105 protein-coding genes and 2 pseudogenes (1 of these 107 cut by a window edge) are annotated in these 111,793 nt (G+C 72.4%); 45 read left to right on the top strand and 62 right to left on the bottom strand.

The window, feature by feature from the left end; genetic code table 11:
* Positions 1-4,257, top strand: partial view of a non-ribosomal peptide synthetase gene (locus IH80_RS0109605; RefSeq protein ID WP_030959230.1) — the final stretch only. It extends 6,732 nt beyond the left edge of the window; only the last 4,257 of its 10,989 coding nucleotides appear in the window; its start codon lies off the left edge, out of view; the stop codon is at positions 4,255-4,257.
* Positions 4,244-5,944 carry an ABC transporter ATP-binding protein gene (locus IH80_RS0109600; RefSeq protein WP_030959228.1) on the top strand — a complete coding sequence of 567 codons (1,701 nt, stop codon included), beginning with the start codon at positions 4,244-4,246 and terminating at the stop codon, positions 5,942-5,944. Before IH80_RS0109605 ends, IH80_RS0109600 begins: the two co-directional genes overlap by 14 nt.
* A 238-nt stretch (positions 5,945-6,182) precedes the next feature.
* Here IH80_RS0109600 and IH80_RS0109590 read toward each other — a convergent pair whose 3' ends face one another.
* Positions 6,183-7,334: an alpha/beta hydrolase-fold protein gene (locus tag IH80_RS0109590; RefSeq protein ID WP_030959226.1), complete on the bottom strand. Its 1,152-nt coding sequence runs from the start codon at positions 7,332-7,334 to the stop codon at positions 6,183-6,185.
* Between the two features lie 93 nt (positions 7,335-7,427).
* Between IH80_RS0109590 and IH80_RS0109585 the strand changes: the two genes are divergently transcribed.
* Complete coding sequence (locus tag IH80_RS0109585) at positions 7,428-7,640, top strand: MbtH family protein (RefSeq protein ID WP_030959225.1); 213 nt, start codon at positions 7,428-7,430, stop codon at positions 7,638-7,640.
* 87 nt (positions 7,641-7,727) lie between these two features.
* Positions 7,728-9,305, top strand: coding sequence for an amidohydrolase (locus IH80_RS0109580; protein ID WP_030959224.1), 1,578 nt, complete (start codon positions 7,728-7,730; stop codon positions 9,303-9,305).
* A 42-nt stretch (positions 9,306-9,347) separates the two neighbouring features.
* Here IH80_RS0109580 and IH80_RS46825 read toward each other — a convergent pair whose 3' ends face one another.
* Positions 9,348-9,698, bottom strand: coding sequence for an SH3 domain-containing protein (locus IH80_RS46825; protein ID WP_051808997.1), 351 nt, complete (start codon positions 9,696-9,698; stop codon positions 9,348-9,350).
* 305 nt (positions 9,699-10,003) lie between these two features.
* Between IH80_RS46825 and IH80_RS42045 the strand changes: the two genes are divergently transcribed.
* Both IH80_RS42045 and IH80_RS0109565 read left to right on the top strand, forming a co-directional pair.
* The gene (locus IH80_RS42045; RefSeq protein ID WP_158943352.1) at positions 10,004-10,477 is read left to right on the top strand and encodes an SsgA family sporulation/cell division regulator; all 474 of its coding nucleotides are present in this window, start codon (positions 10,004-10,006) and stop codon (positions 10,475-10,477) included.
* A gap of 233 nt (positions 10,478-10,710) precedes the next feature.
* Positions 10,711-10,983 (top strand): hypothetical protein, encoded by a 273-nt coding sequence (locus IH80_RS0109565; protein ID WP_030959218.1) that lies wholly within the window; start codon positions 10,711-10,713, stop codon positions 10,981-10,983.
* Positions 10,984-11,022: 39 nt separating this feature from the next.
* Here the strand turns inward: IH80_RS0109565 and IH80_RS0109560 are convergent, their stop codons facing one another.
* Entirely contained in the window at positions 11,023-11,400 is a 378-nt protein-coding gene (locus IH80_RS0109560) for a helix-turn-helix transcriptional regulator (RefSeq protein ID WP_063757266.1), read from the bottom strand.
* A 193-nt stretch (positions 11,401-11,593) separates the two neighbouring features.
* Between IH80_RS0109560 and IH80_RS0109555 the strand changes: the two genes are divergently transcribed.
* Both IH80_RS0109555 and IH80_RS0109550 read left to right on the top strand, forming a co-directional pair.
* Positions 11,594-12,523, top strand: coding sequence for a SigB/SigF/SigG family RNA polymerase sigma factor (locus IH80_RS0109555; RefSeq protein ID WP_078906403.1), 930 nt, complete (start codon positions 11,594-11,596; stop codon positions 12,521-12,523).
* Positions 12,524-12,608: 85 nt separating this feature from the next.
* A complete protein-coding gene (locus tag IH80_RS0109550; RefSeq protein WP_051808994.1) occupies positions 12,609-13,691 on the top strand; it encodes a mechanosensitive ion channel family protein in 1,083 nt (360 codons plus the stop codon).
* Here the strand turns inward: IH80_RS0109550 and IH80_RS0109545 are convergent.
* From IH80_RS0109545 to IH80_RS0109505, 9 genes are all read right to left on the bottom strand, one after another.
* Positions 13,672-14,514, bottom strand: a complete 843-nt coding sequence (locus IH80_RS0109545; protein ID WP_030959212.1) for a class II glutamine amidotransferase — start codon at positions 14,512-14,514, stop codon at positions 13,672-13,674. The genes IH80_RS0109550 and IH80_RS0109545 overlap by 20 nt on opposite strands.
* A gap of 158 nt (positions 14,515-14,672) precedes the next feature.
* Positions 14,673-14,924: an EF-hand domain-containing protein gene (locus IH80_RS0109540; RefSeq protein WP_030959210.1), complete on the bottom strand. Its 252-nt coding sequence runs from the start codon at positions 14,922-14,924 to the stop codon at positions 14,673-14,675.
* 326 nt (positions 14,925-15,250) lie between these two features.
* Positions 15,251-15,733, bottom strand: a complete 483-nt coding sequence (locus tag IH80_RS0109535; protein ID WP_030959208.1) for a hypothetical protein — start codon at positions 15,731-15,733, stop codon at positions 15,251-15,253.
* Between the two features lie 110 nt (positions 15,734-15,843).
* Positions 15,844-16,923, bottom strand: coding sequence for a PI-PLC domain-containing protein (locus IH80_RS0109530; protein ID WP_158943350.1), 1,080 nt, complete (start codon positions 16,921-16,923; stop codon positions 15,844-15,846).
* A 152-nt stretch (positions 16,924-17,075) separates the two neighbouring features.
* Positions 17,076-17,585: a hypothetical protein gene (locus tag IH80_RS0109525; protein WP_234432179.1), complete on the bottom strand. Its 510-nt coding sequence runs from the start codon at positions 17,583-17,585 to the stop codon at positions 17,076-17,078.
* Positions 17,586-17,703: 118 nt separating this feature from the next.
* Positions 17,704-18,636, bottom strand: coding sequence for a 2-dehydropantoate 2-reductase (locus IH80_RS0109520; protein WP_030959204.1), 933 nt, complete (start codon positions 18,634-18,636; stop codon positions 17,704-17,706).
* On the bottom strand, positions 18,633-19,601 hold the full coding sequence (locus IH80_RS0109515; protein WP_078906402.1) for a DMT family transporter: 969 nt from the start codon (positions 19,599-19,601) through the stop codon (positions 18,633-18,635). Before IH80_RS0109515 ends, IH80_RS0109520 begins: the two co-directional genes overlap by 4 nt.
* A gap of 104 nt (positions 19,602-19,705) precedes the next feature.
* Complete coding sequence (locus IH80_RS0109510; RefSeq protein WP_051808990.1) at positions 19,706-20,458, bottom strand: ArsR/SmtB family transcription factor; 753 nt, start codon at positions 20,456-20,458, stop codon at positions 19,706-19,708.
* A gap of 55 nt (positions 20,459-20,513) precedes the next feature.
* A complete protein-coding gene (locus tag IH80_RS0109505; protein ID WP_051808989.1) occupies positions 20,514-21,038 on the bottom strand; it encodes a hypothetical protein in 525 nt (174 codons plus the stop codon).
* A gap of 135 nt (positions 21,039-21,173) precedes the next feature.
* On the opposite strand from IH80_RS0109505, the gene IH80_RS0109500 reads away from it, so the two are divergent.
* A complete protein-coding gene (locus IH80_RS0109500; protein ID WP_234432178.1) occupies positions 21,174-22,046 on the top strand; it encodes a class I SAM-dependent methyltransferase in 873 nt (290 codons plus the stop codon).
* A gap of 131 nt (positions 22,047-22,177) precedes the next feature.
* Here IH80_RS0109500 and dacB read toward each other — a convergent pair whose 3' ends face one another.
* The gene (dacB, locus tag IH80_RS0109490; protein WP_234432177.1) at positions 22,178-23,809 is read right to left on the bottom strand and encodes a D-alanyl-D-alanine carboxypeptidase/D-alanyl-D-alanine-endopeptidase; all 1,632 of its coding nucleotides are present in this window, start codon (positions 23,807-23,809) and stop codon (positions 22,178-22,180) included.
* 143 nt (positions 23,810-23,952) lie between these two features.
* On the opposite strand from dacB, the gene IH80_RS0109485 reads away from it, so the two are divergent.
* The gene (locus IH80_RS0109485) at positions 23,953-24,171 is read left to right on the top strand and encodes a hypothetical protein (RefSeq protein ID WP_030959195.1); all 219 of its coding nucleotides are present in this window, start codon (positions 23,953-23,955) and stop codon (positions 24,169-24,171) included.
* Between the two features lie 134 nt (positions 24,172-24,305).
* On the opposite strand, the gene IH80_RS0109480 is transcribed toward IH80_RS0109485, so the two are convergent.
* The 4 genes from IH80_RS0109480 to IH80_RS0109465 all read right to left on the bottom strand — a co-directional run bounded on the left by IH80_RS0109480 (position 24,306) and on the right by IH80_RS0109465 (position 27,611).
* Positions 24,306-24,560 (bottom strand): hypothetical protein, encoded by a 255-nt coding sequence (locus tag IH80_RS0109480; protein ID WP_234432176.1) that lies wholly within the window; start codon positions 24,558-24,560, stop codon positions 24,306-24,308.
* Positions 24,557-25,429: an isocitrate lyase/PEP mutase family protein gene (locus IH80_RS0109475; RefSeq protein WP_030959191.1), complete on the bottom strand. Its 873-nt coding sequence runs from the start codon at positions 25,427-25,429 to the stop codon at positions 24,557-24,559. The genes IH80_RS0109480 and IH80_RS0109475 overlap by 4 nt, the downstream gene beginning before the upstream one ends.
* A gap of 176 nt (positions 25,430-25,605) precedes the next feature.
* On the bottom strand, positions 25,606-27,042 hold the full coding sequence (locus IH80_RS0109470; RefSeq protein ID WP_030959189.1) for a carotenoid oxygenase family protein: 1,437 nt from the start codon (positions 27,040-27,042) through the stop codon (positions 25,606-25,608).
* A 152-nt stretch (positions 27,043-27,194) separates the two neighbouring features.
* The gene (locus tag IH80_RS0109465) at positions 27,195-27,611 is read right to left on the bottom strand and encodes a hypothetical protein (RefSeq protein ID WP_030959187.1); all 417 of its coding nucleotides are present in this window, start codon (positions 27,609-27,611) and stop codon (positions 27,195-27,197) included.
* A gap of 72 nt (positions 27,612-27,683) precedes the next feature.
* Here IH80_RS0109465 and IH80_RS0109460 point away from each other — a divergent pair, with 72 nt between their 5' ends.
* Positions 27,684-27,992, top strand: a complete 309-nt coding sequence (locus IH80_RS0109460; RefSeq protein ID WP_030959186.1) for a hypothetical protein — start codon at positions 27,684-27,686, stop codon at positions 27,990-27,992.
* Here the strand turns inward: IH80_RS0109460 and IH80_RS0109455 are convergent.
* Positions 27,971-28,873, bottom strand: coding sequence for an oxygenase MpaB family protein (locus IH80_RS0109455; protein WP_037879334.1), 903 nt, complete (start codon positions 28,871-28,873; stop codon positions 27,971-27,973). The genes IH80_RS0109460 and IH80_RS0109455 overlap by 22 nt on opposite strands.
* Positions 28,874-28,974: 101 nt before the next feature.
* Between IH80_RS0109455 and IH80_RS39065 the strand changes: the two genes are divergently transcribed.
* A complete protein-coding gene (locus tag IH80_RS39065; protein ID WP_051808987.1) occupies positions 28,975-29,325 on the top strand; it encodes an STAS domain-containing protein in 351 nt (116 codons plus the stop codon).
* A 62-nt stretch (positions 29,326-29,387) separates the two neighbouring features.
* Positions 29,388-29,846 carry a DUF5709 domain-containing protein gene (locus IH80_RS0109440; RefSeq protein ID WP_030959181.1) on the top strand — a complete coding sequence of 153 codons (459 nt, stop codon included), beginning with the start codon at positions 29,388-29,390 and terminating at the stop codon, positions 29,844-29,846.
* Between the two features lie 31 nt (positions 29,847-29,877).
* On the opposite strand, the gene IH80_RS0109435 is transcribed toward IH80_RS0109440, so the two are convergent.
* Complete coding sequence (locus IH80_RS0109435) at positions 29,878-30,105, bottom strand: hypothetical protein (protein WP_030959179.1); 228 nt, start codon at positions 30,103-30,105, stop codon at positions 29,878-29,880.
* A 124-nt stretch (positions 30,106-30,229) separates the two neighbouring features.
* Positions 30,230-30,766, bottom strand: a complete 537-nt coding sequence (locus IH80_RS0109430) for a SixA phosphatase family protein (RefSeq protein ID WP_030959178.1) — start codon at positions 30,764-30,766, stop codon at positions 30,230-30,232.
* Positions 30,767-30,873: 107 nt separating this feature from the next.
* On the opposite strand from IH80_RS0109430, the gene IH80_RS0109425 reads away from it, so the two are divergent.
* Positions 30,874-31,248 carry a hypothetical protein gene (locus IH80_RS0109425; RefSeq protein ID WP_030959177.1) on the top strand — a complete coding sequence of 125 codons (375 nt, stop codon included), beginning with the start codon at positions 30,874-30,876 and terminating at the stop codon, positions 31,246-31,248.
* A gap of 22 nt (positions 31,249-31,270) precedes the next feature.
* Here IH80_RS0109425 and IH80_RS0109420 read toward each other — a convergent pair whose 3' ends face one another.
* On the bottom strand, positions 31,271-31,456 hold the full coding sequence (locus IH80_RS0109420) for a hypothetical protein (protein ID WP_051808985.1): 186 nt from the start codon (positions 31,454-31,456) through the stop codon (positions 31,271-31,273).
* A gap of 147 nt (positions 31,457-31,603) precedes the next feature.
* Between IH80_RS0109420 and IH80_RS0109415 the strand changes: the two genes are divergently transcribed.
* Entirely contained in the window at positions 31,604-32,824 is a 1,221-nt protein-coding gene (locus IH80_RS0109415) for an FUSC family protein (RefSeq protein WP_030959173.1), read from the top strand.
* Between the two features lie 32 nt (positions 32,825-32,856).
* Positions 32,857-33,243, top strand: coding sequence for a VOC family protein (locus IH80_RS0109410; RefSeq protein ID WP_030959171.1), 387 nt, complete (start codon positions 32,857-32,859; stop codon positions 33,241-33,243).
* Positions 33,244-33,262: 19 nt separating this feature from the next.
* Here the strand turns inward: IH80_RS0109410 and IH80_RS45315 are convergent, their stop codons facing one another.
* The 5 genes from IH80_RS45315 to IH80_RS0109385 all read right to left on the bottom strand — a co-directional run bounded on the left by IH80_RS45315 (position 33,263) and on the right by IH80_RS0109385 (position 37,962).
* Entirely contained in the window at positions 33,263-33,418 is a 156-nt protein-coding gene (locus IH80_RS45315) for a DUF6131 family protein (RefSeq protein WP_199819235.1), read from the bottom strand.
* Between the two features lie 59 nt (positions 33,419-33,477).
* Entirely contained in the window at positions 33,478-34,068 is a 591-nt protein-coding gene (locus IH80_RS0109400) for an AAA family ATPase (protein WP_199819234.1), read from the bottom strand.
* Between the two features lie 10 nt (positions 34,069-34,078).
* Positions 34,079-34,633 (bottom strand): NUDIX hydrolase, encoded by a 555-nt coding sequence (locus IH80_RS0109395; RefSeq protein ID WP_030959169.1) that lies wholly within the window; start codon positions 34,631-34,633, stop codon positions 34,079-34,081.
* Positions 34,630-36,126 carry an NUDIX hydrolase gene (locus tag IH80_RS0109390; RefSeq protein WP_030959168.1) on the bottom strand — a complete coding sequence of 499 codons (1,497 nt, stop codon included), beginning with the start codon at positions 36,124-36,126 and terminating at the stop codon, positions 34,630-34,632. The genes IH80_RS0109395 and IH80_RS0109390 overlap by 4 nt, the downstream gene beginning before the upstream one ends.
* A gap of 198 nt (positions 36,127-36,324) precedes the next feature.
* Positions 36,325-37,962 (bottom strand): ADP-ribosyltransferase domain-containing protein, encoded by a 1,638-nt coding sequence (locus IH80_RS0109385; protein WP_030959165.1) that lies wholly within the window; start codon positions 37,960-37,962, stop codon positions 36,325-36,327.
* Between the two features lie 321 nt (positions 37,963-38,283).
* Between IH80_RS0109385 and IH80_RS0109380 the strand changes: the two genes are divergently transcribed.
* A complete protein-coding gene (locus IH80_RS0109380; RefSeq protein ID WP_030959163.1) occupies positions 38,284-38,961 on the top strand; it encodes a macro domain-containing protein in 678 nt (225 codons plus the stop codon).
* A 275-nt stretch (positions 38,962-39,236) separates the two neighbouring features.
* On the opposite strand, the gene thpR is transcribed toward IH80_RS0109380, so the two are convergent.
* Positions 39,237-39,857 (bottom strand): RNA 2',3'-cyclic phosphodiesterase, encoded by a 621-nt coding sequence (gene thpR, locus IH80_RS0109375; protein ID WP_030959161.1) that lies wholly within the window; start codon positions 39,855-39,857, stop codon positions 39,237-39,239.
* Positions 39,858-39,885: 28 nt separating this feature from the next.
* On the bottom strand, positions 39,886-41,493 hold the full coding sequence (locus IH80_RS0109370) for an FAD-binding oxidoreductase (RefSeq protein WP_030959160.1): 1,608 nt from the start codon (positions 41,491-41,493) through the stop codon (positions 39,886-39,888).
* Between the two features lie 68 nt (positions 41,494-41,561).
* On the opposite strand from IH80_RS0109370, the gene IH80_RS0109365 reads away from it, so the two are divergent.
* A complete protein-coding gene (locus tag IH80_RS0109365; protein WP_030959159.1) occupies positions 41,562-42,209 on the top strand; it encodes a TetR/AcrR family transcriptional regulator in 648 nt (215 codons plus the stop codon).
* A 70-nt stretch (positions 42,210-42,279) separates the two neighbouring features.
* On the opposite strand, the gene IH80_RS0109360 is transcribed toward IH80_RS0109365, so the two are convergent.
* Together IH80_RS0109360 and IH80_RS47125 are read right to left on the bottom strand one after the other, a co-directional pair.
* On the bottom strand, positions 42,280-42,891 hold the full coding sequence (locus tag IH80_RS0109360) for a TetR/AcrR family transcriptional regulator (protein WP_030959157.1): 612 nt from the start codon (positions 42,889-42,891) through the stop codon (positions 42,280-42,282).
* Positions 42,888-43,109, bottom strand: coding sequence for a 3-hydroxyacyl-CoA dehydrogenase NAD-binding domain-containing protein (locus tag IH80_RS47125; protein ID WP_324609399.1), 222 nt, complete (start codon positions 43,107-43,109; stop codon positions 42,888-42,890). Before IH80_RS47125 ends, IH80_RS0109360 begins: the two co-directional genes overlap by 4 nt.
* Here IH80_RS47125 and IH80_RS45800 point away from each other — a divergent pair.
* A pseudogene (locus tag IH80_RS45800) lies at positions 43,020-43,469 on the top strand (aldehyde dehydrogenase family protein); the annotation flags it as partial. The gene IH80_RS47125 and the pseudogene IH80_RS45800 overlap by 90 nt on opposite strands.
* Positions 43,470-43,742: 273 nt before the next feature.
* Here IH80_RS45800 and IH80_RS0109350 read toward each other — a convergent pair.
* Positions 43,743-44,726, bottom strand: a complete 984-nt coding sequence (locus tag IH80_RS0109350) for an aldo/keto reductase (protein WP_030959155.1) — start codon at positions 44,724-44,726, stop codon at positions 43,743-43,745.
* A 101-nt stretch (positions 44,727-44,827) separates the two neighbouring features.
* Between IH80_RS0109350 and IH80_RS0109345 the strand changes: the two genes are divergently transcribed.
* A complete protein-coding gene (locus IH80_RS0109345; protein ID WP_030959153.1) occupies positions 44,828-45,415 on the top strand; it encodes a TetR family transcriptional regulator in 588 nt (195 codons plus the stop codon).
* A gap of 131 nt (positions 45,416-45,546) precedes the next feature.
* A complete protein-coding gene (locus IH80_RS44615; protein ID WP_158943348.1) occupies positions 45,547-45,852 on the top strand; it encodes a hypothetical protein in 306 nt (101 codons plus the stop codon).
* Between the two features lie 31 nt (positions 45,853-45,883).
* On the opposite strand, the gene IH80_RS0109340 is transcribed toward IH80_RS44615, so the two are convergent.
* On the bottom strand, positions 45,884-46,306 hold the full coding sequence (locus IH80_RS0109340; RefSeq protein WP_051808981.1) for a DUF6924 domain-containing protein: 423 nt from the start codon (positions 46,304-46,306) through the stop codon (positions 45,884-45,886).
* Between the two features lie 160 nt (positions 46,307-46,466).
* On the opposite strand from IH80_RS0109340, the gene IH80_RS0109335 reads away from it, so the two are divergent.
* Complete coding sequence (locus IH80_RS0109335; RefSeq protein ID WP_030959151.1) at positions 46,467-46,832, top strand: hypothetical protein; 366 nt, start codon at positions 46,467-46,469, stop codon at positions 46,830-46,832.
* Positions 46,833-46,869: 37 nt separating this feature from the next.
* Here the strand turns inward: IH80_RS0109335 and IH80_RS39055 are convergent.
* Positions 46,870-48,119, bottom strand: a pseudogene (locus IH80_RS39055) (NF041680 family putative transposase); the annotation flags it as partial.
* A 373-nt stretch (positions 48,120-48,492) separates the two neighbouring features.
* On the opposite strand from IH80_RS39055, the gene IH80_RS0109325 reads away from it, so the two are divergent.
* The 5 genes from IH80_RS0109325 (at position 48,493) to IH80_RS0109305 (ending at position 57,032) form a co-directional block, all read left to right on the top strand.
* Positions 48,493-49,905 (top strand): family 2B encapsulin nanocompartment shell protein, encoded by a 1,413-nt coding sequence (locus tag IH80_RS0109325; protein WP_030959149.1) that lies wholly within the window; start codon positions 48,493-48,495, stop codon positions 49,903-49,905.
* Between the two features lie 93 nt (positions 49,906-49,998).
* Complete coding sequence (locus IH80_RS0109320) at positions 49,999-51,471, top strand: family 2 encapsulin nanocompartment cargo protein terpene cyclase (protein ID WP_030959147.1); 1,473 nt, start codon at positions 49,999-50,001, stop codon at positions 51,469-51,471.
* A 2-nt stretch (positions 51,472-51,473) separates the two neighbouring features.
* Positions 51,474-52,379, top strand: a complete 906-nt coding sequence (locus IH80_RS0109315) for a geranyl diphosphate 2-C-methyltransferase (protein ID WP_234432175.1) — start codon at positions 51,474-51,476, stop codon at positions 52,377-52,379.
* Between the two features lie 310 nt (positions 52,380-52,689).
* The gene (locus IH80_RS0109310) at positions 52,690-53,631 is read left to right on the top strand and encodes an NAD-dependent epimerase/dehydratase family protein (RefSeq protein WP_030959144.1); all 942 of its coding nucleotides are present in this window, start codon (positions 52,690-52,692) and stop codon (positions 53,629-53,631) included.
* Positions 53,628-57,032 (top strand): aminotransferase class I/II-fold pyridoxal phosphate-dependent enzyme, encoded by a 3,405-nt coding sequence (locus tag IH80_RS0109305; protein WP_078906413.1) that lies wholly within the window; start codon positions 53,628-53,630, stop codon positions 57,030-57,032. Before IH80_RS0109310 ends, IH80_RS0109305 begins: the two co-directional genes overlap by 4 nt.
* Before the next feature lie 10 nt (positions 57,033-57,042).
* Here the strand turns inward: IH80_RS0109305 and IH80_RS0109300 are convergent, their stop codons facing one another.
* The 11 genes from IH80_RS0109300 to IH80_RS0109245 all read right to left on the bottom strand — a co-directional run bounded on the left by IH80_RS0109300 (position 57,043) and on the right by IH80_RS0109245 (position 69,331).
* On the bottom strand, positions 57,043-57,624 hold the full coding sequence (locus IH80_RS0109300; protein WP_030959142.1) for a toxin: 582 nt from the start codon (positions 57,622-57,624) through the stop codon (positions 57,043-57,045).
* Positions 57,621-58,073: a helix-turn-helix domain-containing protein gene (locus tag IH80_RS0109295; RefSeq protein WP_030959141.1), complete on the bottom strand. Its 453-nt coding sequence runs from the start codon at positions 58,071-58,073 to the stop codon at positions 57,621-57,623. The genes IH80_RS0109300 and IH80_RS0109295 overlap by 4 nt, the downstream gene beginning before the upstream one ends.
* A 298-nt stretch (positions 58,074-58,371) precedes the next feature.
* Positions 58,372-59,538, bottom strand: a complete 1,167-nt coding sequence (locus IH80_RS0109290) for an MAB_1171c family putative transporter (protein ID WP_030959135.1) — start codon at positions 59,536-59,538, stop codon at positions 58,372-58,374.
* A 1-nt stretch (position 59,539) separates the two neighbouring features.
* Complete coding sequence (locus IH80_RS0109285; protein WP_030959133.1) at positions 59,540-60,262, bottom strand: TetR-like C-terminal domain-containing protein; 723 nt, start codon at positions 60,260-60,262, stop codon at positions 59,540-59,542.
* Positions 60,263-60,572: 310 nt separating this feature from the next.
* Entirely contained in the window at positions 60,573-63,128 is a 2,556-nt protein-coding gene (locus IH80_RS0109280) for a discoidin domain-containing protein (RefSeq protein ID WP_234432174.1), read from the bottom strand.
* Between the two features lie 841 nt (positions 63,129-63,969).
* Positions 63,970-66,354: an ATP-binding cassette domain-containing protein gene (locus tag IH80_RS0109270; protein ID WP_030959130.1), complete on the bottom strand. Its 2,385-nt coding sequence runs from the start codon at positions 66,352-66,354 to the stop codon at positions 63,970-63,972.
* A gap of 91 nt (positions 66,355-66,445) precedes the next feature.
* Positions 66,446-66,859: a VOC family protein gene (locus IH80_RS0109265; protein WP_030027260.1), complete on the bottom strand. Its 414-nt coding sequence runs from the start codon at positions 66,857-66,859 to the stop codon at positions 66,446-66,448.
* 10 nt (positions 66,860-66,869) lie between these two features.
* Entirely contained in the window at positions 66,870-67,367 is a 498-nt protein-coding gene (locus IH80_RS0109260; protein WP_030959129.1) for a helix-turn-helix domain-containing protein, read from the bottom strand.
* Positions 67,368-67,554: 187 nt separating this feature from the next.
* Entirely contained in the window at positions 67,555-68,649 is a 1,095-nt protein-coding gene (locus tag IH80_RS0109255; protein WP_030959127.1) for a carboxylate-amine ligase, read from the bottom strand.
* A gap of 92 nt (positions 68,650-68,741) precedes the next feature.
* A complete protein-coding gene (locus tag IH80_RS44610; RefSeq protein ID WP_158943346.1) occupies positions 68,742-68,990 on the bottom strand; it encodes a hypothetical protein in 249 nt (82 codons plus the stop codon).
* A gap of 17 nt (positions 68,991-69,007) precedes the next feature.
* Positions 69,008-69,331: a hypothetical protein gene (locus tag IH80_RS0109245; protein ID WP_030959123.1), complete on the bottom strand. Its 324-nt coding sequence runs from the start codon at positions 69,329-69,331 to the stop codon at positions 69,008-69,010.
* 152 nt (positions 69,332-69,483) lie between these two features.
* On the opposite strand from IH80_RS0109245, the gene IH80_RS0109240 reads away from it, so the two are divergent.
* Positions 69,484-69,723 carry a DUF6213 family protein gene (locus tag IH80_RS0109240; RefSeq protein ID WP_030959122.1) on the top strand — a complete coding sequence of 80 codons (240 nt, stop codon included), beginning with the start codon at positions 69,484-69,486 and terminating at the stop codon, positions 69,721-69,723.
* Between the two features lie 23 nt (positions 69,724-69,746).
* Here the strand turns inward: IH80_RS0109240 and IH80_RS45305 are convergent, their stop codons facing one another.
* Positions 69,747-70,184, bottom strand: a complete 438-nt coding sequence (locus tag IH80_RS45305; protein WP_234432173.1) for a DUF5133 domain-containing protein — start codon at positions 70,182-70,184, stop codon at positions 69,747-69,749.
* A gap of 190 nt (positions 70,185-70,374) precedes the next feature.
* Here IH80_RS45305 and IH80_RS0109230 point away from each other — a divergent pair, with 190 nt between their 5' ends.
* Both IH80_RS0109230 and IH80_RS42020 read left to right on the top strand, forming a co-directional pair.
* Complete coding sequence (locus tag IH80_RS0109230; protein WP_030959119.1) at positions 70,375-71,271, top strand: hypothetical protein; 897 nt, start codon at positions 70,375-70,377, stop codon at positions 71,269-71,271.
* A 23-nt stretch (positions 71,272-71,294) separates the two neighbouring features.
* The gene (locus IH80_RS42020; RefSeq protein WP_078906397.1) at positions 71,295-71,927 is read left to right on the top strand and encodes a GNAT family N-acetyltransferase; all 633 of its coding nucleotides are present in this window, start codon (positions 71,295-71,297) and stop codon (positions 71,925-71,927) included.
* On the opposite strand, the gene IH80_RS43615 is transcribed toward IH80_RS42020, so the two are convergent.
* Positions 71,811-72,677, bottom strand: coding sequence for a hypothetical protein (locus IH80_RS43615; protein ID WP_030959116.1), 867 nt, complete (start codon positions 72,675-72,677; stop codon positions 71,811-71,813). The two genes, IH80_RS42020 and IH80_RS43615, sit on opposite strands and share 117 nt — an antisense overlap.
* A 146-nt stretch (positions 72,678-72,823) precedes the next feature.
* Here IH80_RS43615 and IH80_RS0109215 point away from each other — a divergent pair, with 146 nt between their 5' ends.
* A complete protein-coding gene (locus tag IH80_RS0109215; RefSeq protein WP_030959115.1) occupies positions 72,824-73,246 on the top strand; it encodes a secondary thiamine-phosphate synthase enzyme YjbQ in 423 nt (140 codons plus the stop codon).
* A gap of 619 nt (positions 73,247-73,865) precedes the next feature.
* Here the strand turns inward: IH80_RS0109215 and IH80_RS0109210 are convergent.
* Positions 73,866-76,496: a DEAD/DEAH box helicase gene (locus IH80_RS0109210; protein ID WP_030959112.1), complete on the bottom strand. Its 2,631-nt coding sequence runs from the start codon at positions 76,494-76,496 to the stop codon at positions 73,866-73,868.
* Between the two features lie 124 nt (positions 76,497-76,620).
* Here IH80_RS0109210 and IH80_RS0109205 point away from each other — a divergent pair, with 124 nt between their 5' ends.
* The 3 genes from IH80_RS0109205 (at position 76,621) to IH80_RS0109195 (ending at position 83,854) form a co-directional block, all read left to right on the top strand.
* Positions 76,621-79,617, top strand: coding sequence for a helicase-related protein (locus tag IH80_RS0109205; protein WP_234432172.1), 2,997 nt, complete (start codon positions 76,621-76,623; stop codon positions 79,615-79,617).
* Between the two features lie 158 nt (positions 79,618-79,775).
* Positions 79,776-83,189: a CHAT domain-containing protein gene (locus IH80_RS0109200; RefSeq protein ID WP_158943344.1), complete on the top strand. Its 3,414-nt coding sequence runs from the start codon at positions 79,776-79,778 to the stop codon at positions 83,187-83,189.
* Positions 83,186-83,854 (top strand): hypothetical protein, encoded by a 669-nt coding sequence (locus IH80_RS0109195; protein ID WP_030959108.1) that lies wholly within the window; start codon positions 83,186-83,188, stop codon positions 83,852-83,854. The genes IH80_RS0109200 and IH80_RS0109195 overlap by 4 nt, the downstream gene beginning before the upstream one ends.
* Positions 83,855-83,928: 74 nt before the next feature.
* Here IH80_RS0109195 and IH80_RS0109190 read toward each other — a convergent pair whose 3' ends face one another.
* Entirely contained in the window at positions 83,929-84,771 is an 843-nt protein-coding gene (locus IH80_RS0109190) for a hypothetical protein (RefSeq protein ID WP_030959106.1), read from the bottom strand.
* A 487-nt stretch (positions 84,772-85,258) separates the two neighbouring features.
* Positions 85,259-87,232: a GmrSD restriction endonuclease domain-containing protein gene (locus IH80_RS0109185; protein WP_234432171.1), complete on the bottom strand. Its 1,974-nt coding sequence runs from the start codon at positions 87,230-87,232 to the stop codon at positions 85,259-85,261.
* 437 nt (positions 87,233-87,669) lie between these two features.
* On the opposite strand from IH80_RS0109185, the gene IH80_RS0109180 reads away from it, so the two are divergent.
* Positions 87,670-88,059, top strand: coding sequence for a hypothetical protein (locus tag IH80_RS0109180; protein ID WP_158943342.1), 390 nt, complete (start codon positions 87,670-87,672; stop codon positions 88,057-88,059).
* A 79-nt stretch (positions 88,060-88,138) separates the two neighbouring features.
* Here IH80_RS0109180 and IH80_RS0109175 read toward each other — a convergent pair whose 3' ends face one another.
* Entirely contained in the window at positions 88,139-88,597 is a 459-nt protein-coding gene (locus IH80_RS0109175) for a hypothetical protein (protein ID WP_030959100.1), read from the bottom strand.
* A gap of 172 nt (positions 88,598-88,769) precedes the next feature.
* Here IH80_RS0109175 and IH80_RS0109170 point away from each other — a divergent pair, with 172 nt between their 5' ends.
* The 4 genes from IH80_RS0109170 (at position 88,770) to IH80_RS0109155 (ending at position 93,311) form a co-directional block, all read left to right on the top strand.
* Positions 88,770-89,654 carry a YhjD/YihY/BrkB family envelope integrity protein gene (locus IH80_RS0109170; protein ID WP_234432170.1) on the top strand — a complete coding sequence of 295 codons (885 nt, stop codon included), beginning with the start codon at positions 88,770-88,772 and terminating at the stop codon, positions 89,652-89,654.
* 114 nt (positions 89,655-89,768) lie between these two features.
* A complete protein-coding gene (locus IH80_RS0109165; RefSeq protein WP_063757265.1) occupies positions 89,769-92,423 on the top strand; it encodes a LuxR C-terminal-related transcriptional regulator in 2,655 nt (884 codons plus the stop codon).
* 108 nt (positions 92,424-92,531) lie between these two features.
* Positions 92,532-92,729 carry a hypothetical protein gene (locus IH80_RS0109160; protein ID WP_030662027.1) on the top strand — a complete coding sequence of 66 codons (198 nt, stop codon included), beginning with the start codon at positions 92,532-92,534 and terminating at the stop codon, positions 92,727-92,729.
* A gap of 123 nt (positions 92,730-92,852) precedes the next feature.
* On the top strand, positions 92,853-93,311 hold the full coding sequence (locus tag IH80_RS0109155; protein WP_030959096.1) for a DUF7144 family membrane protein: 459 nt from the start codon (positions 92,853-92,855) through the stop codon (positions 93,309-93,311).
* Between the two features lie 85 nt (positions 93,312-93,396).
* Here the strand turns inward: IH80_RS0109155 and IH80_RS0109150 are convergent, their stop codons facing one another.
* From IH80_RS0109150 to IH80_RS0109130, 5 genes are read right to left on the bottom strand one after another with little or no spacing between them, the layout of a single operon-like run.
* Positions 93,397-93,864, bottom strand: coding sequence for a GNAT family N-acetyltransferase (locus tag IH80_RS0109150; protein WP_030959093.1), 468 nt, complete (start codon positions 93,862-93,864; stop codon positions 93,397-93,399).
* Positions 93,864-94,934 carry a hypothetical protein gene (locus IH80_RS0109145; RefSeq protein WP_030959092.1) on the bottom strand — a complete coding sequence of 357 codons (1,071 nt, stop codon included), beginning with the start codon at positions 94,932-94,934 and terminating at the stop codon, positions 93,864-93,866. The genes IH80_RS0109150 and IH80_RS0109145 overlap by 1 nt, the downstream gene beginning before the upstream one ends.
* Positions 94,931-96,937 (bottom strand): ferritin-like domain-containing protein, encoded by a 2,007-nt coding sequence (locus IH80_RS0109140; RefSeq protein WP_030959091.1) that lies wholly within the window; start codon positions 96,935-96,937, stop codon positions 94,931-94,933. The genes IH80_RS0109145 and IH80_RS0109140 overlap by 4 nt, the downstream gene beginning before the upstream one ends.
* Positions 96,938-96,948: 11 nt before the next feature.
* Entirely contained in the window at positions 96,949-98,376 is a 1,428-nt protein-coding gene (locus IH80_RS43610) for a radical SAM/SPASM domain-containing protein (RefSeq protein ID WP_051808979.1), read from the bottom strand.
* Positions 98,373-99,803, bottom strand: a complete 1,431-nt coding sequence (locus IH80_RS0109130; RefSeq protein WP_030959087.1) for a hypothetical protein — start codon at positions 99,801-99,803, stop codon at positions 98,373-98,375. The genes IH80_RS43610 and IH80_RS0109130 overlap by 4 nt, the downstream gene beginning before the upstream one ends.
* Positions 99,804-101,451: 1,648 nt before the next feature.
* On the opposite strand from IH80_RS0109130, the gene IH80_RS0109120 reads away from it, so the two are divergent.
* Positions 101,452-101,691, top strand: a complete 240-nt coding sequence (locus tag IH80_RS0109120) for a chaplin (RefSeq protein WP_030843411.1) — start codon at positions 101,452-101,454, stop codon at positions 101,689-101,691.
* Positions 101,692-101,756: 65 nt separating this feature from the next.
* Here IH80_RS0109120 and IH80_RS0109115 read toward each other — a convergent pair whose 3' ends face one another.
* Positions 101,757-102,512 carry a carbonic anhydrase gene (locus IH80_RS0109115; protein WP_030959083.1) on the bottom strand — a complete coding sequence of 252 codons (756 nt, stop codon included), beginning with the start codon at positions 102,510-102,512 and terminating at the stop codon, positions 101,757-101,759.
* 350 nt (positions 102,513-102,862) lie between these two features.
* On the opposite strand from IH80_RS0109115, the gene IH80_RS40680 reads away from it, so the two are divergent.
* On the top strand, positions 102,863-103,513 hold the full coding sequence (locus IH80_RS40680) for a hypothetical protein (protein ID WP_051808977.1): 651 nt from the start codon (positions 102,863-102,865) through the stop codon (positions 103,511-103,513).
* Between the two features lie 27 nt (positions 103,514-103,540).
* Here the strand turns inward: IH80_RS40680 and IH80_RS0109105 are convergent, their stop codons facing one another.
* On the bottom strand, positions 103,541-105,025 hold the full coding sequence (locus IH80_RS0109105) for a cellulose binding domain-containing protein (protein ID WP_030959081.1): 1,485 nt from the start codon (positions 105,023-105,025) through the stop codon (positions 103,541-103,543).
* A 358-nt stretch (positions 105,026-105,383) separates the two neighbouring features.
* On the opposite strand from IH80_RS0109105, the gene IH80_RS0109100 reads away from it, so the two are divergent.
* Positions 105,384-105,659, top strand: coding sequence for a hypothetical protein (locus IH80_RS0109100; RefSeq protein ID WP_030959078.1), 276 nt, complete (start codon positions 105,384-105,386; stop codon positions 105,657-105,659).
* Positions 105,660-105,732: 73 nt separating this feature from the next.
* Here the strand turns inward: IH80_RS0109100 and IH80_RS0109095 are convergent, their stop codons facing one another.
* The 3 genes from IH80_RS0109095 to IH80_RS0109085 form a co-directional block, all read right to left on the bottom strand.
* A complete protein-coding gene (locus IH80_RS0109095; protein ID WP_030959077.1) occupies positions 105,733-106,104 on the bottom strand; it encodes a VOC family protein in 372 nt (123 codons plus the stop codon).
* A gap of 48 nt (positions 106,105-106,152) precedes the next feature.
* Complete coding sequence (locus IH80_RS0109090) at positions 106,153-107,196, bottom strand: PP2C family protein-serine/threonine phosphatase (protein ID WP_030959076.1); 1,044 nt, start codon at positions 107,194-107,196, stop codon at positions 106,153-106,155.
* Between the two features lie 179 nt (positions 107,197-107,375).
* Positions 107,376-108,203 carry a LysR family transcriptional regulator substrate-binding protein gene (locus IH80_RS0109085; protein ID WP_030959075.1) on the bottom strand — a complete coding sequence of 276 codons (828 nt, stop codon included), beginning with the start codon at positions 108,201-108,203 and terminating at the stop codon, positions 107,376-107,378.
* A gap of 58 nt (positions 108,204-108,261) precedes the next feature.
* Between IH80_RS0109085 and IH80_RS0109080 the strand changes: the two genes are divergently transcribed.
* Entirely contained in the window at positions 108,262-108,666 is a 405-nt protein-coding gene (locus tag IH80_RS0109080) for a DUF5997 family protein (RefSeq protein ID WP_030843394.1), read from the top strand.
* A gap of 103 nt (positions 108,667-108,769) precedes the next feature.
* Here IH80_RS0109080 and IH80_RS0109075 read toward each other — a convergent pair whose 3' ends face one another.
* Together IH80_RS0109075 and IH80_RS0109070 are read right to left on the bottom strand one after the other, a co-directional pair.
* Positions 108,770-109,345, bottom strand: a complete 576-nt coding sequence (locus tag IH80_RS0109075; protein ID WP_051808975.1) for a YdeI/OmpD-associated family protein — start codon at positions 109,343-109,345, stop codon at positions 108,770-108,772.
* 44 nt (positions 109,346-109,389) lie between these two features.
* Positions 109,390-109,845 carry a DoxX family protein gene (locus IH80_RS0109070; RefSeq protein WP_030959071.1) on the bottom strand — a complete coding sequence of 152 codons (456 nt, stop codon included), beginning with the start codon at positions 109,843-109,845 and terminating at the stop codon, positions 109,390-109,392.
* 377 nt (positions 109,846-110,222) lie between these two features.
* Here IH80_RS0109070 and IH80_RS0109065 point away from each other — a divergent pair, with 377 nt between their 5' ends.
* Entirely contained in the window at positions 110,223-111,191 is a 969-nt protein-coding gene (locus tag IH80_RS0109065; protein ID WP_030959070.1) for a tellurite resistance/C4-dicarboxylate transporter family protein, read from the top strand.
* A gap of 49 nt (positions 111,192-111,240) precedes the next feature.
* Entirely contained in the window at positions 111,241-111,675 is a 435-nt protein-coding gene (locus IH80_RS0109060) for a VOC family protein (RefSeq protein ID WP_030959069.1), read from the top strand.
* Positions 111,676-111,793 lie beyond the last annotated feature (118 nt).

Genomic DNA, 111,793 nt, shown 5'->3' with positions numbered 1-111,793 from the left:
GACGGCCCGCTGGCACCGACCCCGATCATCCTGCGCCAGCGCCGGCTGGGCGGCTCGCTCGCCCGTTTCGCCCAGGCCCGGGCCGTGACCGCCGCCGAGGGCACCGCGTTCGCCGACGTCGAGCGCGCCGCGAACGCCGTCGTGGCCGCACACCCGGTCCTGCGGCTGCGGCTGCGCACCGAGCACGGCGTATGGGCCCTGCGTACCGAACCCGCCCGCGAGGTGAGCGTCGTCCGCGCGGACACCACCGACCCGTCGGCCGCGGCCGACGAGGCCGCCGGACGCCTCGATCCCGAGGCCGGGGACGTCATCGCGTTCTCGTGGCTGGAGACGAGCCGCACCCTCGTGGTGGTCGTGCACCACCTCGCCGTCGACACGGTGTCCTGGCTGATCCTCCTCGACGACCTGGACGCGGCCCTGCGCGGAACGCCCCCCGCGCCGCAGACCACCCCCTACGCCGCGTACGCACGGGCCCTGGCCGATCCCTCGGCCCACCCGGCCGACGACGGCGGCCTCGGGCACTGGATCGCCACGCTCCAGGCGCCCCCGCTGCTGCCCCGGGTCCGGGCGCCGCGCGACACCACCGTCGTGCTCCCGCCCGACGTCAGCGACCTCGTCACCCGCACCGCACCCGCCGCACTCGGTGTCGGACCCACCGAGCTGCTGTGCGGCGCGCTGCGCACCGCGCTGACCCGCGTCCAGCCCACGCCCACCGACCTCACGGTCGACCTGGAGCGGCACGGCCGCGAACCGGTGCTGCCCCACCACGACTACACCCGTACCGTCGGCTGGTTCACCTCCATCGCGCCCGTACGGCTCACCGCCCACACCGACCCCGTCGCGGCGGCCCGCGAGGTCGCCGCACGCCGCCCCGACGAGCGCGCCCACCTCGCCTACGGCCGGCTGCGCTACCTCGACCCGCAGACGGCGCCGCTGCTGGACGCCCACCCGCAGGTGCTGTTCAACTACCTCGGCCGGGGCGACGAGTCACAGGCCCTGCACATCACCGGCGGCGACCAGGGCGGTCACAGCCCCTACGCCGTCGAGGTCAACGCCTGGACGGACGCGGCCACCGGAAGCCTGCACGCCGTCTTCACCCTCGCCGACGGCGTCCCGGAGGAGATCACCGGGCACTGGTGCGACGCGCTGCGGCACATCGCGGAGGCCTCCATCACCGCCGAGCGCACCGCACCCGTCACCCCGCTCCAGCGCGGCCTGTACTTCCAGGCCCAGCTGGCCGGACCGGCCGGCCACTACGTCGCGCAGAGCTGGTTCACCTTCGACCGGCGGCTGGACACCGGGGCCCTGGCCGAGGCCATGGCCTGGGTGATCGCACGCCACCCGGCGGTGGGTGCCGGCTTCGCCACCGACGACGACGGCAACGCCGTGCAGGTCCTCGCGGCCGGCCGCCGCGTCGACGTCCGCACGCTCGACCTCACCACCGACGCCGAGGTCGACGACCTGCTGGCCCGGGACCGCGAGACCGGATTCGACACGGGCCGGCCGCCGCTGATCCGGCTGACCGTGGTGCGGCGGCCCGACGGCCGCGACGGCCTGCTGCTCAGCTACCACCTGCTGCTGTGGGACGGCTGGTCCCGGGAGATCGTCCTGCGCGACCTGTTCGACGCCTACGAGGCGGCTCTCGCGGGCGCCCTGACGGCGCCCGCCCCGGCCTCCCCGAGCTTCGAGGACCACGCCCGGGCGCTCGCCGCCAAGGACCCCGCCGCGGCGGAACGGTTCTGGGCGCGGCACCTGACCGGCCTGCCCGGCCCGACCCTGCTCGCCGGACCGTCCCCGGCCCTCGCCGACGGCCCGCCCCGCACCCTCGTGCACACGCTCGACGCCGAGCGGTCGCAGCTCCTCCGGGACGCCGCCCGCACCCACGGCGTCACCCTGAACTCCGTACTGACCGGCGCCTTCGGGCTCCTGCTCGGCGCCCGGACCGGCCGCGGCGACGCCGTGTTCGGCGTGACCGTCTCCGGCCGCGAGGGCGAGGGCCTGGCCGGCATCGTGGGCGTCCTGCTCAACACCGTCCCCCTGTGGACCCGGGCCCGGCCGGGCGACACCGTCCGGGAGTACCTGTCGGCCGTGCAGGCCGCCCGGGTCGAGGCGATGGAGCACGAGCACGTCGGGCTCGGCGAGATCCAGCGGGCCGGCGGACACGACACCCTCTTCGACAACCTGTTCGTGCTGCAGAACTTCCTGGACCTGGACGCCTTCGCCGAGATGAACACCCGCCACGGCATCACCGCCGTACGCGCCGACGACTCCACGCACTACCCGTACACCTGGGTGGTCACCCCCGGCGACCGGCTCACCGTCAAGCTCGAGTACCGCGACCACGACACCCCGGCGGCCCGGCGCCTCCTGGACGACTACCTGCGCCTCCTCGACGACCTGGCCCGGGCCACGGGACCGGTGGGCGCCCTCGGCGCCCCCGGGCCGCGGCCCGAGTCCGCCGGGCGCACCGACATCGGCACGGACACCGTCGTCGACCGGTTCGACCGGGCGGCCGACCGCGACCCCGGGCGGACCGCACTCGTCGCCCACGGGCACACCATGACCTTCGCCGACCTCCGGGACCGCAGCCGCGCCGTCGCGGGCGTCCTCGCCGGGCGCGGCATCGGCCCCGAGACCACGGTGGGCATCGCCGTCCCCCGGTCCCTCGACTCGATCGTGGCGCTCTTCGCCGTCCTGCGCACGGGCGCCGCGTACGTGCCGCTGGAGCTGGACCACCCCGACGAGCGGATCGCCGCGATCGTCGCGGACGCCCGCCCCGAGGCCGTCCTCACCGTCAGCGCCGTGTCACCGCGGCTGGGCCTGCCGTCCGGCGACCTGATCGAGCTGGACCGCCCCCTCCCCGCGGCCGGGCCCTTCACGACTTTCGCCCCCGACGACCCGCACCGCCTGCGGCACCCCGCGTACACGATCTACACCTCCGGATCGACCGGCAGGCCCAAGGGCGTGGTCACCGAGTACGCGGGCCTGACCAACATGCTGATCAACCACCGGCGCCGCATCTTCGAGCCGGTACTGGCGGACCACGGCCATCGGGTCTTCCGGATCGCCCACACCGTGTCGTTCGCCTTCGACATGTCGTGGGAGGAACTGCTGTGGCTCGCGGACGGCCATGAGGTGCACATCTGCGACGAAGAGCTGCGCCGCGACGCCCCCCGGCTCGTCGAGTACTGCCTCCGGCACGGGATCGACGTCATCAACGTGACCCCGACCTACGCCCAGCAACTGGTGGCCGAGGGCCTGCTCGACGACCCGGACCGGCGGCCCGCCCTCGTCCTGCTGGGCGGCGAGGCCGTCACGCCCACCCTGTGGCAGCGGCTCGCCGAGACCGAGGGCACGGCCGGATACAACCTGTACGGACCCACCGAGTACACCATCAACACCCTCGGCGTCGGCACCTTCGAATGCGTGGACCCCGTGGTGGGCGTGGCCATCGACAACACCGACGTGTACGTCCTGGACCCGTGGCTGCGCCCCCTGCCGGACGGGGTCCCCGGCGAGCTGTACGTGGCGGGCATCGGCATCGCGCGCGGCTACCTCGGCCAGGCCGCGCAGACCGCGCACCGGTTCGTGGCCTGCCCGTTCGGCGCGCCCGGTGAACGCATGTACCGCACCGGAGACCTGGTGGCGCGGCGGCCCGACGGCAACCTGGCGTACCTGGGCCGCACCGACCAGCAGGTCAAGATCCGCGGACACCGCGTCGAACCGGGCGAGGTCGAGGCCGCGTTCGCCGCGCACCCGCGGGTCCGCTTCGCCGCCGCCGTCGCCCAGCCCGATCCGCAGGTGGACGGCGCGTACCGGCTGGCGGCCTACCTCGTCCTGGACGAGGGCGGGGACCTGGCGACGGTCGCCGCCGAAGCGGGCTCCGCACTGCCGGACTTCCTGCGCCCGACCCACTACGCCCGGGTCGACGCCATCCCGCTGACGGTGAACGGGAAGGCCGACACCAAGGCACTGCCCGAGGCCCGGCCGCTGGGCGCGCTGACCACGGCGGGGGAGCGCGGCCCGCAGACGCAGACGGAGACGGTCGTCTGCGCGTACTTCGCCGAGGCCCTGGACCTGGACGACGACGAGGTGAGCGCGGTGAGCGACTTCGTGTCCCTCGGCGGACACTCCATGCTGGCGGTGCGGCTGATCGGCCTGCTCCGCCGGGAGTACGGTCCAGTGATCACGATCCGCGATCTGTTCACCCTGCGAACCCCGGAAGCGATTGCCCGCCACCTCGATGACAACTCCTGACACGCAGCGGACCCGTTCGGGGACCGACATCCTGCGCATCGCACTGCGCCGCAACGTCGGCGCCATGGCCTGGGGCACCGTCCTCATGGGCCTCTACCAGGCCGGCGAGACGGCCTTCCCCATCGCGCTCGGACTGATCGTCGAGCACACGATGCAGGACCGCGGCCCCGGCGCACTGGTCCTGTCGATCGCCGCGCTCGCCGTGATCATCACCACGGTGTCGCTGTCGTGGCGCTTCGGCATGCGCATCCTGCAGAAGGCCAACACGACCGAGGCGCACCGCTGGCGGGTGCGCGTCGCGGACTGCGGTCTCCAGCCCGTGGCCCGGGACGTCGGCCTCAAGTCGGGCGAGGTCCTGACCATCGCCACCGAGGACGCCGACCAGACGGCCGACATCATCGAGGTCGTGCCCCTGCTGATCAGCTCGCTGGTCGCGGTGCTGGTGGCCGCCGTCGCGCTGGGGCTCGCGGACCTGAGGCTCGGCCTGCTGGTGATCGTGGGCACCGTCGCGATCCTTTCGGTGCTGTCGGTGATGTCCCGGCGGATCGGCTCCAGTACGCGCGAACAGCAGGCCCGGGTGGCCCGCGCGGGCGCGAAGGTCGCCGACCTGATCACCGGCCTGCGCCCGCTGCACGGCTTCGGCGGCAATCACGCGGCCTTCGCGTCGTACCGGAAGGTCAGCACCGAGGCGAAGCACCAGGCGGTCACCGTGGCCGGGGTCAACGGCGCGTACGCGGGTACGGCCGCCGCCCTCAACGCCGCCCTGGCCGTCGCCGTGACCCTGACGGCCGGGTGGCTCGCCTTCGACGGCCGCATCACCGTCGGCGAGCTCGTCATGGCCGTGGGGCTGGCGCAGTTCATCATGGAACCGCTCAAGATGTTCTCGGACATGCCCAAGTACGTGATGATGGCGCGGGCGTCGGCCGAGCGGATGGCGCTGGTGCTGACCGCGCCCCCGGTCTCCGTCCCGGGGCCGCGGCGCCCGGCCGCCGGCGGCGACCTGGAGATCGACGGTGTCCGGCACGGCGCCCTGCGCGGCCTGAAGTTCCAGGTCCCGGCGGGCGGTTTCACGGCGATCGCCGCCTACCAGCCGCGCGCCGCCGCCGACCTCGCCGCCGTCCTGGCCGTGAGGGTCCCGCCCCACACGTACGAGGGAGCCGTACGGGTCGGCGGGCAAGAGATCGCCGAACTGTCGGTGGAGGCGGTCCGCGAGCACATGCTGGTGAACCCGTACGACGCGGAGATCTTCGCGGGCACGCTCCGCACCAACATCGACCTGTCGGGCAGCAGCCGGACGGTCCCCGAGGCCGTCGAGGCGTCCATGCTGACCGATGTCGTCGCCCTCCACCGCGAGGGGCTCGACTACGCCGTCCGCGACCGCGGCGCGAACCTGTCCGGCGGCCAGCGCCAACGGCTGTCCCTGGCGCGGGCCCTGGCGGCCGACAGCGACGTCCTCGTCCTGCACGACCCGACGACGGCCGTCGACGCCGTCACCGAACAGCTCATCGCGCGCAACATCGCGCGGCTGCGCCGGGGCCGGACCACCCTCGTGATCACGAGCAGTCCGGCCCTCCTGGACGCCGCCGACCGGGTGCTCGTCCTGGACGACGGCGTGATCACCGCCGAGGACACCCACCGCAACCTGCTCGCCACCGACCAGGACTACTGCCTGGCGGTGGCGAGATGAGCGGGCGGGCCGGACCGCGGCGCCGTGGTCGAAGAGGCTGCCGCGGGCGATGCTCGGACTCCATCTCGGCCGGCGCGGACCGGCAGGCGCCGGTGAACGTCCAGATGTAGGTGTTGGTGTTCTGGGCGCGCCTGGTGGGGCTGGTCGTCGGCGGTCTCGGTGAAGGCCGAGCAGCCGTCCGCCGCGCGCACGGCGGCCGGGCGCAGGTCGGCGGCCGCTGACGGCCGCGCTCGGATGTCTACGCAGGAATGGCGGGCGGCCGGCCCCGGCCGAGGGCCCAGGCGACGTCCCTGAGCAGGGCGTGGCGCCAGCCCGCGCGGTCGTGGGCCGACGGGGAGCGCGAGACGCGTACGGTTGCGCCGGCCCGGGCGGCCAGGAACTCGACCACGGCACAGTGGGGCAGCATCCGGGTCTCGTGTTCCCCCACGTCGAAGGCGACCCGCAGCCCGGACAGGTCGACGCGCTCGCGCAGCCGCGCCGCGACGGCGCCGCCGAGCGGGCCGCCGAGCGGATCCGGGAGGCCGGGGGCGCCGGGCGCCCACCAGAACGACGGGGACTGGCAGGCGACCCGCGACACCAGGTCCGGGAACTCCAGCGCCGCGTACACCGCGCTCAGCCCGCCGAGGCTCTGCCCGGCGACCACCAGCCCGTCCCGGTCCGCGGGCAGGCCCGTCTCCGCCACCAGCGGCAGGAGTTCGTCCCGTACCGCCTCCCACAGCCCGGGCCGGCACCCGAACTCGGCCTCCCGGTCCCTGGTCGGCAGGAAGACGAGGGTGACGGGCGGCATGTCACCGGCCTCGACGGCCGCGTCGAACGCCTGCATGGCGGGGTGCAGGTACAGCCAGTCGTCCCCGTCGAGCAGCAGGACCACCGGTCCGCCGCCGCCCGCCGGGTGCACGCGTACGGTGCGCCGCCCCCCGAGGCGTTCGCTCGTCCAGCGGATCCGGGTGCGCGGCAGGGGCAGCACTTGCTCGTCGCCCGTGCCGAGGTCGGGCCAGTACGGCTGGGCCGGCGCGTCCGGGGTCGCGGTGATGGACCGGTCCCCGCCCGCACCGACCGGGTTGAAGGGGTCGGCGAACTCCGCGCCGTCCGCGAGGAACTGATAGGTGACGCGCAGCCGCGCGGGCATGCGCACCTGCGCGTACCAGCAGTCCGTGTCGCCCCACCGGTCCAGCGCCACCGGCTCCGACCAGCTCTCGAAGCCGATGCTCGCCGGTGAGCCGCGCCACAGGAACAGGGTCGTCCAGCCGCCGTCCCCCGCGGGGACCGACGCGGGTGCTCCGGCCGCCGCCCAGAACGCTTCGGAGCCCGGTTCGCCGGGCAGTCCGTACGCGGCGAAGGCGTCCCCCGCGGCGCCGCCGCGGCCGGAGGCGGGGTCGGTCGGGCGCATGCGGGTCTCCTTGTGAGCGGCAAGGGGAGGGACTAAGCTCGTTGCAATAAGGCGAGCCTAACCTAATCGTGACGTTCCGGGGAGGCAACGACCGTGACCACCAACCCCTTCGACGACGCCGAGGGCCGTTTCCTCGTTCTGGTGAACGACGAGGGCCAGCACTCGCTCTGGCCGTCCTTCGTCGACGTGCCCGGCGGGTGGACGATCGCCCTCGGCGAGACCAGCCGGGAGGCGTGCCTCGACTTCGTCGAGGCCAACTGGACCGATCTGCGCCCCCGTTCCCTCGCCCGGTCGACGGACGCCTGACCTCCACCGTCCACCGCGCCCGTCTGCGCCGATCCGATCCGGTACGCAGCCGGCCACGTCGGCAGACCACCTCTGGGGACCCGCACGATGCTCTGCACCCGGCTGGCCAACGCCCGCTTCCTCACCATGGACCCGGACCATCCCGTCGCCCACGAGCTCGGCATCTGGCGGGGGCGCATCGTCGGCCTGGACGGCGCCGTCGCCGCCCTGCCCGCCCGCGAGGTGATCGACCTCCAGGGAGCCACGGTGCTCCCCGGGTTCATCGACTCCCACGTGCACCTGCCCTGGACCGGATTCAAGCAGAACACCCCCAGCATGGCGGGCTGTACGCGGATCGAGGACGCCCTCGCGGTCGTGGCCGAAGCCGTCGCGGCCAAGAACTCACCCGGATCCTGGGTGAGCATCGTCGGCTACGACCAGCGGGCGCTGGGCCGCCACCTGACCGTCGCAGACCTCGACAGGGTCGGCCGGGGGCACAAGCTGTACGTCCTGCACGACTCCGGACACGGCTGCGTCGTCAACACCGCCGTCCTCGACCTGCTCGCCGCCGACGTCCCGCACGACGACGGCTTCCTCGCCGAGGGCGCCATGGGCGCCGCCCGCGCCTTGCGACTGCCCTACTCCCAGGAGGAGTTGGCCGATTCCATCGGGCGCGCCGCCCGCACCTGCCTCGCCGAGGGCATCACCGCCTGCGCCGAGGCGGGCATCGGCGGTGCCCTCTTCGGGCACACCCCGGTCGAACTGGGCGCCTACCAACTCGCCCGGGAGAAGGGCCTGCTGCCGCTGCGCGTCCAGCTGATGGTCTCCGCGGACCGCTTGCGGCCGTCCGGGGCACACGAGGCCGACGGCATCCCCAGGGCCCTCGACCTCGGCCTGCGCACCGGATTCGGCGACGACTGGCTGTCCGTGGGCGCCCTCAAGATCTTCACCGACGGCGGGATGATGGCCCGTACCGCCGCCCTCAGCTCTCCGTACGAAGGCATGGACCACGCCGGGCAGTTGCAGGACGACCCCGAGGTCCTGGCGCGGTCGATCATCGACGGTCACCTCGCCGGATGGCAGCTCGCCGTGCACGCCATCGGGGACCGGGCGGCCGACGTGGCACTGGACGCCCTCGACGAGGCCCAGCGACTGCGCCCCCGGCCCGACGCCCGGCACCGCATCGAGCACGCCGGCCTGATCCGCCCGGACCAGCTCCCGCGATGCGCACGGCTGGGACTCAGCGCGGTGGTCCAGCCCAACTTCCTGCGCTACTTCGGTGACGACTACGCGGCGATCCTGGGCGAGGAGCGGGCGCCCTGGCTGTACCGCGGCCGGGCCTTCCTCGACCACGGCGTCAACCTCGTGGGCAGCTCCGACCGGCCGGTCACGGACGGGTCCCCGCTCAGGGCCGTCCAGTTCATGGTCGAGCGCACCTCCGTGTCGGGCGGGACGATCGGCCCGGACGAGGCGGTCACCGTCGACGAGGCCCTGTACGCCCATACGGTCGCGGGCGCCCGCGCCTGCCGCTGGGAGGACAGCGCGGGCAGCCTCACCCCCGGCAAGCGCGCCGACCTGGTCGTGCTGGGCGACGACCCGCGCCGCGTCGACGTCTCCCGCATCGGGGACATCGAGGTGGTGGCGACGTACGTGGACGGCCGGGAGGCCGGCACGCCGCAGCCGTGAGACCCGGCGCGCGGCAGGACCGTCAGCAGGCCGTCAGGCGGGTCAGCAGGAGCGGACCGGCTTGTGGTTGTGGACGTAGCGCGCCGAGACCCATCCCTTGGAGTTCTGGAGGCGGTACCAGACGGGGTTGCCGTCCACCCACCCGCCGCGCGCCCGGCAGTTGAGGAGCACGCGCTGGCCCGGGCGGAGCGTCCTGACGACGCCGGAGTACACGGTGGGCTTCTGGCGCACGTGGAGGGGTGCGTCGGAGACCACCTCGCCCACCGGGTACGCGACCCGGGGCGCCGCGGTGGCCTGCGCGGCCCCCTGCTGCTGCGCGGCCCACCCGGCGCCGCCCATGGGGCCGAGCGCCAGGCCCGTCACCAGCGCGCACATCACTGCGGACTTCTTCATCCCGGCCCCGTTCTCCGACGACTTCGGTGCGGGCACCCACGACGGACCGTGGCCGGCCGAGAGCGCCCGGTACGACTATCCGTGCGGATCCGGGAACTTCCGGGCCGACACCTCCGCCGTTCCCCCTGATGGCCGCAGATCCGGCCGCGGCCCGGCCGGACGTGTGTCCGAATCCGCTGTTTCGGACGCCGGCGAGCGAGCAGACGCGAGCCATGGCACCCGGCGCCGCCGGTGCCGCTCCGGCCGGACGGAGAGGTCCCGGCCCCCGAATCGCCCGCCGCCCCTCCCCGCAGAGACGAGTCGTCATGGACCACCGGCCCCGCGCCCCCGAACAGGACCCGACGCAGCAGCAGCCGACGCAGAGTCCGACGGAGCAGAGCCTGACCTGGACGACCGGTATCCACCAGGTGCGGACCCGGCTGCGGTTCCCGCTCCGGGCCACCTTCCACTGGTCCCCCCGTACCCCACTGGGCGTCGAGGTCACGTTCCACCCGGTGGGAGCGGACGCCGTGACCTGGGTGATCGGCCGAGACCTCCTCGCCAGGGGCCTGCGCACCCTGGCCGGAACGGGAGAGGTACGGGTCCGCCCGGCCGACGGGCCCGGCCGCGCGGGCCAGGTGGTGCTGCGGCTGGGGGCGCGGGCGCCGTACGCCCTCTTCGCGATGGACCGGGCCGGGCTCACGCGGTGGCTGGAGGAGACCTGGGCGCTGGTTCCGGCCGGCGCCGAAGCGGAACGCCTGGACTGGGAGTTCTTCGACGGCCTGCTCGCGGACCGCTGAGCGGCGTCCCGGCGTCGCGTGTCCCGTCGGCCCGTCGGCCCGCCGGCCCGTCGGCCCGCGTGCTCAGCGGGTGCGTGCGCCAGGCGCCTGTTCTGGCGTCGGAAGAGGGGGAGAGCCGGACGAGCCGGCCCGGTGGCCCTGCGGGGCCGCGGCCGCTCGGCGGCGCACCGTGCGGATCCGGAGGCATCCAGGTCCCGGGCCGCGCGACGACCCCGGAGAGCAAGGTGTGTTCCATGCGTACGTCGACTCGTATCGCGGGTGTCCTCACCGGGCTGACCCTCGCACTCGGCGGCGCGGCCCTGACGGCCCCCGCCGCGCACGCCGACGTCACGGCCTGCATCAACCAGGTGGAGCGGGAACTGCGGGGAGGCGAGGCCCCGGAATACGTCAGGACGGCGTGCTACACCGGGCACAGCGGTGACCACGGTGGGTGCGTGACGGCCCTGACCAAGGGCGGCGGTGTGACGAACGGCACCGCGACGACTGCCTGCAAGATGGCCCCGTAGCAACGCGCGACGGGTGCGCCACAGCTGCGCACGCGCTCGTCACGGCAGCGGCAGGGCCCCGCCGTCGGGGACGCCGTTCGCGGACTCGGCGGCGGCGGGCGCCGTGGGCGAGTCCGGCGGACCCGCGAGGTAGGCCAGGAGGCCGGCGATCTCACGGCCGGCCTCCGCCGGGTGGCGGAAGCGAGCGCCGGGGGCGATGGCGTAGCGGTTGCGCCGGCCGTCCCGGGTCCGCGTGAGGTATCCGTCCGTCTCCAGGTCCGTGACGATCGCCTGAACCGTGCGCTCGGTGAGGTCACAGTCCGCCGCGATGTCACGCAGCCGGGCCCCCGGGTCGCGCGAGATGGCGACCAGGACCCGGGCGTGGTTCGTCAGGAAGGTCCAGTGGTTCCGGCGGGAACCCGTGTGCTCGTTCTCCACTCCGACATTCTTGATGGACGACTCGCGAAAAGCAAATCCAGAAAAGTCTTTCCGGTATAACTTGACGTGTGTCCGGGGCCCCGGCAGGGTGCAGGGGAGCGGAACGAGCCTTCCGCCCCGACCGAACGACCGAGCAAGCGACCGAGCATTCGCGCAACGCGCCGCAAGCACCTGTGCCCAAGGAGCGAAGACGATGACCATCACGGCCACGACCGAGGCCACGACCTCGACGACGCCCCCCATGACGGCCACCACCCCCACCGGTGGCGCCGCAGCGGGCCCCGCACCCGGCGGGCTGCCCGAGGTGCCCTGCCCCCGGGAACTCTCCACCTGCGATGCCCGGCAGCTGACCAAGGTGTTCTTCGAGCGGCTGCGGAGCCTCGAAGAGGGCACCCGTGAATACCAGTACGTGCGCGCCACGCTGATCGAGATGAACATCTCACTCGTGAACTTCGTCGCCCGCCCGTTCCGCGACCGGCCCGGCGGCCCCGAGAACGAGGACATCGTCCAGGTCGGCATCATCGGCCTGATCAAGGCCATCGACCGGTACGACCCCGAGCGCAACACCCAGTTCACCACGCTCGCCGTGCCCTACATCACAGGTGAGATCAAACGCCACTTCCGTGACACCACCTGGGCCGTGCGCGTCCCGCGCCGGCTCCAGGAGCAGCGCCTGCTGCTGGCGAGGGCGACGGAGGAGCTGACCTCCGAGACCGACCACGCGCCCACCCCGGCGGAACTGGCCGCCCACCTCGGCCTCACCGAGGACGAGGTCCGCGAGGGTCTGGTCGCCGCCAACGGCTACTCCTCCCAGTCCCTCGACGCTCCCCAGCAGGCCGACGCCGCCGGCGGCGGCACCCCCGCGAACGGACAGCCCGTACGCTCCCTGGCCGAGACCGTCGGAGCCCTCGACCCCGCCCTGGCGGCCGTCGAGGACCGGCAGGCCCTCGCGCCGCTGCTCGCCGGCCTGGACGAGCGCAGCACCCGCATCCTCGAGCTCCGCTTCGGCCAGGAGATGACCCAGGCGGAGATCGGCGAGGAGGTCGGGCTCTCCCAGATGCACGTCTCGCGCCTGCTCGCCCGCACGCTGGAGAACCTGCGCAAGGAGCTGCTGCACGACTGACCCGCGGTCCGAGGACCTCTGGGGGCCGGGCGCGACGCGCGCCCGGCCGCCCCGACCCGTTCCCGAGACCTGACACCGGGGAGTCATGAACCATTTCGTCCGACTGCTGGCCGTCCTCGGCGGTTCCGTCGTGCTCACCCTCGTCGTGGGCCGCCTCACCGACCTGCTGCTGCGGCGGGCCGACGTCCGCCATCCCGAGACACCGCTGTGGCACATGCTGCGCCGCTGCGGACCGTCGCTGCGCGTGCTGCTGTTCACGGCGGTGCTGCGCGGGGCGTACCGCCAGATCGCCTGGCAGCCGGTGCGCGACCACGAAGCCGCCGTGGGCCGGACCCTGACGCTCGTGCTGATCGGGGCGGGCGCGTGGTGCATCGTCGGCGTCGCCTCCGCCGTCGTCGAATCCTCCTACGCCCGCTATGCGTTGGGCACGCGCGACCCCTCACGTGTGCGCCGCGTCCGCACCCAGGTGACGCTCATCAGAAGGATCGTCACCGCCGTCGTCGCCGTGGTCGCGGCGGCCGCGATGCTGCTCACCTTCCCCGCCTTCCGGGCAGTCGGCACGTCCGTCCTGGCCTCGGCGGGCATCATCGGCATCGTCGCGGGTGTGGCCGCCCAGTCCACGCTCGGCAACGTCTTCGCCGGATTCCAGATCGCCTTCGGCGACATGGTGCGCATCGGCGACACCGTCGTCGTCGACGGGGAGTGGGGCGTGGTCGAGGAGGTGACGCTCACCCTCATCGCCGTGCGCACCTGGGACGAGCGCCGGATCACCATGCCCGTCTCGTACTTCACCTCGCGTCCCTTCGAGAACTGGTCGCGCGGCGGCATCCAGATGACCGGCACGGTGTTCCTCCACTGCGACCACACGGCCCCCGTCGCCCTCATGCGCGAGAAACTGAAGGAGATCCTGGACGGCTGCGAGGCCTGGGACGGCCGGGGCTGGGACCTGGCCGTCACCGAAGCCACCCCCACCACCATCGTGGTACGGGCGATCGTCACCGCCAAGGACCCGGACCGGCTGTGGACCGCCCGCTGCGAGGTCCGCGAACAACTGGTGGCCTGGCTGGCCGAGAAGCACCCGTACGCCCTGCCCCGCGTCGCCACGGCCGCAGCCGTGCCCGCGCCCCGCGAGGAGGCCCGAGCGGACGTCAGGCCGCCAGCGGGGTGAACGGGTACAGCCCGTCCGCACCCGGCTTCACCACGCCGTAGCTGCTCTCCGGCACCTCGTTCCACGCACCGGGCAGATCGCCGAGCGGCTCGGACACCACCAGGCGGGTTTCGTCGGACGCCTCCTGGAGGAAGCGGATGTCGGGGTGCAGCCTGCGCAGCGTGTCCACCCGGCTGCTGTAGAACAGCGACCGCGACGCTCCCTGGCTGGAGTACCGGAAGGCCCACACGCCGGTCCCGTCGGTGACGGCCACCGTCATCTGCATCGGGTACTCCACGCCGTGCTCGTGGCCGACCCGCTCCACCACGCCCACCATCCGGGCGACCGCGCCCGGCGGGTCCTCCTCCAGGCCGAAGGTGAGCGCCAGGTAGAACATGACCTCGGAGTCCGTCGTGCCCTCGATCTCCCCGAACAGCGCGGGGTCGACGAGGAGCGCGAGGTCCCTGCGCATCGCGTGGAAGCCGGAGATGGCCCCGTTGTGCATCCACATCCAGCGGCCGTGCCGGAACGGGTGACAGTTCGTCTGCTGCACCGCCGTACCCGTCGACGCCCGGATGTGGGCGAAGAAGACGGGGGAGGTGACATGGTCCGAGAGCTCCCGCAGGTTGCGGTTGTTCCACGCGGGCCCGACGTCCCTCATCAGGGCGGGCGTGCCGTCACCGCTGCCGCCGTCCGGATACCAGCCGATGCCGAAGCCGTCGCCGTTGGTCGTCTCCACACCCAGTTTCGAGTGGAGGCTCTGGTCGATCAACGAATGGGCGGGTTTGTACAGGATGGTGTCGAGCAGCACGGGGGTTCCCGAATACGCAAGCCACCGGCACATGAGCGATCACCTGACTCGTCCGCCCCGTCCGGGTTGACCGTGCCGCGGGCCGGCCGGGGCCGTAACCGCCCGCGCGGGCGCCCCGTCGCCCATGTCATTCTCCCGCTGCCCGACGGGCGCCGCACGCGGGGCGGCCGCCCGCCCGGACGGCGCGGCCGCTACCAGCCGAAGCGGCGGTCGACCACGGCCGCGAACTCCTCGAAGCTCAGCACCCGGTCACCGTTCTGGTCAGCCGCGTCGAACAGCGCCGAGGAGTCCTCGGTGTCCCCCACGCCCCAGAAGGGGATCGCCCCCTGCGCGGCGAGGGTCGGTCCCTTGGAGCGCAGGGCGCCGATGACCTCGGCGCGCGTCAGGGTGCCGTCCTGGTCGAGGTCGAGGGCGTCGAACAACCGCCGGGCCTGCTCACTCATCACATGTCCTCTCCGCGGTGCACGCGCCGTCGAGCCGGCGGGTCCTGCCAGGAAGGACGCGACGCGCCCCCGCGAGGTTGCCTTCGGACCCGGATCCGTGCGCCCCGCCGATGGAACGGCAGCCGGCCGCGTGGGGCGGTCCGGAAGGTTGCCGGAAGCCCTGCCGCACGACCGCCACGCTCCGGTGACGACCGGGCTCCCGGTGGTCCCGGCGGACCCTCCTCACCAGGCCACGTGCAGTGCTTCCGGCGAGCGGTGGACCAGGGTGGGCCGCATCCGGGGCCGTGGACGGCCGGGGTCCAGTCGCAGCCCCGGCAGACGGTCCGTCAGCACTTCGAGCGTGAGACGGAGTTGCTCGCGCGCGAGCCGGGAGCCGGGGCAGCCGTGCGGCCCGATCGGAGCTCGGCGGAACCGGCCGCCGCGAAGCCGTCCACCAGCTCCGCGGCGCACGTGCGCACGTACGGGACCAGCGCCGCCACCCGCGCGGCCGACAGCCCCCGGTTCAGCGGTGCCCGGTGCCGGCGGTGGGCGGCGCCGTCCGAGGACACGACCGTGGGCCGCGGTCCGAACCCGCGCGGCAGGACCCCGAGCGCCGCCTCGGAGAGCCGGATGTCCGGCAGCAGGGCGTTCGCGGAGGAGAACTCCTCCGCGCGCAGGAGCACCTCCCGCACGTCGCGGTCGCGCGCGACGAGCCACGCGTCGAACTCGGGTACGTACGTCAGCCCCTCGGTCCGGCGGGCGCGGTCGTACAGCGGGTACGGGTCGCGGTACAGATCGTCCCGCCGCGCCTGGTCGTCGTGCCACGTCAAAGGAGACCTCCGGATCGCGTTCGGGGCCGGGCGGGACGCGCTGGTGACCTGCGGTGCGCCGGGTCATCCTGCCCGAAGCCGGCCCGGCCCGGTAGGGCGCCAGGCCCGCCCTAACGGCGCGCGTTGAGCTCGGCGACGATCGACGCGGGGGTGTGGCCGCTGCCGTCGGACAGGCGGTGGAAGTCGACCGAGACGAAGTTCGGGTCGCGGCCCCCGGCGGCGGGCCGGCACTGCTCGGCGATGCGGTTGCGCAGCTTCGTACCGTTGTCCAGGGCCGCCGTCATCACGGTGGGCACGTTGCGGTGGTGGCTCATCGTGAACAGGCGCCGGAAGCCGGGCTCCTGCCGGTCCAGGGGCAGGTCGGACCAGCGGCTGACGCACGTCAGGTCGTTGCCCAGGTCCCCGAGGCTCCAGAAGTTGCTCACCGTCCAGGACCTGTCGTACATGACGCCCAGGTTCTCGCGGTCGGACCGGTCGGAGAAGATCAGCAGCCGCTTGCCGGAGGTCACGAGGTCGGCGACCTCGGGCCAGCCGTTCTGCCGTACGCCCCACTCGTCGGGCCGGAAGACCATGTCGGACAGCCCCCGGACCCGGCCGAGGGACTGCCGCAGCTGCTCGGCGCTCACGTAGTCCTCCAGGAAGACCGTCACGACCTCCTGGGGGTGGGCGGCGAGGAAGTCCACCACGGTCTGCATCGTGCCGTGGAAGGACTGGCGCGGCAGGGCGTACGTGGCACCGGCGAAGGTCTTGCAGTCGCCGTGGCACAGGTACACGTCGCTGGGGTAGCAGTCGCTGCCGAAGCTGATGACGCACAGCCAGGTGCTGCGCTCGTACCAGTGGGTGTCCAGGCTCAGGCCGCGGACCCCGCCTTCGAGCTGGGCCCGTACCGATTCGGACTGGTTCACCGAACTCCAGCGGGAGTCCTGGTAGTTGGTGAAGGCGTTGTGGGTGGTCAGGAAGGAGACCTCGTCGAGGCGCCGGTCGCCCCAGCGGGCGTCCGCCGCGGCGGACGAGGTGCCGGACGGTGCGGCTCCGGGCGGGCGGGTGCCCGTGGCGGAGGCGGTGGTCGCGGTCCCCAGCAGCGCCAGCAGGAGGAGGCACACCAGGGTGCGGAGGGTGCGTGCGCTCCGAGGTGCGCGGCGCGGACGGCCACGGAACGGCCCCGCGTGCTTCATGTCCATGTCAACCATGGCCGGAGGGTAGCGCGCGGCCCGCCGCCCCGTCGCCCTCCGGACGCGGACGGCCGGCCGGCGATCGTGCCGAGGGCACCCGCGACGGTGTCTGCCGCGGCGGCGGTACCGGCCGCCGCGGCAGACACCGTCGCGGGCGCGCCCGTGCGGGCTCAGTAGCGCAGGGCCGTGCCGGTCTGCGCCGTCACCGTGCCGGACAGCTTGTGGGTGCTGCGGGCCGTGCCCTGCCCGGTGCCCTTCCCGGCGACGTCGGAGACCGTCACCACCACGGTGTCGACGAGGTGGCCGCTCTCGTCCTTGAACTCGACCTGCACCGCGAAGGACTTGGTGGCGTCGTCGGTGTTCCGTACGGTCACGGGGACCGACGTGTACCCGTCGGTGGCGGTGGTCACGGTCCCCAGGGACACCTGGTCCTTGGCGTCGACACCGTCCTTGACGTCGGCGAGCTTGTCCTTCGCGACGGCGGCCGCGGACTCGGCGGACTTGGCGGCCTCGGAGGCGGCCGACGAGACGGCCTCGCCGGCAGACCTCACGGCCGACGCCGCGCTGGAGACGGCACCGGACGGGCTGCCGTCGCCGCCCGAGCAGGCGGCGGCGCCGAGTGCCACCGCCGACAGCACCGCTCCTGCCGCACCACGCATCCACGCGACCTTCGCCACCACGCCTCCAAGGGTGTTCCGGGCCTCCCGGTCCTCCCAGTCAACGGCCCGGCGGCCCGGATGCCCACTGCACGGGGCATCCGGGTGAGGCGCGGCCGGCGGCCCCGCGGGGCGTGCGCCGTCAGGGGCGTTCCGCGGCCGCCAGGCGCTGCTCGTGGACGCGCAGGTGGAGGGCGGCGAGGTCCAGCAGGGGAGTGGCCACCCCCAGCGTGCGGGCGCGGACGGTGAGGTCGGTCAGTACGTGGTCGGCCTCCGTCGGCACTCCGGCGATCAGGTCGCGGTAGAGGGACGGCGTGAGGGGCGAGCCGGGGGTCGCGACCGTCGCCCTGGTGAAGGCCAGCTCGGCCTCGGGCACCGGGTGCCCGGCCGCGGCGGACACCGCCGCCGCCTCGGCGAGGAGGGACGCTCCGAGGGCCGTCCCGCCCGGTACGGCGTTCACCTCCCCCACGGTGCCGCGCATCAGGCAGGTGAAGGCGACCAGGGTGGAGATGAAGACCCACTTGTGCCACATGGCGTCGACGATGTCCCCGGTCGCCGGCGAGTCGATGCCCGCCCCGGCCAGGGCCGCACGGATGGCGTCCACACGGGCGGAGGGGCGGCCGTCCGTCTCACCGGTCAGGACGACCGCGGGCGGGGCCATGCGGACGATGTCCCCCTCCTCGTTCAAGGTGGTGACCACCTTCGCGACCCCGCCGAGGACCGCCCCCGCGCCGAGGCGCGCGACGAGCACGTCCAGGTGGGCCATCCCGTTCAGCAGGGGCACGACCGCGGTCCCCGGGCCGACGGTAGGCCCGATGTCCGCCAGCGCCGGGCCCAGGGCGGTCGCCTTCACGGAGAGCAGGACCAGGTCGTAGGGACCGCCAGGGGCGTCGGCCGTCACCAGCTTCGGCGTGAGGTGGAGCTTCTCCCCCTGGCCCTCGACCCGCAGTCCGCGGGACCGGAGGGCCTTCGCGCGCGCGGGCCGGACCAGGAAGGAGACGTCCTGCCCGGCTTCCGCGAGCCGGGCTCCGAAGAAGCCGCCGACGGCGCCTGCGCCGACCGTGAGGATCCTCATGTGCGGGTGCCTTTCGTGTGGGCGAGTGGAGTGCCGTCCACGGGCGTCCGAAGGGTTCGAGGGTTCCGAGGGGTGCGCGGCGCATACCGGGAGACCGCCACGCCGGCCAGGCACAGCGCCCCGCCCAGGAGCGTGAGCCAGCCCGGTACCTCGGCCAGCAGGGCCCAGCTCAGCAGGACGACGATGGCCGGGACGGCATACGTCGTCGCACCGAGCCGGCCGGCGGGCATGCGCGCCAGCGCGTACGTCCACGTGGTGAAGGCCAGGGCGGTGGGGACCACGCCCAGGTAGACCATGTTCAGGGTCGCCGAGAGCGGCGCCCGGGGCAGTTCGTCGAGCAGCCGGCCGGTGAAGGGCAGACAGACCACGGCGCCCGTCATGCAGCTGTACGCCGTGATCTGGAGGGGCGTTCCGTAGGAGAGGGCGGGCTTCTGCGCGATGACACCGGTCGCGTAGGCCACCGCCGCGAGCAGGCAGAGGACGACTCCGAGGAGCGAGGTGGTGCCGCCCTCCCCGGACGACATCGACAGGCCCACGACCACCGCGCCGGCGAAGGAGACGGCCATGCCCGCCAGCAGGCGCGGCGGGAGCGCCTCGCCGAGCAGGCGGGCCGCGAGCAGCGCCATGAGGATGGGCCCGGTGTTCACGAGCAGGGAGGCCGTACCGGCGTCGACCAGACGCTCACCCCAGTTCAGCGCGACCGTGTAGCCGCAGAACCACACGACACCGGAGACCAGGATGCCCCGCCAGGCCTCACGGGGCGGCAGGCCCTGGCGGCGGACCAGGAGCAGGACGCCCAGCACCAGCGAGGCGGCCAGCAGCCGGCCGAGGGCCAGCGCGCCCGGGGAGTAAGCGGCGCCCGCGCTGCGGATGGAGACGAAGGCGGAGGCCCAGGCGAACACCGTGAAGGTGACGGCGCCGACCGTGAGGACGCCGGGCGGGATCGGACTCGAACGGAACGTCATGCCACCCACTCTACGAGCGCAACATTTCGGCGTCGACCGAAATGTTGTTCCTGGGTCCCGGCAGGGAGGGCGGGCCGCACTGTGCCGACCGCGACGCAGGCACCTCAGGCCCAGGCCTGCGCAGTGATGCCCAGCAGGTCACCGAAGGCCCGCTCGCCCGCCGCGGTGACCTCCAGTGCGCGTCCGCCGCCCGGCGGGTGCACCACCCATCCCTCCTCCAGCGAGCGTGCGCACAGCCCTGCCCCGGCCAGGCCGCCCAGATGGCGGCGCCGCTCGGTCCAGTCCAGGCAGGAGCTCGCCGCCCGCCTGCGCCCCCCGCCGCCGAGGCCGATGCCGGCGTCGGCGCACCAGAGCCGGCCGGCCTCCGTCAGCTCGAACACGCCGTCCGTGCGCAGCAGGCCGCGCCGCTCCATCGCGTCGGTCACCGCCATGCCCAGCCGGCCGGCGAAGTGGTCGTAGCAGGTACGGGCCCGGGCCAGCGGATCGGGTGCGCCGACCACCGGTACGGCGTGCGCGGCGTCCCGGTCCGGCACCGCGTGGGAGGCGAGCCCGTCGAGCAGGCGGGCGGTCGCCGCGTCGGCGACGCGCACGTAGCTGTGGCGGCCCTGGCGCTCGGTCACGCAGATCCCGGCATCGAGCAGCCGGGCCAGGTGGCCGGAGACGGTGGAGGGCGCCACGCCGGTGATCCGGGCCAGCTCGCCTGCGGTCCAGGCGCGCCCCTCCAGCAGTGTCAAGCAGATCGCTGCCCGCGTCTCGTCGGCCAGGGCGGCGGCGAAGGCCGCCAGGCGGGCCGCGGGGGCCGGGGTGTCCGCCGGGGGCGGGGTGCTCGCGGGCGACCCGGGAGGCAACTCGTTCATCCATCCAGGATGCCCCATTGCTTCGGTATGCGACGAACTATCGGCCACGCTCCGGTCAGTGACCGGCCGCGGCCTTCACCAGCGCCACGGCCAGGCCGATCGCCGCGTCGATCGCGCCCGCGAGCAGGGCGACGACCGCGCCGCTGCCCATGCGGACGCCGCCGTACCAGCCCCACCCGAACAGGCCGGCGACACTCACGCCGGCCGATGCGCACAGGGCCGTGCGCAGGTCCATCACCCCCAGGGCGGAGGAGGCGATGAGGACCAGCGGGCCGACGGCGGACAGCAGCAGCGGACTGCCGACCCACAGCATGTGCCGCAGCTCGGCTCCGGTGGCGAGCCGCCCGTGGACCACCCGGTGGGCCTGCTGGTCGGAGACGAGGGCCGCCAGCCACAGTCCGACGGCGGCGGTCAGCACGGTGGCCGCCGTCCCGGTGGCGGTGGCGTGCTCCGACGCGGCCAGGCCGATCACCACGGAGATCATGGTGATCGTGGCGTAGAGCCGCTCCTTCAGACGGGCCGCGGCGGCCGCCGCCACATCGGCGGGCGCGTCGTCGGCTGCGGCGTCGGCGTGATCCATACCGCCAGCCTAGGGGTGTCCGCAGCCCTCGCAGTGCGACCGCCGAGGGCCGGGCGTGCCCTCTGTCGTGACGGCATTTCACCGGCCACACTGATGGCTCGGGGGCGCAACGCCCCGTCGCGAGGAGGCGGTGGCGTGGTGCCGGAAGACCCCGTGGACAACCCCGTGGACAACCCCGCGGAAGACCCCGTGGGGCGACCCGCTCCGTTCGTACGGCCCCAGGTGTGGGAGACGTACGGGCCGGCCGATCTCAGCACCGTCCCGGTGTTCGCCGGTGGGTTCATCAACTTCGGCTACTGGCACCGGGTCGACCTCGAAGGACGGCTGTCGCAGGACGACCGGATCCGCAGCGAGCAGGACCTCTACCGGCACGTGCTCGACGCCGTCGCCCCCGACGGCGGCCGGGCCGTGGAGGTCGGCTGCGGCCTCGGGCTCGGATGCGCCCTGGCCCTCGACGAGTACGGACCCGCAAGCGTCACCGGGGTGGACATCCATCCGCAGCAGCTCCGGCGGGCCCGAGCAGCGAACTCCCCGCTCCTCGCCGTCCGGCCGCAGCGGCTGCGCTTCCTGCTCGGGGCGGCCGAGAGCCTGCCGCTGGGCGACGGGGAGTTCGACTGCCTCTACAGCGTCGAGGCCGTCCAGCACTTCCCGGATCTGCCGGCGTTCGCCCGCGAGGCGGCACGCGTCCTGCGCCCGGGCGGCCGGATGGCGGTCGCCGGCTTCTTCACCGTCGACGGCGCGCCCGCGCCCGAGGAGCGGCTCGCGGGGCTGCTGGAGACGTTCGCCAGCGGACTCGACCTCGCCCGGCCCGTCTCCCGGATGGCGGACGCCCTGGCCGACGCGGGCTTCGCCGACGTGCGGGCGGACTCGATCGGCCCGCAGGTATGGCCCGGCTGGGACCGTTGGCTCGCCCGCCTCTGGGCGCCCGGCACCTGGCCGCGCAACTTCATGGCCGCCTGGGAGCAGCGGATCCTGGACTACTACCTGATCACCGCCGCCCGCCGGTAGCGGTCGATCGCCTCCCGGGCGTCGGGGACGAACGTCCGCAGGCTGACCAGTTCGGCCAGTTCGGCCAGTTCGGCCCCGGTCACCCAGTCGTCTGGGCGCGGGGCGCCGCGCCGGGGCCCCACGACGGACCGTCAGGGTGGCGGCGGGGCCTCCTGGAGATGGGCGGCGATCATGGCGAGGTCATTGGCGATGGCCACGACGTCCTGGGTGTTCGCGCTCGGGGTGGAGGCGCCGTTGACCCCCGCGTAGAAGGGGTCGAAACGGCCGCCGCCCCGGTCCAGGTACCCGGCGATGGTGATCGCTCCGACGGCCAGCCTGTCGTTGAGCGCGTCCCCGCCGACCGCCGCCCCGGTCTTGGCGAACACCTTCCCGCGGGCCGGGCAGTCACGGCAGTTCTCGGCCAGCAGCCCGTCGACGCCGAGGATGGGCAGGGCCTCCCGGAAGAGCCGTGCGTCGGGGGTGCGCTGCCAGTACGTCAGCATCTGCACCAGCGCCTCGGGCGTGGCCCGGTCGGCGGGGTTGCCGCCCCGGCCGTCCATCAGCTGGAGCTGTCCGCGGTCGACGCCCGCCTCGTCCAGGAAGTCGGCGAGCACCGGGAAGCCGTCCTCGCACTGGCGGCTGCCGGTCGTGACGGCCAGCAGGCAGATGCCCAGGTTGGCGCCCAGATTGTGGCTGACCTTGAGGATCAGCTTCGCGTACTGGGCGTAGGGAGGGGAGGTGTACGCGGCCACCCGCGGCCGGCCGTCGTAGTCGCGGGGCAGCCGGCCGACCTGATGGGGACCCGTCGGGTCCGCGGTGACCCGGACCCCGGCCCGTTCCAGTGCCTCGATCAGCGCGGTGCGTCCGAACGCGGCGGGGTCGGTGACGGGGGAGGTGCGCAGCAGGGGCTCGGCGTCCGCCGCGATGGTGCCCGACAGCCGGATGCGGGTGCCCCCGTCGGTGGCCGTCACCGTGATGTCGGTCGGCCCGCCGGCCGCGACCGTCTTCACCGTCGAAGCGACCTGGTACGGGGCGACCTTCGGCCGCCAGTCCAGCCGGGCGGCCGCGCCCGCGCGGTCCCCGGGCGTGGTCATGAGGTCGATCAGGTTGTCGTTGATGATCAGCGGCGTCGGGGTCGGGTCGAGGACGGGGTCGGGGGCGAACAGCCGGCTGTCCACGATCACGTCCCCGTCCACACGGGTGATGCCGGAGGCGCGTACCTGGCGGGCGAGCTCGTCGATCCCGGCGAGGGGGTTCTCCGGGGTCAGGGTCGCCCCGGTGAAGTCGTTGGCGTAGGTGTGGTCGAGGTCCGTGTACGCGACCGTGCCGTCGGGGCGGGTCCTGCCGCCCATGGTGAGGTCGCCCTGCGCCACGAGGTCGAGGTCGCCGGTCAGGGTGGCGCCCCTTCGCTCACCGACCGCGTAGACGGGTGTCACGAAGCGGTGTGCGGAGCCGAGGGTGTGCCACGGACCCGAGACGCTGACCAGCTTGGCGGTCGACCCGGGGATGAAGAACTGCTCGGGGAACATGCTGTGCACCACGCGGCCGCCGTCCGGTCCGGTCTGCAGCAGACCCCATTGGGCGTTGCGGTACGCCGGCTTGCGCATGATCTCCGTGATGCGCGGGTCGAGGCCGCCGGTGGGGGAGGGCGTGGGAGGAGGGGAGGGCGTGGGGGCCGGGGCCGCGCCGGAGGCCGTACCGGAGGCCAGCGCCACGCACAGGAGCGCGGCGCAGCCTGCGGTCAGCCCGCGGCGCAACGGGGCGGTGGGGTGCCGACCGTTCACAGCGCGCTCCGTTCGTCGCGGCTGCCTTCCCCGAGTGCTGTAAACAGCGTGGCACGCCCCGTTCGGGGGTGCACGTCACTACCGGCGGCACCCACCCGGGTCATGCGGGGTGACCCCCGCCGGGGCAAGATCGTTCCCAGGGCATGCGACTGAACGTACGAACCGCCGCCCTCGTCCTGGCCCTCGCGGGCTCCGCCCTCACGACCGCCACCGCCGCCCACGCCGCGGTGCCCACCGCGGGCCCGGCCGCGACCACCGTGGCGTCAGCACCGGCCGACGGCCCCGTCGACGAGCTCTCGGACGACCTGACCGACGACCTCGGCGACGTGGTCGGGGAACTCGACCTGACCGGCGAGGACTGAGGACGGACAGGCACCACCGCCCCGCACCGGCCGGTACCCCGCGCCGACCGGGACCCCGCACCGGCCGGCACCCCGCACCGGCCGGCCCCGCCTCGGCGGGGCCGGCCGTTCGCGTCGCGCAGGGCCCGTAGGGCTCAGTCGTTCCCGTCGCCGGGGCGCACTGCGTCGACGAGGGTGGCGAGCACGTCGACGGCGCTGCCGTCGTGGTCACTGCCCGCCGTCCCGCTCCCGCTCTGGAGGTTGGCCGCGCGGTCGACCTCGACGACGGAGTCGGAGTGCGAATTGTCGATGACGGTGATCAGGCTGCCGCTCGCGGCGGCCGGCGCCGTGCCCCCACCGATGAGGGCCACCGCGAGCGCGGCCGCGGCCCGCATGCGCGCGCCGGTCACACCTTCACGCTCTCACGCGCCACCGGCACGGGGTGGTGGCGCGAGATGTTCTTGGTCAGCAGCCTCGTGGACTCGCCGACCCCGACCTCCGCGCCCCCTTCGGCCGCGGGCAGCCGCCCGTCGGCGAGTCGCAGTTCGGCGAGGGCGGTGTCCATCGCCTTGTGCGCGGCGAACAGGCACGGGGTGCTGTAGATGGCCAGGTCGACACCGAGTTCGGTCAGCTCGGTGAGCGAGAGCCGCGGTGACTTGCCGCCGGCGATCTGGTTGAACAGCAGCGGCTTGCTGCCGACGGCCTTACGGATCCGCTCGATCCACTCCACGCTGCGGACCCCGTCGACGAGGACGACGTCCGCGTCGGTCGCCGCCAGGGCCTGCGCGCGGTGGATGATGTCGGCCTCCTCCGTCGCGTCGGTCCGGGCCACGACGACCAGGTCCTTGCGGGTCGCCAGCACCATCTCCAGCTTCTCCAGGTACTCCGTCAGCGGCAGCACCTGCTTGCCGTCGGCGTGGCCGCAGCGCCGCGGGCGCTTCTGGTCCTCCAGGATCACGCCGGAGGCGCCCATCCGTTCCAGGCCCTCCACGACGTGGCAGGCCACTTCGGGGTCGACGTAGCCGTCGTCGATGTCGACGAGCAGGTGGTGACGGGGGAAGGCGCCGCGCAGTCGCTGGACGAAGGCCACCATGTCGGGCCAGGCGATGAATCCGATGTCGGGCAGCCCGTAGTAGGAGGCGGCGAACCCGAATCCGGAGACGAACATCCCGTCGTAGTGCGCGGCCGCCACCGAGGCCGAGTACATGTCGTACACCCCGATGAGCGGCGTGGTGCCCGGCTCGGCGATCTGTTCCCGCAGCTTGTTCCCGTAAGTCATCGTTCGGTTCCTCCGAGGAGCGCATCGGCACAGGGAGGGCAGAGAGCCGCGCCACCAGGGCTCTTTACCTGAAGCAGATCCTTCCTTGGTGAAGAGCGGAACTTTCGCGGGTGAAGCCTTTACTCACCCCGACGGAGTAGCCGGTTCACCACAGAAACGTCACTGGAAGCGTGTTCTCAGGCCTCGGTGGGCAGCCAGCAGCCGTGCAGCCCGAGGGGGACCCGGACGGGGATGCGGGCGCGTGCCACCGGTCCGGCCTCCGGGTCCTCGGCGGGGATGACCAGGAACCAGCTCGACCCGTCGGTACGGTCGGTGGCGAAGGTCAGCCAGTGGCCGTGCCCGTCGGAGTTCCGGCCGGGCTCGGGGGCGAAGACCGGCTCGCCGACCGAGAGGTTCCCGGCCTCCCATACGCGGGAGTCCCCGGTCTCCGCGTCGTACCAGCGCACGGCGTCGTACTCGCCCGGCAGCAGGTCCGTCCGGCCGGTCCCGGTGGCCAGCGCGGCGTACCGGTACGGCCGGCCGATGAGCCGGTCGTCGACCCGGGGGAACTCCACCCGGGAGTCGTCCAGCAGGGTGCGGGTCATGCGGCCGGTGGCCGGTTCGATGCGCGCCCGCACCAGGCCGCCGCTCGGCTCGTCCCCGGCCGCGCCGTCCGGGGACGAGCCGACCGTGAGCCGGGCCCACTGGACGTAGTCGAGGACCACCGCGGCGTCCTCCCCGGGGCCGTCGTCGTGGGCGTTCACGGTGTGCCACAGCCAGAACGCCCCGCCGGCCGCCCCGCGCGGCGGACCGCCGTCGCGCGGGATCAGCGCCACCCGGGTCCCGCGTTCGGGCCGCCAGGACAGGAACGAGCCGCCCGCCATCGCCGCCGCCAGGTCGAAGAAGGCCGGGGCGAGGACCAGGACCACGTAGCGGCCGGTGAGGGCCATGTCGTGGATCATCATCGGTTCGTCCACGCCGTCGACGGGCGTGGGCCCGCGGGTGACGGCGCCGTCGCGGCCGATGACCGACCAGGTGAGGTACGGCGGCTCCAGGCCGTAGCAGAACACGACCATCTCGCCCGTGACCGGATCGATCTTGGGATGGGCGGTGATGCCGGCGGGCAGTGCCCCGTCGAAGTCCTCACGGCCGACGGTCGCCAGTCCCGCGTCGATCCGGAAGGGGCACGCCGACTCGGCGAGGGCCAGCATCCGGCCGCCGTGCCGGACGACGTTGATGTCGGGGAGGTCCCGGAAGGTGCCCGCGAGCTCCGGACCGACCTGGTCGGCGTCCGGCACGATCATCGACTCCAGACCGCCCCACAGCGCGCGTCCGGCCCGCTCCTCGGCCTCCAGCGCCGGGGTGCGGACGAACCGGTTGCGGTAGCGGGCGCGGCCCCCGGACAGCCAGACGCCGTGCAGCATCCCGTCACCGTCGATCGGGTACAGGTACGAGCCGATCGGGGTGAACCGCGGATTCGGGCCGTTGCGCAGGTACAGGCCGTCCAGCGAGGGCGGCAGTTCGCCCGTCACCTCCAGGTCGGCCGCGTCGACCTCTTCCGTGACCGGCGCGAACGAGCCCAGGAGATGGGGGACCCGGGTGGGGTCGAAGCGGGGCGGTACGTGCGTCTTCACGGGTCCTCCCGGCGGGTGCCCGGCGGGGTCCGGCGAGGGGAGGGCCTCCTCCGCGGCGCGCCGTCGCGGCACTCCCTCCAGTGAATCGCGGTGCCCGTCCGGGGGCCAGACCGGGCGCCCGCGCAGGACGGCCGGAAGGCCCCACCGAGGGATCAGGCGGGGGTGAACACGTCCGCGCGCGCGTCGTCGAGGACGAAGCCGTTGTCGAGGCGGACGCGAACCGTCACGCGCGGGCCGTGTTCCCGGTGGGCGGTCCACGCGGGTTCGAGGGAAGCCACCTGCTCCGCCAATTGCAGCCTGCTCGCCGGGGGCATCTGGTGGCCGAAGTCGTCCAGGAGGGCCTTGAGCCGTACGTACTCGCGCACGTCGTGGGGCTGCTCCCGCTCCCGGGGTGCGTCCACCCGCTCGACGGTGCCCGCGGTACCCGACGCGAGGGACAGCGAGCCGACGACGGCGTCCTCGCCCTGCGGGCCGTCCTCGCCCGCCGGGCCGTCCTGGGCCGTGCACACGGTCCCGGCCAGCCGGAGGTCTGCCGCCAGCTTGACCCGCTGGCCTTCCTGGAGCGTCATGGGTCGTTCACTTCTCCGGTCGGGACGGGGCGGGGTGCCTGCCGTGTCGGTGCCGCAGCCTAGTCTCCCACCATGTCAGTCAACATCGATCTTGCATTCACCGTCACCGGCCTGACCGACGAGCCGCAGGCCCGGGAGACCGTCGGCGCCCTCGAGGAACTGATGCGCGACGAGTCCATAGACGGCTACGTCCGCATCACCGTCGGCGTCGACGCCGACGGCGCGTGCCGCGTCCTCGGCAAGAGCCGCTTCCCGCTCAGCATCTCGGGCTTCCACCGGTGGCAGCCGCACTTCGAATCGCTCTTCGCGATGACGGTCGCGGACGTGACCGCCGCCGCCAGGGCGGAGATCGACTGGGGCTACCCGGACGAGGAGTACTGACCCGCGCGGCCAGGGGCCGGCGGCAGCGCCCAGCGGATCGCCCGGGTCACGGCGTGGCCGCCTGCGCGGGCGGCCAGGCCCGGCATCCGCTCGGCCGCGGCCCCCGAACCGGCGGTGACCGCCGTCCTCGCCCAGGCCGGCAGCAGGTCCACGGCCGCCGCCGCGAGCAGCGCGTACGGCAGCCGGGCGGCCCCCGGCAGCGGCGGATCGGTGAGCAGGAAACGGGCCGTGTCCCGGGACGCGTCCGTCGGCCGCAGGGCGGGCCGGTACCCGGCCATCCGCACCGCCAGCTCCCGCACGTCCTGCGGCGGCCGTTCCACGCCCAGCGCCCGGGCCACCCGCGCCGTGTCGGCGAGGTACGCGTCGCAGCCCGCCGGATCCAGCGGATGCCTGCCGTACCGCTGGTGGGCCCGCAGGAAACAGTCCGCCTCGGCGGCGTGCACCCAGCCCAGCAGCTCCGGGTCGTCGGCCCGGTACGCCACGCCGTCGGCCGTCCGGCCCCGGACGCGGGCGTGCACCCCCCGGACACGGGCCACCGCCGCCTCGGCGTCGGCGCTCGTACCGAAGGTGGTGACTGCCAGGAAGGTGCTGGTCCGGTGCAGGCGGCCCCACGGGTCGCCGCGGTACCCGGAGTGCGCCGCCACGGCGGCCATCGCGACGGGGTGCAGCGACTGGAGCAGCAGGGCGGCGAGGCCCCCGACGAACATCGACGCGTCCCCGTGCACCCGCCTGACCGGCCGGTCCGGCGCGAACCAGCGCGGTCCCGGAGTCGAGTGGATCCGCTGCCGGTTGCGGGCTCCGTCGGGTCCGGCGACGCGCAGGAAGACCGCCTCGCCGGCCTGCCGCCGGATCCGCCGGACGGCGGTCGTCGGGGTCGCCATGCGCCCAGTATGCGCCCGCCGCCGCTCCGCGGTCCCATGGACGGGAGGACGGTTGAGCGAAACCGCGGCGGGCAGGTGCCCCATGTACGAGGAGGTACGTCATGGCTGCCGAGGACGCCGCCGTTGCGGAAGCCGCCGCCGACACCGGCCACTGCGGTCCCTACGTGGTGCCGGTGAGCGGCGACATGGACCGGGACCACGCGGGCGAACTGCGGAAGACACTCGCCGCAGCCCTCTCGCAGGCCCCCGAGGGCGCCGACATCGTCGTCGACCTGCGGAATTGGTCCTTCTGCGACTCCGCGGGCCTCAACACGCTGCTGGACGCCCGGCGGCAGGGTGTCCGAACGGGCCACGTCCTGCGCCTGGCCGCGCCCAGCCACCAGTTGCTGCGGCTGCTCGAACTCACCGGTTCGAACGGCTTCTTCCCGCTGGACGCCTCCGTGTCCAACTGAGCACACCGGGGACCGGTGCGCCCCCGCCGGCGCCACGCCGACCCGACCGATCGGAGAACCCGATGAGCAGCGCCGACGAAGCCTACGGCGACGACGTCTACCAGCCGCAGGAGAGCGACGAGACCGCCGAGGCCCAACCCGACATGGAGAACACCCTCGACGAGCCGGGCCTCGACGACACGCTCGACACCGCCTACGTGCCCCTCGACCGCCCGCTGGCGGTGGACGACAGGGGCACGACCGCCGCCGAGGCGCGCGCGGGCGAGACGCTGGAACAGCGCCTCGCCCGGGAGCAGCCCGAGGTGTCCGACGAGGACGAGGTCTCCGACGAGGCCGGCGACGCCCTGCTGGGCGGATCGGACCGTGCGGGCCGCCTGGCCGCGGTCGACGACTCCGCCCCGCAGCGCCACATCTCCGTACTGGCCCGTGACGTCGGGATCGACGGCGGAGCGGCATCGGCCGAGGAGGCCGCGGTCCACGTCGTGGAGGAACTGCCGCCCGCCGAGGACCTGGACGTCTGAGCTGCGGCGCCCCTCCTCGGCGTCCCGGCGGTCAGATGATGTGGATGCGCTCCAGGGCGCCGGCGGTGTCACGGATCATCAGGTCGTTGCCCTTGGCGCGTTCGCGCTCGATGAAACCGAGCAGGAGCACGGCCCGGTTGATCACGTCGGACTTGCTCACGCCGGACGCGGCCGTCAGCTCCGAGACGATCGTGACCGCGGGCGGGCACAGGGTCACGGAGTAGCGCTCGGTGTCGGGATGAGGGGGAAGTTGATCCATGGTGTCGTCCTTCCTGAGGGGCGGATGATGCACCATCGTTGCATCAATCCGGCACGGAAGCGCACCAATTGCGTGCACAGGTGAGGCACGGAGCTGCGGGTCGGCGAGCGGGCCGCTGAGTTGGTCAGTGAGCCGGTGACCACAGGGCGGTCAGATGCCCCTTGCCGGGGGTCAGGTCCCCCCAGCCGCCCGCGAGGTCCACCACCACGACGCCGGAGGTCGGGAAGCCGTCCTTCAGCTGCTCCAGCAGCTCCGCCGGGCCGCTGCCGCACAGCGCGGTCGCCAGCTCGTGGATGCCCGTGTTGTGGCCGACCAGCACCAGACAGCCCAGCCCCGACCCGCGCTCCGTCAGCACGGTGACCAGCGCGCTCGGCGCCGCGTTGTAGAGCCTGTCGTCGTAGACGGCGTCCGGCGGGTCCGCCAGGGCGGGGACCATCAGTTGCCAGGTCTGACGCGTCCTTCGCGAGGGCGAGCACAGCGCGAGGTCCGGCTCGTAGCCGCTCTCCGCCAGCCAGCGGCCGGTACGAGGTGCGTCGGCCCTGCCGCGCTCGCCCAGGCCACGCTCGAAGTCCTCCGCGGGGTCGCCCTTCGGTACCGCCTTGGCGTGCCGTACCAGCAGCAGTCGACTCCCGGTCGTGTGCGGCGCGGGGTCCGGGGACATGGGCGCTCTCCCTTCCGGCTGGTGCGCGTACGGGTACAGGCTCATGGTGCGGTGGGTCCCGGAGGCGCGCACCCGCACCCGGCCGCGGGCGGACTACGCTGCGAGGGATGGAACGCGCAGACGTACTCAGGCGAGTGATCGGCATCCTCACCGAGGCCCAGGACATCCGCCGGGCCGCCGAGGCCGGGGAGGAAGCCGAGGGCCCGGGTGGGACGGCCGGTGTGGCCACACAGCTCCTGAACGAGATGCTGCCCTCGATCAGCGTGCCGGCCGACGCGTCGCCGCAGCAGGTGGCGACCCTGGTGGCCGAGGCCCTCGGGCCGGCCCTGCACACGATGGTCTCCGGATTCAGCCTGGCGTTCACCAGCCTCGCGATCGCCCATGACGCAGGACGCACCGACGTCTCCTCGATCGAGGTCCTCCAGGAACTCGCCCTGGAGGTCGAGGCCGGCACCTACGACGAAGGCCCCTGGGAGCACTGACCCGTCCGTGGGACGGGAGCCGTCAGTCGGCGTCCTCCTCGTCCGGGTGGGACATCTTCCGCTCCTGCCGCCTCCGCAGCTCCTCCGGGGTCTTGCCGGCGACCGGCTTGCTGGCCTCGGGGTGCACGGGGTCCGGACCGGGGTGTTCCTGCGCGTGCTCCTCGCGGCCTCCGGCCGGCCGCTGCCGCTTGTCCTCCGTACCCTTCATGGCTTTCGCTCCCTCGCAGATCCGATCGACGCTGACTTCGGACTCCCCCCACCTACCCCCCCGGTCACTCGTGACACGATCGCGACACGAACGGACTCGACCACTGTGGCACGTGTCATCCCCCACGGCCTGGGAAGATGCGCAGTCATGCCGGAAACGATCAGCAGCATCGCCACCCGTGTCGCACGGCGCCGCCGCGAGCCGGTCGCCGTCCAGGCCCTGCGCTCCACCGCCGCGGCCGTGATCAGCTACGTCGTCGCACTCCGCCTGAGCAGCGAGCCCAACCCACTGACCGCCCCGCTGACGGCCCTGCTCGTCGTCCAGGTCACGCTCTACTCCACGTTGACCACCAGCATCCGCCGGGTCAACTCCGTGGTCGTCGGCGTCCTGATCGCCATCGGGTTCAGCGCGCTGGTCGGCCTCACCTGGTGGAGCCTGGGCCTGCTGATCCTGGCCTCCCTCGTGGTGGGCCACCTCGTGCGCGTGGACGAGTTCGTCCCCGAAGTCGCGATCAGCGCGATGCTCGTCCTCGGCGTCACCCAGGTGGCGGACACCGCCTGGGACCGGGTACTGGAAACCCTCATCGGCGCGGTGGTCGGACTGCTGGTCAACCTCCTGCTGGCGCCGCCCCTCTGGGTCGGACCGGCCGGCGCCGCGATCACCGACCTCGCCCTGCGCATGAGCCGGCTCCTCAAACACCTCGGAGAAGAACCCCGGGGCCCGGGCAAGGTCGAACAGGCCGCTGCCCGACTGCACGAGGCGCGACGCCTCGACAACGACATCGCACAGGTCGACACCGCCCTGCGGCAGGCCGAGGACAGCCTCCGGCTCAACCCGCGGGTCAAGGAGGGCCTGCTCTTCCGGCTGGTGCTGCGCACCGGTCTGGACACCCTGGAGATCTGCGCGGTGGTGCTCCGCGTGGCCTGCCGGACCCTGACCGACCTGGCCAAGGTCCGCCCCGACGGCCCGCTCTTCGAGCCCGCCACGGGCGAGGCGCTGCGCGAGGTGCTGCGGCACACCGCGATCGCCGTGGAGAGCTTCGCCCAGCTGATCACCGCCCAGGTGAGCGCCAACGCGGAGGAGGCCGAAGCCCGGCTGTCCGGTGAGCTCGCCGTGGCGCGGGCCCACCGGGACCGGCTCGCGGACCTGCTCCTGGCCTCCGCCAGGGAGGACCCCGAACACTGGCAGTTGCGCGGCGCGCTGCTCTCCGAGATCGACCGCGTTCTGGACGAGCTGGGCGTGGAGAAGCGGTCGCAGCGCCTGCTGGAGGAACTCGACCGCCACACCCGCAGCCGGCGCACCGACGGGGTGCGTGGCCGGCTGCGGGCGTGGACCCGCAGGAGCCGCGGGGCGGAGCGGCCCGGGTGACGATGGGGGCGCGGTGCGCGAAGGTGGGGGGCATGGTGCACGTACTGGGCAGCAGGATCCTGCTGCGACCGACGGACCCCGAGCGTTCGCGCGCGTTCTACGGCGAGACCCTCGGCCTCGCCGTGTACCGCGAGTTCGGCACGGGGCCGGACCGCGGCACGGTCTATTTCCTGGGCGGCGGCTTCCTCGAGGTGTCGGGACGGGCCGACGCGCCGCCCGTGCCGGGCTTGCGGCTGTGGCTCCAAGTCGCCGACGTAGAGGCGGCGTACGAGGAGTTGCACAGCCGCGGCGCCGAAGTGCTGCGGCCTCCGCTGCGGGAACCGTGGGGACTGGTGGAGATGTGGATCGCCGACCCCGACGGCGTGCGGATCGTCGTCGTGGAGGTCCCGGAGGACCATCCACTGCGCTTCCGTCCCTGAGTGCCAGGAGGGCCCGGCATCAGTAGTAGTGCTTGCGGCCACCCACGGAGTGTCCGACCGCACCCAGTACCCAGAGCACCAGGCCGATGATGACGAGGATCAGGCCGATCGTCCAGAGGATCGAGATCCCCGTGACGAAGCCGACGATCAATAGGATGACGCCCAGAACGATCATGGCTACCTCCTGGTTCCTGTCGAACCGGTATGCACGGCGTCTACCACGGTTGGGCGTCCTTATGCCTTTTTCATCCGTTTCTTGCCGACGGCGTTGCCGGGTGGTCGGTCGACCCGGGGCGGCAGCCCCGCCAGGCCCGTGTCGCGCAGGATGAGGTCGATCGTCGCGGTGAGGGTGCTGTCGGCCCCGACCACGGTCTCGACGCCGCCGGGGAGGACGTCGCGCTCCCGGTACCAGTCGCGCAGCTGCAGCTCGGTCACCTGGGCCAGGTACTCGGGATCCGCCTTCGATGCATGGCGGGTCAGCGTCTCCTCGATCGGGACGTCGAGGTAGTAGCAGCGCGAGACGCCGCGGTGGTCGCCGAGCAGGCCCGCGAGCATGTCGCCGTACCGGTCGGCGTACAGGATGCCCTCGACCACCACGTGGTAGCCGGCGTCCAGCGCGTACCGGGCGACCGTGTCGATCAGCCCGATGTTGGCGCCGCCGGGCACGTCCCGCTCCCTCAGTACGGTCCGTCTCAGGTTGTCCTGGCCGACCAGAGCCAGGCCGCGGCCGAACCGGTCGCGGACACCCGCCGCCACCGAGGACTTGCCGGACGCCGAGTTGCCCCGGACGACGACGAGCCGGGTTTCTTCGCTCCCCACGGTCATGCCGGGCACGCTACCGGCCCTCTCGTGCGCCGGTCGCCGGGCCGGCGAGGAACTCGGTGCGGCCGGGACCCGGTTCGCCGTCCCGGTGCTCCACGGGGTCGCCCGGCCGCTGGAAGTGGACGGCCGCCGGGAGCCCGGCCCGGTAGGCGTCCAGCCCTGCCCGGCAGTACGCGACCATCGGCGCGGGCAGGGCGTCCAGCGCGTACCAGCCCATGCCGTCGCACCGGTCCGGCTCCATGATCCGGGGCGGGCCCGACCATCTGCGCACCTCGAAGAAGACGCCGAGGCGGGACGACGAGCCCGTCGGGGGACGGTGGTGCACGGTGACCGCCGCCCGGACGTCCGCCGGGTCGATGACGACCCCGGTCTCCTCACGGGCCTCCCGGACCACGGCCTCGACGAAGTCCTCGTCCGCCTCCAGATGACCGGACGGCAGATGCCACATGCCGGTCGCGTACACCGGTCCGGCCCGTCGCGACAGCAGCACCTCGGGACCGTGCCCGCCGTCGCGGCACAGCAGGAGGTGCACGTCGAGCGGCAGGGTGTGCCTGCGCGGCGCGGTCATCGGGCGCTCCCGGGGCCGTTCCAGCCGAGTTCGGTGTAGGCACGTCCGGCGCGGATGCCCTCGAGCGCGGCGCGGGCGTAGGGGACGATCGGCTCGGGCAGGGCGTCGAGGGGCCACCAGTCCCACGACACGCACCGGTCGGGCTCCAGCAGTCGGGGCTCCCCGCGCCAGCGCCGGGCCCGGAAGACCAGTTGCACGCGCGGCGGGGCACCCGGGCGGTCCCTGACGTGCACCAGGTGGACGAGGTCGACGTCGGCCGGGTCGATGACGAGCCCGGCCTCCTCCTGCGCCTCCCTGACCAGACAGCTGACGGCGGACTCCTGTTCGCAGTGCCCGGCGAGGAAGTGGTGGGTGGAGCCCGCGTAGGCGGAGTCGGGGTGCCGCAGTCCGAGCAGGACCTCACCGTCGCGTTCCAGGTAGAGGTGCACACCGACGATGTGGGGCAGCGGTGCGTTCGCGGACCCGGCGCGGCCCGGCTCCGGGGCGTGCTCCGGGCCGTGCTCTGCGGCGTGCCGCCGGATCAGGGCGAGGGTCGAGGGACTCAACCGCAGGCGGGGCATGGTCCGCAGGTCGTGCCAGGCGAGCATGACCCCCTCGGTCAGGGTGAGGACGCCGGGATCGCCGTTCCAGCGGGCGGCGAAGACCTGCACGGGGACGGTGGTGCCGTCGGCTCCGGTGGCGTGTTCCACCGCGAACGGCTCCAGGGCGGACGGCTCGAGTCCGGCCTCCTCCCGCAGCTCGCGGCGGACGGCGTCCTCCAGGGAGGTGTCCTGCGGCTCACGGCCGCCGCCGAGGAGGGCCCAGGCGCCCGGCTCCCAGATGTCCGGGACGTGGTCCCGCAGGTGGAGCAGGTAGCGGCCCGCGCCGTCGTGGATCAGCGCCGAGGCGTTCACCGGCTCGGCCCGGCCGTCGAGCCCGGACTCCAGCAGTACGGCCCGCAGGGCGGGCGGGCCGACCTCGTCGAAGGGGAGCCACTCGGTTTCCGGACCCCCTCCGGGACGCGGTGCCATGTCGGTGGTCTCCTCGGCCAGGTGCAGGACCATGCGGAAGTCGTAGTGCGTGCGGGCCGGTTCACCCCCGGCCGGCACCGCGTCCGCGGTGTGGACGGCGATGTCGACGGGCACGTCCAGGTACTCGGCGGTGTGACAGAGGGCGGCGGGCGGGATTCCCGCCTGCACGTGGACCGCGCGCAGCGCGGCGGCGAGGAGCGTACGGTCGTCCGGCCCGACGCGCCCGCCCGGCAGGAGGAGGCTGCCGCCGGGCCGGTGGCGGACGTGCAGGACGCGTCGGTGCCGGTCGACCACGACCGCACTGCACGTGATGCGCCCGGCCAGGGCCGTCGGGCCGGCGGGGTCGGCGGTATCGGGGGGATCGGGGGGACCGGCCCCGGCGTCGAGCGCGGTCAGCAGGTCCTCGAGCGCCTCGCGCCCGGCGGGACGGCGTTCGAGATGGGCGGCGACGGCGCCGCGGAGGTGGGAGCGGGTGGGCGGCACGTGAACCTCACGGGTGCGGGGGAGGGACGGCTCCAAGAACGGCTCGGGGCGCGGCCCGTCACGGTCGGCGCGGGGGCAGTCGGTGAACGGATGTTCTGGCCGGCGGGGGCGGCTCTGAAACTCGCTCGAACAGCGTGGGCCACCCTCGCGGGGGATTGCCCCGTGGTGAGCGGGGCGATCCCGGCACACCCCGTCCGTTCAGGACACGAGCGTCTGCTCCTGCAGCTCGGTGAGCTTGACGGTGCACAGACCGCCGCGCTCCGCCTTCACCTCCGTGACCTCGAGCTGCGTACCGGGCGCGAGGATGTACTCCTCCTCGTCGGTGAAGGCGGAGAAGCTGCGGATGCCCACCGCGCGTACGGGGGTCACCTCGAAGAGCGTCCGCTTCCCGCGCCCGCCGAGGAACGCCCGCGCCACGCCCGGCTTCGACGTGCACGAGGACACGCCCCACCAGGTCACCGTCCGGCCGAGCGGGTACTGCGCGCGCAGGTCCAGGGACACCCCGCGCCACAGGGGCTCCGTACGGGCGGGGAGCCGGGACACGGCCGAGAACAGCAGGCGCAGGTAGGGGATGTACGGGACGAGCCGTGCGCGGTCCGGGGACCGGAGCACGGCGTTGATCTCCCGGTAGAACGCGGACTCGCAGGTGTAGAGGTGGAGGGCGGCGATCGCGTCGGCGGACAGGCGGCCCGAGGGGGTGTCGTCCGCGCGCCTCTTGCCGAACTCGTGGGACGTCCTGATGTGCCGCTCGAGGCCGGACAGCACGGCGCCCACCGGGCCGACGGCCTCCTCGAAGCCCATCAGCGGCGTGTCGAACACCCCGGTGATCGCGGGCAGGACGAGGCCCTCGTCCTTGACGCTCGCGAGGCGTTCCAGATACAGCTGGTGGAGTTCCATGGTGGACGCGATGAAGGCACCCATGCGTTCCGCGACGTCCCCGCCCGCCCCGCCCGCCGCGCCGGCCCCGTCCGCGTGCGCGGCCGTCGTGTTCCACCCCTTGCTCGGCAGCCAGTCGATCCCGTCGGAGCCCAGCGAGGCGAGGGCCTCGTTGACCATCGCGAAGTGATCACCCTCACAGAAGACGTCGCCCTGGGCCGCCGGGTTGGGGTGGTCGATGTGGCGGACCTCGACCCCGGGATACTTCTGCTGGAGCCGCAGGACGACCTTCTTCAGGTTCCGGGCGTGCGCCCCCCACCAGGCGAAGACGACACCGCGGTCCTCCTCGTCGGCGTCCTGCTTGGCCTTGAGGATCTCCTCGACGATCCGCTCGGCGACGGGACGCCAGAACGCGGTGTGCCGGTCGGTGCCCGTCGTTCCGTCACTGCCGGCGGTGAGGGCGGCGTTCAGCAGCAGCACGCCCTGCGTGAGCATCGCCTGGAACCACTCGGGCGGCTGGACGGTCTCCCGTTCCTTCAGGAGCGCGCGGACCTCGGCGATGGGCGTCTTCTTGGCGATTCCGTACTTCCACATGGCGGCGGCCTTGATGATGCAGCGGATGCTGACGACCCTGCCGAACTGGCTGTCCTTCCAGTCGTGGAAGGTGTTGTCGAACATGGCTATGCCGGTGGCGCTTTCAGGCCGCGGGTAGGGATTCTGTCCGAAGACCACCACCTTCCATTTGTGCGGTGGGTGGGGCTTGAGCGCCTGGAAGGTCAGTTCACGGACGGGCACCACTTCCGGGCTGCGGCCCGCGCCGATGAAAGAGGCCGCATCGGGTTGTGCCTCGATGACGGGCCGCAGTAGCGGAAGCCAGGGTTCGCCGCCCCCTTTGAAGAGTTCGGCAAGGCCCAGCGGGTCATTCGCGTCGGGCTGGGCCGGGATATTGGCATCGCTCATGGTGGCGGAACTCCGAAAATGTCGGACCGTGCCGATGGGGCAGGGCAAAAGGATCGTTGACGTGCGGGCGGAAAAGGGAGGCGGGTGCGGTGGGGAACGCCCGGGGCGCCGCGCGGTGGACCGGCCCGGCTGCCGTGCGGGGTCCTGGGCGACGGTCGCCTCCAGGGCCGGACCTGCGCAGATGTGGCGGCAGGCTAGCACCGGGCCGACGCCCTGGCAATCGTGACGACGCGTCACGGAGCAGGCGCCGGAAGCCCGTTGTCAGTGGGGCGCGGTAGCGTCGTGAGTGATGGAAGGGCCGTCTTCCGATTGGAGTGGATCATGACCGTGAAGCGTGCTCAGTCGCCCCTCGAAGTGGTGCTGACCGACATCAACGCCGAAGTGGTGGAGGCGTGGCGGGCGGCGTTCGCCGACACCCCCGGGATCACGATCCGGAAGGGATCGATCCTGGACGAGAAGGTCGACGCCTGGGTCACGCCCACCAACTCCCTCGGCCGAATGGACGGTGGGGTCGACGCGGCCATCAAGCGGCATCTCGGGGCAGGAATACAGTTGCGCGTGCAGCGGGCGATTCGCGACCGGTTCTCGGGAAGCCTTCCGGTGGGAAGCGCGGTCTGCGTCCCTTCGGGAGCGGTGAATCCGAAGTTCCTCATATCGACGCCGACGATGGAAAGGTCCTCGCAGAACGTCCGGGAAACGCTGAATGTGGCGCTGGCGTGCGCCGCCGCATTCCAGGCGATCCACCGGCAGAACGACGACATGCCGGGCAGCATCCGGTCGGTGGCGCTGGTCGGCATGGGGGCCCGGACCGGCCGCGTGCCGGCGAGGGTGTGCGCCAACCTCATGTGGACCGGCTACACGCTCTTCCACGACCACTCCTTCGAGGACTACGACGAGCTGCGCGCCACGATCACCGCGCAGCTCGACGACATCGAGAAGGCGCCCGAGGAGGAGCGTGTGCGCATCGCGCCGCCGGGGCGCAGCCGCTCGCGTCGCTGACGGGGAAGTCCCTCCCGACCTGCTCGAGTTGGGGACCGCGGGCAGCTAGGCGACATGTCATCACGCGCCACGGGACGCGCGGTGCCCCCGCTCGCGTGGGGCGCACTCGCAGCCGCCCCGAGCGCACCGGCGTCCGCCGCCGGGCCGCCGCCGGACTGTTCCGCCTGCTCCCCCCGGGCGCCCCCGCGTACTCGGTGGCCAGGCCCAGGGCGGTGTCGGAGGCCGGGTGCAGCTTCGGCGGGATCACCGGGTGGCGGGCGTCCGTCCGCCTGCGCTCAGGCGTCGTGGCGGAAGCTCCAGGCCTCGATGTCGCGGTAGTGGATCGGACCGGGACCGCGGCCGATGTTGCTGCCGACCAGGTGCAGGCGCGCCGTCCGCCACCGGCGGCCGGAGAACGCGGCGAGCCCGGCGGCGGCCTCTACCACGCACGCGGGATCGTTGCGGCGGGTCCGGGCCAGCGTGAGGTGGGGGCGCAGTGGCCGGTCCTCGAAGGGAACACCGCACTCCTTGACCACCGCGCGCACCTCGGAGGCCAGCAGGTGCAGGCCCTCGAGGTCTCCGTCGACACCGCTCCACAGCACCCGCTCGTCGAAGTGCCCGCCGCCGCGCAGTGCCAGTTCGAGGGGCCGGCGGGCCGCCGCCAGGTCCGCTAGCGGCGGCCGCAGGCGCGGGACGGTCCCGACCGGGAGTTCCCCGAGGAACGCCAGGGTGATGTGCCAGTCCTCGATGCGGTTCCAGCGCATGCCCGGGTACGCCGCGTAGGCGGGCCGCAGCGCCCGCGCGAGCTCCTCCTTGGCGTCGTCGGGCGGAGCGAGCGCTATGAACACGCGAACGGTCGAGGGCTGGATCTGTTCCTTCACAGGCCCTTCGTACCGTACGCCGCACGCCCCGGTCATCTTTCCGGCCCCCATCGGCACCGGCGGCTCAGCCGACCAGCACACCCGGGTTGAGGATGCCCCGCGGGTCGAGGGCGCCCTTCGCGGCGCGCAGCGCGAGGGCGAAGGGGTCGGGGCGCTGGCGGTCGTAGCCCGGGCGGTGGTCCCGGCCGACGGCGTGGTGGTGGGTGATCGTGGCCCGGTGGCGGTGCAGCACGTCGCTCGCCACGGCCTTGAGGTCGTCCCAGAACGCCACCTCGTCGCCCGGCCGGCCCGCGGCGAGGACGGTGAAGTACGGCGCCGCGCCGTCCGGATAGACGTGGGTGAGACGGCAGTTGACGGTCGCGGCGTGGCCGGAGCCCTTGAGCGCCGCCGCCCCGACCTCCCTGCGGACCGCTTCGATCAGGCCGGGGATCCGGTCCCAGGTGGCCGCGGTCTCGAGGGTCTCCGCGACGGCCCCCATCCTGGCCAGGCCGTCGCGCAGGTAGGGCATCCGCAGGAAGGCCGAGCGCCAGGCGCCCACGGCGGCGTCGCCGCCCGCGCCGCCCGTCGCCCCGGTGGCTCGGCCCCGGCCGCCGTGGGACCGGGCCAGGTCGACGGCCTGTGCGAGTCGGGAGTCCACCGGTCCGTCCGCGGACTCGAACCCCAGGACGAGCACCGCGGAGCCGTCGTGCGCGGCGCCCGACAGCGCGGCCTCACCTGCGTCGAGCAGCCGGCAGTTGGCGGGGGCGAGGTCCGACTGCGCGAGGGCGCGCACCGCGTCGAGTGCCGCCTGGAAGTCGGTGAAGGCGAGGGACGCGGACGCCTTGTGGGACGGGCGTTGCTGCAGCCGCACCCATGCCTCGGTGATGACCCCGAGGGTTCCCTCGGAGCCGAGGAACAGCCGGTCGGGGGAGGGGCCCGCGCCGGAAGCGGGCAGCCGCCACGAGGCACTGGTGCCGGCCGGGCTGACCACGCGCAGGGACTGGACGAAGTCGTCGATGTGGGTGCGCCCGGTGGCGTAGTGCCCGCCGGCCCGCGTGGCGAGCCAGCCGCCCAGCGTGGAGAACTCGAAGCTCTGCGGGAAGTGCCGCAGGGTCAGTCCGTGGGGCCGCAGCTGGTCCTCCAGGCTCGGACCGAGGGTCCCGGCCTGGATGCGCGCGGCCCGGCCGGCCGTGTCGACCTCCAGGACGCGGCCCATCGCGGTCAGGTCGAGCGACAGTACGGCGCGGTGGGCGTCGCCGCGGTACTCCACACCGCCCGAGACGGAGGAGCCGCCACCGTACGGGACGACCGCCACCTGCCGCTCGCCGGCCCAGTCCAGCAGGTCGGCCACCTCCCGCTCGTCCGTCGGGTACGCGACCAGGTCGGGGATGCGGCCGGGACGTCCGCGCAGGGCGCGCACGACGTCGCGGTAGGCCTTGCCCATGGCATGGGCGGCGCGCTCCCCGGCCCCGGTGGTGACCAGGTGCGCCAGGCTCGCCGGGGGGTCGAGGGCCGGGCGCGCGATGTCCAGGTCGCGGACGCGTGGTATGGGCAGCGGGTGGGAGAGGGTGCCCGGTATCAGGGCGCCCGTCGCCGCGCACTCGGCGTCGTCGGGGTGCGCGTCCGCCCACCCCCACCCCCACCAGGACCGGGTGCGCGGGGCAGGGGTCGGCTGTGGCGTGGTACCGGGCACGGGGCCGCTCCAGTGGTCGCGGGACGGAACTTACCTTGCGGTAAATTACTTACTGATAATATCCGTCCATGGCAACCCCACGCTCAAAAGCCGGTACCAAGGGAGTCCCGCGCCACCACCGCCAGCAGCAGATCCTGGAGGCCGCCACGCAGGAGTTCGGCACCCGCGGCTACGCGGCCGCCTCCCTCCCCGCGATCGCCGAACGCGTCGGCGTCACCAAGACCCTGCTGCACCAGTACTTCGGGACCAAGGAGGACCTGTACCTCGCCTGCCTGGTGCCCGTCGGGGACCGCCTGCTGAACACCGTCCGCACCGCGATGGGCCGGGACGGGACCACCGCGCACACGCCCCTGCGGGTCCTCGAGAGCATCTTCACCGCGCTGGAGGGCCGGCGGGAGGCCTGGTTCGTGCTGTACGACACCACCCTGCCGGCCGACGGTGCGGCCGCACGCCGAGCGGCGGAGTACTGGTCCGCCATCGACGACCTCGCGGCCGGCGGGACCGCCGATCTGCTGCGCGCGACCGGGTCCGCCGACCCCCTGGACGCGGACGCGCTCAAGTACGTCTGGCGGGACCTGGTCGCCACCCTCGTCCGCTGGTGGGTCAAGCACCCCGACCAGTCCCCGGAGGCCATGACCCGGCGCTGCGCCCGTCTCTTCGCGGCCGCCGCCGCCCTCACCCCCGCCCCGGCCGGTCCGCCGGATCCGCTCGGCTGACATGCGCCACGACCGGTGGCGGCGGTCCGCACCGTCCCGGGCCGGGTTCCGTGCCCTCCGCGCGGCTCCGTCAGACGTCCGGGAACGCCGGGTCCACGGCCAGGACGGGGGCGATGGTCCGCCAGACCGTGGCCCGGGCCGTCGCCAGGTCCACCCGCGGGTCGTCGAGCATCAGCCGGATCCCCAGCCCGTCGCACAGCGCCAGTACGAGGGTGCTCACCGCCGCCACGTCGCAGTCGGCGAACTCGCCCGACCTGATGCCGCGTTCCACGGCCCCGCCGACCCACGCGTGCAACTGGTCGTACAGGTCCACGGCCAGGTTCCGGGCCGCCGCGTCGCGCTGGGCGCGCACCCACAGCTCCTGCCACAGCTTCCAGTCCTGGCGCGGTTCCGCGTCGCTGGGCAGCATGCTCCGCAGGATGCGGGCCAGGACGACGGACGAGGGCACCGAGTCGGCGACGCCCTCGGTGTCCGTCCCGGTCTGCGCGAAGGAGTGCGTCATCGCCTCCGCGAAGAGCTTCTCGCGGGTGTCGAAGTGGTAGTGCAGCAGGGCCTTCGACACACCTGCGTGCTCCGCGACCTTGCGCATGCTGACGTTCTCGAAGCCGATGTCGGCGATGACTTCGCACGCGGCCCGGAGGATGCGTTCACGCGTCTCCAGCGCGCGATCGGCCTTGGTCACGTCGTCTGCTCCCCGTCTCGACGCCCGCCCGCCGGGCGGGTGGGTCCGGCTGCCGTGGCCACCACACCCTCCGGTGAGCAGGGACGCACCAGCTCGACGAGGGGGAGCACCGGTACGGGGTTGAAGAAGTGCAGGCCGACGACCTGCTCCGGTCGCGGGACGGCGGCGGCCGGCCGGATGACGGTGCCGGCCAGGACTGCACCGCGTTCCTGGTCCACCACCGGATCCACGACGCGTTCCTCACCGCCTTCGCGGCCGCGGCGGCGAAACTGCGCACAGGTGCCCCGGACGAGCCGGACGCCGACTTCGGTCCGCTGAACAACGCCGCCCAACTGGCCTCCGTACAGGAGCTGCTGGGGCGGTTCCCGGGCCACGCCGGGATCGTCGCCGGTGGTGCCCGCCTTGCGAGGCCCGGCTTCTTCCACGAGCCCACCGTCGTCGCGGGCGTGCGCCAGGACGACGAGATCGTGCAGGAGGAGATCTTCGGCCCCGTCGTGACCGTGCAGTCCTTCGCCGTCGAGGAGGAGGCCCTGGCACGGGCCGACGACGTACGGCACGGGCTCGCCGCCGGCGTGTGGACCACCGGCCACGACCGCGCCATGCGGGCCACCCGGGCCCTGCGCACCGGCATCGTCTGCGGTGAACACGCACGGCACCACCGTCTCCGGGATGCCCCACGGCGGGGTCAAGCACTCGGGTTACGGCAGCGACCTCTCCCTCGCCGGCCTCCTCGACTACACCCAGGTCGAGGACGTCATGCTGCGAGCCGGGCGGCCCGCCACCGGCCGGGGATCCCACACCGGTCCGGTTCGGTCCCGGTCCGGTCCGGTCCCGGTCCGGGCTCGCCCCGGTCAGCCGTTCAGGGAAGCCATCAGCTCGGGGGCGTAGCGGTCGCCCGACGCCACGCCGTGCGGGGCCACGGCGTCGATCGCGGCCAGTTCGGCCGGGGTGATCGTGACGGCGGTGGCGGCGACGTTCTCCTCCAGGTAGCGGCGGCGCTTGGTGCCCGGAATGGGCACCGCGCCCTGCTGCAGGGTCCAGGCCAGGGCGAGCTGCGAGGCGGTCACGCCCTTCTCGGCGGCGAGCCGGCGCACCTGGTCCACGACGGCCAGGTTCCGGTGGAAGTTCTCCCCCTGGAACCGCGGGTCCGTGCGGCGGAAGTCGTCCGCCGCGAAGTCGTCCGGGCTGGTGATGGCGCCCGAGAGGAACCCCCGGCCGAGCGGGGAGTACGCGACGAGCCCGATCCCCAGCTCGCGGAGGGTGTCGAGGACGCCGTCCTGCTCGATGCCGCGCTCGAAGAGGCTGTACTCGGTCTGTACGGCGGCCAGCGGGTGCACGGCGTGGGCGCGGGCGATGGTGGCGGGGGAGACCTCGCACAGCCCGATGTGGCGGACCTTGCCGGCCTCGACCAGCCCGGCCAGGGCGCCGACGCTCTCCTCGATCGGCACGTTCGGGTCGACACGGTGCAGGTAGTAGAGGTCGATGTGGTCGGTGCCCAGGTGGCGCAGCGAGCGGTCGGCCGACCTGCGGATGTACTCCGGGCTCCCGTTGTGGCCGAGGAAGGCGCCCTCGTCCGTGAACTCGATCCCGGTCTTCGTGGCCACCACGGCCGCCTCGCGGCGCCCGGCCAGGGCCTTGCCCAGCAGCTGCTCGTTGCGGAAGGGGCCGTAGCCCTCGGCGGTGTCGAGCAGGGTGACGCCCAGCTCCAGGGCGCGGTCGATCGTGGCGAGCGACTCGGTCTCGTCGGTGGCGCCGTAGTGGGCGCTCATGCCCATCAGCCCGAGGCCCTCGGCCCCGACCTCGAGTCCCTGACGTCCCAGTGCGCGCATCTGCATGGTGTGCTCCTCGAAAGAAAGTAACTAACTGGATAGATAGAGTCTGCGACGCATCGATCGCGTTGTCAATAACCAGATAGTTACTTGCTAGGCTGCAGGTCATGGCACGGGATTCCAACGCGACCAAGGCACGCCTGCTCGACGCGGCCTTCTCCGAGTTCGCGACGTACGGCATCGCCGGTGCGCGGGTCGACCGCATCGCCGAGACCGCGCAGGCGAACAAGCGGCTCATCTACGTCTACTACGGCAACAAGGAGCAGCTCTTCGACGCCGTGCTCCAGCGGGCCCTGGAGACGGGCTCGGAATCCGTCCCCTTCGACGCCGGCGACCTGCCCGGCTACGCCGGCGCGATCTTCGACCACCTCGTCGAGCGGCCCGAGCTGATGCGCCTCGTGCTGTGGAAGCAGCTGGAACGCCCCGGGTCCACCGGTGCGGAGGCCGAGTCCTACGAGGGCAAGATCGCGGCTGTGCGGCAGGCGCAGGAAGCAGGCCGGATCGACGCGGACATCGCCCCCGCGGACGTGCTGACGCTGATCCTCGGGGTGTCGCAGGCGTGGTTCGGGGCGGTGGGCGGCCCGGCCGCGGGAGCCGCGGGCACCGGCTGGACCGCCGAGCGCCTCGCCGCCCACCGGGCGGCCGTGGTGGAGTCCGTCCGCCGCATCACGGCGCCCCGGCCCCCGGTCGCCTGAGGCGCGGGGCGGCGCCCCGGTCCCGGGGCCCCGGATACGCCCGTGGGGTGTCGGCACCAGCGCGGCGAACCGGTCGTGCCGGTGACCGGTCGTGGCCGTGCTCGCACGGCCTCTGCGGCTCGGCGGTGCAGGTGCTCCGCACGTGGCCGTCGCCCGGCTCCAGGCCGGGCGTCTGGGCGACGGGCCTGTCCCTCGGTGTGACGAAGCCGCTGCCGCCGCCCGCCGCCGTCGGTGACCAAGGGCTGATCGAGTGGTCCAGGGCGCCACCGCCACCACCCCACCCCGGCCCGGCCGATCTCCTGGACGCGGCCGCCTCCGGCCTGCGTACCCACCGAACTGCGTATCCCACCGCCGGACCGGGCGGCCTTCCGCGCCCGGGCGTACGGGGACGGGCCGTGGAGGTCGCCGCCCGCACCGTCCGGACGGGCACGGCCTGAAGGGCTGCCGGGGCCGCCCGGGGCCGAACCGTCAGCCGGCGTCGAAGCCGCGGTAGGTCCCCGAGCCATCAGCGGCATCGGCGAACTCCGCAAAGTCCATGTTGGCGATGCTGAGGTTGGCCGAGATCTCAGGGAACCACTGAACAGGGACCCTGAACGTCCGCCCCGGCTCGTCCGCGAGGTCGACGGCCAGGAGCGGGTGCCCCGGATCCTTCATCGTGGCCGCGTCCGACAGGAACACGTGGACGATCCGGTCGTCATCCTCCGCGGCGGCTTCTTCGGCCACCAAGGGCTGGACCGCGACCCCGGCGAACCGGAGCTCGCTCACATACGTCGCGTGGGGGTACTCGCCGGCCGCGTCGAGCGCGGCCCGCACCGCGGCCCAGGCACCTTCGTCACCGAAGTCGGTACGCAGAACCAGCGAGGTCAGATCATCAGGCTGAGGCAGGGGCATCCGGTGATCCTTCCACCCGACACTGGCACTGAGCTTGTTCTTAATCTACGGGCGTCACGCAGAGCGACCAGAGTGTCGAAATGCCTGCCCGGCGTGCCAGCTGTGGCGCGTAGCTGCAATCCAGTCGACGCGGCACGGACTTGCTGCGGAGAATCAGCGCATGAGCCTCAATGTGGACACCTTCGTGTACAAAGCCAACGGTGAGTGGGACCTTCTGGAAGATCCCGACGGCGACTACAACAAGACCAGGGCCGGATTCGAGAGCGCGCGCCAGAAGCTATGGGGCTCTGAGGCGGCTCGGGCGCTGGGAGCTCGCTTCTTTCCTCGGCTCGATGGCGGCAACCTCCAGGTCGAGCCGGGGGAGATCGATGCCTTCCTGGCCGAGTGCGGAGCGATGCGCCCGCACTTGGATCACCTTGGTGAAGTCAGCGGCTACGGCACCGAGTACGTCACCGAATGCTTTGACAACATTGTTGCCGCCTCCGTACGTGCCAAAGCCGAAGGCGGCGGTGTCATCGTCTGGTGAGCCTGATCTTTACCCTCGGGCGTCGCGGGGTCGGCATCTACCAGGATCTACCGGGTCTGCCAATGGCCTTGAGGGTCTCGGGGCGTTTGACGGTCTTGCCGACGTTGTAGCGGGGGGCGGGGCGGCGGTTCTTGCTTCCGGGCAGCCGTCCGGGACCGGCGCCACGAGGTCGGGGAACACGGGTGGGGCAGAGCAGGTGGGCTCGGATGTTCCGGAACCCGCGGCGGACCCGGGCGGGGGTGTGGCGTTCGGGCTTGGTCGGCTTCTCCCAGGGGCGGCGGAGGTCTGCGGCGAGCGGTCGGGCGAGACGGAGCTGTGTGTGAGCGACCACCAGGAGCCAGGTCCAGCGATCCGCCGCCTCGGGCGTACGGATCTTGGGGTGGTCCAGCCGAGTGTCTGTTTTGTGAACCTGAAGGTGTGTTCCAGGTCGAAGCGGCGCAGGAACGCCTGCCAGCAGCGGTCCGCGTCGGCCAGGGCGGCTCCGGTCTTCGAGGACCACAGCCATAGCGGCGGTGCCTCCCGGTCCTTGGAGAGATGCTCGACTTTGAGGCGGACCAGCGTGCCCTCGACGATGGGGAGGTCGCCGTCGTACTCCAGCCAGGCCGAGCGGTGGGTCAGCCGCGGGTGGACCCGGTCCCACGCCTGGGCTTCGGCCTTCCCGTAGTTGGTGGTGTCGGTGCTCGTGGTGATCGCTGGTTCGGGCCGGGTTGCGGGCTTGTTGAAGCGGAACTCCGGCCCGTGCTTGGGCGGGTGGCCGCCGCGAGGATGGGCCCGATGGAACTCCTCGCGCGAGGGCGCCGGACAGCGCATCACCCGGTCACCGCGGATCCGCCCGACCAGCTCGACGGGGAGATCGCGCAGCACCCAGGCCAGGCGGGTGACGTCGTAGCCGGCGTCCATGACGATGGTGATCACCGGGTCGCCGGGCGTCCACTGGCCGGCCGCGACAAGCCTCTCGACCACCGCTCTCAGCTGAGCGGCGGTGAGGGCGGTCGCATCGTCCTCGGGCCCGAGCCGGACCACGTCCAAGATCGACGTCCACGACGTGGCCCCGGGCTCCAGGACGGCGACGAAGGAGTACGGCCAGCCCGGGATGAACTGGGAGGCGGCCTTCGCCCGGCCGTAGACATGGCAGAACAGCCGCTGGTCCGAGCACGGCGCGTCCGAGCGCAGCCAAGGTGACACATCGAGCGCGAACACCAGGCGCCCGCCCTCGAAGCGCGGCAGGGGCATGCCGGCGAGCACCGTCCGCAAACGGTCGACGTCGATCCGGCCGGGGTTGAGGGCCGGCTACAGCGACGGTCCCCCCTTCCAGGGGATCCCGCCTTCCAGGGGATTCCGCTGCGCAGCGCACCGACCCGACGTCGGCGGGAACCAGTTGCCTCAGGGCCTGAATTGACGGTTCGTCACCGGTCGCTGGCGCAAAGCGCACGGCGTCCGTGTCCGAAACCGTCGGCGTAGTGATCAAACACGGCGCGGCTCAAGATCACCGAATCGAGGTAATGCCTACCCCTTCTGGTGGGTGGCCCGATTCGTGGACGGTTACTGTTCTTCCGGATCTAGAGGGATTGCCCGGGTATCCACCCTATTTTTCTTCTTTCACTGGTGACGTGCACACGCATGCGCTGATCACCGCCCGCACGAAGGAGAGGCCTGCGCGATGACCGTGGACACCAGCCCCGATGCGCAGCTGGAGCCGACCCAGCAGACCAGTCTGGGCACGGCGGCCGCCCGCAACCTTGCCACCACGACCAAGTCCGCCCCGCAGATGCAGGAGATCACCTCCCGGTGGCTGCTGAAGACGCTCCCCTGGGTGGAGACCAAGGGCGGCACCTACCGGGTCAACCGCCGCCTGACCTACACCGTCGGCGACGGCCGCATCGAGTTCGTGCAGGACGGCGCCACCGTCCGGGTGATCCCGCGCGAACTCGGCGAACTCGCCATGCTGCGGGGCTTCGAGGACGAGCAGGTGCTGGTCACGCTCGCCGACCGGTGCGTCCAGCGCGACTTCCGCGCCGGCGAGGTGCTGGTGGAGCGCGGCACGCCCGCCCAGGGCATCCACCTGATCGCCCACGGCCGCATCAGCCAGACCTCCGTCGGCAAGTACGGTGACGAAGTCGCCGTCGCGGTACTGGCCGACGGCGACCGCTTCGGCGAGAACGCGCTGCTGGACGCCGACGCGACCGCCGACTACACGGCCACCGCCGAGACTTCGGGCACCCTGCTCACCCTCTCCCGTGCCGACTTCTCCGCCGTGCTCGACGCGGCGCCGAACCTCCGGGCCCACATCGAGCGGTTCGGCTCCCTGCCGCACCAGCGGCAGAACAAGCACGGCGAGGCCGAGATCGCCATGTCCGCCGGCCACACCGGTGAGCCCGCCCTCCCCGGCACCTTCGTCGACTACGAACTCAAGCCGCGCGAGTACGAACTCTCCATCGCCCAGACCGTGCTGCGGGTCCACACGCGCGTCGCCGACCTCTACAACGGGCCGCACAACCAGACCGAGGAGCAACTCCGGCTCACCATCGAGGCGCTGCGCGAGCGCCAGGAGTACGAGCTCATCAACAACCGGGAGTTCGGCCTGCTCCACAACGCCGACTTCAAGCAGCGCATCCAGACCCACTCGGGGCCGCCCACCCCGGACGACATGGACGAACTGCTCTGCCGCCGTCGCGGCACCAAGTTCTTCTTCGCCCACCCCAAGACGATCGCGGCGATCGGGCGCGAGTTCAACGCCCGCGGGCTCTACCCGGACCACGTCGACCTCGGCGGCCAGCAGGTGCCGGCCTGGCGCGGGGTGCCGATCCTGCCCTGCAGCAAGATCCCCATCAGCAAGGAGAACACCAGCTCCATCCTCGCCATGCGTACGGGCGAGGACAACCAGGGCGTCATCGGCCTGCACCAGACGGGGCTGCCGGAGGAGTACGAACCCGGCCTGTCCGTCCGCTTCATGGGCATCAGCGAGCAGGCGATCATCTCGTACCTCGTCACCACCTACTACTCCGCCGCGATCCTGGTGCCCGACGCGCTCGGTGTGATGGAGAACGTCCAGATCGGCCGTCGGCGCGACTGACGGCCCGGCGGTCATGAGCCCGGACCCTCCCGGACAGGCCGATCGCGCCCGGGAGGGCCCGGGACAGCCCACCCCCTCACCTAGGAGCCACGGATGCCCGTTCCCGGGCCTTCCCCCGCGCAGTCGAGCCTGCCTGCCGCCGCGGCCCGTTTCGGGGCCCACGGTCACGCCCGCGGCGCCGAGGCCGTCCCCGCGGGCAAGCCCGCGCTGCCGACGGGGCCGGCGCTGCCCTTCGGGCCGGCGGCCCGGCCACTCCACCCCGTTCCCCCGCCCGCTTCCTCTGCTGTCCCTGCTTCCTCTACTGGCCCCGCTTCGGGACCCGTCCCTGCTTCCGGACCCGTTCCCGCCCCCGTGCCCGAGGCAATGCCCGTACCGGCCGAGGGGGCGGGCGGTGACCTGCTGGCGGAGCCGCTACGGATGGCCGCCGCAGCCACGGCGGCACCGGGCCCGGCACCGAACCCCGCCCTGGAGCGGATCATCCGCGGCCCCAGCGGTGTGGGTACGGCGGGACTGTTCTTCACCCCCCGCCAGGCACCGCCCGCGGCGCTGCCCGCGCCCGAGCTGCCCGCGCCCCCGCCCGCTGCGGAGGGCAGGCCGATCCCCGGCCTGTACCACCACCCCGTCCCGGAGCCCGACCCCGCCCGCGTGGCGGAGGTCAGCCGCCGGATCAAGCGCTGGGCGGTGGACGAGGTGGAGGCGTATCCGCCGGAGTGGGAGGACCAGTTCGACGGCTTCTCCGTGGGCCGCTACATGGTCGCCTGCCACCCGGACGCGCCGACCGTCGACCACCTCATGATCGCCACCAGGCTGATGGTCGCCGAGAACGTGGTCGACGACTGCTACTGCGAGGACCACGGAGGGTCGCCGGTAGGACTAGGAGGAAGGCTTCTGCTGGCGCACACCGCGCTGGACCCGGTCCACACGACGGCGGAGTACCACCCGGCGTGGGCGCAGTCGCTCCTCTCGGACGCGCCCCGGCGCTCCTACCGCTCGGCCATGGAGTACTTCACGCGGGCGGCGACCCCGTCGCAGGCCGACCGGTACCGGCACGACATGGCCCGGCTCCATATGGGATACCTCGCCGAGGCCGCCTGGGCCGAGACGAAGTACGTCCCGGAGGTGTCCGAGTACCTGGCGATGCGGCAGTTCAACAACTTCCGCCCGTGTCCCACCATCACGGACACCGTGGGCGGTTACGAACTGCCGGCCGATCTGCACGCCCTGCCCGCCATGCAACGGGTCATCGCGCTCGCGGGCAACGCCACCACCATCTCCAACGACCTTTATTCGTACACCAAGGAACTCGAAAGCCCCGGCCTGCACCTGAACCTGCCGGTGGTCATCGCCGCACGGGAGGGCCTCTCCGACAAGGAGGCCTACCTGAAGGCGGTCGAGGTCCACAACGACCTCATGTACGCCTTCGAGGCCGCGGCCGCCGAACTGGCCGCGTCCTGCCCCGATCCACGCGTCGTCCGCTTCCTCCGGGGCGTGGCCGTCTGGGTCGACGGCAACCACTACTGGCACCGGACCAACACCTACCGCTACAGCCTGCCCGACTTCTGGTAAGGATGGACATATTCGTGACCAGCACCGATCTCACCGTTACCGCCCCCACTTCTGCCGCTTCCGCCTTCATCCCCGCCCCGGCGACGCCCTACCAGGGTGATATCGCCCGTTACTGGGACCACGAGGCCCGGCCGGTGAACCTGCGCCTCGGCGATGTCGACGGCCTGTACCACCACCACTACGGCATCGGTGACATCGACCACGAGGCCCTCGGGGACACCGAGGACAGCGCATACGAGAAGAAGCTGATCGCCGAGCTCCACCGGCTGGAGTCCGCACAGGCGGACGTCCTGCTGAACCACCTCGGCTCCATCGGCCGCGACGACACCCTCGTGGACGCCGGCTGCGGCCGCGGCGGTTCGATGGTCATGGCCCACCAGCGGTTCGGGTGCAAGGTGGAGGGCGTGACCCTGTCGGCCAAGCAGGCCGACTTCGCGAACCAGCGCGCCCGTGAACTCGGCATCGACGACTCCGTCCGCGCCCGCGTCTGCAACATGCTCAGCACGCCGTTCGAGACCGGGCAGGCCGCCGCCTCCTGGAACAACGAGTCGAGCATGTACGTCGACCTGCACGACCTGTTCGCCGAGCACTCCCGCGTCCTCGCGGTCGGCGGCCGGTACGTGACCATCACCGGCTGCTGGAACCCGCGTTACGGCCAGCCCTCGAAGTGGGTCTCGCAGATCAACGCGCACTTCGAGTGCAACATCCACTCCCGCCGCGAGTACATGCGGGCCATGGCCGACAACCGCCTCGTGCCGCAGGCCGTCATCGACCTGACCCCCGAGACGCTGCCCTACTGGGAGCTGCGCGCTACGTCCTCCCTGGTCACGGGCATCGAGGAGGCGTTCATCAACTCCTACAAGGACGGTTCCTTCCAGTACGTCCTGATCGCGGCCGACCGCGTCTGACGCCGGAGCGAGGAGGAGGCCGGGCCCGTGACCACGGGCCCGGCCCGACGCATGGGAAGCGGCCGTAGGGGAAGCCGGTCCGGACGCAGGTCCAGGCGCAGGCCCAGGCCCGGGCGCAGGCCCACGCACAGGCCCAGATCCAGGTTCAGGCGCAAGTCTTGGCCAAACCTGTTGCGGTGCGTCATGGTCGCTCGTCGGTGCCGTCCGCCGCACGGGCCTTGGCGATCACCGCACCCGACCCGGTGAGGGGACTGTCCGGTACCGGCCAAACGCACAAGGGGCCGATCCGGTCTCGCGCTACTGTGCGCGCGTGAGTCTTCATGTCGTCATGGGTTTCGGGCCGGCCGGCGCCGCCACCGCCCGGTTGCTGGCAGCGCAAGGACATTCCGTACGGGTCGTCACCAGGTCGGGCGGCAACCCGGAACCGGGGATCGAGCACCTCGCGCTGGACGCGGCGGACCCGGGGCGCCTGATCGCCGCCGCGCGGGGCGCGGCGGCGATCCACCACTGCGCCGCACCGCCCTACCACCGCTGGGTCCGCGCGTGGCCTCCGCTCGTCGCCTCGGCCTGCGCCGCGGCCGAGGCGACCGGGTCCGTACTGGTGATGCTGGGCAATCCGTACGGCTACGGGCCGGTGGACGGACCCCTGACCGAGGAATTGCCGCTCGCGGCGACCGGCCCCAAGGGCCGTGTCCGGGCCGCCGGGTGGGAACAGGCGCGGACGCTGCACGAGCAGGGCCGTGTCCGAGCGGTCGAGGTGCGCGCGTCCGACTTCTTCGGCCCCGGCGTGACCGCCGGCGGTCATCTGGCCGCCCGGGCCGTGCCCGCGCTGCTGCAGGGCAAGCCGGTCTCCGCGCTGGGCGACCCGGACGCCCCGCACAGCTGGACCTACCTCCCCGACGTGGCCGCGGCCATGGCAGAGGTCGCGGGCGAGGAGCGCGCCTGGGGCCGCCCCTGGCACGTCCCCACCCAACCCGCCCGCTCCGTACGGGAGATGGCCGACCTGATCGCGGCGGAGGCGGGAACCGGGCCGGCGGTGGTCCGCAGGATCCCTCCGGCCGCTCTGGGCCTCGCAGGACTCCTGTCTCCGCTGATGCGCGAGCTGAAGGAGATCCGCTACCAGTTCGACCGGCCCTTCGTGGTCGATTCCGGCGCCTACGAGACCGCCTTCATGGTCCGCGCCACGCCCGTCGACGAACAGGTCAAGGCCACCGTCGACTGGTGGCGCACGCGACCGGGCACCTCCGGATGATTTCCGGGAGCGTGGCGCGGACCCCCGGCGAGGAGCGCGAGGCCATCGCGATCGTGGGCATGGCCTGCAGGTTCCCGGGAGCCCGCGACCTCAACGAGTACTGGCGGCTCCTGACGGCCCCGCGGCCCCAGTTCTCCACCGTCCCGGACGCGCGCTGGCGCAGCGCCGCCTTCCGCACCGACGACTTCCGCGACACGTCGTCGACGTACACCGACACCATGGCGCTGCTGCCCGACGTGGGCCACTTCGACGCCGCGCACTACGGCATACCGCCGCGCCGGGCCGCCGCGATGGACCCCCAGCACCGGCTGCTGATCGACCTGACCCGCGAGGCGATCCAGGACGCGGGCTGGGAGGCCGACGGCTTCGACCGCGAGGAGACCTCGGTGATCACGGCCCTCACCGAGAGCGGCTACCGCGAGCTCAGCACCCTGCGGATACGGATGCGCCAGCTGGCCGGCGGCGAGTTCGGCGCCCGGGTGACCGACCCCGGCCACCAGGAGGCCGTACGCGCGGTCCAGGGGCTGCACGGCACCTCCGTGGCCGGACTTCTGCTCAACATGGGCCCGAACACGGTGAGTTCGGTCTTCGATCTGCACGGCGAGAGCTACGCGCTGGACTCCGCGTGCTCCGGCGGGCTGATGGCCGTCGCCAACGCGGTCCACGCGCTGCGCGCCGGACGCTCCCGCATCGCCATCGCCGGTGGCGCCCAGCTGGTCCTCGCCCCGGACCTGCTGGTGGGACTGTGCCGCATCGGAGCCATCTCGCGCAGTGGCCGGTGCCTGCCCTTCGGCGCCGAGGCCGACGGCTTCGTCCTGGGGGAGGGCGCCGGGGTCCTGGTGCTGCGGCCGCTCGCCGACGCCAGGGCGGCCGGCGACCGCGTCTACGCGGTGATCCGGGGCGTGGGCACGGCCAACGACGGGACCGTGCAGGGCGGCATGCACCCCCGGGCGGGCGGCCAGCTCAGGGCCCTGCGCCGGGCCTACCGCGACGCGGGCCTGCCCCCGGGCGCGGTGGACTACCTGGAGGCGCACGGCACCGGGACCACCGTCGGTGACCCCGTCGAACTCGCGGTCCTGGGCGAACTGCGCGGTGAGGACGCCGTCCCCGCCCACCTCGGCGCCGTCAAGGCGGTCGTCGGGCACTCCCTCAACTCCGCGGGGCTGGCCGGACTCGTCAAGACGGTCCTGGCCGTCCAGCGCGGGGTGATCCCACCCCAGCCGGAATTCGGCCTCGCCGACACCGCAGCCCTCGACGCCGCACGGCTGACCGTCGCGACGGCACCCATTCCGTGGCCCGCGAGCGGCGCGCCCCGCCGGGCGGGGGTGAGCGCCTTCGGCTTCGGCGGCACCGGCGTCCATGTGGTCGTGGAGGAGAGCACCGGCCCACCGGCCCTCCCGGTCCCTGCCGAGGGGCCGTACGAGCTGGTCCTCACCGCCCGCGACCGGGCCGGTCTGGTCCGGTACGCCCGGGACGTGGCGCGGACCATCACCGAGGACGGGCCGACCCTGGCCGGCGTGGCGGACACCCTGGCCCGCCGGGCTCCCCTGACCGAGCGCCTCGTCCTGGTGGCGCGGGACCCCGCCGACGCCGCCGCGCGGCTGGCCGCGGCGGCCTCGGCGCTGGAGGCCGGACACGGCGGAGAGCCCGCGCCGACCCCCGCCACGACCTCCGCCGCGGGGCGCACACCCCCGTGCACCCTGCCGCCGAGCCCGCTCGCCCCGCGCCGCCACTGGATCGTGGACGATGCGGCCCGCGAAGCGTCGCGGCCGACCGAGCCCACCGAGCCCACCGAGCCCTCCCCGCCTACCGAGCCCTCCGCGCCTACCGAGCCCTCCGCGCCTACCGAGCTCTCCGCTCCCGCCGAGCCGGCCGTGACCGCCGGATCCGTCGCGTCCGGTGCGGACGCCGTGGCCATCGTGCTGGAAGAGGTGTCGCGGACCGGGGTGTTTCCCCGCGCGGACCTCGACGAGGACATGAAGCTGGTGGCGGGGCTCGGCTTCGACTCCCTCATGCTCCAGGAGCTGGCGGTCAACCTGGGCAAGCGCGCCCCCGGCTTCCGCCCCGAGGACCTGTTCACGCCGGAACTCACCGTCGGCGGGCTCATCGCGCTGCTCGATCCGGGCCGTGCCCGGCCGTCGGCGCCGGACCGGGCGCCGTCCTCCGGGGCGCGGCCGGCCGTGTGGAGCGCCGACGCGGCGAGCATCGACGGCTTTCCGGAGGTCGCCCTCTTCGAGCAGCGCCTGGGCGCGGTCACGGCCGGCGGCGCCGCCTTCCCGTACTTCCGCGTCCACGAGGGCACCGTCCGCGACACCACGGTGATCGGCGGCCGCTCGTACCTGTCCTTCGGCAGCTACAACTATCTCGGGATCTCCGGCCATCCCGCGGTCAACGAAGCCGTGCACCGGGCCGTGGAGCGGTACGGGACCTCGGTCTCCGCGAGCCGCGCCCTCTCGGGCGAGCGCGAGCTGACGGTCCGTCTGGAGCGGGCGCTGGCCGACTTCCTCGGCGTCGGGGACTGTCTCACGCTGGTCGGTGGCCATGCCACCAACGTCACGGCGATCGGGCACCTCGTCGGCCCTGGCGACCTCGTCCTGCACGACGCCCTGGCCCACGACAGCATCATCCAGGGCTGCGCCCTGTCCGGGGCGGCGCGACGGCCGTTCGCCCACAACGACGCCGTCGAACTGGAACACCTGCTGCGGCTCAACCGGTCGCGTTTCCGGCGGGTCCTGATCGTCGTCGAGGGTGCGTACAGCATGGACGGCGACCTGGTCGGCCTGCCCGCCGTGATCGAAGTGAAGAAGCGGTACGGAGCCCTGCTGATGGTCGACGAGGCGCACAGCATCGGCACCGTGGGCGAACACGGCCGGGGCGTGGGCGAGTTCTTCGGTGTCGACCGGTCCGACGTCGACCTGTGGATGGGCACCCTCTCCAAGTCCTTCGCCAGCTGCGGGGGTTACCTCGCCGGCTCGGTCCGCATGGTGCGCTGGCTGCGGCACACCCTCCCGGGCTTCGTCTACAGCGTGGGACTGACGCCGGCCAATGCCGCCGCCGCCCTGGCCGCCGCCGAGCTGATCGCCGCGGAACCGCACCGTGTCCGCGCGCTCGGGCGCAACGCCCGGCTGTTCCTCGGCCTCGCCGCCGGAGCCGGTCTGCCGACCGGATCCAGCGCCGGCACGCCCATCGTGCCGGTCGTCCTCGGCGATTCGGCGCGCACCCTGCGCGTCGCGGACCGGCTGTTCACCCGTGGGATCGTCGCCGATCCGATCTTCCACCCCGCGGTGGAGGAGGGCCTGTCCCGGCTGCGGTTCTTCCTCACGTCCGAACACCGCGAGGACGACATCCGCCGGGCGGTCGCCGTCGTGGCCGAGGAGGTGTCGGCGGCCGCCGGGACCTGAGCGGGCCATCTCAGAACAGGGTGCGTTCGATACGGCTGAGCATCGCGCTCGTCCCCGGATCGCCGGCCGTTCCCGCCTGCCCGGGCGGGCCCGCATCGTCCCGTCCTTCGGAGGCGCCGCCCATCCGCTGGGAGAGCAGGTAGGCGATGATCTCCGCCTCCTGTTCCTGCACGTCGTCGTAGGCCGCGCGCAGGAGCATGTCGCGCACGAGTTCAGGGTCGAGGTTGGGGAAGAGCAGGCGGGCGGCCGTCTCGTCGAGCCCGCCGGCCCCGCGATGGCAGCAGATGATGTGACCCAGCTCGTGCAAGATGATGTGCTCCTGATGCGCGCTGGTGGTGTTGGCGTCGTAGAAGATCAGGTCCTCGTCGCGCGCGGCGACCCACATGCCGCACGGATGCGACGAGGGCATCTGCAGGGGGACCAGGATGATGGGGCGGCCCCGCGCTTCGCCGAGGTGGCGGCACAGTTCGGACACGTCGGTCGCCTTCGGCAGGTCGAGTTCGGCGATCCGCTCGGCGCCGGCCTTCCGGAGCTTCTTGAGCCGGCTGCGGCGGTCCTGGTCCGCCGACCGCTCCTTCCTGGCGCCCCTCATTCGGGGCCGGAGGAATCGTCGACCGGCGGAAGGCCCTGCAACTGCCGGTACTGGTCCATGATGGCCGTGATGGCCTGGAGGTTCTCCTTCTTCATCCCGGCCGCCCGCATGGCAATGGCGCGGACCCCCGACTGCCGCAGGGCCTCGATGGCGGCGAGCTCACCGAGGACCGACTCGGCGACCTTGTCGTCGAAGAAGTACGCGACCGACACACCGAAGAAGCGGGCGAGGGCGGCGAGGAGGTCAGGTGAGGGATTGGACCGTTTTCCGGTGCGCAGCTGCGACAAGTACACCCCGCCGACCTTGAGTTCGGGATTGACCCGCTTCAGCTCCTCCGCGACCTCGGCGTTGGTCCAGTGCTTGCCCTTGGGGCGGACCGTCCTGAACAGGTCGTCGAGCCGCACTGCGAGCAGGGGCCGGTCATCGCCCTCGGTGTCGGTCTCCGTCATGGTGAACCTTCCTCCCGTCACCTCCTCGGCATAGCCCGTGGCTATACGTCACTTTCCCAGAATAGCCGTCAGTTGACAATTGGCCTGGACTCCGCCAACGTTGGGTCTCGCCGATAGCTGTCAGCTAACACGACTCACGGGGGAAACGGGGTCGGGCAGCTGCGGAAAGCGGACTGGCCCGGCCCTCGGGGGATGGGCCGGGCCAGTCCGGGCGGAAGCCACCCGTCCGGCCCGAGGAAACACGGGAACGGGAGGTGCCCGCCCGGTTTGACGGGGGATGCAAACCGGGCGGGAGCTCTCAACTCGCCCTGCCGAGCTTACTGTAGGCGGCCGCCACCTGGGTGAGCCATGCGACTTCCGCCATGAAGTTGTCCGTGTCGCGATCGTCGAAATCGCCCGCGTCCTTGCTGTGGTCGGGGACGCTCCCGGTCCGCTTCGCCTGCAGGGCCTGTCTGATCTGCGCCGCTTCGGCGAACGCCTGCCGCGCCTCCGCCCCCGCCGCCCCGTTGCCCGCCGCGCCGCCCGGACCGTCGGCCGCGTGCGTGTCCCGGGCGATGTACGGCCGCAAGTCCCGCCACCCGTCTCGGATTTCGACCACCCGGCGGTGCAGGCGGTAGTCGAGGTCGGAGACCGAGGCCTTCGGTGGCTCCAGCGCGATGTCCGGCGATGCCTCGTACAGGTCCCGCCACAGCGGGTGCAGCGCCCGGTAGGACCGGTAGCTGCGGGCCCACTCCACGAGCCGGGAAACCGGCGGCCCCCAGAGGGAGTTGATCAGGCTGAGGGAGAGGATCACGATTCCCGAGGCGCTGAAGACGTTCGAGGCCAGCTTCCAGGCACCGATGTCCACGCCGGCCGCCGCGGTCAGGATGTTGACCGTACGCGCCGTGCAGTAGAGGAAGAGCACGACGGCGGCGACGGACAGCATCCGCAACGCCTGCCGCAGCGAGGCGTTGTCCGTCATCCGGGCGTACGGGCCGCACTGGCGGTAGATCGTCACGCACGGCACCGCCTGGGACACGATGAAGACCAGGAGGTAGGTGAGCAGCAGCGGCCTGCTGGTGCCGTCGAAGTCGGACATCGGCCGGCCGGGGCCGTCCGCCAGGAAGAACAGGGCCGTCAGCAGCACGTCGAGGACGATGCCGGTGATCAGCCAGTACCGGGTCCCGCGGGCCGCCGCCTCGTCCGTGGCCGCCCACCGCAGCAGGATGATCTGTGCCGCCACGCAGAAGGCGACTGCGGCCAGGTGCATGATCAGGACGGCCAGGTTGCCGATGCCGAGGACGCTGCCGCCGCCCATGGCGACGGCGCCCATGGTGAAGGTGAGGCACTGCAACAAGAGGGTGGCGATCAGTGCGCGGTAGGCGCCGTCCCGCCAGCTGCGCCGGGCCTGGGTGAGGCGGTAGAGGAGCGCGGCGTAGGAGGAGAGCGCCGCTATGGCGAAGCAGAGGGTTCGGATGGCGGTCACGTCAGCGGTCGTCCTCGCCCGGCGGGACCACGAGCCCGACGGTCTCGGCCGCCACGGCGACGGCGTGGTCGAAGTAGGCGGCCTCGTCCCGGACGCTGTCGTGCGTACGGCTGAAGACCTGGAAGACCAGCAGTCCGATCAGGCTGCTCCACAGGACGATGCCGCGTTCGACGATGTCCGAGAAGGGGGCGGCGGGCGCACCCCCGAAGAGTTCCACGGCCTCCGGCCGCAGCAGCCCGCCGGGCACCGTCCGGCGGGGCGGGGTCAGTTCACCGGCCTCCAGCGCCGACCGCAGGATGCCGGCGAGCACCGCGGGAGTGCGCGAGGCGGGCGCGACGGTGGCCTGCGGGGCGTGGTAGCCGGGCACGGGCGAGCCGTAGATGAGTGTGAACTCGGCGGAGTTGGCGAAGGACCACCGCCGCAGTGCGCGGCTCGCGGCGAGGAGCCGGGCGCCCGCCGGTGCCCCGGTGGCCGCGGCGGCCCGGTCGGCCTGCTCCATCGCGGCGCCGGACGCGTCGTAGGCCTCGACGATCAGCGCGGTCAGCAGGTGGTCCCGGTGCGGGAAGGCGGCTTCCACAGCGGCGACGGCCAGTCCGCTGTCGCGGGCCACGGCGTCCAGGGACAGCCCCGACGCCCCCAGCTTCAGCAGGTGTTGACGTGCGGTGTCCTTGACCACTGCCGGCAGCGCCGCGTCGTCGGTCGGTTTCGGTGCGGGAACGTCCATGCCGGAACCGTACCCGCGGACGATCGAGCGAGGAGCCGAGTCGCCCGAACACCCGTGCCAGCCGCCGTGATCCGGCCACGGCGGGTGCGCGGAAGGCCGGTACGGGTCACATCCCCGGGTCGCGGTCTGCGGGGCGGACGTCGACCATGGCGCTCCACACCGCGGACATCGTGCCGCGTCGGCCGTGCCCGCCGCGCGGACGCAGGCCTGACCCGCGCGCGCAGGCCCCGGGACGGGTGCCCCGGGGCCTGCGTGGCGAGGCCGCCGCCCGTCCCGCACGGGCCGGGCGGGCCGGGCGGCGCCTTGCGCGTCAGGAAACGGTCACGAACTGCCCGGTGCTCGGCACCCCCTGGGCGTCGAGGGCGAAGAGCATGTACGTCCCCGGCAGCACCACACCGGTGTCGGAGGGGATCGACACTGTGTACGCGCCCGTTCCCGCGGGCGTGGAAGCGAGCGGTACCCGCCGCTGGTCGTTGTCGGTGGAGTGGGTCGCGGCCGCGGCCCGCATCAGGACGAACGACGCCACGGACCTGTCGGTGCTCACCGTCAGCTGCGCACCCGGAGCCGCCCTCGGGGGCACGCCCCCGGTGATGGCGGGCCGCGGCTTGGGCGTACCGTCCGCGTTGAGCAGGTAGGGAGGTGTGAAGACGGCCCCGTCGGGATGGTTGGTCGCGCAGTCCCCGCACAGGCCGCCGCCACCGGAGAAGACCCGGCCGTCCGGCAGCAGGTTGGCCACGCTGTGGTAGTTGCGCGGGACGGCCATGGAGGCGAGCGGGGTGAACCTGCCGGTCGCCGGGTCCCACAGTTCGGGCGTCAGGACCGAGGTGGCGTCGCTGAACGGCACCGGATAGGTCTGGCCGCCGAAAACGGCCACTTTGCCGTCCGGCAGGACGACACTGTTGCTGAACGCGCGGGGGTGCTCCATGTCCCCGGTGCGGGCCGCCTGGACCTGGCTGCCCGAGATGCCCACGGTGTACGCCCGCTGCGTGGCGGGGGAGTCCTGGTAGGCCGGAGAGCCGCCCAGCGTGACCAGCTTGCCGATGTCGTACGGGACGGCGTTGCCGGTCATGGCGTCCTGGCTGTCGGCACGGGTGCCGGCGGGCGTGACGGAGCCCTGGCCGCTGGTCGAGATCCAGTTCATCTGCTTGCTCGGGCCCAGCTGCAGGACCTTGCCGCCCGAAGTGGCGTGCAGCCACATGTGGTTGTCGGCGCGGTAGGGGCCCGCCGGGTCGGCGGTCAGCGCCTTGGACGCGGGCACACCCGGCAGCGAGCGCCACGTACGGGTGTCCGGCGACCAGACCTCACCGGCCTTGTCGGTGCTCGCGGTGCCGCTCCAGGACCCGCCGAGCACGAAGGCCTCGCCCGTGGAGAGCAGCGTCATGGCCTGGTAGCCGCGGGCGATGTTCATGCTGGTGGTCGCGGACCAGGAGCCGGTGGCCGGGTCGTAGAGGCTGGCCTTCTCCGCGTTGCTGCCGCCGGTGACCAGGACCCGGCCGTCCGCCAGCATGGCTATCCCGGGGCAGAACATGTCGTGGCCGGTGTTGTCGATGCGGCGCTGGGTGACCTTGCCCGTCTTCAGGTCCAGGATCGCCGTCTGGGTGTAGCCGTTGCTGCCGCCGAAGCGGTCGACGGCGTACGCGGACCAGGCGAGCAGCTTGTCCCCGGGCAGGGCGGCGGTGGCCACGGGCACCAGCGGGAAGCCGATGATCCGGCCCCAGGACCCGTGCACGGCGGGGCTGGCCGGCCCGCTCAGGCGTATCTCGCCCGCCGAGGTCCACGGACCGCGGCCGCCGGCCTCACTGGTCACCGTCAGACGTATGTACCGGGTGTGCTCGGCGCGGGTGAAGGTGGCCGTCTTGACGGTGTCGTCGTCCCGCCAGGTGCCGGACGCCACCGGAGAGCCGAAGGAGGTGCCGTCGGTGCTGGTGGCGACGGTGTACGCGCCCGCGCGCCCGTTGGGACCGTCACCGCGGGGAGCGTAGACGAGCGCGGAGACGACCGCCGTGCGGTGCATGTCGATGGTGATGCTGTGCGGCAGCGGAGCCGGGGTGCCGCTCCACCTGCTGTGCCACAGGGTGTTGGCGTTGCCGTCGAGGACGTTGGCGGCGCGGCCGTTCTCGCCGGTGGTCTCCTCGTCGCTCGCCGACGCCGTCCAGCCGGCCCGGGACAGGTCGACGGTGGCGGCGGGGGTGCCGGGGTCGCCCAGCAGGTCGATCTCGGCGGCGGAGGTCCAGGGCCCGCGGTTGCCGGCCTCGGTGATCGCCGTCAGCCGGACGAACCGGGCGCCCGTCGGGGCGAAGCCGAGGGTCTTGGCTGTGGCGTCGTCCGCGAGGGTGCCGGTGGCGACGGGGGTGCCCCAGTTCTGCCCGTCCGCACTGATGCTGATGGCGTACTCGCCGACGCGGCCGTTGGGCCCGTTGGTCCGGGGGCGGTAGACGAGCGCGGAGACGACCGCCGTGCGGTGCATGTCGATGGTGATGCTGTGCGGCAGGGGAGCGGCGGTGGCGGTCCACTTGCTGTGCCAGAGGGTGTTGGCGTCACCGTCGAGGACGTTGGCGGCGCGGCCGTTCTCGCCGGTGGTCTCCTCGTCGCTCGCCGTCGCCGTCCAGCCGGCCCGGTCCAGAACGGGAGCGGCCGGCTCCATGGCGTTCGCCGGTGCGACGCCGTGGTGCGGCGACTGCACCGCCGCCTGCTGGTCGGTGGGCACGGGCGCGGCCCGCGGCCCCGGGGTACGGCCGGCCGCCGCGGTGCTCGTGACCCCCAGCCACGGGGTCAGGCCGATCAGCACGGAACCGAGGGCGAAGGCTATGAGCAGGTGGGAGCGGCGTAACAGGCGGGTGAGCGCGCGGGAGCGCCTGGACTGCAATCTGACCTCCTGGGGCGAACCGATGTGCCCCGTAGAACATAGTCAGAGCAGGTGCAACTCGCCCGGGAATATGCAGAGTTGGCGGGAACCCATGCCGCCCCCGCAGTCGCGGGTGCCCGGGCGTCGGGAAAGGCCGTCCCAGAAGGCGAGGCGGTGCTCCCGGCGGTAGTCCACGGGACCCGTCCGCTCCGGCGCCGGCGACTGCGCGTACGGCCGGTCCGTACGGTGGGGGAGCCAGGCCGGCAGGCCGGCCCCCCCGCGGCGCCCCGGTACGGGCGAACGCCGCCCAATAGCCGGTCATCACGGCCGACGGGCCGCGCTGCGCCGGAGTGAACCGCGGCTGCGCCGCCGCGTCCTCGAACAGGTACGGGACGTCACCGGCATGGAAGGCCCCGAAGTCGAAGGCGCCCGGCGGGTACGCGGCCCGCACCCGCGCCGTGGCCGCAGCGCCGAACGCGGTGCGCAGCGCACGGTCGTAGTCCGCCGCGGTGAAGGGCCGGCCGGCCGCGTCGTACGTCATCCCCACGAAGGTGCGGTGCTCGTCGCGGGCGGCGCCGGACAGGACGGGCACCCGGTGGAATCGTCGTCCTGCCCGCAGGGCCGCGGGCGGCAGTTCGGGCAAGGTGGTGTTGCCGTACCCGAACGCCTGGAAGGCGTTCATGACGTAGGGCGCTTCTGCGATGCGTCACCCGGCAAGCCTTCCGCGCGGCGCCCTGCCCGTTGCGCGTACGCGCCGTGTGCGACCTGATCGGACGCGGCTCCCGCGGCTCCCGCGGCTCCCGCGGCCCCCGCGGCTCCCGCGGGAGCCGGGGCGGCCGGGGCCGCGGGGCCGCACCGGCGGTCAGGCGCCCACGTAGGCCGCGAGGTGCTCCCCGGTCAGGGTGGAACGGTCGGTGACGAGATCGGCGGGCGTGCCCTCGAAGACGATCCGGCCGCCGTCGTGGCCGGCGCCGGGGCCGAGGTCGACGATCCAGTCGGCGTGCGCCATGACCGCCTGGTGGTGCTCGATGACGATGACCGACTTGCCCGAGTCGACGAGCCGGTCCAGCAGGCCGAGCAGCTGCTCGACGTCGGCGAGGTGGAGTCCCGTGGTCGGCTCGTCGAGGATGTAGACGCCGCCCTTGTCGGACATGTGCGTGGCCAGCTTCAGCCGCTGCCGCTCGCCGCCGGACAGCGTGGTGAGCGGCTGTCCGAGGCTGACGTAGCCCAGTCCGACATCGGCGAGCCGGTCCAGGATGCGGTGCGCGGCCGGCGTGGCCGCCTCACCGGAACCGAAGAACTCCAGGGCCTCGGTGACCGGCATCGCGAGCACCTCGCTGATGTCGCGGCCCCCCAGGTGGTAGTCCAGCACCGACGCCTGGAACCGCTTGCCCTCGCAGTCCTCGCAGGTGGTCGCGACACCCGCCATCATCGCCAGGTCGGTGTAGACGACCCCCGCGCCGTTGCAGGTGGGGCAGGCGCCCTCGGAGTTGGCGCTGAACAGCGCCGGCTTGACGCCGTGGGCCTTCGCGAAGGCCTTGCGGATCGGGTCGAGCAGGCCGGTGTACGTCGCCGGGTTGCTGCGCCGGGAACCGCGGATCGCACCCTGGTCGATCGACACGACGCCCTCGCCGGCCGGGATGGAACCGTGGATCAGCGAACTCTTCCCGGAACCCGCGACTCCGGTGATGACGGTGAGGACGCCCAGCGGGATGTCGACGTCGACGTCGCGCAGGTTGTGCGTGGTGGCGCCGCGGATCGGGAGCACACCGGTCGGCCTGCGCACGGTCTCCTTCAGTGCCGCCCGGTCGTCGAAGTGCCGGCCGGTGATGGTGCCGCCCTTGCGCAGCCCCTCCACGCTGCCCTCGAAGCAGACGGTTCCGCCCGCCGTGCCGGCGCCGGGGCCGAGGTCGACGACGTGGTCGGCGATCGCGATCGTCTCCGGCTTGTGCTCCACGACGAGCACCGTGTTGCCCTTGTCGCGCAGCCGCAGCAGCAGGCCGTTCATCCGCTGGATGTCGTGCGGGTGCAGGCCGGTGGTGGGCTCGTCGAAGACATAGGTGGTGTCGGTGAGCGAGGAACCGAGGTGGCGGATCATCTTGACGCGCTGCGCCTCGCCGCCGGAGAGCGTACCCGCGGGACGGTCGAGGGAGAGGTAGCCGAGGCCGATCTCGACGAACGATTCGAGGGTGTGGTGGAGCGTGGCGAGCAGCGGAGCCACCGAAGGCTCGTCGAGGGAGTCGACCCATGCGGCGAGGTCGCTGATCTGCATCGCGCAGGCGTCGGCGATGCTCACCTCCTTGATCTTCGACGAGCGGGCCGCCTCCGTCAGCCGGGTGCCGTCGCAGTCGGGGCAGGTCGTGAAGGTGACCGCCCGGTCGACGAACTCCCGGATGTGCGGCTGCATCGACTCCCGGTCCTTGGCGAGCATCGACTTCTGGATCCGGGGGATCAGCCCCTCGTACGTCATGTTGATGCCCGCGATCTTCATCCGGACCGGCTCGCGGTGGAGGAAGTCGTGCAGCTCCCGCTTGGTGTACTTGCGGATCGGCTTGTCGGCGTCGTAGAGCCCCGACTCGCTGTAGAGCCGGTAGCTCCAGCCGCCCGGCTTGTAGCCGGGTACGGTCAGGGCGCCGTCGTTCAGCGACTTGGAGTCGTCGTAGAGCTGGGTGAGGTCGAGGTCGGTGACCGAGCCGCGGCCCTCGCAGCGCGGACACATGCCTCCGGTGATGCTGAAGGAGCGGCGCTCCTTCACCGTCTGGCCGCCGCGCTCCACCGTGACCGCCCCCGCGCCGCTGATGGAGGCGACGTTGAAGGAGAACGCCTTGGGCGAGCCGATGTAGGGCTTGCCGAGGCGGCTGAACAGGATGCGCAGCATCGCGTTGGCGTCGGTCGCGGTACCCACCGTGGAGCGGGGGTCGCCGCCCATCCGCTGCTGGTCGACGATGATCGCGGTGGTCAGCCCGTCGAGCACGTCGACCTCGGGCCGCGCCAGCGTCGGCATGAAGCCCTGCACGAAGGCGCTGTACGTCTCGTTGATCAGCCGCTGCGACTCCGCGGCGATCGTGTCGAAGACCAGCGAGCTCTTGCCCGAGCCGGAGACCCCGGTGAACACCGTCAGCCGGCGCTTGGGGATCTCGATGCTCACGTCCTTGAGGTTGTTGACGCGGGCGCCGTGCACGCGGATCAGATCGTGACTGTCGGCAGCGTGCGGGGCGGGCGGCTGCGTGTTCTTCCTCGTGGCCATGCTGGGCGTTTCTCCATCCGTGGGGGCGGGCCGCGGTCGTGTTCGCGCCGGGTGACGCGACGCTGACCGCGGCCGTGGTGGCGGGGCGGTCCTACTGCTTGCGGGGCTGGTTGAAGCGGAGCATGTTGCCCGCCGGGTCGCGGAAGGCGCAGTCGCGGACACCGTACGGCTGGTCGATCGGCTCCTGCATGACCTCCCCGCCCGCCGCCCGGATGCGTTCGAAGGTGGCGTCGACGTCGTCCGTGGAGAAGATCACGCCGCGCAGCATGCCCTTGGCGAGCAGCTCGGCCATCGCCTGGCGGTCCGCGGCGGGCGCGCCGGGGTCGGCGAGCGGCGGTTCGAGGACGATCTCGACGTCCTGCGAGGGCGACCCCACGGTCACCCACCGCATCCCCTCGAACCCGACGTCGTTGCGCACCTCCAGGCCGAGGACGTCGCGGTAGAACGCGATCGCCTTGTCGTGGTCGTCGACTGCGATGAAGCACTGCGAGAGGTTGATGTTCATGGCTCCGACGCTACGAGGCGCCCGCCGATTTCGCTTCTCCATTCCTGACCGGTTCCCTGGTCGGTTCCCCGCCCGGTTCCCCGCCCGGGTTCCCGGCCATGTACCCGGCCGGTCCGCCGCCCCTCACCGGTCGCGTCATGTACTTGGCGACGCACGCGGGGATGGCCTCGCCCGCCTCGTGCGCGCGGGCCCGGTACGCGCTGGGGCTCTCGCCGACCAGCTCGGCGAAGCGCGAGCTGAAGGACCCCAGCGAGGTGCTCCCCACGGCGAAGCAGACCTCCGTCACGCTCATGTCCCCGCGCCGCAGCAGTGCCTTCGCGCGCTCGACGCGGCGGGTCATCAGATAGCTGTACGGGGTCTCCCCGAAGGCGGCGCGGAAACTGCGGGAGAAATGCCCCGGCGACATCAGGGCGACCTTCGCGAGCGCGGGAACGTCCAGGGGCTCCGCGTAGTCGCGGTCGATCACGTCCCGGGCACGGCGCAGCCTCACCAGGTCTTCCAGGGTCATGCGTACCAGCATCGCACGGTGCCGTCCGCCCGCCTCGGCCGTCCCGAGCCGGGCGAAACCGCCGGGGAAGGCCGACACGATCGGCCGGGGGACCGTCGCCGTGACGATGCTCTGCCAGGCCGTCTGCTTCTGCGTCATCACCACGCAGATCCGTACCCTGCCCCGACCCTTGGGCGGGCCCCGCGGCTCAGCCGGACGGGGAGTCGCCCACGATCAGGCTCCGCAGGGCCGGCATACCGCCCTCCCGCAGGGCCCGGCGCTGCCGGTCGGCCGGCGTCCCCTCCTGGAGCAGCCGGTGGACGAGCGACGACACCTCGCGTTCGTCGCCGGACTCCACCAGTGCCGGCGTGACGTGGGCCAGCAGGGAGTACAGCACGTCACCGCTGCTGCGGCAGCGGCCGTCCGGATCGACCAGCGTGGAGTTCAGGCCGTGCCGGGCCGCGTGCCAGTTGGCGGCCTGCAGCAGCTCCGGCCGGCACCGGGCCGGTTCCACCCCGGCCTTCTCCTCGGCCAGCGCGACCGCGACCAGCGCGCGCACCAGACCGGCCAGCATCACCGCGTCGTCGGCCCGCAACTGCACGTCCAGGCAGCGCACCTCCACGGTCGGGAACCGGTCGGAGAGCCGTGCCTGCCAGTACAGCTGACCCCGGTCGGCGATCACCCCGGACGCCACCAGGGCGTCGATCCGCTGCTCGTAGTCGGCGAGGCCGTCGAAGTACGGCGGCGGACCGCTCACCGGCCAGCGGCCGAAGACGATCGTGCGCCAGCTCGCGAAGCCGGTGTCCTTGCCGTCCCAGAGGGGAGAGTTCGCCGACATGGCCAGCAGCGTCGGCAGCCAGACCCGGATGCGGTTGAGCACCGCGACGCCGGTCTCCGGATCGGGCACTCCCACGTGCACGTGCATGCCGTTGATCAGCTGCTCGTCCACCAGCTGCCGGGCCTGCCCCTCCATCCTCAGATACCGCGGCTTGCGGGTGACCGGCACCGCCGAGGTGTCCCTGAGCGGCGCGGCCGCGGCCATGGCGACCCGGCAGCCGTGCTCCTCGGCGGCGGACGCGACCGCGTGCCGCAGCCGGAGGAGGTGGCCGCCCACCTCCTCCAGCTCCGTGCAGACCGGCGTGGCGACCTCGACCTGGGCCTGCAGCAGCTCGTCCTGGACCTCGCCGTCCTCCGCGAGCGGACCGAGGCCGGCCGTCCTGCGGACGTACTCGGCCCCGGGGACCGGCAGCACCGTCACCGGGTCCACCAGGAGGTATTCCTCTTCGACGCCGAATGTGATCACGCCGTGCGGTTACCCCGGGAACGGCCCGATCATCCGTCGCCTGAGCCGACCGGCCTATCGGGGGGTGCCCGGCCGATCATGCCGGCGGTGGTTCAGCGGTCGCCGCTCTCCGGCGCGGGACGCCCGCCCCGCGGGGGGTCCGGACGGACCTGCTCCTCCCGCCCCGTGCCCGGTCGCTGCCGCTTCGCGGCGTGCGCGCCCGCCCCCTCGTCGTCCCCGCCGCCCGTGTCCCGCAGGACGGCCCGGTCCGCCTCCTGGCGGGCCTCCTGGTCCCCGCTCTCGCCCGGGGCCCGTGACGGGGTGGTCGGCCGCCGGCCGTGGGCCTGCCCGTGCTGTGTCATCGCATCCTCCTTCGTCGTCACTGGCCCAGCTCCCGCTTGAGCTCGGCCTTGTTCATCGAGGAACGGCCGTGCACGTTCTTGCGCCTGGCCTCCTCGTAGAGCTGGTCGTAGGTCGGGCCCCCGGCTCCCTTGTGCGACCGCAGTCCGCCGCGCCGGCCGGAGGAGATGTCCTCCAGCGACGTCCTGCTCGCGGTCTCGGACTCACCGGCCCTGGCCCGTTCCTTGTTCACGGTCCGCGCGGCGATCTCCTTCGCCCGCTCCGGGCTCTCGCCGCGCGCCTCGGCGCTCTCCTTGATGTGCTCGTACTGGCGTTCACGCTTGGGGCTGGAACCGCGCGGCATGATCACTCCTTGGCGGTGTGCGGACGATCCGGTACGCCCGGCGCCTACCCGGTGCCCGCCGCCGCACACGACCCGTTCCGGGCCGCCACCGGTGATTGGCCCGCCGCCCACCGGGTAGCCGCCGCGGACAAGGTTCTCCGGGAGGGCTTGCCATGATCCATGTGTCGATACCGCTGATCCCCGCCGTCGACGGCGTGATGCTGATCCCCGCCGACCACGTGACCACCCTCCTGCGCCGCCTCGCGGCGGACTGGGAGCGTTCGGCCGAATCCGGCGAGCTGCGCGGAGACGGGCAGACCGCCCGCGACCTGTCCGGAGTGCTGGCGGAGCTCGCCGACCAGATCGACGTCGAGTGCATCGGCTTCGCCTCCGCACTCGACGACGACACCTGAGGCCGTGGTACCGGCGGGGACGGTCAGTCCGGCCCTGCCAGGTGCCGCTCGGCGGCCAGGACGGCCTCGTGGACGGTCGACCGGCCCATGAGCACGCACAGGGTGTAGGCGGCGTCGTCCATGGTGCTGCGGGCCGTCGCATCCCCCGGGGTGGCGGCGAGCCGCTCCCGGGACGCCCGGAACCGGGCCAGGGCGTCCTCGGTCCGGGCCCGGCTGGGCAACAGGCCGATGCCCCGCCCGCCCTCCGGTCCGGGCCGGGGGCTCCGCAGCGCCTCCACCGCCCGGCGCAGGGCCCGCTCCCACGGGGCGGGTACGGGTGCCCCGTGCGCGCCCGCGACCACCGCGGCCGCGAGGTCCGCCACCGGGACGTGGACGAGCTCGGCGGCGGCCGCCAGCACGAGCCGCGCCTCACGGGCCCCGCAAGGTGCCAGGGCCATCACCAGGCCCGTCGCCCACTCCACCGCCGGCTCGCCACGGAGGACCGGTCCATGCCCTGTAGAGGACTGATGAATGCTTTGAGAGGTCACCGATCATCCTTTCAACCGAAGGCTGCACGAGCGGTGGGGGGAAGTATGAAAGGTATGCCCGCTGGGGTTGCCTTCCCACACCCGTAGAACGCACCCCGCGTCCCCGCCTTGTAGGTTCGGCCGCATGATCTTCACGACTCCGCCGCGGCCGCTCGACATCGAGGCCCTGTTCCCCGGACTGGCCGCCCACCGCGCGACGGCCACCCGGCTGCATCCCCGCCCCGGACGCCCGACGGCGCGCGACAGCCACGTCGGCGGCCCGCTGCTGTGGCCGGCCGACGAACCGTGGCCGGCGTGCGACGAGGAGCACCGGCACAGCGGGCCGCTGCTGGCGGTGGCCCAGCTCCATGCGCGGGACGTCCCGGACCTGGCCGCGGGCCCCGTCGGCTGCGACCTGCTCCAGGTGTTCTGGTGCCCCTTCGACCTCCACGGGCCCACGGGGCACGGCATGTACGTGCGGCTGAGGTGGCGGCGTTCCGCAGAGGTCCGCGAGGTCCTGGCCCCGCAGCCGGAACCCGCCCACGTCGGCTTCGACGGCTACGTGCCCGCGCCCTGCGTGCTCCACCCGGAGCAGGTCACCGAGTACCCGTACATCGAGTCGCTGACCGGCGAGCTCGGCGAGCGCATCGGGGAGTGGGAGGACGCGCAGGAGGAGGCCGCGTACGAGGCGGAGGACGAGGACGAGGACTTCTCCCTGCCGAGCTACCAGAGCGACCTGTCGGTCGCCCCCGGCTGGAAGGCCGGCGGGCACCCGGCATGGAACGTCACCGGCCCCGGGAGCATGGACTGCCACGCCTGCGGTCACGGCATGCGGCTGCTGCTGACGGTCGACTCGTACGAGTGGCGCTCCGACAGCGAGAGCTGGCGCCCGCTGCCCGCCGGGGCCGCGGCCGGGGTCGAGACCGGGGCAGGGGGCGACGCGAACCGGCCGACCGGGGTGGCCGTCGGCAACTTCGGCAAGCTCAACGTCTTCGCCTGCCCCCACGACCCGGCCCACCCGCACCGTCTCAGCGTGCAGTGAGCCGGGGATGGCATGATCTCGCCATGACCCCGCACACCCCGCCGGCCGTCGTCCGCAGCACGGGCCGCCACATCGGCGAACCAGCAGCGGTGGCAGCCATGCTGACGGACTATCACTTGATGACGGAAGCGGAGAAGGGACTCCCCGTCGCGGACGCGACCGGACTGCCCGCGCGCTACCGGGCCGAAATCCAGGACCCGAGGACCGCCTTCGCGGACGACACGGTGTTCCTGGCCGTCGACGACGGCGTACCGGCGGGCTGTCTCGTGGTGACCGCTCCGGACGCGGGGACCGCGGAGATCAAGCGGGTGTGGACCGATCCGGCTCGACGGGGGCGCGGTATCGCCACCGTGCTCCTCCGTGCGGCGCTCGCCCACTGCACCGACCGCGACGTGACCACCGTCCGCCTGTCCGTCTGGAGGTGGCGGACATCCGCGATCGCCGTGTACGAACGCTCCGGTTTCCGGACGACCGGATCGTGGGACCCGCGCGAGGACCTGGTCTGCATGGAGCACGACCCTTCGGTGGTCCGGGACCGCTCACCGGCCGCGCAGGCCGCTCAGGACGCGGCCCAGCTCGCGGGCGGTGTCCCGGGTGCGGCGCGGCACCCCGTGCCCCCGCCCGACGAGCCGGACCGCATCGCCCCTCACCCGTAACGCACGTACGGACCCGACGCCCGGCACGGCGCCGGCCAGGCCGGACATCGCCGCCCCGGCCTCGCGCCAGTCGCCGGTCCGGGCCAGGACGCGGGCGAGCTCGGCCGCGAACAGCACCCGGTAGGCGGGGCCGTCGCCACCGGCGTGCGCGGCGCCGTACAGCAGGGCGGCGGCACCCTCCGGATCCCCGGGGGCGGCCCGCGCCAGCCCCTCGTGGCCGTCGAGTCCGGCCCGGTCGAACCACCAGGCCCAGGCCGGATCCCGGACCGAGGATCCGTCCGCGAGGAGTTCACCGGCGGTGCGCAGGGCCCGTTCGGCCCGCGGGCCCTGCCCCAGACGGGCCAGGGCCCGCCCCGCGCGCACATGGAAGATCGCCGCCACCCGGCCCGGAAGGTCCCCGCGCGCCAGTACGGACCTGGCGATGCGCAGCGAACACGCCGGCCGGCCCAGGTGTTCCTCCTGCATCGACAGCACCGCGAGGATGAGGGCTTCGACCTCGGCCGGTCCGGACTCGCCTTCCCCGCGCGCCAGTTCCCGTGCCCGCAGGTGCAACCATCGTGAAGCCGACTGCTGTTCGGCGTCGAAGGTGATCCACGCGGCGACCTGCAACAGCTCCGCGACTGCGGCCCGCTCCTCGGCGTCCCGCACCGGCCCGCCCCGGTCGGCGGTGCGCACCGCCTCCAGCGCCCCGGCGGCCACGTCGAGTGCGACGAGCCCCTCCTTCAGGGCCTTCAGCTCCGCCATCGGCATGCCCGGAGCCCGCGCACCTCCGACACCGGCGCGCCCCCCGTCCGTGACCAACCCCCGTGACCATCGTAGGCGTCCGGGTCGCCCGCCTGCCGCCGGCACCGGCCCGGTTGCGCCGCCGCGCAGCGGTGTGGCGGGAGGATGGCCCCATGGCCGACACCTTCGTATCGCGCACCATCGACGTGACGACCGGGGACCGGGAGACCGTCCACGACCTGACCTCCGACTGTGCCGCCTTCCTCGGAGAGGTGGCGCGCGGCCGGAGCGGACTGCTCAACATCTTCACGCCGCACGCGACCGCCGGGCTCGCCGTCATCGAGACGGGAGCGGGCAGTGACGACGATCTGCTGACCGCCCTGCAGTCCCTGCTGCCGGCCGACGACCGGTGGCGTCACCGGCACGGCTCCCCGGGCCACGGCCGCGACCACGTCCTGCCCGCGATCGTCCCGCCCCACGCGACGCTTCCGGTGATCGACGGGACGCTGGAACTCGGAACCTGGCAGTCCGTCACCCTCGTGGACACCAATAAAGACAAAAACAACCGTCAAGTGCGGTTGAGCTTCCTGGGCTGATCGGGAGCGGATCAAGATCGTCCTGGGTGCGGCCGCCGATCTCCTTACGCTCCGGCGAAACGGGAGAAAGATGCGCGGTACCACCATGGACGAGATCGAGCGGCCGTACGACGGCTGCGGAAAGTGCCTGCTCGGAGTACGCCGACTGTCGCGGGTCAAGGCCGCCACGACCTCGCCCGAGCGGCAGCGGGAGGACGTGCTGACGGCTGCTGCCGCCATCGGCGGGCACATCATCGACTGGGCGGACGATTGGGAGGTGTCCGGTGCCACCGACCCGATGACCCGTCCGAAGCTCGGTCCGTGGCTCCGTGGCTCCGTGACGAGCGGGGCAAGTACGACGGGCTCGTGGCCGCGGCCGTCGACCGGCTTGGCCGCATCATGGTTGATTGCCTCAGCACCGGCTACAAGATGCGCGACGAGGGCAAGCTCCTCGTCTCCTACGGCCACGAAGGCGTCTGGGACCTCGACGACCCGAACGACGAGAACCGCTTCACGATGGAGGCCTGTATAGCCGACCGGGCAGTCCTGCCCCACGGTGACCGCCTACCGCGGGGCGGGGCGTCGGCGACCCCCGAGCGCGCCGTCGTCCTCGCGTCTAGATCCACTTTCGCGACAGGCCCTAGCCTTCCCCAGCCGTCTGGAGCAGGCGCTCACGCTCCGCTGCCACGATCTCCCGTGTCAGCTCGGCGTCCGTGATGTCGAATGCTTCCGGAGCGCTGTCCGCCGTCTCGGAGACCCGAGCGAAGTCCGCGAAAAGCTGCTTCTTGCGTGCCAGGATCTCAATGATGCGCTGATCGACTCCCTCTTCGGAGAGCAGACGGTGCACCTGCACTGATTCGAGCTGCCCCATCCTGTGGGCGCGGCCGATGGCTTGCCACTCGATCGTCGGTTTGAGCTGGGGTTCACAGATCACGACGACCGATGCCGACTGGATGTTCAGACCGACGCCACCCGCCACGATCTGTGCGACGAGGACGGCTCCAGCGGGAGCCTGGGAGAAATCGTCGACCATGGTCTGCCGCGCCGCGGCGGGCACTGAGCCCGACAGAGGCCCGAACACCTTCCCCGGAAGGTGCGACGCCGCCGCGTCGAGGATGTCACGGAAATTCGAGAAGACCAGTACCTTGCGCTGGTTCTCCTCCGCCTCCCGGACTATGTCGACGAGACGCTGCATCTTCTCGGATTTGTCCCCGGCCCGCAGGGCGGCCTGGCGCATGGCCATGAAGTTGCCTTCGACCACCGCCGCTCGGTAGTACTGCTGATCGGCGCTGGACATCGGCAGCCACTCGTCGATGTCCAGCCGCTCCGGGAGCTCGGTCAGGACGTCTTCCTGGTTGCGTCGCAGGTAGGCCGGTGCCACTTGCTTCCGGAACTGGCGAGGGGAGATCTCCGAGGCGTCGATCGGCAGATCCGGCCGGAGGTAGCCGATGAGATTGCGGAATTCCTCGATCCGGTTCTCCAGCGGGGTCCCGGTGAGGAGGACTGCCCGCGCGGAGCGCTGTATCAGGGCTGTGGAGCGCTGGGTCCGTTTGGCGTGCGGATTCTTGATGTAGTGCGCCTCGTCGAACACCAGGCACGCCGGTTGGGCGCGTACGGGTATCCGGCCTTCCAACCATCCGAGGATGTCGTAGGTGGTGACGGCGACTCCGCCGCTGCGGATCCAGGACTTCAGCGCGTCGTCGCGAGCGGGTCCGTGGAGACGGTATGCCCGCAGAGCCGATTTGGCCTGGACTTCGCGGACCCAGTTGGTGACGACGGCCGCCGGGCACACCACCAGGAAGTGGGAGGAGCCCTTGGCGCGCAGGTGGGCGAGCACTGCGAGGGATTCGACCGTCTTCCCCAGGCCCATCTCGTCGCCGATGACGACCTTCTGCTGTACGAGCGCGAAGCGGGCGCCGAAGGACTGGTACCCGCGCAGGGACGCCTTGAGATGGGTGGTGTCGAGGGTGAGCTGTCTGACTGCCTCGACGATGTCGGCCGGCAGGTCGCCCTGGCTCTTCTCGGCGTCGTCGGCCAGGAATCCGAGCTCCGCGAGCATCGCATAGTAGTCGGCCGGCCGGGAGAGGAAGTCCTCCCAGGGGTCACCGCCCGCAGCGCTGTTCTCGCCGCCGAGGACGGCCCCGCGCCGTTCGACGGCCGCCAGTGCGGTACGCAGCTCGGCGACGGCCCGGGCGCGGGGGAGGAGCACCACGTGGGAGGTCTGGGGCGCGAGGTTCTGGAGGAGCGGTCGTACCGCGTCGGCGGCGGCCAGGTCCGACATCGCGCTGCGGATCGATCGCGCCGCGTCCCAGGCCCGCATCGACGTGAGGAGCTTCGTGGTGGCCTGTGAGCGGTTCTTGATGTCGATGCGGATCGGCATCTCGTCCATCGTGGTCTGCCAGATGCTCTGTGCAGCACCGACCATCCGGTTTCCCGTGGTGTCTCCGACGCCGGGCAGCGACCGGATCCGCGACCGTTGGTCGAGGACCTGCTGCACGGTCCGGATTCCGGCATCGAGCAGCGCCGTGATGCGCAGTTGGCCGCTGGTTGCGTCTTTTAGCCGTTCGACGGGCATCTCGGCGACCAGCTTGCGCACCTCGGTCTTCCGGACGGCGTTGCCGGCGTCCTTGACAGTCGCTCTAAACTCGCTCTCGCGGTGCAGAGCGCGTTCGATGGAGGTGAGCGCGGCCCTGGCGGGATCCAGCTCATGCCGGCCGATCAGTTCGGCTCCGGAGCCGAGGCGCGGGGTGAGGCCGACCTGTTCGTCGAGCACGGCCGAGGGCCCGACGGCCGGGACGGCCTTCCCGCCCCACGCTGCCAGGCCTTCCAGCTCGGGTACGAGTCGGGTGCTCGTGACCTCCTCATGGAGGGACAGGATCCAAGAGGCAGCCTGCTCCGCTTCCTCCTTGCGGCTCTTGCCCGAGAAGATCCGGCGGGCACCGAACAGCGCGCGGACGGCCGCCAACGCCCGGCCGGCGTCGCCGGTCAGCCGACGGATGCCCTCTCGGCCGTCAGCTGTGATGGTCGGAAGGGCTTGGTGGCAAGCCAGGGCGGTCACCAGGCCGGTATCGGAGGGTGAGACCTGCAGGACGCGCCATGAGGTGGCGGTCTTGCTCCCGAGCGGGACCACGCGGCCGAGGAGCTGCCTGGCGGCGTCCTCCGCCGCTGACTCGACGGGCCTTCGCTGCTCGGCGATCCCCGCCGCGAGCTTGTGCCAACCGCTGACGTCGTCCACCACACCGCGCAGGTGATGACGTGCTTCTCGTTCCATTGCCCCCGCCGACTCGCATGACCTCTGGGAAGATTAGCGACCCCGATCGATCACGTCGACGGGATCACGACATCGCCGGAACGCCCGAGTAGCGTTCGCAGGCTGCCAAGCGGAGGTTGTGCAGGTGCTGCTCGAGGAGCTCAAGCCGGGGTTGCGGATAGACGGACTCGTACCGGCGGAGGTCGTCACGCTCATCGCCGCCCAGCCCCATGGCAGGGACGCGGTCGAGCTGACCTTCAAGACAGCCGGGGGCGCCCTCGACCAGCAGATCGTCTTCCGGAGGGACGAGGACAGGCTGAGCATCGCACGCAGCGGCAGCCGTGCCTTCGACGCGAACGTCCGTGACTTCAAGCTGGCCGCCGAGGCTCAGCGGATCTCGCTGGCCGGCCTCTTCGACCCGATGCTGGCCGTGACGACCAGCGACGTCCAGCCGCTTCCACATCAGATTCGCGCCGTGTACGGCGAGCTCATGCCCCGTACACCGCTGCGCTTCCTGCTCGCCGACGACCCGGGTGCGGGAAAGACGATCATGGCCGGGCTCTACATCAAGGAGCTCCTGCTGCGCGATGACGTCAGACGGTGCCTCGTCGTGGCTCCAGGAGGTCTGGTCGATCAGTGGCAGGACGAGCTCTTCTTCAAGTTTGGACTCCGTTTCGACCTGCTCACGAACCAGCTCGCCGACTCGCAGCTCCACCTCAATGTCTTCGAGGCCCACCCGCTCCTCATCGCCCGCATGGACCAGCTCTCCCGCAACGAACACCTGAAGGCACAGCTCAGGGAGACCGACTGGGACCTGATCGTCGTGGACGAGGCGCACCGGATGGGTGGTCACTACTTCGGCGGCAAAGTGGAGAAGACCAAGCGTTTCCAGCTCGGCGAGATGCTCGGGGAGATCACACGCCACCTGCTCCTGATGACCGCGACCCCGCACTCGGGAAAGGAAGAGGACTTCCAGCTCTTCCTCACCCTGCTGGACCGCGACCGGTTCGAGGGCAGGCAGAAGAAGAGTGCCGACGTCGGCGGAATCATGCGGAGGATGATCAAGGAGGACCTGCTCACCTTCGAGGGCAGGAAACTTTTTCCCGAGCGCCTGGCAGAGACCGTCCCCTACGAGCTCACGGCGCTCGAGTACGACCTCTACGAGGACGTCACCCACTACGTCCGAGAAGGGATGAACCGCGCCGACCGCATCGGCGGCACACGGAAGAACACCGTGGGTTTCGCACTCACCGTGCTGCAGCGACGGCTGGCCTCCAGCCCCGAGGCGATCTACAAGAGCCTCATGCGGCGTACCGAGCGCCTGGAGCGCAGGAAGCAGGAGATCCTCGACGGCACCCGTCGCGAGAGCATGCCCACCGTCGACCTCGCCTCCTTCGACCGCGACGACTTCGACGCCCAGGAGATCGAGGAGATCGAGGAGGAACTGCTCGATGCCGCGACGGCGGCACGGACGGTCGAGGAGCTCGACGCCGAACTCGTCGAGCTGAGGACGTTGGTGCGGACGGCGCAGAGGGTCCGCGAGGCGGGCACGGACCGCAAGTGGACCGAGCTGTCCGCCCTCCTCAGGGACCACGCGCTGGTGACGGACGCCGAAGGGAACCCGCGGAAACTGATCGTCTTCACCGAGCACCGTGACACCCTTCGTTATCTGCAGGCCAAGATCGGCTCGCTGCTGGGGAGGGATGATGCCGTCAAGGCCATCCACGGCGGCGTACGCCGGGCAGAACGCCGGCAGATCACCGAGGAATTCACCAAGAACAGTGACGTCCGGATCCTGCTGGCCACCGACGCCGCAGGCGAGGGCCTCAACCTGCAGGCCGCACACCTGATGATCAACTACGACCTGCCCTGGAACCCCAACCGCATCGAGCAGCGCTTCGGCCGTATCCATCGCATCGGCCAAGAGGAGGTCTGTCGGCTCTGGAACCTCGTCGCCTCCAACACCCGCGAGGGCGAGGTCTTCACCCGCCTGCTGGAGAAACTCGACCAGATGCGCGAGACGTACGGCGGGAAGGTTTTCGACGTCCTGGGAGAGGCATTCGCCGAGACCCCGCTGCGAGACCTGCTCCTCGAGGCGATCCAGTACGGGGAGCAGCCGGCCGTCAAGGGAAGAATGCACGAGGTCATCGACAGCACCGTCGGAGACGGCCTCAAGAGCCTCCTGGACGAACGCGCACTCGCTTCGGAGCACCTCTCGGATGCCGATCTCCGTGTTCTGCGCGCCACCATGGACGATGCTCGCGCCCGGCGTCTTGAGCCGCACGACATCGAATCGACCTTCAAGGACGCCTTCACCCGGCTTGGCGGTCGGATCGTCAAGCGGGCACAGGGCCGTCACGAGATCGCCCAGGTGCCGCAGCAGGTCCGATCAGCGGGTGACGGTCCCATCGCCACCAAGTACGACCACGTCACTTTCGACCTCGGCCGGGTCCAGCCCGACGACCGTGCTCACACCGACCTGCTCGCCCCCGGCCACCCGCTGCACGACGCCGTCATGGCGGAAACCATCCGGAACTCCGGGAACGCCCTCAACCGGGGCACCGTCCTCGTCTCGGCCGGTCTCGACGCACCGCACCTCCTCGTCGGGGTCGTCGAAGAGGTCGTGGACGGTTCAGGCGAGTCGGTGGCCCGACGGTTCTCCTACGCCTACGTCGACAGCCGCGGTACCGTGCACCCGGCCGGCCCCGCGCCCTACCTCGACTGCGCCGCGGCGCCCGATGGCGTGGCGCCCGACGTCGTGCAAGGACTGCCTTGGCTGGCAGACGCCGAGTCCAAGGCGGCCAGCTGGATCATCGCCAACCAGCTTCCCGAGTACCTGGCAGAAGTCCAGCCCCGTCGCCTGGCAGAGTTGACCAAGACCCGTGATCTGGTGACCAAGCGTCTGACCTCGGAGAGCGAGCGGCTGCTCCTCGACGCCACGGCGGCCTCCGAGAGGGAGCGGAGGGGTGAGAAGCCCAGGGAGTCTTCCGAGAGCCTCCGCCGCAAAGCCGTCGAGCTCGATGTGCGGCTCCGCAAGCGGCTCGAACTGCTCGACCAGCAGCAGCAGATGTCCTCGAAGCCGCCACAGATCCTCACCGCGGCGCTCGTGCTGAGCGTCTCCGATCTACCTTCCCACGAGTGAGCCTTCCGGTTGCACCGAGCGCACCGCCTTTGCGCATGGGGCGGCACGCATGTTGCCGCCCTTGAGGTGATCGTCCCGTGCCTGGGAACCGGCTGGTTCGGCTGTTGTCTGTGCCACCGTTGAACCTGTCGATGGCTGGCAGCGCGAAGGGGGATGGCGTGAGACTGTCACGCGAGGTCACCGGGTGGGCGTTCCTCGCTGATGTGGAGGGCGTCCGGCATGCCGGCCTGGCCGTCGGCCTGGCCGGCATCAGCACGTTTTTCACTGGTGGCGGGTCAGGAGGCAGCCTGTTCACCCGCGCGTACGCGCGGGGCCTCCCGGTGCTCCTCTCACTGGACGACTTGCCGTTCAACCACCCCCTCTCCCCCCGGTGGTGTGTGACGCTAGACGAAGAAGGTGTGCTGTCCGTCCTGGACCCCGACGGCGCGCTCTTCGTGCACGACCTCGACGTGGAACGGCCGGCGGGGTGGCGGGAGGCGGCGGATGCCTCGGGCTGCGTCATGCTGGTCGTGTCCCACGTGCTGCCTGCCACAGACGATCCACTCGGCTCGCTGATCTTCGAAACGCGGCGAGGGAAGGTGTGTGCCGGCTTGGTGCGCTTCGGTGAGCCTGACCGCGAGGCGGACGGCAGGCCGACGGTCACCTTCGTCATCGACCCGGTCGGCGTGCTCATGGAACTGGCCCAGTACGTGCGCGACCGGATTATGTCGCTGGACGAGGCGAAGCGACGGGCGCGCGAAGTGGAGGAGATGCGGCAGGCCCTGGCGGAGCACGGCGCGATGTCCACCGAGGCGATGGTGGATCTGCTGTTCCGGGACGAGTTCCTCGATCACCGCGGCCTGGTGGAGTTCATGTACGTCTACTGGCGACTGGTCGCCGAGGTCGCCGACGCCTGCGCGATGGAGGCTGCCTGGCGGGCCGCGGCGTTCCAGACCGTCGAGGCGGGCGTCCAACTTCTAGCGGACCGGTGCGACCGCAGGGTGTTCGAGGAGTCCGAAGCCTTGGCGGCTCGGCTCATCGACCAACTGAGCGACACCGCCGACCTGGAAGCCGCGCTGCTGGCTGCCGCTCGGTTGCGGATGGCCACCAGGGGACAGGAGGACTCGGCCGCCGACGACTACGCTCGTGAGCCGCTGCTGACCACATGGTCCGCTCGGCTGACCGCGGGCCTGTACCGCACGTGGTTCACCGAAGAGGAACCCTTCCAGAAAGAGTCCCATCGGCTGGTGGCAGAAGCGGGACACCTGGTGGTGCGTGCGCTGGAGCTGGATGGTGGGGTGAGGAGGCCCCGGCTGCTGGCGATACTGGCGCAGATCCTCGCGGACGATGAGGGAGTCCACCGTGGTGCTGCTCGCGCCGCGCTCTCGGCATGGCACGACTCTTCCGCCTACGACGAGCCGGACCTCGCGCTGTTCCTCCTCAGGACGGTGGATGGGGTGCCCCCAGAGATGATCGACGGGCTGCTCATAGAGGTATTCGGGACGCGACCGGCCGATTTCGTCGTCGCCCACGGGAGTACGGTGACCGCGAAGGCGATCAGCCAAGGCGTCAACCTGGCCCGGGAACGCGCCGACCGACGGCTGCTGCAAATCGTGTTGGACTGGGCTGGGCAGCTCGACATCCAGTGGGCCTCTGCCCATCGCAGGCAACTGATCGAGGCCAGGCTCCACGTGTTGCCCGACGACCCGAGCGAATGCCCAGGCCCCCACCAGGCACTGTCGGTGTCGATCCCGGAGTTCTGGACACCGGCGCAGCGATCTGCGGCTCTGCTGCATGCGGCCGCACACGCCCGCGACCGGGGGCAGCCGGAGTGGGGGCTCACTCTCCTGCGTCAGGCGGGCGACGCCCGGAACGAAGAGGTCCGGCTGCTCACGGCCGATCTGTACTACCAGTCGGCGGAGGCGGGCGAGCCCGTCTCCAGCCCTGTCCCGTTCCCATGGGGCTATTACACGTATGCGGCTCTCTCCTACGCCTCGCTCGGCTTCGAGGAATTGGCCCAAGCGAGCCTGGTGCCGCTTGTGCAGCAGCTGGGCAACCTCCGCGGCGATGAACTCAGGAACGCGCTGTACGCGATCATCGTGGATGCGCCGAACTTCGACACCATCGGCGCGCCCGAACTCGGCGCGATACTGCGCGACCTCGTGCACTCGGCGGTCTGGCAGCTCACCGCGGAAAGTGAGACGCTGCCGATGGGGCTGTTACTCGGCCTGCATCAAGCGGGCAAGGGTTCGGAACTGGGCGCCTGGTGGCGCATCGAAGGCCCGCTCGTGCTGCCCGCGCACATCCAGCACTTCCTCGGCAAGTTGCGCGACTGGGAGGAGCCCACCGCCGCAGGCGGCGCCTTGCTGAACCTGCTGAACGTGGTGGACGCCGACCATCGCCCTGGTGGCCACGACAACACACAGATCGCCCGGAATCTGCGGTGGCGCATCTCGTCGTTCATCGACGACGAGCTGCGTCGGCGTTCGACAGCGCTCATCGACGTCCACCACATCTGGACCAAGGCACATGATCTGCTGGACGATCGAACGGTGCTGTTGACGTGGTTCCTGCCCGCGGCGGTGAACGGCGCGACCGTGCTGCTCGCGGTCACCAGGCAGGGCAGGGAGCTCGTGGTGCACCTCGGCGAGGGCGAGGACCAGAACGACGACCGGCACCCGGATGCGGACCGCGTCGAGGCGATCCGGACGGAGATCGAACGCGACCCGCTGTTCGGCGACGTGACACCGGAGGGCAGTCGGCTGCTGGAGTCGGTCGGCCTGCCGCTCGGCGGCAGCGAACTGTGGGACAACTGGCGTGCCCAGGGCAAGGACCGAATCCTGGCCTGGCCGCACGGTGCTCTGCACTACCTGCCCCTACCGCTGTGCCGCAGGGGCGGCCGTATGATCGCCGACGACTGGACGGTCACCACGATCGCCGGCCTCGAAGCCCTGGCACCCGCCGAAGTACCTGCGCGTGAGGGCCGCACCGTTGTGCTGGCCTCCGCTGCTGGCGGTGTTCCCTTCGGTCTGCATGCCGAACCGGCGCTGGAGGAGCATGCGAGGAAGGTCGCCGAGGCGGTAGCCGCTGAAGCCCTCACCGGTCGTGCGGCCACTCGCGACAGGCTGCGCGCGGAGATGTCCGTAGGGGACGTCGTCCACATCGCCGTACACGGGACACTGGACGAGGACGCGCCGTGGATGCACTGCCTCTATCTCACGCCGGACGGCGACGACGACGGCCGCGTATTCGCGTACGACTTTCTGGATATCGACCTGCGCGGCGTCCGTCTTGTTACGCTCGCCGCCTGTGAGTCGGCGCTCGGCCGATTCGACCGCGGTGACAACGTTCGTGGCATCCCTTCGGCACTGATCACCGCCGGAGCGCAGGCCGTCGTCGGATGCCTGTGGCCCGTTCGCCCGGAACCGGCCACGTACTTCTACCACCACCTGCATCAAGGAGTCGCGCGCGGCACTGACCCGGAGCAGGCCTTCCGCGGTGCCCAACTCGCCACGCGTGCCGCGTATCCCCAGTACCGTGACTGGGGAGCGTTCATATATGTGCACGGTAGGAACAAGGGAGCCACCCCATGACCGAGATTCGGCTGCACGACGTCGAACTCGTGCCGGAGCGTACGCTCGGCAGCCCAGCGGATGACGCACCGCTGCGTGGCAGGCTCACCTTCGGCTGGGACCTACTGCCCGCCGACCATGCGGGCGCGCCGGCCGGCTGGCTGTCCTATCTGAGTGCCGCCCCCGACCGGGAGTTCCGGCAACTGTTCATGGTGTGCTCGTTTCGCCCTGAGACACCGGAGAGCAGAGGCGCATTCCGCCATGCCTCTCTGGGCGTCGCACTGTCTACACCGGGGCGTGAGGCACAGCCGATCGCGCGCTTGATTGACCCTGGCGAGCGTACCCACCCGGTCCCCGGCCTCGGGACCGGCGTCAGCTTCACGGTCACGACGGGAGTGCTGGATGTAGGGGTGGAGAAGCCGCCGGCATCCGGACCGACGAGAGAGGAGTGGATCGTCCGGGGCCACGGAGCTTCCCAGCCGAACCCGCAGTGGGAGTTCCGACGAGTCAAAGGATTCCCGCTGGTCGGCGATCACCCGGTGGCCGCGCTGGTGGAGCTTGTGCCCGACTGCATGAACACAGCCGAGGTGCTGGTCGCGGCGGAACTGGAGCACCGTAGCTGGGGCGTCCGCCGCTACCGGGCACGGCTTACGCCGGCACCGTATACGATCGTGCTGGCGGAGTGACCCGATCCTGGAACAAGGCCGCCTCTGGGACACAGGCATCTGGCCCACAACTGGCCGACCATCGGCACCGCGGTTCACGTGTGTAGTGGGATACACCACGTGTGAGGAAACGGCCGCTGCAACGACGTCGTATCGGGGAACATCGCGTCACCCTCCGACCGCGAATCGGCCGCGTTGCGACAGACGAACAACAGATTGCGGATGAGTGCCCCCACACGCAGCAACCGGAGCGTATTGAAGCCGTACGATACCGGAAGGATGATCTTGGACCAGTAAGACGTCGTACCGACGGCCGGTGGTGCCTGGGCCATCGTGTTGCCCTGGAGATCTGTCCGTGACGGCTGGGACCATGCGTCCAGGTGTATCCGGACACGCACCGAGGGCAGGGGGGATGGTGTGGTGCCGTAGACGTGGTTCGCAGGGGCGAGCGTGATTCGGACCTTCCACGTGGATGCCGCGTTCGTATTCGGGAGGCTTCCCAGTCCATCTTGCGCGGAGAACTCCACGGGAACTCGCAAGCAGAACCGGAAACCGCCGTCGGACGCTGCGGCACCCGAATACATCGGTGACAGCTTGGGGTCTGAAGCGTAGGCGTATCCTCCGTACTTGTTGACGAGGTACAGGTCATACCCAGAGAAGGGGCCGACGACGGGCGTTCCGTTCGTGTCGACGAGGGCGATCTCGGAGATCACACTCCATGGCGCGTCTTCCGCCGCGGTGACGCCGGTGCCGGAGCCGCCGAATGCATGGACATCTAGGATGATGTTCCGGAGGTACCCGTACGCCGGGACGTCGTATGGCCCGAGGATGGTGGACGTGGGCGTGAGCGCCTGCGTGACGTCCTGCATTGACTCAAGGTGTTCGTGGCTCGCCCGGGCGAACGGGACGAGACAGGTGGCTGGTCCGGTAGCGGGCATTTTTCCTCCTTGAGTCATGGGAAGGGGGTGCTGGTTTCTGTTCGCTAGTGCTGCCTGCTGGTGGGACTGGTGGGGTGCAATCTCAGCAGTTCCGGTGTCGCCCTTGGAGAACACCCAGAAGAGCTGAGTGCCGGCCAGGCTACTCTTGGGTTGTTCTAGCGGAGGTGGTCGAACACGAACGTCGACGATGCGGAGCGGCGGGTGGGGTTGAGTTTCCTTGGATAGGCCGCCCGACTTGGTGCGGACTGTGGATGGCAAGTCCGGCCGCGCCAACCGACCCCGGAGTGAGGCTGTTGTCAGGCTGCCGACCGGTTTTTGGTCTGCTGGCGATATAGCACCTGCATCCATGCTGAACACTGATCTTCTTCGAGTTGGTCACCGATCGGGTAATGGCTGTGGAGCGCAACGAGCGAAGCCTCGGGCTGTTGATCGAGATGTCTGACGTGGACGGGCGGCAGACAGCGTGCACAGCCGTGGCTGCCGTCCGTCACCGGATGCTTTGCAGGAGCGCCCCCGTGGCCGTGACGGTCCAGAACGACCACCCGTTGCGGTTCGGGTTGACGCGCGGGTTGAGAGACCGCACCACGGCTACCGCCGCCCCGCTGGGGGACTCGTACACGCCGCGTCCGGGGCCGGAGGGGACCGTCACGGTGCGGGACGGCGGATCGTAGTAGGCGGTGGTGCGCCGACCTTCGTAGACGGCGTGCAACTCGACGCCCTGCTCCGTGCGCAACGCCTGCACGTCTGCCTTGACCAGTGCGGGCGCGGAGGGATCTTCCGCGATCACGGTCTCGTCGGCGGGCGTCTCGTCGGAGTCCTGGCGGATGGCACCCCCGGCGTAGGCGGGCAGCCCCAGGAGCTCGTTGAGGACGTTGGCCAGCAGGTTCCTGCGCGCAGCCAGGAAGTCGGGGAACCGGTCCAGGGACCGCAGCTCCGGGGTGCTGGGAATCCACTGTTCGGCCAGGCGCTCCGGCGCGACGCCCCCCATGTAGTCGGCGGGCAGCCTGGAGGAGATCATCTTGTTGGTCCGACCGGTGACGAAGGCCAGGTTGGCGAGGCTGTTCCACTCCTCTTTCGCGTAGGTCCCCTGGACCCGGGCGCGAGGGAACACGTGGTGGAACTCGATCCTGGAACCGCTGTTCATCGGCTGATCGTTGATGGCAATGTTCGTCGCCCAGTCCCGCGCCCTGTCCCGCAGCGCGGCGATGTAGAGCAGTTTGAAGAAGGCGTGCGTGGAGTACTTCTGCTCCAGGTCCCTCGGGTGGAGGGCGCTCTCCAGGGAGCGAGGACCGGAGGCCCGGCGGATGAGCTCGGCGAACAGGTCCTCCCCGGCACGGGACCTGATCAGCCGGGCTTCCGCGTCGAGCTTGCCCTCGACCTGCAGTGAGTAGTGGCTGAAGGCCATAGCCGTGTACACCCAGCGACGCAGCAGCTGCGCCTCACCCGGACGCAGCTTGCCGCCCCGATGGTGGAGTAGCAGCGCAGGCACGATCGTGACATTCGGCGAGGAGAGGATCTCGGACCGGGGGATCGAGCACTCGCCTTTCAGGAAGTCGATGGCGAGGCGAAGGGCCCTCTCGGTTGCGTGCCACGCCTCCTTCAGCGCAGTCTCGTCCACCTCCGCTCCGATGAGCTTGATGTGATGGGCGCCGGTGCCCGCGAGGAGGCTCATGAGGCGTAGGACGGCTTCCCTGTTCAGGTCGAAGTCGCTGTCCCGCAGTTCCTGGTGAAAGGTATCCATGGTATCCAGGCCGGCGGACCAGCGGGCCGCGATAGCGCTGTACACGAGATCACCTTTGGACAGCCGCCGGCCGCCCTTGTTCAGCCGGGCGAAGAGCTCGGCGACCTCCTCGTAGTCGTCGGACTCATAGGTGATGACGGCGATCTGGTGAAATCGGATGTTGTTCACCTTCTGCAGCCGCTGCATCCAGCTGCCGAAGTCCGGGTCGTCGGGTGACACCCCGGCCTTGTTGAGGACCGGATAGAACTGCACGTTCTCCTGCAGGAGCGTCGACACCGGGATCAGGAGCGGATCCTTGCGTTGCACGGCGCTCGGAGTCACAAATTCCTCGGTACGCACGTCGAAGCGCAGGTCTATGTGCCGACCGTCGGCCTTCGACTGCGGGCGGTAGACCCAGGCGAGGGAGGTCAGCCGTTGCTGTCCGTCCAGCAGATAGAGGGGCTGGTCCGCCGTTTTGTCGGTCTGGACGACAGCGGCAGTTTTGAACGGGACGTTCAGGCCGGTCTTCCACAGCAGCAGGGCACCCACCGGATAGCCCCGGTAGAGGGAATCGAAGAGATCACGTACATCAGGCCGCATCCAGACGAAGTCGCGCTGGATGGAGGGAATGACGATCGTGCCTCGCAGCAGGTCCTCGACCTGGGAAATGATCTTTTCGTTCGCCAGTCCCATGCCGCCCCCAGCACTCAGGTGATCCGTCACAGCCACGGTAGCCGCCATCCGGGTACGGCCGACCGGTTTTGGATCTTTGCGCTAGTCCAAGCAACGCATGGCCCGACCGGTCTCGATGTCCCGCAGGGCGCTGCGGGAAGACCGTTCTGTCGTGTCGTCGTTGGATCGCAGCAGCCGAACCCCTATGAAGTGCCTCTTGCTCGCACGTGACCGTCTCCACCACGTCCAGCCCTTCGGCGAGGATGGTCGTGTCAGCTGTCCTCAGGGTTGCCTTAACGGAGGTTGGCGGACACCAACCGGGACAACCCCCGCCGTCAGGTCCGGCTGTCCTTCCTCGCCGGCTGACTCGACCGCCGAGGGGGGCGCCGGGTGGGCGCAGGGTGAAGACGTGTCCATCATGACAGGTCAGAGCGGGTTTTCGTAGGATCAAGGGCACAGTCGATTGTCCTTGTTCGGGCCCCTGTGCGGCTTTCAGAATCATCGTCATGACTCACACGGCGCACATCAGTCACGACGCGATACTCCGAGCACAAGTGGCCCTCTACCACGTACACCCGACGGCCCGGGAGGAGGTCGCCGCCTACCGAGTGCTCGCCCAGGTGAGCCCACTGGCGTATCTGCCCCTGCTGGCCCACGCCTTGTCCATGTACGTCATGCACGAGTTCACCGACCGACCCGAGACGGCCCTCGCGCTGCGGGCCGAAGCGGTCGACGCGGCACGCCGCATGCACTCCCTGGAAGCCGGAAGGGAGCCGCTGCTCATCAACACGCTGAAGTCCTACCGGGTACAGCTGGAACGCATGGGACGGCAGGAAGAGCTCTCCGCGGTGGAGGAGGAGATCGCCGTCCTGGAAGGCGGACAGCGGGCGCCGTAGCGGGACGTCGGGCGGGCGGGGGAGCGGCGGGCGCGGCGCGGGGGCCGGGCGGGAAAGCCGCCCGGCCGCGGCCCGGTCCTCACCAGCGCCAGGTGAGGGTTGCGCCCTCCGCCACCCCGGACCAGCGCTCGGCGGCACGGTCGAGCGCCGCGCAGGCCAGGGCGACCTGATGGTCGTCCAGCGGGCTCCGGCCCACCCCCCGGCCTTCCGTGCTCAGGCCGGACCAGACCCGGTAGGCCCAGTTGACGGAGAGCTCCGCCCGCATCACGGCCTCACCGCCGCGTCGCAGGATCTTCATCCCCGACCGGCGGTGGCGGGTCGGGGCCGCCCTCTCGAACCCCTCGAAGGTGGCGCCCCGCGCCATGGCTCCCCAGAACCCGTCGGTGATCGCGAGCGCGCTCTCGACCGCCGCGTGCACGAGGTCGTGCGGCATGGTCGGACCCGTCGCCTGGGACATCAGCCGCACGTCCGGTCCGCGCCGGTCGCGGACCTCGAGGTCGTGCCGGTTGTCCGGGAGCTTCCGGAAGATGATCTCCATCGGTCCTTCTCTCAAGGGGCTCGGCCTGGATCGTAGGCGAGGAGCTCCGGCGACCGCGCTCCTTTTCCGCGCGGGCGGCCCCGCCGACGTGCCGGACACCCGGCGCTGACCCATCCTTCTCATGGAGGGCAACCGCAGCCGACAGGCGCCGTCCGCGGAAGGAGCCGTCACCGTGTCGGAACCGCGTGACAAGCCGCCCCGCTTCACCATGCCGGGCTGGATGCGCAAGTACACGCCGTTCCTGGGCCGGATCCTCGAACAGTTCGCCCGCGTCAACCTGCTGGACTGCGCGACCCGGCTGGCCGCGCAGGCCTTCCTCGGTGCGATCCCCGCCCTCTTCGTCATCGGGGCCCTCGCACCCGACTGGATGCGCAAACAGCTCGTGGACACCATCAGCGGGACCCTGGGCCTCACCGGCCCGGCACTGGACCAGATCCGCTCGGTGGTGCAGAACAGCGGCGAGGACACGACGACCCTCGCGAGTACCGGAGCGGTGGGTGTCGTGGTCACCCTGCTGTCCGCGACCGCCTGCAGCCGCGCACTCCAGCGAACCTGCGAGCGCGCGTGGCACCTGCCGAAGGCGGGCGCCCGGCTCGCAGCCTGGCGCTGGGTGGCCTGGCTGCTGGTCTGGCTGACGGCCCTGCTGTTCCAGGGGCCCATCCAGCAGGCGTTCGGGGCCGGCCCCGTCCTCGGCGCGGTCGTCGCGCTGATCAGCGGCATCCTGCTGTGGTGGTGGACCCAGCACCTCCTGCTCGGCGGCCGGGTGGCGTGGCTGCCCCTGCTGCCCGGCGCGGTCCTGGTCGCGGTGGGGGCGAGCCTTATCAGCTGGGGCTCCCGGTTCTACATGCCCCGCGCCATGAACCACAGCCTCCAGCAGTTCGGCGGCCTCGGGCTCGTCTTCGTCGTCCTGTCCTGGCTGATCATGTTCTTCGTCGTCGTCACCATGGGCGTCGCCCTGGGATACGTACTGGCCCACGAGTCCCAGCTGGCCCAGCACCTGCGCACTCCCGACGACCCGCCGCCACCCCGCAGAGAGCCCGCCCCCACCCCGCGGTGAGCCCGCCATCCCTGCGCAGCGCCCCCGCACCTCCCCCGGACGGGGTGACACGAGTGGTGATCACGACCGTTCACGGCTTGAGTGGAGGCTGTGGCCCGACCGCAGAGCGATCCGATGCTCACGGCCCGATTCACCGCACCGGCCGTGCCGAAGACCCTCGTCCACCGGCCCGAGCTGCTCAGACGCCTGACGGCCGGGGTACGGGGCCCGCTCACCCTGATCAACGGTCCGGCCGGCTCGGGCAAGACGGTGCTCACCGCCCACTGGGCCGCGGCCGCCCGTCGCGCTCCACGGCCCCCCTTGTGGCTGACCGTCGAACCCGACGACGCCCCCGGCGTCTTCTGGGCGTACGTCCTGGAAGCCCTGCACCGGGGCGGCGTCGAGATACCCGCAGCCGTGGGCAGGCCGACCCGCGCCGAGGGGGTGACCCAGTCCTTCCTGGTCCGCCTGGCGGCGGGGCTGGCCGAGTCCGCGCAGCCCGTGGTCCTCGTGCTCGACCAGTTCGACACGGCCCAGCCGCCCGCCATGACGGACGGACTGGACTTCGTCCTCCGGCACGCCGCCGGAGGACTGCGCATCGTGCTCACCAGCCGCACGGACTCCCTGCTCCCGCTCCACCGTTACCGGGCTGCCGGGGAGATCGCGGAGATCCGGCACGCCGACCTCAGGTTCACCCACGCGGACGCCGAGGCCCTGCTGGGCGAGCACCGGCTGGACCTCTCACAGGACGGCATCCGGCTCCTCATGCAGAGGACGGAAGGATGGGCCGCGGGGGTGCGGCTGTGCGCCCTCGCGATGCAGCGCAGCCCCGACCCGGAGACCTTCGTCCGCCAGTTCGCGGCCGACCGCACCACGATCGCCGACTACCTGCTGGGGGAGGTCCTCGACGCGCAGCCGCCGGACACCCAGGACCTGCTGCTGCGCGTCTGCGTGACGGACCGCGTCCACCCCGACCTCGCGGACGCGCTGACCGGCCGCGACGACGCCGCCCGGACGCTCGCCGGTCTGGCCCGCGACAACGCGTTCCTGGAGCAGGTCGACGCGTCGACCTGGTACCGGCTGCACCCCCTGTTCGCCGAGGTCCTCCGCGCCCACCTGCGCCAGCGTCACCCGGGACTCGAGCAGCAGCTGCACGCGCGGGCGGCACGCTGGCTCGCCGGCACCGGCCGGCTCACGGAAGCCGTGGTCCAGGGCGCGGCCGCCGGTGACTGGCCGTTCGCCGCCGGGCAGCTCGTCGACGCCCTGGCGATCGGCCGGCTGTTCACAGGCCTGGAGGCGGAGCAGCTCAACCGGGCGTTCGCACCGCTGCCGGCCGAGGCTGAGGGCGCGGCCCCCGCACTGGTCGGCGCGGCCGTCCGGCTCGTCGTACAGGACCTCCCCGGCTACGAGGACGCGGTGCGGCGCGCGGACTCCCAGCTGGGCCCCGGATCCGGCGCGGCCGCCCGGCTCAGCCGGGCCTTCCTCGGGGTGCTCGCCGGCCGTGCGACCGGCGACCCGGTGGCCACCGAGCGGGCGGCGGCCGACGCCGAGCGCGTGCTCGGCGAGCTGCCGGCCCCGCTGGTCGCCGCGCACCCGGAGGTCCGCGCCCTGTGCCTGGCGGCCCTCGGCGCGGTGCGGCTCGGCGCCGGACGGCTCGACGGCGCGCAGAGCGCCCTCACGGCCGCGGTCGAGGCCTGCGGAGGACCTGGAACGCGGCCGGGAACGGAGCCGGGCACGGCATCGGGAACGGAACTCGCGGCGCTGTACCCGCCGCTCTGCGACGCGCTCGGCTCGCTGGCCCTCACGGAACTGGTGCGCGGCCGGCTCCGGCAGGCCGCCGCACACGCCCGGGCGTCCCTCGCCGTCGCCGAGCAGTCGGCCCTCCCGCCCGAGCGCCGGTCCGGTACCGCCCACCTGGTCCTGGCGGGTGTCGCCCTGGAACAGGACGACCTGCCGGCTGCCCGCTCCCACCTGGACCTGGCGACCGCGACCGCAGCCGCCGGGCCCCGCCCCGAACCCGCCGTCGCGGTGGGGGCCGCCGTCATCGGCTCCCGGATCGCGGCGGCCGAGGGCGACGCCGAGGCCGCGCTCGCCCTCCTCACCGGCCCGCGGCCGGCGGGGACGGCACTGCCGGCCCGGGCCTGGGCGGCGGACGAGCTGGCCGTGGCCGCATCGGCCGCGCACCTGGCCGGCGGTGACGCCGCCGCGGCCCTGCGCGTGCTGGACGCCGCACCGTCCGGGCGGCCCGAGCACGCGCTGGCCCGCGCCCGCGCCCTGATGGCGGCCGGTCGTGCCGAGTCCGCCGCGCGGGAGCTGGCGGCCCTGCCCGCGGACGGCGGCCTCACGCTGCCGGTCAGGGTCGGCGCGTGTCTGCTCAGGGCCCGGATCGCCGCGGCCGGCGGCGACACCGCAGAGGCGCACCGGAGGCTGGCCGAGGCCGTGGAGCTCGCCCGGCCGGAGGGGCTGCGCCGGCCGTTCGCCGAGGGCGGGCCCTGGGTGCGCCGGAACCTGCGGGAGGCCCCCCGGCCGGTACCGCCCCGCGGCAGTCCGGTCGGCCGTCGCGCCGGCACCCCGGCAGAGGGTCCGCCGCCCGTGGTGGAGGCGCTCAGCGCGCGGGAGACCGACGTACTGCGCCAAGCGGCACGGATGCTCTCCACGGAGGAGATCGCGGCCGAGCTGTACGTGTCGGCCAACACGGTCAAGACCCACCTGAAGAGCATCTACCGCAAGCTCGGCGTCACCCGGCGCAGCGACGCCGTCCACCGGGCACAGGACATCGGTCTGCTCTGACGCCCGGCCCTCTCGCCCGTACCGGGCGATGCGGGGCGCCGGGACCCGGGCCGATGATGGCAGCGCAAGGCACCTGAAGTCTTCCTTCGGAGAGAAGTGAGTGCTCTCATGCGCTACGAGTTCCGCATCTCGGGCGTCGTGCCGGACACACTCGCCGCGAACTTCCCCGAGCTCGACCGGATCCCGGTCCGCGAGCAGACGCTCCTCCTCGGCATCGTGGCGGACGAGGCACACCTGTACGGGCTCCTCACGCGCTTCCAGTCCCTGGGCCTGCGGGTGCTCGAAATGCGCCAGGTCCCCGCCTGACGCCGCACCCGTCCCCGACCCGGAAGGGAGGACCACCCGCTTCGGGTGATCACGAGAAGCCGTCGGCCGGACGACACTGCGAAGTGTGCCCGGCGCGGTACCGCCAACTGTGAGGTGAGTTCGATGGGCCAGTCGACACCGACCGGGGGAAATTGGAATACCGGCCCCGCGCCGGGCACCACACCGCTGTCCAGCGGCGGCGACGGAACCGGAGGGGCGGTCGGCACGTTCTTCGCCGCCGTGCTCCTCGTCGTGACCGGATGCCTCGCGATCTTCCAGGGCATCGCGGCCATCGCCGAGGACGACGTGTACGCCCGCCTCGGCAGCTACGTCTTCGAATTCGACCTGACGGCGTGGGGCTGGATCCACCTCATCGTCGGACTCGTCGTCGTCCTGACCGGAGTGGGCCTGTTCCTCGGCTCCAACGTGGCCAGGGGCGCGGGCATCGCCCTCGCCGGCCTGAGCATCATCGTGAACTTCCTGTGGCTGCCCTACCAGCCGTGGTGGTCGATCATCATCATCGCGATCGACGTGTTCATCATCTGGGCCCTGTGCGCGAGCTGGTCGCAGAAACCCGCGTGACGCAGCCCGCGTGACACGAGGGCGCGGCGGCACCCGGTCCGGTCGACCCGGACCGGGTGCCGCCGCGCGCGGCCCCGGCCGGTGCTCAGGCCAGGGTGAGGTGCACCTCGTCGATCTCGCCGTCCCGGGCCCGCGCGAAGCCCCGCCCGTGCCCGGTGACGACGAAGCCGCACTTCTCCAGCACCCGGATCGACCCGGCGTTGTCGGCCGCCGCGTGGGCGTGCAGCGGACGGGTGCCCTCCAGGCCGACCAGCGCCGCGAGCGCCGCTGTGGCGATGCCGCGGCCCCAGTGCTCCCGGCCGATCCAGTACGTGACCTCCCGCTCGTCCGGCGGCCCGTACACCGCGGCGTGCCCCACCACGTCGTCATCGGCCAGCACCGTGCGCACCAGGACGCCGGGGTCCGAGCGGACCCGCGCCCAGTGGCTCTCGAAGAGCACCCGGTCGTAGTGGTGGTCCCGGGTGACCGCGGCCACGTGCCGCGCCGCCGGGTCGGAGAGCTGCTCCCAGAAGGCGGGCAGGTCACTGTCGCGTACGTCGCGGAGGGAGATCATCAGGGTGCTGGCTCCTGTGCGGGCTCGGGGACGGCACGGTCCGGTCGACCCGGAAGCGTACCCGCCGCGCCGCCCCGCAGGGCCCGGCGCATCGCGTCGATCTCGTCCCACCAGTCCGCGGAACCGAAGGCCGCCGGGTACAGCCGCAGACAGGTGCCCAGATGGTCGTGGAAGGCCGCCCGCAGCCGGTTCGTGTAGTGGGCGCACAGCGCACGCGCGGACGTGCCGGCCGCGGCCGCGTCGATCACCGCAGCAGCCAGGATCGCCGTACGCAGCGCCTGCGCGGTGCCGGTGCCGCTGATCGGGTCCTGCCGCAGGGCGCCCGCTCCGACGACCAGCAGGCCGCCGCGGCCCGCCACGGGCGGTACCGCCGGGGCGAGATGGACCCGGGGCGCCGCGGCCAGGGCCACCGCGGTACCGGGCGGTCGGCGCAGCCGGGTCCCGAGCGCGGACTCGGCCAGCAGCCGTGCGAGCAGCCCGGCCGGATCCCCGGCCGGCCCGGGCACCATCGCCTGCACCAGGCACACGTCCCTGCCGAGCGGCGTCAGGTGGAGCCAGCCCAGTCCGGTGCAGTCCAGCCGGGCCGTGTCCTGGTCGCGCGGGCGCCGCACGGGAGCGGTGCCGGCCAGCAGCCGTCGGCGTCCGGCCTGTTCGTGCGCGGCCCGCTCGCCGGGGGTAGCCGTCACCGTCCACGCGGGCGGTTCCCCGGAGAGGTCCCCGGCACCCAGCCGCTCCCGCATCCGGGCGGCCAGCACCGCACCGTCCACCGACCGCCCGGGCTGCGGGAACCGGGCCGGTGACGGCCCCGCCCCCCACCGCGCGTGGCGGTGGGTGAGCGGCCAGCCGCCGTCGAGCAGCCCGTCGCCCCAGAGCCGGCCGACGAGCTCCAGGGTGGGCCCCGTCAGCAGGAGGGGCCGCGCTCCGGCCCCCGCCCCGGCCGCCCCCGCGGGCTGCGCGGGTGGCGCGGGCGGCCGGGGCGGAGCCAACCGGACCCGGTGTCCTCGGTCGGCGAGCAATCGCGCGCAGGTGAGTTCCGCGAGCCCGGAGCCCGCGACCTCGACGAGGGTCACCCGCCGCCACCGGGCAGGCCGGACGGGGTCTCGGTGCGCTGCGGCACGCCCCCGTCGAGCCGGGCGAGGAGGGCGATCAGCGATTCGGTGTCGGTCTGGTGACGGATGGCCATCTCCCGGACCGACCGGTTCCCGAGCACCCCGATCGCCTCCCGCGCCCGCTCCGCCGCCGCCGACGCCTCCCGAACGAACTGGCCGTCGGCCCAAGGGACTTCGGCGTTCTCGAGCGCAACCGGCCGCGGCCGGAGCATGGGCGGCAGGGTGAACCGGGGACCCACCCCGCGCGCCGCGAGCTCGTGGTTGGTCTCGTGCATGTTCTGCATCACGAGACGGCTGCGCCGCATCAGCTCACCCCCCGCCGTGTCGCGTCGCGCGAAGGATTCCCGGAGCGTCCCCATCAGGAGCGCGTAGCCCTCGTCGCTGCGGTTGAGCAGCTCCAGGTCGGTCTCGTCCGTGGTCGTGGTGGCCAGCGGTCGCAGGAACTGCTGCTCGGTGAGGCCGGCCAGGTGGCGCTGGACGGCGCGGAACCGGTGCCAGTGGTCGTTGCCCTCGTCGATGATCAACTTGATCAGGTGGGTGAGCCGGTCGGCGTCGTGGAACCGGTCCCCGTGCTTCACCAGGGCCGCGTGCAGTTCGACGTACATGCCGTCGACGGTGCTCGGATCGTCGGAGTCGGCGCTGGAGCTCTGACTGGGGGCCTCCACGTCCACGAACCACTGCAGCCGCTGGAGCGTCAGTGGCTCCAGGCCGAACCGGTGCACCGTCTCGCGCTTGATCTCCTGCGCACGGTCCAGGACCGGCCGCCGGCCGAGCATGTCGAGCGCCTCGTTGACCCACCGCAGGTGCCGCATCTCGTCCACGGCGACCGAGAACACCTCCTGACCTGCGGCATGGGCGCGGCGGGTCAGCTCGTCGGCGCTGGCCGGCAGCCGCATCGGAGCGTTCAGCGAGTAGTGCGCGTACAGGTACTCCACGCACAGCGCGTGCTCCACACCGGCCAGTTCCGTCAGCTTGTCGGCCACCTGACCGGGCGTCATCCCGTCGGGGTCGCCGCTGCGGCCGGCGCGCGCCGGCCTCGGAGCGTGGGCGCGCCCCTCGACGTCCGGCTCGGGCTGCTCGCGGTCGTCGAGGACGACGGGGAGGACGTTCCAGTCACGCACGAGGTCCCCGTAGGTCAGCTCCAGGTCCGTTCGCTGCGAACCGATGTCGCTCGACTTGTCGGGGGCGGGGGGCTCGCTGCGGTCCCTGCGCAGGAAGTTGACCTCCGGGACGGACCCGTCCGCGCTGCTGGTCACGTCCGGCTTGGAGGCCGCCCAGTAGTAGCAGCCGCAGTCGCGGAAGTCGTACTGCCACGGTGCGCACAGGCTGCGGGTCAGCTCACCGGGCAGGTAGGCCGAGGGCTCGATCACCCCGTCGTCGTCCAGGTAGCGGGCCCTGTCCGCCACGAGCAGGGCGACCTCCACCTCGTCGTTCCCGCCGCGCCGCACGTACCCCCGGCTGTTGAGCCGCAGGTCGTTGAGTTCGCGCACCTCGTCGAGGGGCGGGCCGGGGTAGTTGCGGTCGGGCAGCGGCCCGACCAGTACCGCGATCCGCCCCGGCAGCAGGTCGTGGACGCGCCGCCACACGTCCAGGCCGTCCATGCCGGTGCAGTCCACCGTGACGGCCCGTTCCTCGGTCTGGTCCACGGTGGTGCGCCCGCACAGGGCCCGTACGTACAGCGGCCGGAGGTCGTCGCTCACGTCGGCGTCGACCAGGCCCTCCGGGAACGGGAGGCCGCCGGCCGCGGACAGGACCCGGGCGCCTTCGGAGCGGTGGAAGTCGACCCGCAGGCCGGGGAAGAAGGCGGTGTCCAGGTTGCGCTGGTCGAATTCCAGACCCGGGAAGCAGTTGTCGACGCCGCTCTCCGGCCGGCTGCCGGACGGATTGCCTCGTACCTGGTAGTCGGCGCGGGCGGTGAGGTTGCGGGGGAAGAACTTCCCCGCGGGGGGTGGGAGGTCGGGCATGGACGGCTCCTTCAGACGAGGCCGGTGGCCCCGGCGGTGGTGGCGGCGGACTCTGGGGGCAGCCGGAAGAACTCGGGCGCGGCCTGGGACAGTTCGACGTAGGCCCGCAGACAGAAGGCCAGCCAGCCGCGGATGTAGTCGCAGCCGGGCCGGCCGCGCCGGCTCACCTCGTGGTAGCAGCCGCCCCCGCACAGGTACCGGGCCCAGCAGGAGCGGCACGGCTCCGCCCGGTCGACGTGCCCGGTCGCCAGATGGCGCCGCCGTGCATCCCCGTCCGGTCCTTCGGCGACCGAGCCCATCGCGAAGGCCGGATCGTCGACGAGCCGGTGGCAGGCGTACAGGCCGCCCTCGGCCGAGGCGCTGAGATAGCCGGCGCCGGCGCCGCACGGGTACGGCCGGTGGGTGCCCCGGTGCAGCTCCCGCATGGCGGTCAGGAAGTTCCCGAAGGGGTAGCTCCGGCCGGCCGACAGTTCGCGCAGAGCGCGCTCCCCGCACTCCACCATCTGTTCCAGGAAGCCGTCGAAGGCCCGCGCGGTGACCTCGTACGCGGGGTCGGGGGCGCTGACCACGGCGGCGAAGCCGACCTCGTCGAAGCCGAGACCGATGCCGTGCTCCAGCACGTCGACCAGCCGTCCGGTCTGCGGGGTGACGCTGACCCGGGCGGACAGGTGGCGCGGGCGGCCGTGCCGGGTCAGTACGTCCAGGCCGGCACGCAGCCGGTCGTACGCGCTGGCGCCGCCCGGCGCTCGCCGCAGTGCGTCGTGCCCGGTCCGGTCGCCGTCGAGGCTGACGGTGACGGTGAACGGGTGCGCGGCGAACAGCCGGGCGTCCTGCGGCCGCACGGTGGTGAGATTGGTGGTGAGGGAGAACCGCACAGGGTTGCCGGCCTCGGCGGCGGCCCGCGTCGCGTACCGGACCACGTCGTGCACCAGGGCGCGGGCGAGGAGCGGCTCGCCGCCCATGAAGCCGACCACCACGTCCGCCCCGGGTGCCGCCTCCGCCAGTAGCCGGTCGACCGCCGCGCGGGCGGTGTGCCGTGGCATGGAGCGGGCGGATCCGCCGAAGCGCCCCTCGTCGGCGTAGCAGTGCCCGCAGCTCAGGTTGCACGCCTGCATCACGTTGAGGGAGAGCGAGGCCAGCGGCGGAGGTTCGGCGGGCGTGCCGTCGATCCGGGGCCGTGACCACAGCGGAAGGCCCAGGTCCCGGGCGAGGTCCGGCAGGGAGGCGTCCGGTGCGGCCGTCCACCGTTCCAGCCGGCCCGCGAGCGGCTCGGGCAGGTCGTACACGCGGCTGCCGTCCGCCACGAACAGGTGGGCACCGTGGGCGCTGCGGAAGACCTTGGCCTCCGCGGAGACCGGGGGCGGCCCGGGGACGGGCCCGGGGCGTCCCTCCGGTGGGGGATCCGGGGGCCGCCGGCCGATCTGGAGCAGTACGGTCACGACTCCGGCTCCGTGTCCTCGCGCAGCTTCGCGGCCCAGCGCACCAGGAGGTCGTACTGCCGGCGCGTCAGATGCATCGGGTAGGCGTCGGAGCCGCGCATGTTGCTGGGCATCTGCCGGTCGTAGAACCGCGGGGAGTCCAGGGTGATGCCGCCCTCGCCGCCCGCCCGGGCGGGTGCGCGGACCTGTCTGCGGATCAGATCGGGCTGTTCCCGGATCATGTCTTCCAGCACCTCCAGGGCCACGAACCGGCGATGGCGGCGCCGTCCCCGCTCGGTGAGCCCGAGCAGCAGGCCGAGCAGGGGCTCGGGGGGATCGAAGGTCATGGCGCGGGCGTCGGCCGGCGCCAGGTCCAGGTAGCCGGCCAGGCCCGCGTTCTCCGCGGCCGACCGCTCGTTCTGGACGTCCACGTTGACCGCGCCCATCGTTTCCAGGACCCGTTCGAACAGGTCGCGCACCTCCTGGGCGGTCTGCTTCTCGTCCTCCAGGTAGTCGGGCCGGTGGACGTCCGCGCGCTGGACGCGGTCGGCCAGCCCGTCGGCCAGGGAGACGAAGGGCCGGCGGTCCGGGGAGAAACGGGGCGGAGCCGCCACGATCCGTGCGGTGGCCGTCAGCCCGGCGGCCGGGAGCGACACGGTCACGGTGCCGTCGCAGACGTCGTCCACGAGGCCGACGCTGCGCCACCCGTTCTCGGCACCGGCGAAGAGCAGACCGGGGGTGGTCCGGAAGTCGGCGCTGCCGACCCTGAATCCACACCAGGCCGCCTCGGGGTTGAGGATCAGCCGCTCCACCGGAGGCTCGTAACCGCTGGCGGGGTCGAGGCCCCGCGGGCCGTAGACGGCCCCCACCCCCGGGGTGAACCGCAGCCGCAGTTCGGGCAGCTCGGCATTGGGCGCGGGGAGCTGGACGGAACCGAGCGGCAGGACCTCCCCGGCCGGGACGAGGGGCCGATCGGCGTCCTGCGGCGACCGCCCTTCGAGGACGTGCCGCCGGTGGTCGTCGCCGCTCAGCGAGACCAGGGCCTCGATCCGGTCACCGTCCTGCCGGGTGATGTGGTGCGCCTTGAGGTTCGCGACGGAGACCTCCCAGCGGACGTCCTCCGGACGCAGTCCGGAGCGCGTCAGCAGCTCTTCGGTCACCGGGCCCGTGCCGGACTCCCCGTCGATGGTCCATGCGCCGTGCACCTCGAAGTAGGGGCACACCGGCCGCCAGCCGACGTCGTCCTTGAACTGCACCCGTTCCGAGGGGCGCTCGCTGAGATTGCCGTCCTCGTCGAGGTCCAGCGTCAGGTCCGGCAGGACGGTGGTCTTGCCCGTGCCGCGCGGTGTGAGGTCGCTCGGTCCGTAGCGGTAGTTGTCGCAGGGTACGGGGGAGGGGCCCAGACGGGCGAAGGCGAGGGGTGGCTGGAGCCAGAGTCGTTCGATCACCGGCAGCTCCTCGTGATCGGTACGGAGGGGAAGGTGCACGGCGCGACATGACAGCGCTGCGTGATCGAAACTACAGTACTCGTGACTATGAGTCACCGATCGACGCGTGCGAGGGCGCGGCGGCCGGCGTGTCGAGCGCGGCCCCCGCAGGCCGCCCGGCACCGCAGCCCCTCCCCGCCGGACACCGCCGCCCTCCCTGGCTCGGTGAAGTGGCGGGGTGAGGAACGGAGTTGACCATGCTCTGCGCGGCCCCCGCGTCACGTCCCGAGGGCCTGCCCCAGGGTGAAGGAGCCGTCCGGGTCCACCTGCTCCTTGATGTCGACGAGCCGCGGCCAGTGGGCGCCACAGTGCCCCGCAGTACGCAGTACGCAGTACGCCAGTCCGGCCGGTCCGGCCCGCCACCCGGTCGTCGCCCCGCCCCACGGGTACGGGGTGAGCCCCCAGCCGTCGGGACGCCGCTGCCCGGCCGGCGGTCGAGCCGTGCGAGGCCGGCGGTGACCGCCTCGGCCGGCGGCGCGCCTCGACGGTGAAGTGCGTGCGTACGGCGCACACCTGCGCCAGGCCGGGCCGCACCGTCGCGCTCTGCCGGGCGGAGTACGCCGTGAGCGCCTCACGGTGCTCGTCCAGCGGCAGTACCAGCACCAGGTGCCCGCGCGGTTCGACCGGGTCCTCGGGTGCAGTGTCGAACGCGGTGCGATCAGGTCGCCGGAGGCGATCCAGGGACCGCAGTTCTCGCACGGGCCGGCGCACCCGTCGGCGGGGCACACCGGGCAGCCGTCGTACGCAGACGTCCGTGAAGGACTCGCCCGTGCACGGCGCGTAGCGCAACAGCACCTGCCGCAGGCGGAGTTGGCCCCTGCCGTGCAGCCGCTCGAAGATGTGCCGCACCCGCCCGGACCGTCTTGACGTACCGGTCGCCGAAGCGGGCGAACCCGTCAGGCTCGATGCCGGCAGCGGCGAGGGTCCCCTCGGCCTGCTCGGCGGAGCGGGTGCCGCTCCCCCGGCCCAACTCCCCGTCTCCGCCCGGTCGTCACGATGTCGTTCTGCGTCGGGTACACGCCCGACCCGAAGAGCACGTCGCCGCCCGCGGTCCGCAGGTCACCGCTGGCGGTCGGACCGGACGGGACGCCAACGTCCGCTCCGTCGGGCCCTCTTGGTGGTGGTGGGGTGGCGAAGCGGTGGGTGAGGAGATCCTTGGGGGAGGAGACCCGGCCGCGGGCCCACGGCACGAGGAGTCGCGTTGCCCTTGGGCACCGGGTCCTTGTTCCAGGAGCAGGGTGTGGTCGGCGAGTTCGGGTGTGTCTGATTTCTCGGTGGTCAGTGCGAGTGCCAGATGCGCCGGCCCCGTGCCGATCGCCGGAAGGTCGGCGTCCCGGTCGGTCATGCTTTCCCCTCGATCACGGTGATCCCACGCGTGGACAGGGGTCCCGTCGGCCGGTGAATCCGGGCCGGGGAGCGGCACCTGTGCGGTGCGGGAGGAGCGGCGGGCGCGGATACCTCCAAACGGAGGGCGCGGGGGACACCTCTTCGAGGGAACGGGGCCGTCCGGACTTCGGTCGGCGGTGGTCGGCTGCCGAAGAAGGAGAGGCGGCCCCCCTCGGGGCCGTGCGGTGCTCCGGCACCGTCCTGCACGACAAGGAGATTCCACGTGTCGCGTGTTTGGAAGAGTGCGGGCCTCGCCCTGGTGATGGGCCTGGCGGTCATCGGCGGTGCGTCCTCGGCCTCGGCGGACTCCGTCGCGGAGGGCTACGCGGTCGGCTCGCCGGGCGTCCTCTCGGGCAACGTCGTCCAGATCCCGATCCACATTCCGATCAACGTGTGCGGAAACAGCATCAACCTGATCGGCGCGCTCAACCCCGCCGCGGGCAACACCTGCATCAACACCTGAAGGTCGTAGTACCGCGCCCGTCCCGGCCGGACCCCCGGCCGGGACGGGCCGTACGTCGGCGCGGGTCAGGACAGGGTGCGTACGTGCTGGTCGCGCAGCTCGTAGCGGGCGGCGACCACGGCCAGTTCACCCGTCGCCACCTTCCCCGCGAGGTCGGGTTCGGCGGCCAGGCGGCGGCGGACGCCGCGCACGTGCGCGTTGACCGTCGCGTCGACCCGCGCCTCGCCGTACTGGGCGCGGTCGATGGACGGCCGTATCTGATCGGCCAGGTAGCGGATGTGAGCCGGGAGCTGTTCGCCCGTCTCGTCCGCGTGGACCGCCGCGGCGACGGCACCGCAGGACTGGTGGGCCAGTACGAGCACCAGGGGGACGCGCAGCTCCAGCACCCCGTACACGATGCTCCCCAGCACGGCCTCGTCCAGCACCTCGCCCGCCGACCGGACGGTCAACAGGTCTCCCAGCCCCTGGTCGAAGACCAGTTCGGGTGAGACGCGCGAGTCGACGCAGCCCAGCACCACCGCGAACGGGTGCTGCCCCTGGACGAGCCTGCGGCGCAGGGACGCGGACTCGTGCGGGTGTTGCTGGTGCCGGGTCCGCCAACGGTGGTTGCCGGCCGCCAGGCGGCGCAGCGCCTGCTCGGGCGTGCGGACGGGTTCGGCGCCGTCGAGGTCCCGTGAGGGTGTGGAGGCGGCGAGGGCCGGAGCGGTCGGGCCGAGCGCCAGGCCGGCCCCCGCCGCAGTGGCCGTGCCGACGACGGCGGTGCGCAGCAGGGCGCGTCGACTGGGCGGTACGGCTGCATGAGTTCGCGGGTTCGGAAACATGGGCGGACGGTAACCCGGCTTGCCCGCAAGGGAATTGCCCCGAAGGGCACATGGCGCGATCCCTCGGGAGCCGGTCCGGATGGCGGCGGCCGCCCCCCACCGCGCCGCGCGGTCGGTGCGTTCCCGGCGGACGGCCTGTGCTCTGTGCGGGCGGTACCCGCGGTCCGGCACCGGTCAGGCTGCCCGCCCGTGCCTCGTGGCCCACGGACACCGCGCCCGGAGAAGGCGCACGGCGGCACGGCGCGCCGGCGCGGTGTCCGTGCGGGAGGAGTTGCCCGCGGCGGACCCCCGTCCGGCCCCGCCTCCTGCGGCGTGCGAGGCTTGCCCGGCACCCGGAAGGAGATCACACGATGCACACCCCGAGCCGGCCCGAAGACCTCGACCACCCCGAGCTGTTGTGGGCCAGGGCCGCCATCATGGCCATGGTCGACGCCGCCTGTTCCACCGGCACCGAGTTCGCCCTCGACGAGGACGGTCTGTGGTGCCACAGCACCGGCGCCGGTGGCTGGTGGCGCTTGAGCGTGTTCGACGGGGGACGCGCGGTGTTCTGCGGCCAGGACCCCGACGGCAGCCACACCCACGTCGGCGGCGAGCAGATCGACTTCCTGGCGGGCGGGCCCGACTGGCTGCCCTGGGACCTCCTGCGGGACGACGCCGACGGCAACCTCTTCGGCTTCGTCTACTGGTGGGAGGACGACGCCTGGCACCGCATCCCCTACCCGGAGGAGGTGCGCGAGGACGGGCTGGAGGGAGCCGCCCCCTGGGTCGGCTCGCACGAGGAGTTCCTCGGGCTCACGGCCTCCTCCTTCGAGGGCCCCCACGTACACGTGCGGGCCCTCGCCGAGCTCGTCGACCGGTTTGCGGTGCTCGTACGGGACGGCAAGGCCGACGCGGACGCGGTGACGGCCCTGCTGACCGCGCCCGGTACCACCGAGGGCCGCCCCGCACCGCGCGTCGACGTGGCACTCGACATCGCCACGCGTGCGGGCATCCTGGCCTGATCCGGCCCAGGACGGCCAGGACGTCCGCTACTTGAGGGCGGCGAACGCCCTGGTGAAGGCGAGCGGCTGCTGGAGGATCGAACTGCAGGTGGCGTCCGCGTGGTTGACCGCTCCCGCCGCGCACTGCTTGTCGCGCGTCGAGGACCACATGGCCAGCCTTCCGATGCCCTTCGACGCCGCGAACTCCACCAGCTGCGTCGCGTCCGCCACGGTGAAGATCTCGCTGGTCACGTCATTGACGCCGATCATCGGTGTGACGGCCACGGCCTTCCACGCCGCCGCGTCGGAGAGCCCGAGCACACCCTTGATCTGGGCCTGGGTGGCCGTCGCGGCCTGGATCGCGTACTGCCCCATGTCCCCGCTGTACGCCGGACCGTAGTCCATCGCCATGATGTTGACGGCGTCGACACGGACGCCGTTCTTCCGGGCGTCGGCCAGCAGAGCCACGCCCGGCTGGGTGAGGCCCTCGGGCATCACGGGCAGCGTGAAGGCCACGTCCAGACCCGGGTGGGACTTCTGGAGCTTGGCGATGGCCTGCGCACGGCGCGCGTTCGCGGCGGTGTCCGGCAGGGCCGCACCCTCGATGTCGAAGTCGACCTTGGTGAGCTTGTAGTGGTCGACGACCTTGCCGTAGGCGGCGGCCAGTTCGTCCACGGTGGCGCAGTTCAGGGCGAGTTCGTGCCCGGCGGCACCGCCGAAGGACACGCGGACGTCGCCGCCCTTGGCGCGCAGTGCACCGATCTGGGAGGCGACCCTGTCGCTCGCCAGGTCGGTGACGCCGCCCCACAGCGGTGCGCAGCCGCCGCCGGAGGTGATGAAGGCGAGGTGGAACTCCTTCACGCCGGTCTGCGCCGCGGTGTCGAGCAGGTCGTACGCGGGGTACAGCGAGGTGTCCACGTACGGGGCGAAGCGGGCGCCACCGCCGACCGGGGCGGGGGCGGTCGCCGTGGGGGAGGGCGAGGCGGTCCGGGTCGGCGCGGCGGAGGTGGGCGCCGCGGTCGGAGCCGTGGTCGGGGCGGCGGTGGCGGTGGGACGGGCGGTGGGGCGCCCGCTCGGCTGGGCCGTCGCGCCTTGGTCCACGGAGCACTTCACCCCGTTGATCCGGCAGCCCGTGGGGTCGCCCGGGGCGCCGGAGCCGCTCGCGACGAAGCCGACGGTGACGGAGGCGCCGGCCGCCAACTCCCCGTTCCAGCCGGCGGGCTTCACGGTGACGTGCCGGTCCGCGACGGTGTGGGTGCCGTTCCAGAGCGAGTCGATCTTCGTGCCGGCCGGCAGGTCGAACTCCAGGGTCCAGCCGGACCGGGCCTGGCCGGAGCTGTTGGTGATGACGTACTGCCCGGTGTAACCACCGCTCCAGGAGCTGGACTTCGTGTAGACGGCCCCGACGGAACCGGCGTGGGCGGTCCCGGTCAGCGCGAAGGCCGCACCGCCGATCACCGCCGCCGCCACGATCGCGCCCGTGACCCTCGCCGTACGACTCGTCCTGCGCCGGTGACCGACTGTGCTGCCCATGTGCGTGCCTGCCTCTGTGTTACTGGGGAGTTGGGGTTGCGGGCAGCACGCTAGCCGCACCGAAACGGACATTCGTTCGTTTCGGTGCGCTCCTGATGAGCCTTAGGTTCCGCTTAAGGAAGGGGAAAGCGGGACATCAGGAAGCGGCGTTGCGGGGCTGCGGCGGACCACAGGACGCTCGGCGAGGCCGGGGACCCGCGTGATCAGGCACGCGTGAGCTTCCTGCCGGAGCTCGGCGAAGTTTGACCCCCAGGCACGTGTACCGAAGGTCGTCTCCGAGATGTCTGCGGTGTGCGGCGGTGCCGCTGGTCGTACGGTGGAGGGGGGCACGGAAACGACCGCGTGCGAGGTGTGTTCCATGCGAAGGCCCATCCGAACCGCCGGGGTGCTCACCGGCCTGATCCTGACGCTCGGCGGCATCGCCGCCGCGGCCCCGGCCGCCACGGCGGACATTCCCGCCTGCACGCAGATGGCCGCCCAGGCCGGAACGGAAACCACCGACGCCGTCACGGCGGCCTGTGGTCGCGGTGTGGTCGGAGACCTCCAGGGCTGCGTGAACGGCCTCACCGAGGCCGGGGTCCCCGGCGGCGCCGCCGCCGGCGCCTGCCGCCAGGCCGCCCTGGAACCCCGCTAGGGGCCGTACGCCGGCTTGATGTGGGAGCAACGAGAGCCGGCCCAAAGGGTGTTGGGCCAGGGGGCGGTGGGCGTCAGCCGTGGGTCGCGTCGATCACGCAGAAGCGGTTGCCCTCCGGGTCCGCCAGGACCACGAAGTCCGGGTCCTCCGGGTAGGAGTCCCACTCCACGTGCCGGGCCCCCAGGGCCACCAGGCGTGCCACCTCCGCCGCCTGCTCGGCCGCGTCCGCCGCGTACAGGTCGAGGTGGACGCGGGGGCGCTCCTGAACGGGCGTGGTGCTGCGCCCGAGCGCCAGCCCGGGCCCGCCGCCGTCGGCCGGGACCAGGACGGTCCAGCCTTCGTCCACCTCGCCGTCGCGGGGTACGTAGCCCAGCGCCCCGGACCAGAATTCCGCGGCCCGCCGCACGTCCGCGGCGCCCATGACGATCGTCCCGATGGTCAGCATGATCCGATTCTGGCAAACCCCGGACGGCGTGCACCGGCCGGGAGCGGATCAGGGCGGTGCGGTCCGCCGGACCGCGACCATCGCGGCGTCGTCGTCCAGGGTGTTCCCGGCCGCATGCGCGAGGAGGTCGCCGCACAGGTGGTCCAGGAGGGCCTGCGGGGGCATGCCGCCGCACGCGGCGACGCGCTCCGCGAGGGGGTAGAAGGTGCCCGCCCGGTCGCGGGCCTCCAGAACGCCGTCCGTGTACAGGAGCAGGACGTCTCCCGGCCCGAAGGGGAAGGTCTGGGCGGTGACGGTCGAGCTCACGAGCCCGGCGAGGCCCAGCGGCGGCGGATGTCCGCAGCTGACCAGGCGCAGCACCGGCTCGTCGTCGGGAATCTCCAGCACGGCCGCGGTCACGAAGCTCTCGCCCTGGTCCCCGCCGTCCAGGTCCGCGGAGACCGCCGCCTCCAGGTAGTCCACCAGGCCGGTCAGCTCGGTCTCCTGGTGGGCGGAGGCCCGGAAGGCGCCGAGGACGAGCGCGGCGTCCCCGACCGCCTCCAGGCCCTTCCCGCGGACGTCGCCGATGATCAGCCGTGTCCCCGTTCCCGTACGGGCGGCCGCGTACAGGTCGCCGCCGATCCGGGCCTCCGCCGCCGCGGCCAGGTACAACGAGGCGACGCCCAGCGGGCCGATCCGGTCGCGCAGCGGCCGCAGGACCACCTGCTGGGCGGTCTCCGCCACCGTGCGCAGCTGCACCATTTCCTTCTCGTGCACTTCCCGCAGGTGGGCGAAGAAGGTCACGAAGACCGAGATCATGATGAGCGCGATGATCTGGAAGGTGTGGTTCAGATCGGTCAGGCTGGTGCGCGTCGTCGAGACCACCACCTGGGCCAGTACGGCCACCAGCCCCACGAAGGCCGTCATCCGGGGTCCCGCGAACGAGGCCGTCATGGCGGGCGCGGCAGCCAGGAACGGCCCCAGGTGCACCTCGGGCGGGGCCAGGACGTCGACCACCGTCACGACGGCGATGAGCGCGAACGGGGCCACCAGCTGCGCGTGGCTCGCCTGCCGGGACCGGTGGTGACGCGTGAGCGGCGGCCGGAGATCCATCCCTCCTGCATACACCGGGAGGCGATCGGGATCCCCGAGGCCAGGCCGTCGGCGGACCGTCCGGTCCCGACGGTTCAGCCCGGCACCACGGCCGACGAGCCGACGAGCCGCTATCGTCAGCCCGCCCGCGGTGGTCCGCCCCCGAGGTCCCGGCCCGCCGGGACGGCCGCGTCGCGGGCCTACGGGCGCTTGCGCGGCTTGCCGCTCCTGGCGCCGCTGCCGCCCTTGGCTCCGCCGGAGCCGCCGCGCTGGTTCTTCCCCGCCGACTTCCCGGAAGCGGACTTTCCGCCCCCGCCACCGGTCCCGGTCCCGCGCCGCGCACCGGCGGCGCCGCCCTTGGCGGTGCCCGCCTCGGGGCGCTTGCGCTTCGCCTTCGGCTGGGCGGGGGTGGGCTGACGGCCCCGCGTGCTGTTCACCGTCCGGCCGCGGACGATCCCGATGAACTCCTCCACCAGATCGGGCGTCGGCTCCGCCTGCGGCCACGACAGCGCGACCCGCGACGTGGGCGCGTCCGTGACCGTCCGGTAGGTGAGGTCCCTGCGGTGGTGCAGACGGGCCAGGGACTGGGGCACGACGAGTACGCCCACGCCCGCCGCCACCAGCTCGATCGCGTCCGCCGTCGTGGCGGGCCGCTCGATCGCGGGCTGTCCCGGCAGCTTCTCCCAGTCGAGGGTGTCGTCGAGGGGCTGCCACACGACCTCGTCGGCGAGGTCCTCGGTGGTGATCTCCTCTGCGGCCGCCACGACGTGGTCCTTGGGGACGACGACCACCGTGGTCTCGGTGTAGAGGGGGATCGCGCTGAGGTCCGTACGATCGACCGGGAGCCGGACGAATCCCGCATCGGCGTCACCGGCGCGCAGGACGCCGAACACCTCGGCGGAGGAGACCTGGGCGAGGGTCAGCGGGACGTCGGGCAGCCGCTCGTTCCAGATCCGCACCCACTTGGCAGGGGTCACGCCGGGGACATAAGCGAGCCGGAACGATTGGGGTACTTCCGAGCCTGTCACCCCGCAAGGTTACCGGGCGTGGTCGGAACCCGTGCACACGCTCGATACCCTTGACCTCATGACGTCGCACCAGAACACCCAGACGATGAAGCCCGCGACCGCGGCGAAGAAGCTGGGCGTGTACCTCGAGGCCACCCCCGCAGAGTTCCAGGAGGGTGTCGTCTCGCGCAGTGAATTGAGTGCGCTCCAGGCCGACCCGCCCCAGTGGCTCCAGGAGCTTCGCCGCAACGGTCCGCACCCCCGCCCGGTGGTCGCCTCCAAGCTGGGCGTCTCCATCGCCGGCCTCGCGCGCGGCGGAGTCACGGAGCCCCTCACCACCGAACAGATCGAAGCGCTGAAGCAGGAGTCCCCCGAGTGGCTCCAGCGGGAGCGGGCCACCCAGGCCGAGGTCCGCAAGGAAGCGGTGCGGATCAAGGAGCGGAACGCGGAGCGGGCCGAGAAGGCGCGCAACGAGGAGTCCTGACCCGCTGCGGTCCGGACTTCCGTCGGGCCCGGCCTCCCCCGCGGGGGAGGCCGGGCCCGACGCCTTGTTCCGCCTCGTGCGGATCAGCGGCTCCGCGCCCGGCTCATTGCGGGGCGTCGCCCGCCAGCAGCCGTACGGCCCGGTCCAGCCGGGCCCGCCTGGTCTCCGGCGTGAGCGCCTGGAGCAGCGGCAGGGCCACCAGGTAGCGCCCGGTCCGGTCCAGCGCCTCGAAGGCCGCGCGGGCCTCGGGGCGCGCTTCGAGTGCCGCCGCGAGGTCCTCCGGCACCCCCGCCGTCCGCTGTGAGGCGTAGGCCCCGCCCCAGCGGCCGTCGGCCTGCGCCCTTCGTACCTCCGCGAGCCCGGGCTCGCGCATCCGGCCCGCGGCGGTCAGCTCCGCGACCTTGTCCACGTTCACCTGCGACCACAGGCTCCGCGGTCGCCTGGGCACGTACTTCTGCAGGTAATGGAGCTCGTCGAGGGAACGCCGCTGCCCGGAGATCCAGCCGTAGCAGAGCCCGATGTCGACGAGCTCGCCATCGGTGACCGACGGGATGCCGGACTTCTTCTTGGCGAGCCGGATCCACACCCCCTCCTGGCGCGTGTGGTGCTCGGCGAGCCAGCTCTCGAACGCCCCGGCGTCCGGGAAGCCGACGATCTCCACCCCGTCGATGTGGTCCATGGGCCCCAGGCTAGCGGCCGGCCGCCCGGCGAAGGACCGATTCCTCAGGCGGTCACGGTCTCCGGGCGGGTGTCGTCGCGGCGCCCGGTGGAGCCCGCAGTGCGCGACGCGAACAGCGAGTCCAGCGCCAGCGCGCCGGGCCCGGTGAACACCAGCAGCAGGAAGGCCCAGCAGAACATGGCGGAGGCCTCGCCGCCGTTCTGCAGCGGCCACAGCGCATCGGGCTGGTGCACCGTGAAGTACGCGTACGCCATGGAACCGGAGGCGAGGAAAGCGGCCGCCCGGGTGCCCAGACCCAGGAGGACCAGGCCGCCGGCCACCAGCTGGATGGCCGCCGCGTACCAGCCGGGCCAGGTGCCGGCCGCGACGGTGCCGCCGCCGTGGGCGCCACCGAGGACGCCGAAGAGGGAAGCCGCCCCGTGCGAGGCGAAGAGCAGGCCCGTGACGATGCGGAACAGGCCGATGGCGTAGGGCTGGGCGTGGTCGAGTCGTGCGTTCATGGGGGGAGGCTCCTGCGGTGGGGGACGGGGCCCGAAGTGGTGCCGGACGTGGAGTGACGTGAGCGAACGTGATCGAGCGCGAGCGAGCCAAAGGTTAGGAAGGCCTAACAAGGCGTGACAAGCGCGAGTTCCGGCCAACCGCCCGCGGAGATGACGGCGGTGCGACGGCGACGCCGCAGGCGAGGGGGGACCCGCGGACCCGCCGGTCCGTTCCCCTGTGACGGACCGGCAGGTCTTCGTCCCGTACCGAGCCTCGAACCGGGCAGCACCCCGGTCCGGGCACCGCGCGCATTCTGTGGATCTTCCGTGCGCGAGGTTCGGGGGCCGGTCGGACCAGCCCGCTGGCGGTCCGCCGACCCGTGGGGTCCGCTGGAGGGGTGAGCATCCTCCCCGGCGCGGGCTGGTGGGCCGGGCTCCCGCCGGCGGCGGGAGCCGCCGTCCTGGCCACGGGCATCATCTCCGTCGCGCTGCACATGACGGGACACGAGACGTCGTCGCTGATCGCCCTGGTCATCGCCGTCGCCCTGTGGCTCGTACTCGCCTTCGACTTCACGGCCCGGCTGATGGGCGACCGCGGGCGCTTCCATGCCGAGGCCGACACCCCGGCCGCCCTGACGGCCGTCGCCGCCACCACGGTCATCGGCACCCGCCTCTCCCTGCTCGGCCTGCAGAACGCGGCCGCCGCCCTGCTCGCGCTGGCGGCTCTGCTCTGGCCGGGCCTTCTGTTCAACGTTCTCGGGCACTGGCGCCGGCGCATGCCCGGAGGCGCCTTCCTCGGCTGCGTGGCCACGCAGGGGCTCGCCGTCCTCGCGGCGGTCCTCGCCGCGGCCGACGGGGAGACCTGGCTGGCCCGGGCGGCGCTGGCCGCCTTCTGCCTCGGCCTGCTGCTGTACGTCGCCGCGCTCTTCAGGTTCGACCTGCGCGAGGTGGTGGGCGGCGCGGGCGACCACTGGGTGGCCGGCGGGGCCCTCTCCATCTCCGCCCTGGCCGGCTCCAGGCTCACCGCGTCATCCGTATGGTCGGGTTCGGCGCACACGGCCCTGCGCACCGTCACACTCGTCACGCTCGCCCTGTCCCTCGCCTGGTACGCCGTCCTCCTCACCGCCGAACTGCGCCACCCCCGGCCGCGCTACGACACCCGGCGCTGGGCCACGGTCTTCCCGCTCGGCATGACGGCCACCGCCTGCCTCTCCGTCGCGGGCCCGGCCGGCATCGCATGGCTGGTGCCGCTGGGGGAGGTCCTGCTCTGGATCGCCGTGGCCGCCTGGCTGTTCACCGTCGCCGTCCTGGCCACCTCCCTCCTGGCCGCCCGGCGCCCGGCCCGCCGGGAGAGCCCGCCGCGGTGAACGAGCCCTTCCTGTGGCGGGGCCGACGCCCGGTCAGTAGGGTCCCGGCATGGCGTACACGTTCCAGGTGACCATCGACTCGCCCGACCCGCACCCGCTCGCCGACTGGTGGGCCGACGCCCTCGGCTGGGAAGTGGAGCCCAGCGACGAGCAGTTCATCCGCGGCCTGATCGCCGCCGGGCACGCGACCGACGACGACACCACCACCCACCGCGGCACCCTCGTCTGGAAGACGGGCGCGGCGATCCGGCACCCCGACGGCCTGGAGGGCGCTCCCCGCATCCTCTTCCAGCTCGTCCCCGAGGCCAAGACCGTCAAGAACCGGGTGCACCTCGACGTGCGCACCGGTGACGACGACCCGAAGGACCTGGTCGAGCGCCTCGTCGCCAAGGGAGCGAAGCACCTCCACGAGGGCCGCCAGGGCCCCAGCACCTGGACCACCCTCGCGGACCCCCAGGGCAACGAGCTCTGCGTCTCCCACTGACCGCCGCCGAGCGCTGGTGGGACGCGCCGCGCCCGTCCCACCGGGACCGTCGCGTCCCACCCTGCCCCCGCCCCACCGGGACCGTCGCGTCCCACCCGGCCCCCCGCCCCACCGGGAC

Origin of the sequence: Streptomyces sp. NRRL S-378 (genome assembly GCF_000720645.1) — a bacterium.
Classification (GTDB): domain Bacteria; phylum Actinomycetota; class Actinomycetes; order Streptomycetales; family Streptomycetaceae; genus Streptomyces.
Note: the sequence above shows the minus strand (reverse complement) of the source record. Positions and strands in the feature narration are given on the sequence as shown.

What these genes read in the sequence shown, in the direction of transcription:
- IH80_RS0109465 (WP_030959187.1), bottom strand. Translation starts at nt 27,611, where the DNA reads ATGACGCTCCAGGAAGGCCAGCGGGTCAAGCTGGCGGCAGACCTCCGG.
- IH80_RS46825 (WP_051808997.1), bottom strand. Translation starts at nt 9,698, where the DNA reads ATGAAGAAGTCCGCAGTGATGTGCGCGCTGGTGACGGGCCTGGCGCTC.
- IH80_RS0109580 (WP_030959224.1), top strand. Translation starts at nt 7,728, where the DNA reads ATGCTCTGCACCCGGCTGGCCAACGCCCGCTTCCTCACCATGGACCCG.
- IH80_RS0109430 (WP_030959178.1), bottom strand. Translation starts at nt 30,766, where the DNA reads ATGTCCCCGGACCCCGCGCCGCACACGACCGGGAGTCGACTGCTGCTG.
- IH80_RS0109300 (WP_030959142.1), bottom strand. Translation starts at nt 57,624, where the DNA reads ATGAGGGGCGCCAGGAAGGAGCGGTCGGCGGACCAGGACCGCCGCAGC.
- IH80_RS0109420 (WP_051808985.1), bottom strand. Translation starts at nt 31,456, where the DNA reads ATGAAGGGTACGGAGGACAAGCGGCAGCGGCCGGCCGGAGGCCGCGAG.
- IH80_RS39065 (WP_051808987.1), top strand. Translation starts at nt 28,975, where the DNA reads ATGGCTGCCGAGGACGCCGCCGTTGCGGAAGCCGCCGCCGACACCGGC.
- IH80_RS0109590 (WP_030959226.1), bottom strand. Translation starts at nt 7,334, where the DNA reads ATGCGCCCGACCGACCCCGCCTCCGGCCGCGGCGGCGCCGCGGGGGAC.
- IH80_RS0109565 (WP_030959218.1), top strand. Translation starts at nt 10,711, where the DNA reads ATGCGTACGTCGACTCGTATCGCGGGTGTCCTCACCGGGCTGACCCTC.
- IH80_RS0109475 (WP_030959191.1), bottom strand. Translation starts at nt 25,429, where the DNA reads ATGACTTACGGGAACAAGCTGCGGGAACAGATCGCCGAGCCGGGCACC.
- IH80_RS0109285 (WP_030959133.1), bottom strand. Translation starts at nt 60,262, where the DNA reads ATGGACGTTCCCGCACCGAAACCGACCGACGACGCGGCGCTGCCGGCA.
- IH80_RS0109315 (WP_234432175.1), top strand. Translation starts at nt 51,474, where the DNA reads ATGGACATATTCGTGACCAGCACCGATCTCACCGTTACCGCCCCCACT.
- IH80_RS0109530 (WP_158943350.1), bottom strand. Translation starts at nt 16,923, where the DNA reads ATGGTTGACATGGACATGAAGCACGCGGGGCCGTTCCGTGGCCGTCCG.
- IH80_RS0109365 (WP_030959159.1), top strand. Translation starts at nt 41,562, where the DNA reads ATGGCAACCCCACGCTCAAAAGCCGGTACCAAGGGAGTCCCGCGCCAC.
- IH80_RS0109165 (WP_063757265.1), top strand. Translation starts at nt 89,769, where the DNA reads ATGCTCACGGCCCGATTCACCGCACCGGCCGTGCCGAAGACCCTCGTC.
- IH80_RS0109455 (WP_037879334.1), bottom strand. Translation starts at nt 28,873, where the DNA reads ATGGCGACCCCGACGACCGCCGTCCGGCGGATCCGGCGGCAGGCCGGC.
- IH80_RS0109415 (WP_030959173.1), top strand. Translation starts at nt 31,604, where the DNA reads ATGCCGGAAACGATCAGCAGCATCGCCACCCGTGTCGCACGGCGCCGC.
- IH80_RS0109515 (WP_078906402.1), bottom strand. Translation starts at nt 19,601, where the DNA reads ATGACGTTCCGTTCGAGTCCGATCCCGCCCGGCGTCCTCACGGTCGGC.
- IH80_RS40680 (WP_051808977.1), top strand. Translation starts at nt 102,863, where the DNA reads ATGCACACCCCGAGCCGGCCCGAAGACCTCGACCACCCCGAGCTGTTG.
- IH80_RS0109350 (WP_030959155.1), bottom strand. Translation starts at nt 44,726, where the DNA reads ATGCAGATGCGCGCACTGGGACGTCAGGGACTCGAGGTCGGGGCCGAG.
- IH80_RS0109460 (WP_030959186.1), top strand. Translation starts at nt 27,684, where the DNA reads ATGTCAGTCAACATCGATCTTGCATTCACCGTCACCGGCCTGACCGAC.
- IH80_RS42045 (WP_158943352.1), top strand. Translation starts at nt 10,004, where the DNA reads ATGGACCACCGGCCCCGCGCCCCCGAACAGGACCCGACGCAGCAGCAG.
- IH80_RS0109195 (WP_030959108.1), top strand. Translation starts at nt 83,186, where the DNA reads ATGACCGAGATTCGGCTGCACGACGTCGAACTCGTGCCGGAGCGTACG.
- IH80_RS0109540 (WP_030959210.1), bottom strand. Translation starts at nt 14,924, where the DNA reads ATGAGTGAGCAGGCCCGGCGGTTGTTCGACGCCCTCGACCTCGACCAG.
- IH80_RS0109305 (WP_078906413.1), top strand. Translation starts at nt 53,628, where the DNA reads ATGATTTCCGGGAGCGTGGCGCGGACCCCCGGCGAGGAGCGCGAGGCC.
- IH80_RS0109090 (WP_030959076.1), bottom strand. Translation starts at nt 107,196, where the DNA reads ATGGATCTCCGGCCGCCGCTCACGCGTCACCACCGGTCCCGGCAGGCG.
- IH80_RS0109510 (WP_051808990.1), bottom strand. Translation starts at nt 20,458, where the DNA reads ATGAACGAGTTGCCTCCCGGGTCGCCCGCGAGCACCCCGCCCCCGGCG.
- IH80_RS0109265 (WP_030027260.1), bottom strand. Translation starts at nt 66,859, where the DNA reads ATGAACATCAACCTCTCGCAGTGCTTCATCGCAGTCGACGACCACGAC.
- IH80_RS0109440 (WP_030959181.1), top strand. Translation starts at nt 29,388, where the DNA reads ATGAGCAGCGCCGACGAAGCCTACGGCGACGACGTCTACCAGCCGCAG.
- IH80_RS0109180 (WP_158943342.1), top strand. Translation starts at nt 87,670, where the DNA reads ATGACTCACACGGCGCACATCAGTCACGACGCGATACTCCGAGCACAA.
- IH80_RS0109060 (WP_030959069.1), top strand. Translation starts at nt 111,241, where the DNA reads ATGGCGTACACGTTCCAGGTGACCATCGACTCGCCCGACCCGCACCCG.
- IH80_RS0109325 (WP_030959149.1), top strand. Translation starts at nt 48,493, where the DNA reads ATGACCGTGGACACCAGCCCCGATGCGCAGCTGGAGCCGACCCAGCAG.
- IH80_RS0109210 (WP_030959112.1), bottom strand. Translation starts at nt 76,496, where the DNA reads ATGGAACGAGAAGCACGTCATCACCTGCGCGGTGTGGTGGACGACGTC.
- IH80_RS0109140 (WP_030959091.1), bottom strand. Translation starts at nt 96,937, where the DNA reads ATGCCCGACCTCCCACCCCCCGCGGGGAAGTTCTTCCCCCGCAACCTC.
- IH80_RS0109075 (WP_051808975.1), bottom strand. Translation starts at nt 109,345, where the DNA reads ATGGACCACATCGACGGGGTGGAGATCGTCGGCTTCCCGGACGCCGGG.
- IH80_RS0109080 (WP_030843394.1), top strand. Translation starts at nt 108,262, where the DNA reads ATGACGTCGCACCAGAACACCCAGACGATGAAGCCCGCGACCGCGGCG.
- IH80_RS0109260 (WP_030959129.1), bottom strand. Translation starts at nt 67,367, where the DNA reads ATGACCCTGGAAGACCTGGTGAGGCTGCGCCGTGCCCGGGACGTGATC.
- IH80_RS0109410 (WP_030959171.1), top strand. Translation starts at nt 32,857, where the DNA reads ATGGTGCACGTACTGGGCAGCAGGATCCTGCTGCGACCGACGGACCCC.
- IH80_RS0109385 (WP_030959165.1), bottom strand. Translation starts at nt 37,962, where the DNA reads ATGAGCGATGCCAATATCCCGGCCCAGCCCGACGCGAATGACCCGCTG.
- IH80_RS0109400 (WP_199819234.1), bottom strand. Translation starts at nt 34,068, where the DNA reads ATGACCGTGGGGAGCGAAGAAACCCGGCTCGTCGTCGTCCGGGGCAAC.
- IH80_RS0109555 (WP_078906403.1), top strand. Translation starts at nt 11,594, where the DNA reads ATGACCATCACGGCCACGACCGAGGCCACGACCTCGACGACGCCCCCC.
- IH80_RS43615 (WP_030959116.1), bottom strand. Translation starts at nt 72,677, where the DNA reads ATGCCGATGGCGGAGCTGAAGGCCCTGAAGGAGGGGCTCGTCGCACTC.
- IH80_RS0109395 (WP_030959169.1), bottom strand. Translation starts at nt 34,633, where the DNA reads ATGACCGCGCCGCGCAGGCACACCCTGCCGCTCGACGTGCACCTCCTG.
- IH80_RS0109380 (WP_030959163.1), top strand. Translation starts at nt 38,284, where the DNA reads ATGACCGTGAAGCGTGCTCAGTCGCCCCTCGAAGTGGTGCTGACCGAC.
- IH80_RS42020 (WP_078906397.1), top strand. Translation starts at nt 71,295, where the DNA reads ATGACCCCGCACACCCCGCCGGCCGTCGTCCGCAGCACGGGCCGCCAC.
- IH80_RS0109520 (WP_030959204.1), bottom strand. Translation starts at nt 18,636, where the DNA reads ATGAGGATCCTCACGGTCGGCGCAGGCGCCGTCGGCGGCTTCTTCGGA.
- IH80_RS0109435 (WP_030959179.1), bottom strand. Translation starts at nt 30,105, where the DNA reads ATGGATCAACTTCCCCCTCATCCCGACACCGAGCGCTACTCCGTGACC.
- IH80_RS45315 (WP_199819235.1), bottom strand. Translation starts at nt 33,418, where the DNA reads ATGATCGTTCTGGGCGTCATCCTATTGATCGTCGGCTTCGTCACGGGG.
- IH80_RS0109295 (WP_030959141.1), bottom strand. Translation starts at nt 58,073, where the DNA reads ATGACGGAGACCGACACCGAGGGCGATGACCGGCCCCTGCTCGCAGTG.
- IH80_RS0109240 (WP_030959122.1), top strand. Translation starts at nt 69,484, where the DNA reads ATGATCCATGTGTCGATACCGCTGATCCCCGCCGTCGACGGCGTGATG.
- IH80_RS0109100 (WP_030959078.1), top strand. Translation starts at nt 105,384, where the DNA reads ATGCGAAGGCCCATCCGAACCGCCGGGGTGCTCACCGGCCTGATCCTG.
- IH80_RS0109245 (WP_030959123.1), bottom strand. Translation starts at nt 69,331, where the DNA reads ATGCCGCGCGGTTCCAGCCCCAAGCGTGAACGCCAGTACGAGCACATC.
- IH80_RS0109215 (WP_030959115.1), top strand. Translation starts at nt 72,824, where the DNA reads ATGGCCGACACCTTCGTATCGCGCACCATCGACGTGACGACCGGGGAC.
- IH80_RS0109425 (WP_030959177.1), top strand. Translation starts at nt 30,874, where the DNA reads ATGGAACGCGCAGACGTACTCAGGCGAGTGATCGGCATCCTCACCGAG.
- IH80_RS0109150 (WP_030959093.1), bottom strand. Translation starts at nt 93,864, where the DNA reads ATGATCTCCCTCCGCGACGTACGCGACAGTGACCTGCCCGCCTTCTGG.
- IH80_RS0109095 (WP_030959077.1), bottom strand. Translation starts at nt 106,104, where the DNA reads ATGCTGACCATCGGGACGATCGTCATGGGCGCCGCGGACGTGCGGCGG.
- IH80_RS0109505 (WP_051808989.1), bottom strand. Translation starts at nt 21,038, where the DNA reads ATGGATCACGCCGACGCCGCAGCCGACGACGCGCCCGCCGATGTGGCG.
- IH80_RS0109230 (WP_030959119.1), top strand. Translation starts at nt 70,375, where the DNA reads ATGATCTTCACGACTCCGCCGCGGCCGCTCGACATCGAGGCCCTGTTC.
- thpR (WP_030959161.1), bottom strand. Translation starts at nt 39,857, where the DNA reads ATGACCGGGGCGTGCGGCGTACGGTACGAAGGGCCTGTGAAGGAACAG.
- IH80_RS0109485 (WP_030959195.1), top strand. Translation starts at nt 23,953, where the DNA reads ATGCGACTGAACGTACGAACCGCCGCCCTCGTCCTGGCCCTCGCGGGC.
- IH80_RS0109550 (WP_051808994.1), top strand. Translation starts at nt 12,609, where the DNA reads ATGAACCATTTCGTCCGACTGCTGGCCGTCCTCGGCGGTTCCGTCGTG.
- IH80_RS0109545 (WP_030959212.1), bottom strand. Translation starts at nt 14,514, where the DNA reads ATGTGCCGGTGGCTTGCGTATTCGGGAACCCCCGTGCTGCTCGACACC.
- IH80_RS0109175 (WP_030959100.1), bottom strand. Translation starts at nt 88,597, where the DNA reads ATGGAGATCATCTTCCGGAAGCTCCCGGACAACCGGCACGACCTCGAG.
- IH80_RS0109155 (WP_030959096.1), top strand. Translation starts at nt 92,853, where the DNA reads ATGGGCCAGTCGACACCGACCGGGGGAAATTGGAATACCGGCCCCGCG.
- IH80_RS0109105 (WP_030959081.1), bottom strand. Translation starts at nt 105,025, where the DNA reads ATGGGCAGCACAGTCGGTCACCGGCGCAGGACGAGTCGTACGGCGAGG.
- IH80_RS0109115 (WP_030959083.1), bottom strand. Translation starts at nt 102,512, where the DNA reads ATGTTTCCGAACCCGCGAACTCATGCAGCCGTACCGCCCAGTCGACGC.
- IH80_RS0109190 (WP_030959106.1), bottom strand. Translation starts at nt 84,771, where the DNA reads ATGCCCGCTACCGGACCAGCCACCTGTCTCGTCCCGTTCGCCCGGGCG.
- IH80_RS0109600 (WP_030959228.1), top strand. Translation starts at nt 4,244, where the DNA reads ATGACAACTCCTGACACGCAGCGGACCCGTTCGGGGACCGACATCCTG.
- IH80_RS0109270 (WP_030959130.1), bottom strand. Translation starts at nt 66,354, where the DNA reads ATGGCCACGAGGAAGAACACGCAGCCGCCCGCCCCGCACGCTGCCGAC.
- IH80_RS0109335 (WP_030959151.1), top strand. Translation starts at nt 46,467, where the DNA reads ATGAGCCTCAATGTGGACACCTTCGTGTACAAAGCCAACGGTGAGTGG.
- IH80_RS0109345 (WP_030959153.1), top strand. Translation starts at nt 44,828, where the DNA reads ATGGCACGGGATTCCAACGCGACCAAGGCACGCCTGCTCGACGCGGCC.
- IH80_RS0109160 (WP_030662027.1), top strand. Translation starts at nt 92,532, where the DNA reads ATGCGCTACGAGTTCCGCATCTCGGGCGTCGTGCCGGACACACTCGCC.
- IH80_RS0109185 (WP_234432171.1), bottom strand. Translation starts at nt 87,232, where the DNA reads ATGGCGGCTACCGTGGCTGTGACGGATCACCTGAGTGCTGGGGGCGGC.
- IH80_RS0109340 (WP_051808981.1), bottom strand. Translation starts at nt 46,306, where the DNA reads ATGCCCCTGCCTCAGCCTGATGATCTGACCTCGCTGGTTCTGCGTACC.
- IH80_RS44610 (WP_158943346.1), bottom strand. Translation starts at nt 68,990, where the DNA reads ATGACACAGCACGGGCAGGCCCACGGCCGGCGGCCGACCACCCCGTCA.
- IH80_RS0109070 (WP_030959071.1), bottom strand. Translation starts at nt 109,845, where the DNA reads ATGAACGCACGACTCGACCACGCCCAGCCCTACGCCATCGGCCTGTTC.
- IH80_RS0109320 (WP_030959147.1), top strand. Translation starts at nt 49,999, where the DNA reads ATGCCCGTTCCCGGGCCTTCCCCCGCGCAGTCGAGCCTGCCTGCCGCC.